This is a genomic window from Paenibacillus sp. JJ1722, from assembly GCF_048282685.1.
In the GTDB taxonomy this organism is placed as follows: domain Bacteria; phylum Bacillota; class Bacilli; order Paenibacillales; family Paenibacillaceae; genus Paenibacillus; species Paenibacillus polymyxa_B.
In genome coordinates this window covers 4357818-4473160 of sequence record NZ_CP182500.1, presented here as the reverse complement: position 1 = coordinate 4473160, position 115343 = coordinate 4357818, and the positions used below count along the sequence as shown (strand labels likewise).

At 44.3% G+C, this 115343-nt stretch carries 96 protein-coding genes and 3 pseudogenes (2 of these 99 cut by a window edge); 69 read left to right on the top strand and 30 right to left on the bottom strand.

The window, feature by feature from the left end:
- The 4 genes from ACM1ND_RS19815 to ACM1ND_RS19800 form a co-directional block, all read left to right on the top strand.
- On the top strand, positions 1-144 hold the final stretch of the coding sequence (locus ACM1ND_RS19815; RefSeq protein ID WP_023989839.1) for a hypothetical protein. The gene continues 345 nt to the left of window position 1, outside the view; 144 of the gene's 489 nt are visible here — the last part of the coding sequence; the start codon falls outside the window, past its left edge; it ends in the stop codon at positions 142-144.
- Positions 145-402: 258 nt separating this feature from the next.
- Positions 403-891, top strand: a complete 489-nt coding sequence (locus ACM1ND_RS19810) for a hypothetical protein (protein ID WP_068942049.1) — start codon at positions 403-405, stop codon at positions 889-891.
- A 47-nt stretch (positions 892-938) separates the two neighbouring features.
- Positions 939-1577, top strand: a complete 639-nt coding sequence (locus tag ACM1ND_RS19805) for a suppressor of fused domain protein (RefSeq protein WP_081384244.1) — start codon at positions 939-941, stop codon at positions 1575-1577.
- Positions 1578-2327: 750 nt separating this feature from the next.
- Positions 2328-3260, top strand: coding sequence for a DUF2167 domain-containing protein (locus ACM1ND_RS19800; protein ID WP_068942053.1), 933 nt, complete (start codon positions 2328-2330; stop codon positions 3258-3260).
- 174 nt (positions 3261-3434) lie between these two features.
- Here ACM1ND_RS19800 and ACM1ND_RS19795 read toward each other — a convergent pair whose 3' ends face one another.
- Positions 3435-4466, bottom strand: coding sequence for a PocR ligand-binding domain-containing protein (locus tag ACM1ND_RS19795; RefSeq protein WP_053325930.1), 1032 nt, complete (start codon positions 4464-4466; stop codon positions 3435-3437).
- A 189-nt stretch (positions 4467-4655) separates the two neighbouring features.
- On the opposite strand from ACM1ND_RS19795, the gene ACM1ND_RS19790 reads away from it, so the two are divergent.
- The 4 genes from ACM1ND_RS19790 (at position 4656) to ACM1ND_RS19775 (ending at position 10049) form a co-directional block, all read left to right on the top strand.
- A complete protein-coding gene (locus ACM1ND_RS19790) occupies positions 4656-5789 on the top strand; it encodes a glycerol dehydrogenase (protein WP_075154616.1) in 1134 nt (377 codons plus the stop codon).
- Between the two features lies 1 nt (position 5790).
- Positions 5791-7551 (top strand): dihydroxyacetone kinase subunit DhaK, encoded by a 1761-nt coding sequence (gene dhaK, locus ACM1ND_RS19785; RefSeq protein WP_341062683.1) that lies wholly within the window; start codon positions 5791-5793, stop codon positions 7549-7551.
- 223 nt (positions 7552-7774) lie between these two features.
- The gene (locus tag ACM1ND_RS19780) at positions 7775-8026 is read left to right on the top strand and encodes a hypothetical protein (RefSeq protein ID WP_025723818.1); all 252 of its coding nucleotides are present in this window, start codon (positions 7775-7777) and stop codon (positions 8024-8026) included.
- Positions 8027-8432: 406 nt separating this feature from the next.
- The gene (locus ACM1ND_RS19775) at positions 8433-10049 is read left to right on the top strand and encodes a cellulase family glycosylhydrolase (RefSeq protein WP_023989832.1); all 1617 of its coding nucleotides are present in this window, start codon (positions 8433-8435) and stop codon (positions 10047-10049) included.
- Positions 10050-10371: 322 nt separating this feature from the next.
- Here ACM1ND_RS19775 and ACM1ND_RS19770 read toward each other — a convergent pair whose 3' ends face one another.
- Positions 10372-11376 (bottom strand): LLM class flavin-dependent oxidoreductase, encoded by a 1005-nt coding sequence (locus ACM1ND_RS19770; RefSeq protein ID WP_341062681.1) that lies wholly within the window; start codon positions 11374-11376, stop codon positions 10372-10374.
- Positions 11377-11529: 153 nt separating this feature from the next.
- On the opposite strand from ACM1ND_RS19770, the gene ACM1ND_RS19765 reads away from it, so the two are divergent.
- Positions 11530-11853 carry a DUF3817 domain-containing protein gene (locus tag ACM1ND_RS19765; protein WP_053325928.1) on the top strand — a complete coding sequence of 108 codons (324 nt, stop codon included), beginning with the start codon at positions 11530-11532 and terminating at the stop codon, positions 11851-11853.
- Positions 11854-11981: 128 nt separating this feature from the next.
- Here the strand turns inward: ACM1ND_RS19765 and ACM1ND_RS19760 are convergent, their stop codons facing one another.
- Together ACM1ND_RS19760 and ACM1ND_RS19755 are read right to left on the bottom strand one after the other, a co-directional pair.
- Positions 11982-12932 carry an acetylxylan esterase gene (locus ACM1ND_RS19760; protein WP_053325927.1) on the bottom strand — a complete coding sequence of 317 codons (951 nt, stop codon included), beginning with the start codon at positions 12930-12932 and terminating at the stop codon, positions 11982-11984.
- Between the two features lie 36 nt (positions 12933-12968).
- On the bottom strand, positions 12969-13232 hold the full coding sequence (locus ACM1ND_RS19755; protein ID WP_013311446.1) for a YkgJ family cysteine cluster protein: 264 nt from the start codon (positions 13230-13232) through the stop codon (positions 12969-12971).
- A 296-nt stretch (positions 13233-13528) separates the two neighbouring features.
- Here ACM1ND_RS19755 and ACM1ND_RS19750 point away from each other — a divergent pair, with 296 nt between their 5' ends.
- The gene (locus ACM1ND_RS19750; RefSeq protein ID WP_023989828.1) at positions 13529-13786 is read left to right on the top strand and encodes a GlsB/YeaQ/YmgE family stress response membrane protein; all 258 of its coding nucleotides are present in this window, start codon (positions 13529-13531) and stop codon (positions 13784-13786) included.
- A gap of 129 nt (positions 13787-13915) precedes the next feature.
- On the opposite strand, the gene ACM1ND_RS19745 is transcribed toward ACM1ND_RS19750, so the two are convergent.
- On the bottom strand, positions 13916-15217 hold the full coding sequence (locus ACM1ND_RS19745) for an MFS transporter (RefSeq protein ID WP_053325926.1): 1302 nt from the start codon (positions 15215-15217) through the stop codon (positions 13916-13918).
- 278 nt (positions 15218-15495) lie between these two features.
- Between ACM1ND_RS19745 and ACM1ND_RS19740 the strand changes: the two genes are divergently transcribed.
- From ACM1ND_RS19740 to ACM1ND_RS19730, 3 genes are all read left to right on the top strand, one after another.
- Complete coding sequence (locus ACM1ND_RS19740) at positions 15496-16347, top strand: amino acid ABC transporter substrate-binding protein (RefSeq protein ID WP_023989826.1); 852 nt, start codon at positions 15496-15498, stop codon at positions 16345-16347.
- 73 nt (positions 16348-16420) lie between these two features.
- Positions 16421-17089, top strand: a complete 669-nt coding sequence (locus tag ACM1ND_RS19735; protein ID WP_028542488.1) for an amino acid ABC transporter permease — start codon at positions 16421-16423, stop codon at positions 17087-17089.
- 14 nt (positions 17090-17103) lie between these two features.
- A complete protein-coding gene (locus tag ACM1ND_RS19730; protein WP_028542489.1) occupies positions 17104-17856 on the top strand; it encodes an amino acid ABC transporter ATP-binding protein in 753 nt (250 codons plus the stop codon).
- A gap of 119 nt (positions 17857-17975) precedes the next feature.
- Here ACM1ND_RS19730 and ACM1ND_RS19725 read toward each other — a convergent pair whose 3' ends face one another.
- From ACM1ND_RS19725 to ACM1ND_RS19715, 3 genes are all read right to left on the bottom strand, one after another.
- A complete protein-coding gene (locus ACM1ND_RS19725) occupies positions 17976-19130 on the bottom strand; it encodes an MFS transporter (protein WP_034095079.1) in 1155 nt (384 codons plus the stop codon).
- A gap of 261 nt (positions 19131-19391) precedes the next feature.
- Complete coding sequence (locus tag ACM1ND_RS19720; protein WP_023989822.1) at positions 19392-20672, bottom strand: AAA family ATPase; 1281 nt, start codon at positions 20670-20672, stop codon at positions 19392-19394.
- 1 nt (position 20673) lies between these two features.
- A complete protein-coding gene (locus tag ACM1ND_RS19715; protein WP_071558392.1) occupies positions 20674-22131 on the bottom strand; it encodes an RtcB family protein in 1458 nt (485 codons plus the stop codon).
- A 543-nt stretch (positions 22132-22674) separates the two neighbouring features.
- Here ACM1ND_RS19715 and ACM1ND_RS19710 point away from each other — a divergent pair.
- The 5 genes from ACM1ND_RS19710 to ACM1ND_RS19690 all read left to right on the top strand — a co-directional run bounded on the left by ACM1ND_RS19710 (position 22675) and on the right by ACM1ND_RS19690 (position 33569).
- Positions 22675-23004: an ArsR/SmtB family transcription factor gene (locus ACM1ND_RS19710; RefSeq protein ID WP_013311437.1), complete on the top strand. Its 330-nt coding sequence runs from the start codon at positions 22675-22677 to the stop codon at positions 23002-23004.
- Positions 23005-23033: 29 nt separating this feature from the next.
- On the top strand, positions 23034-24815 hold the full coding sequence (locus tag ACM1ND_RS19705) for a SulP family inorganic anion transporter (RefSeq protein ID WP_418026508.1): 1782 nt from the start codon (positions 23034-23036) through the stop codon (positions 24813-24815).
- 516 nt (positions 24816-25331) lie between these two features.
- Positions 25332-26957, top strand: coding sequence for a S8 family serine peptidase (locus ACM1ND_RS19700; protein WP_028542492.1), 1626 nt, complete (start codon positions 25332-25334; stop codon positions 26955-26957).
- A 566-nt stretch (positions 26958-27523) separates the two neighbouring features.
- On the top strand, positions 27524-33037 hold the full coding sequence (locus ACM1ND_RS19695; RefSeq protein WP_418026507.1) for a S8 family serine peptidase: 5514 nt from the start codon (positions 27524-27526) through the stop codon (positions 33035-33037).
- 184 nt (positions 33038-33221) lie between these two features.
- On the top strand, positions 33222-33569 hold the full coding sequence (locus ACM1ND_RS19690; RefSeq protein WP_068942071.1) for a hypothetical protein: 348 nt from the start codon (positions 33222-33224) through the stop codon (positions 33567-33569).
- Between the two features lie 12 nt (positions 33570-33581).
- Here the strand turns inward: ACM1ND_RS19690 and ACM1ND_RS19685 are convergent, their stop codons facing one another.
- Positions 33582-34169 carry a hypothetical protein gene (locus tag ACM1ND_RS19685; RefSeq protein WP_023989816.1) on the bottom strand — a complete coding sequence of 196 codons (588 nt, stop codon included), beginning with the start codon at positions 34167-34169 and terminating at the stop codon, positions 33582-33584.
- 223 nt (positions 34170-34392) lie between these two features.
- On the opposite strand from ACM1ND_RS19685, the gene ACM1ND_RS19680 reads away from it, so the two are divergent.
- Both ACM1ND_RS19680 and ACM1ND_RS19675 read left to right on the top strand, forming a co-directional pair.
- Entirely contained in the window at positions 34393-34764 is a 372-nt protein-coding gene (locus ACM1ND_RS19680) for a DUF4190 domain-containing protein (RefSeq protein WP_025720792.1), read from the top strand.
- A gap of 93 nt (positions 34765-34857) precedes the next feature.
- Positions 34858-35061, top strand: a complete 204-nt coding sequence (locus ACM1ND_RS19675; RefSeq protein ID WP_028542495.1) for a hypothetical protein — start codon at positions 34858-34860, stop codon at positions 35059-35061.
- A gap of 191 nt (positions 35062-35252) precedes the next feature.
- Here the strand turns inward: ACM1ND_RS19675 and ACM1ND_RS19670 are convergent, their stop codons facing one another.
- On the bottom strand, positions 35253-35405 hold the full coding sequence (locus ACM1ND_RS19670; RefSeq protein WP_023989813.1) for a DUF1540 domain-containing protein: 153 nt from the start codon (positions 35403-35405) through the stop codon (positions 35253-35255).
- Positions 35406-35703: 298 nt separating this feature from the next.
- Complete coding sequence (fabV, locus tag ACM1ND_RS19665) at positions 35704-36891, bottom strand: enoyl-ACP reductase FabV (RefSeq protein WP_069080312.1); 1188 nt, start codon at positions 36889-36891, stop codon at positions 35704-35706.
- Between the two features lie 189 nt (positions 36892-37080).
- On the opposite strand from fabV, the gene ACM1ND_RS19660 reads away from it, so the two are divergent.
- The 5 genes from ACM1ND_RS19660 to ACM1ND_RS19640 all read left to right on the top strand — a co-directional run bounded on the left by ACM1ND_RS19660 (position 37081) and on the right by ACM1ND_RS19640 (position 47512).
- Positions 37081-43305 carry a WIAG-tail domain gene (locus ACM1ND_RS19660; protein WP_418026506.1) on the top strand — a complete coding sequence of 2075 codons (6225 nt, stop codon included), beginning with the start codon at positions 37081-37083 and terminating at the stop codon, positions 43303-43305.
- Between the two features lie 157 nt (positions 43306-43462).
- Positions 43463-43969, top strand: a complete 507-nt coding sequence (locus ACM1ND_RS19655) for a hypothetical protein (protein ID WP_418026505.1) — start codon at positions 43463-43465, stop codon at positions 43967-43969.
- Between the two features lie 168 nt (positions 43970-44137).
- Positions 44138-44848, top strand: a complete 711-nt coding sequence (locus tag ACM1ND_RS19650; RefSeq protein WP_023989808.1) for a response regulator transcription factor — start codon at positions 44138-44140, stop codon at positions 44846-44848.
- A 2-nt stretch (positions 44849-44850) separates the two neighbouring features.
- Positions 44851-46230 carry a sensor histidine kinase gene (locus ACM1ND_RS19645; protein WP_053325918.1) on the top strand — a complete coding sequence of 460 codons (1380 nt, stop codon included), beginning with the start codon at positions 44851-44853 and terminating at the stop codon, positions 46228-46230.
- A 214-nt stretch (positions 46231-46444) separates the two neighbouring features.
- Positions 46445-47512 carry an ABC transporter ATP-binding protein gene (locus tag ACM1ND_RS19640; protein WP_013311421.1) on the top strand — a complete coding sequence of 356 codons (1068 nt, stop codon included), beginning with the start codon at positions 46445-46447 and terminating at the stop codon, positions 47510-47512.
- Positions 47513-47659: 147 nt separating this feature from the next.
- Here the strand turns inward: ACM1ND_RS19640 and ACM1ND_RS19635 are convergent, their stop codons facing one another.
- Entirely contained in the window at positions 47660-48943 is a 1284-nt protein-coding gene (locus ACM1ND_RS19635) for a pectate lyase family protein (RefSeq protein WP_076264784.1), read from the bottom strand.
- A 350-nt stretch (positions 48944-49293) separates the two neighbouring features.
- Between ACM1ND_RS19635 and ACM1ND_RS19630 the strand changes: the two are divergent.
- From ACM1ND_RS19630 to ACM1ND_RS19600, 7 genes and pseudogenes are all read left to right on the top strand, one after another.
- Positions 49294-49613 (top strand): annotated as a pseudogene (locus ACM1ND_RS19630) (HAD-IA family hydrolase); the annotation flags it as partial.
- Between the two features lie 641 nt (positions 49614-50254).
- A pseudogene (locus tag ACM1ND_RS19625) lies at positions 50255-50384 on the top strand (Cof-type HAD-IIB family hydrolase); the annotation flags it as partial.
- Between the two features lie 106 nt (positions 50385-50490).
- On the top strand, positions 50491-51969 hold the full coding sequence (locus ACM1ND_RS19620; protein ID WP_418028041.1) for a spore germination protein: 1479 nt from the start codon (positions 50491-50493) through the stop codon (positions 51967-51969).
- Positions 51966-53123, top strand: coding sequence for a Ger(x)C family spore germination protein (locus tag ACM1ND_RS19615; protein ID WP_023989801.1), 1158 nt, complete (start codon positions 51966-51968; stop codon positions 53121-53123). The genes ACM1ND_RS19620 and ACM1ND_RS19615 overlap by 4 nt, the downstream gene beginning before the upstream one ends.
- Before the next feature lie 14 nt (positions 53124-53137).
- Positions 53138-53380, top strand: a complete 243-nt coding sequence (locus tag ACM1ND_RS19610; protein ID WP_023989800.1) for a hypothetical protein — start codon at positions 53138-53140, stop codon at positions 53378-53380.
- Positions 53381-53408: 28 nt separating this feature from the next.
- Positions 53409-54509: a GerAB/ArcD/ProY family transporter gene (locus tag ACM1ND_RS19605; protein WP_028542198.1), complete on the top strand. Its 1101-nt coding sequence runs from the start codon at positions 53409-53411 to the stop codon at positions 54507-54509.
- 555 nt (positions 54510-55064) lie between these two features.
- Positions 55065-55802, top strand: coding sequence for a cyclase family protein (locus tag ACM1ND_RS19600; RefSeq protein ID WP_023989797.1), 738 nt, complete (start codon positions 55065-55067; stop codon positions 55800-55802).
- A 151-nt stretch (positions 55803-55953) separates the two neighbouring features.
- On the opposite strand, the gene ACM1ND_RS19595 is transcribed toward ACM1ND_RS19600, so the two are convergent.
- Positions 55954-56367 (bottom strand): DUF4183 domain-containing protein, encoded by a 414-nt coding sequence (locus ACM1ND_RS19595; RefSeq protein WP_023989796.1) that lies wholly within the window; start codon positions 56365-56367, stop codon positions 55954-55956.
- Positions 56368-56821: 454 nt separating this feature from the next.
- Between ACM1ND_RS19595 and ACM1ND_RS19590 the strand changes: the two genes are divergently transcribed.
- The 3 genes from ACM1ND_RS19590 (at position 56822) to ACM1ND_RS19580 (ending at position 59123) form a co-directional block, all read left to right on the top strand.
- A complete protein-coding gene (locus ACM1ND_RS19590) occupies positions 56822-57445 on the top strand; it encodes a DUF4183 domain-containing protein (protein WP_023989795.1) in 624 nt (207 codons plus the stop codon).
- A 437-nt stretch (positions 57446-57882) separates the two neighbouring features.
- Positions 57883-58467, top strand: coding sequence for a TetR/AcrR family transcriptional regulator (locus ACM1ND_RS19585; RefSeq protein WP_023989793.1), 585 nt, complete (start codon positions 57883-57885; stop codon positions 58465-58467).
- 74 nt (positions 58468-58541) lie between these two features.
- Positions 58542-59123, top strand: coding sequence for an NAD(P)H-dependent oxidoreductase (locus tag ACM1ND_RS19580; protein ID WP_023989792.1), 582 nt, complete (start codon positions 58542-58544; stop codon positions 59121-59123).
- Positions 59124-59271: 148 nt separating this feature from the next.
- Here the strand turns inward: ACM1ND_RS19580 and ACM1ND_RS19575 are convergent, their stop codons facing one another.
- Together ACM1ND_RS19575 and ACM1ND_RS19570 are read right to left on the bottom strand one after the other, a co-directional pair.
- Entirely contained in the window at positions 59272-59601 is a 330-nt protein-coding gene (locus tag ACM1ND_RS19575; RefSeq protein WP_023989791.1) for a hypothetical protein, read from the bottom strand.
- Between the two features lie 280 nt (positions 59602-59881).
- Positions 59882-61075 carry a glycoside hydrolase family 5 protein gene (locus ACM1ND_RS19570; protein WP_028542203.1) on the bottom strand — a complete coding sequence of 398 codons (1194 nt, stop codon included), beginning with the start codon at positions 61073-61075 and terminating at the stop codon, positions 59882-59884.
- A 336-nt stretch (positions 61076-61411) separates the two neighbouring features.
- On the opposite strand from ACM1ND_RS19570, the gene ACM1ND_RS19565 reads away from it, so the two are divergent.
- The 10 genes from ACM1ND_RS19565 (at position 61412) to ACM1ND_RS19520 (ending at position 72485) form a co-directional block, all read left to right on the top strand.
- The gene (locus ACM1ND_RS19565) at positions 61412-62434 is read left to right on the top strand and encodes a substrate-binding domain-containing protein (RefSeq protein WP_104496110.1); all 1023 of its coding nucleotides are present in this window, start codon (positions 61412-61414) and stop codon (positions 62432-62434) included.
- Positions 62435-62762: 328 nt separating this feature from the next.
- Complete coding sequence (locus tag ACM1ND_RS19560; RefSeq protein ID WP_418026504.1) at positions 62763-64007, top strand: PTS ascorbate transporter subunit IIC; 1245 nt, start codon at positions 62763-62765, stop codon at positions 64005-64007.
- 89 nt (positions 64008-64096) lie between these two features.
- The gene (locus ACM1ND_RS19555; protein ID WP_023989787.1) at positions 64097-64438 is read left to right on the top strand and encodes a cupin domain-containing protein; all 342 of its coding nucleotides are present in this window, start codon (positions 64097-64099) and stop codon (positions 64436-64438) included.
- A 224-nt stretch (positions 64439-64662) separates the two neighbouring features.
- On the top strand, positions 64663-65106 hold the full coding sequence (locus ACM1ND_RS19550) for a HEAT repeat domain-containing protein (RefSeq protein ID WP_023989786.1): 444 nt from the start codon (positions 64663-64665) through the stop codon (positions 65104-65106).
- A gap of 213 nt (positions 65107-65319) precedes the next feature.
- Positions 65320-66312, top strand: coding sequence for a Gfo/Idh/MocA family protein (locus tag ACM1ND_RS19545; RefSeq protein ID WP_069080748.1), 993 nt, complete (start codon positions 65320-65322; stop codon positions 66310-66312).
- A gap of 278 nt (positions 66313-66590) precedes the next feature.
- The gene (locus tag ACM1ND_RS19540; protein ID WP_069080747.1) at positions 66591-68357 is read left to right on the top strand and encodes a cache domain-containing sensor histidine kinase; all 1767 of its coding nucleotides are present in this window, start codon (positions 66591-66593) and stop codon (positions 68355-68357) included.
- A 2-nt stretch (positions 68358-68359) separates the two neighbouring features.
- Positions 68360-69160: a response regulator gene (locus ACM1ND_RS19535; protein ID WP_069080746.1), complete on the top strand. Its 801-nt coding sequence runs from the start codon at positions 68360-68362 to the stop codon at positions 69158-69160.
- A gap of 136 nt (positions 69161-69296) precedes the next feature.
- Positions 69297-70640, top strand: coding sequence for an extracellular solute-binding protein (locus ACM1ND_RS19530; RefSeq protein WP_023989782.1), 1344 nt, complete (start codon positions 69297-69299; stop codon positions 70638-70640).
- A gap of 26 nt (positions 70641-70666) precedes the next feature.
- Entirely contained in the window at positions 70667-71548 is an 882-nt protein-coding gene (locus tag ACM1ND_RS19525) for a carbohydrate ABC transporter permease (RefSeq protein ID WP_068942090.1), read from the top strand.
- 55 nt (positions 71549-71603) lie between these two features.
- The gene (locus ACM1ND_RS19520) at positions 71604-72485 is read left to right on the top strand and encodes a carbohydrate ABC transporter permease (protein ID WP_013311404.1); all 882 of its coding nucleotides are present in this window, start codon (positions 71604-71606) and stop codon (positions 72483-72485) included.
- Between the two features lie 464 nt (positions 72486-72949).
- Here the strand turns inward: ACM1ND_RS19520 and cdiI are convergent, their stop codons facing one another.
- Positions 72950-73336, bottom strand: a complete 387-nt coding sequence (gene cdiI, locus ACM1ND_RS19515) for a ribonuclease toxin immunity protein CdiI (RefSeq protein WP_076157516.1) — start codon at positions 73334-73336, stop codon at positions 72950-72952.
- 23 nt (positions 73337-73359) lie between these two features.
- Positions 73360-74430: a CdiA family toxin C-terminal domain-containing protein gene (locus ACM1ND_RS19510; protein WP_081384243.1), complete on the bottom strand. Its 1071-nt coding sequence runs from the start codon at positions 74428-74430 to the stop codon at positions 73360-73362.
- A 158-nt stretch (positions 74431-74588) separates the two neighbouring features.
- Between ACM1ND_RS19510 and ACM1ND_RS19505 the strand changes: the two genes are divergently transcribed.
- The 4 genes and pseudogenes from ACM1ND_RS19505 to ACM1ND_RS19490 all read left to right on the top strand — a co-directional run.
- Positions 74589-75551 (top strand): helix-turn-helix transcriptional regulator, encoded by a 963-nt coding sequence (locus ACM1ND_RS19505; protein WP_076157509.1) that lies wholly within the window; start codon positions 74589-74591, stop codon positions 75549-75551.
- Positions 75552-75664: 113 nt separating this feature from the next.
- Positions 75665-76291, top strand: a complete 627-nt coding sequence (locus ACM1ND_RS19500; RefSeq protein ID WP_053325912.1) for a type 1 glutamine amidotransferase family protein — start codon at positions 75665-75667, stop codon at positions 76289-76291.
- Between the two features lie 51 nt (positions 76292-76342).
- Positions 76343-76867: a VOC family protein gene (locus tag ACM1ND_RS19495; RefSeq protein ID WP_076157506.1), complete on the top strand. Its 525-nt coding sequence runs from the start codon at positions 76343-76345 to the stop codon at positions 76865-76867.
- A 75-nt stretch (positions 76868-76942) separates the two neighbouring features.
- Positions 76943-77110, top strand: a pseudogene (locus ACM1ND_RS19490) (stalk domain-containing protein); the annotation flags it as partial.
- A 322-nt stretch (positions 77111-77432) separates the two neighbouring features.
- On the opposite strand, the gene ACM1ND_RS19485 reads toward ACM1ND_RS19490, so the two are convergent.
- Positions 77433-78305, bottom strand: a complete 873-nt coding sequence (locus tag ACM1ND_RS19485; protein WP_279835724.1) for a copper amine oxidase N-terminal domain-containing protein — start codon at positions 78303-78305, stop codon at positions 77433-77435.
- A gap of 265 nt (positions 78306-78570) precedes the next feature.
- Entirely contained in the window at positions 78571-79998 is a 1428-nt protein-coding gene (locus ACM1ND_RS19480) for a pyridoxal phosphate-dependent decarboxylase family protein (protein WP_076157500.1), read from the bottom strand.
- Positions 79999-80067: 69 nt separating this feature from the next.
- Here ACM1ND_RS19480 and ACM1ND_RS19475 point away from each other — a divergent pair, with 69 nt between their 5' ends.
- Positions 80068-80298, top strand: coding sequence for a restriction endonuclease (locus ACM1ND_RS19475; RefSeq protein WP_418028040.1), 231 nt, complete (start codon positions 80068-80070; stop codon positions 80296-80298).
- Positions 80299-80618: 320 nt separating this feature from the next.
- Here the strand turns inward: ACM1ND_RS19475 and ACM1ND_RS19470 are convergent, their stop codons facing one another.
- From ACM1ND_RS19470 to ACM1ND_RS19445, 6 genes are all read right to left on the bottom strand, one after another.
- The gene (locus ACM1ND_RS19470) at positions 80619-80978 is read right to left on the bottom strand and encodes a putative zinc-binding protein (protein WP_279835721.1); all 360 of its coding nucleotides are present in this window, start codon (positions 80976-80978) and stop codon (positions 80619-80621) included.
- Between the two features lie 259 nt (positions 80979-81237).
- Positions 81238-81570 (bottom strand): Imm8 family immunity protein, encoded by a 333-nt coding sequence (locus ACM1ND_RS19465; protein ID WP_103744727.1) that lies wholly within the window; start codon positions 81568-81570, stop codon positions 81238-81240.
- Between the two features lie 1531 nt (positions 81571-83101).
- Complete coding sequence (locus ACM1ND_RS19460; protein WP_340858129.1) at positions 83102-83527, bottom strand: hypothetical protein; 426 nt, start codon at positions 83525-83527, stop codon at positions 83102-83104.
- A 138-nt stretch (positions 83528-83665) separates the two neighbouring features.
- Positions 83666-83887 (bottom strand): EndoU domain-containing protein, encoded by a 222-nt coding sequence (locus ACM1ND_RS19455; protein ID WP_219818462.1) that lies wholly within the window; start codon positions 83885-83887, stop codon positions 83666-83668.
- A gap of 273 nt (positions 83888-84160) precedes the next feature.
- Positions 84161-84625, bottom strand: a complete 465-nt coding sequence (locus ACM1ND_RS19450; RefSeq protein WP_103744725.1) for a hypothetical protein — start codon at positions 84623-84625, stop codon at positions 84161-84163.
- Positions 84626-84644: 19 nt separating this feature from the next.
- Positions 84645-87665, bottom strand: a complete 3021-nt coding sequence (locus ACM1ND_RS19445; protein ID WP_418026503.1) for an EndoU domain-containing protein — start codon at positions 87663-87665, stop codon at positions 84645-84647.
- Between the two features lie 268 nt (positions 87666-87933).
- Between ACM1ND_RS19445 and ACM1ND_RS19440 the strand changes: the two genes are divergently transcribed.
- The 7 genes from ACM1ND_RS19440 (at position 87934) to ACM1ND_RS19410 (ending at position 96106) form a co-directional block, all read left to right on the top strand.
- Positions 87934-88110, top strand: coding sequence for a hypothetical protein (locus ACM1ND_RS19440; protein WP_220030009.1), 177 nt, complete (start codon positions 87934-87936; stop codon positions 88108-88110).
- A 265-nt stretch (positions 88111-88375) separates the two neighbouring features.
- Positions 88376-89833, top strand: coding sequence for a hypothetical protein (locus tag ACM1ND_RS19435; protein WP_069081177.1), 1458 nt, complete (start codon positions 88376-88378; stop codon positions 89831-89833).
- Positions 89834-90001: 168 nt separating this feature from the next.
- A complete protein-coding gene (locus ACM1ND_RS19430) occupies positions 90002-90613 on the top strand; it encodes a hypothetical protein (RefSeq protein ID WP_069081176.1) in 612 nt (203 codons plus the stop codon).
- Positions 90582-92189: a hypothetical protein gene (locus ACM1ND_RS19425; RefSeq protein ID WP_418026502.1), complete on the top strand. Its 1608-nt coding sequence runs from the start codon at positions 90582-90584 to the stop codon at positions 92187-92189. Before ACM1ND_RS19430 ends, ACM1ND_RS19425 begins: the two co-directional genes overlap by 32 nt.
- Before the next feature lie 59 nt (positions 92190-92248).
- Positions 92249-92368, top strand: a complete 120-nt coding sequence (locus tag ACM1ND_RS19420) for a CPCC family cysteine-rich protein (protein WP_081327515.1) — start codon at positions 92249-92251, stop codon at positions 92366-92368.
- Between the two features lie 2274 nt (positions 92369-94642).
- The gene (locus ACM1ND_RS19415) at positions 94643-95533 is read left to right on the top strand and encodes a hypothetical protein (RefSeq protein WP_069081173.1); all 891 of its coding nucleotides are present in this window, start codon (positions 94643-94645) and stop codon (positions 95531-95533) included.
- 6 nt (positions 95534-95539) lie between these two features.
- Complete coding sequence (locus ACM1ND_RS19410) at positions 95540-96106, top strand: hypothetical protein (RefSeq protein ID WP_069081172.1); 567 nt, start codon at positions 95540-95542, stop codon at positions 96104-96106.
- A 408-nt stretch (positions 96107-96514) separates the two neighbouring features.
- Here the strand turns inward: ACM1ND_RS19410 and ACM1ND_RS19405 are convergent, their stop codons facing one another.
- Positions 96515-96742: a helix-turn-helix domain-containing protein gene (locus tag ACM1ND_RS19405; RefSeq protein ID WP_069081171.1), complete on the bottom strand. Its 228-nt coding sequence runs from the start codon at positions 96740-96742 to the stop codon at positions 96515-96517.
- 108 nt (positions 96743-96850) lie between these two features.
- On the opposite strand from ACM1ND_RS19405, the gene ACM1ND_RS19400 reads away from it, so the two are divergent.
- From ACM1ND_RS19400 to ACM1ND_RS19360, 9 genes are all read left to right on the top strand, one after another.
- Positions 96851-97117, top strand: a complete 267-nt coding sequence (locus ACM1ND_RS19400) for a hypothetical protein (RefSeq protein ID WP_081327514.1) — start codon at positions 96851-96853, stop codon at positions 97115-97117.
- A 403-nt stretch (positions 97118-97520) separates the two neighbouring features.
- Complete coding sequence (locus ACM1ND_RS19395; RefSeq protein ID WP_418026501.1) at positions 97521-98915, top strand: TldD/PmbA family protein; 1395 nt, start codon at positions 97521-97523, stop codon at positions 98913-98915.
- Positions 98916-98918: 3 nt separating this feature from the next.
- Positions 98919-100262, top strand: a complete 1344-nt coding sequence (locus ACM1ND_RS19390) for a TldD/PmbA family protein (protein WP_418026500.1) — start codon at positions 98919-98921, stop codon at positions 100260-100262.
- Positions 100263-100477: 215 nt separating this feature from the next.
- Entirely contained in the window at positions 100478-101869 is a 1392-nt protein-coding gene (gene thrC, locus ACM1ND_RS19385; RefSeq protein ID WP_418026499.1) for a threonine synthase, read from the top strand.
- 380 nt (positions 101870-102249) lie between these two features.
- Positions 102250-103626, top strand: coding sequence for an NADP-specific glutamate dehydrogenase (gdhA, locus tag ACM1ND_RS19380; protein WP_418026498.1), 1377 nt, complete (start codon positions 102250-102252; stop codon positions 103624-103626).
- A gap of 243 nt (positions 103627-103869) precedes the next feature.
- On the top strand, positions 103870-104262 hold the full coding sequence (locus tag ACM1ND_RS19375) for a MarR family winged helix-turn-helix transcriptional regulator (RefSeq protein WP_028542241.1): 393 nt from the start codon (positions 103870-103872) through the stop codon (positions 104260-104262).
- A gap of 44 nt (positions 104263-104306) precedes the next feature.
- On the top strand, positions 104307-104489 hold the full coding sequence (gene dmpI, locus ACM1ND_RS19370) for a 4-oxalocrotonate tautomerase DmpI (protein WP_023989746.1): 183 nt from the start codon (positions 104307-104309) through the stop codon (positions 104487-104489).
- Positions 104490-104673: 184 nt separating this feature from the next.
- Positions 104674-105351, top strand: a complete 678-nt coding sequence (locus tag ACM1ND_RS19365) for a transposase (RefSeq protein WP_418026497.1) — start codon at positions 104674-104676, stop codon at positions 105349-105351.
- 333 nt (positions 105352-105684) lie between these two features.
- Complete coding sequence (locus tag ACM1ND_RS19360) at positions 105685-106338, top strand: nitroreductase family protein (RefSeq protein WP_069081166.1); 654 nt, start codon at positions 105685-105687, stop codon at positions 106336-106338.
- A gap of 134 nt (positions 106339-106472) precedes the next feature.
- Here the strand turns inward: ACM1ND_RS19360 and ACM1ND_RS19355 are convergent, their stop codons facing one another.
- From ACM1ND_RS19355 to ACM1ND_RS19345, 3 genes are all read right to left on the bottom strand, one after another.
- Positions 106473-107627 carry a VanZ family protein gene (locus tag ACM1ND_RS19355; protein WP_316244050.1) on the bottom strand — a complete coding sequence of 385 codons (1155 nt, stop codon included), beginning with the start codon at positions 107625-107627 and terminating at the stop codon, positions 106473-106475.
- 7 nt (positions 107628-107634) lie between these two features.
- Positions 107635-108978 (bottom strand): amino acid permease, encoded by a 1344-nt coding sequence (locus ACM1ND_RS19350; protein WP_028542243.1) that lies wholly within the window; start codon positions 108976-108978, stop codon positions 107635-107637.
- Positions 108979-109247: 269 nt separating this feature from the next.
- Positions 109248-110513: a VWA domain-containing protein gene (locus ACM1ND_RS19345; RefSeq protein WP_069081164.1), complete on the bottom strand. Its 1266-nt coding sequence runs from the start codon at positions 110511-110513 to the stop codon at positions 109248-109250.
- 180 nt (positions 110514-110693) lie between these two features.
- Here ACM1ND_RS19345 and ACM1ND_RS19340 point away from each other — a divergent pair, with 180 nt between their 5' ends.
- Positions 110694-112688, top strand: coding sequence for an AraC family transcriptional regulator (locus ACM1ND_RS19340; protein ID WP_341057269.1), 1995 nt, complete (start codon positions 110694-110696; stop codon positions 112686-112688).
- A 115-nt stretch (positions 112689-112803) separates the two neighbouring features.
- On the opposite strand, the gene ACM1ND_RS19335 is transcribed toward ACM1ND_RS19340, so the two are convergent.
- Positions 112804-113856 (bottom strand): 2,3-butanediol dehydrogenase, encoded by a 1053-nt coding sequence (locus ACM1ND_RS19335; RefSeq protein ID WP_023989740.1) that lies wholly within the window; start codon positions 113854-113856, stop codon positions 112804-112806.
- A 340-nt stretch (positions 113857-114196) separates the two neighbouring features.
- Here ACM1ND_RS19335 and ACM1ND_RS19330 point away from each other — a divergent pair, with 340 nt between their 5' ends.
- Positions 114197-115234, top strand: coding sequence for a LacI family DNA-binding transcriptional regulator (locus ACM1ND_RS19330; RefSeq protein WP_023989739.1), 1038 nt, complete (start codon positions 114197-114199; stop codon positions 115232-115234).
- 65 nt (positions 115235-115299) lie between these two features.
- Positions 115300-115343: the 5' portion of a hypothetical protein gene (locus ACM1ND_RS19325; RefSeq protein WP_069081163.1), read on the top strand. Its footprint extends 607 nt past the window's final position; the window shows 44 of its 651 coding nt (coding positions 1-44); the start codon lies at positions 115300-115302; the stop codon falls past the right edge of the window.

The following is a 115343-nucleotide window of genomic DNA, read 5'->3' as shown; positions in this document are numbered from 1 at the left end:
AACTGCGCAATAAATCGTGCAATAAATGGTGAGATTGAAAATTTTTACGAACAAATTTTTAGAATCTATAAGGCTGGTGGTTTTCCATGTGGGTGGGATGGTGATTACCCAGAAGAAGGAAAACTTATTGCTTACTTTGCTTAAAAACAGTAATGCTTTTGTTTACTTTTTTTGACTAAGGGATTGTAGATACAATCAATAAGTAGAACGTTATACCAAACTTAAACAAATACTTGAAAAAATCAAGAAAGCTTATTCCAACCAACTTGATCCAATGAGAGAAATAAGCTTTTTTTATATCTAAAAGCATTAGTAAAAATAATCAGAGCACTCCAAAAATAGGCAGCAAGGTCGCACATAAATATTTGTTTCAAAAAATAAAACTAAAATAAGGGGAAGACAATGAACGAAGTAAAGGATTTTTATGATAATAAAATATCTAAAATTGACTTTTTCAGTAACTGTGGGGATGCTATTAATGCTACATTCAATGTTAATGTTACGCAAGTACGCAACTGGGTTGATGTTGAAAAAAAAGTCAATTCTACTTGGGATAATGTTAGACTCCAAATAAGAAATCAATTAACTTCGACTCTGCATGAGAACTGGCGAGAAGGGTACAGACAGTGGAATAATATTACTATGGAGGCTAAATTATTACTTAAGGACGGAGTCCTTAAAAATATTTCTACATTTATACAAGAAAATAAATTAAATAATTGTATATATGAGAGCGTTGAGTGGGATTTGCTTACTGCAATGATGGAATATGCATATAGCACATATGTAAAACCAGGTTTTCATACAGAATTATTGGAAATATATAATTCAGGGCATATACCTTGTGGTTGGAAGGGTAAGTGGCCTCAAGGAAGCCTATTGATATTCTAACAACCTATGGGGAGACTTAATATAAAGAGATTGCTTAGAAGAGGAAAGTGAAAATATTGGATATAAATGTTCAATTATTAGAACATTATAAGAAATACATTGGTGAGCCAGATTTAATAAACATAGAGACCGCTTCAGAAAGTTTGAATATAAACTTAATCATTTTTCGAGCAAACGAACAACGAGACTATCATACTATTATAACGTCAGGAATGAGCTTATTACCTGCACAAGTTTCAGAGGATAATAAAGATTGGGAATATACAGAACTCATCATGTATCTTCCGACATCATGGCCTGTGGCTAAAGAAGACATTAAAGATTTTAAAGATTATTGGCCATTTGGTTGGCTAAGAAAACTTGGCAAGTTCCCGAATGAAAGAAGCACTTGGTTTTGTTATGGAGACACTATACCTAATGGGGATCCTCCAGAACCAATTGCAAATAACAATGATTTTACTTGTATGCTATTATTACCTCCAATTCGTGAAGATGAAGGATTTAGTTCGTTAATGTTAAGTGAGGATAAAACAATACAATTTTTGGTTGTTTGTCCAATATATCAGGAAGAAATGGAATATCAATTATCACAAGGCTTTGGTGCTCTTCTTGAAAAGTTTGATGAATATAACGTAAATGATATTGTTAAAGTTAATAGATTAAATACATGTAAGCAAGGATGTTAATAGCTAATTAAAGAGAGCAAAAACAACAGATTGTGAAATGAAGTTACACAATTAATTGACTCCAAAAATTATAATTGATCTTTAAAAAACTTATTTCACTCGAAAAATGAGAGGAATAAGTTTTTTACTTGTAGAGAATGACCAGTTGTGTGCTCATTCAAATACTGGTGAATAACTCCTAGCCCCCAAAACAAGCAGTAAACTTGTATGGGGGCTTTTCAATAATTAGCTTATTTCTAATCAATCAATCTTATGAAAGCCTATACATTCTTTTAAATAAAAAAGTTGACATATATTTAAAAATAGGAAAAAAGTCACTAAGACTAAAGTCACTTGTTAGATGAATGATGCATTCCTTAATCTGATGAAATTCGGAATTTTTTATGCTAGATAGATTGTCCGAAATTAAGCTAGAAGTCAATGGGGTTGTCGTATCAAGGAATAAGCCCTTTTTAGGAATTCATAAGTAGAAACGGGAACGGAGAAGTAGTGCCATTGCGCAATTGTGCTTGTCCTTTATGAGTTTTTCTTATCGCTCATTCACATATTATTAATTCAGTTCGATTAGATTAGAATATTTGCATACATATGTATAAAAATGAGTATTAAGTCTCAGAAACTCCCTTTGCTACTGCGAATTGACAAAATATGAAGCAGTGGCTAATATGGTTGGGAACACGGGAGATATTGGAATTTATAAAGGGGTAATGAGTTTTGAACAAGAGACTAGATAACACATGTAGTAACAAAATGAAATGGGGCCAAACGATTTTTGGAGCGCTGTTGGCGCTTAGTCTGGTGTTACTCAGTGGGGGCAACGCGTGGGCCTCATCCAATGAACAATTAAAATGGATTGAGGGTGGCCGAAAGGTAGACCTGGGAAAAATGGCTACGGTTGAACTGGACTCATCTCTTCTTTTCTTGGATGCAGCTAACACAGCAAAGGTAAGCGAGATGAATCATGAGAAGCCATCCGGCAAGGAGATTGGGAGTATATTTCCGAAAGATGAAAATCAAAATTGGGAAGTTGTTTTTGAATACTATGAACTTGGACACATCAAAGATGATGAAAAAGAAGACATCGATGCGGATGGCATTCTAGATAGTTATAAAGAGGGTACGGAAGAGAGTAACAAGGAAAAAGCGGAAAGTGATCGCCTGTATGTTACGGGTTGGGATGTGGAGCCTTTTTATAATGAAGCGACCCATAATCTAACCTGGTCTATGCTGGCGGAGGATGGGAACAAGGAAAAGCTGATCAATTATAATGTTCGTTTGCTCACTCGTCAGGGTTATATCTCTGCAATATTAGTGTCCGATCCTGCGCATTTGGACGCAGATAAGAAGTTTTTGAATGAGAAAATATTACCCAAGCTGACAGTCAAATCAGGTGAGCGGTACGAGGATTTTAATGCTTCAACGGACAAAATTGCCGAATACGGCCTAACCGGATTGATTTTGGGAGGAGCAGGCTTGGCAGTAGCTAAAAAAGTAGGCTTGTTGGCATTACTCATTGCTTTTTTTAAGGGCGCGGGAATTAAGGTTATCATACTTATTGGTGCTGCTTGTGCAGGTATGTTTGGTGTAATAGGCAAGTTTTTCGCCAAATTATTTCGCAAGAAAAAATCGGAATCCGTGCACAATGAAACGAACGTTCAGGATCAGTCAGAAACACTACAGTAAAGATAAAAAACACTCTATAAAATTGCTGATAAATAGGGGATGATGATTGAGCGCAAAACACAATCTCAGGCAGCCTGGAAGCACACTTGGATACGTAACTTGAGCAGAACTAATTTACATGAACAGATGATCATGGAGACGATAGACCCGTGAATCATCTGTTTTTCGTTTATTTTATCCCTTGTAATACTTTCGGTACACCGCGGGCGTTGTGCCTTCATATTTTTTGAATATTTTAATGAAATATCCCGGCTCATTGAAGCCGAGCTCGCTACTGATCTGAGATACAGGAATATCTGTAGCTTCGAGCAATTGCTTCGCCCATTTAATCTTCAGGCGGGAAAGATAGCTGGAAAAGTTCTCCCCCGTTTCCTTGGCAAACAGCCGACTAAAATAGCTTGGGCTAATGTGGCACAAGTCAGCCATGGCTTTGAGAGAAAAAGTTTCACCCTTGTGCTGAAAAATATATTCAAAGGCGGGTTTTAGTACGGGATTTCCACACGGAATATCCACATCTCCTGAGGAATTCAGATAGGCATCTGCTAAGAAATTATTCATTTCTTTCTTAAGGCTTTCGATATGCTCCAGCGAGTAGCCAGGAAGGATCTCGGACAACTGCGGAGTGGACTGTGTGGCCGACGCCTTCTCGAACATTTCTGCGAGAAGATTTTTGTTCATGGCTTCTTCAACAATATAATTACACAATAAGGATAACATGTTGGAGATCGTCTGAATTTCCTGATAGGTCATGGATGGCAGATCGGCGTAGTCGTTCTTAAGTTCCTCCCATTTGGAACTGTACAGTTTTTCATTTTTTGACGTGAGGATTTGCTCCAGCTGTAAGGCGCTCGAAGGATCGGCTAAGCGGACCTGACCTGCCATGACGGCGCCGATGTACTTATCGTCAATAATGATCGGTACCGCGATGTCGACGATGTCATAATGACAGAGATAAATATAAGGTTTGTTGGAACGCACCGCTTCAAGTCCACCGCGAGAGTCACATTTTTGGCAGTAGGGAAGGAGACTCTCATCCTGGCGAACCTTCTTGCAGAACGATTGGCATTGGCTGTGGCTAGTTACGGGATTCCCTTTATAATCGACGGTGAGAATGGCTAATTTGGTAACGGATGCTAATGAATCCTGCAACTGCTCCCACTTTTTCAAATCAAAGATTTTCTGGATGCTCAAATGTTCACGTATCAAGATTCTCATCCCTTAATGGTAAATTATCCTGTAAGCGATAACAAAAAAGTACAATTTGTGATCTTCAGTGCAAAAAAATACGATTGTAGATTATAATATATTCCTTGATTCCTCCAATGTAAAGTTTACATGGTTCGGTTATAGTTTTAATCAGAACGAAGCCAACACAATCATAAGGAGGAATTATAGATGAGAAAAGCTTTTATCAGCCCAAGCAAATATGTACAAGGTGAAAACGAATTGTTGAATTTGGGTTACTATGTGAGCACCTTCGGCAAATCCGCTTTACTGATTGCGCATCCTGCCGATGTGGCGCGGGTAAAAGATAAGCTTGATTCCACTTTGGATAAATATAACGTGACCTTTATTGAAAGCGGTTTTATGGGTGAGTGTTCCAGACAGGAAGTGTCTAGACTTCAGGAAATTGCTACTGCGAATGGATGCGATTGTATCGTAGGTCTCGGCGGTGGGAAAGCGATCGACGCGGCGAAATGCGTGGCCCAAGGGGAAGCGCTTATCATCTGTCCGACGATTGCTGCGACGGATGCACCGACAAGTCACTCGGCCGTTCTTTACACCCCGGAAGGCGCTTTCGACGATTACGCCTATTTTAAGCAAAGTCCGAGTGTCGTATTAGTCGACACCACCGTAATTGCCAATGCACCAACCCGATTCCTCGTATCAGGCATGGGTGATGCACTGTCGACTTACTTTGAAGCCCGTGCGACCTCCCGTTCTTACTCCAGGGTCAATGCCGGACTGCCTAACGGAGTACGCGAAGGACAGTGTGCGCCAGCAGTAGGTACGAATGCGGCGATTGCACTTGCAACGCTATGCTATGAAATGCTGTTGAAAGACGGTGCCAAAGCAAAAGCGGCATGTGATGAAAACCAAGTTACGCAAGCACTCGAAAATATCATTGAAACTAATATTTTACTCTCAGGCCTGGGCTTTGAGAGCGGCGGACTTGCGGCGGCCCATGCGATTCATGATGGACTCACGATTTTGGAAGGCACGCATCATTATTATCATGGAGAGAAAGTTGCATTCGGCACGATCGCACAGCTGATGCTCGAAAACGCACCGACGGAAGAATTACATCAGGTACTTGATTTCTGTTTAGCCGTCGGTTTACCGGTCTGCTTGGCCGATATTGGCGTCGATCATATCAGCCAGGAAGAACTCATGGAAGTAGCTGCAAAGGCCTGCATTCTGGAGGAATCGATTCATTCCATGCCGTTTCCGGTCACAGTGGAGCAGGTTGCAGCGGCAATCGCTGCGGCCGACCGTATCGGGAGCCAGTACAAAGCGGAGGTAAAGTAGCATGAAAAAGGTCATCAACCGTGCGGAAAATTTGGTCCTTGAGATGTGCAGCGGTATTGCGCTCGCGCATCCCGAGCTGGAATTTCTGCCAAAATACAAAGTGCTCAAAAAAAAGGAATTGAACGCGGAGAAAGTAACGCTCATCAGCGGCGGTGGCAGTGGTCATGAGCCCGCCCACGCCGGCTTTGTTGGAAAAGGGATGCTCGATGCCGCGGTCTGCGGTGATGTCTTCGCCTCTCCCTCACAAATTCAAGTATATCAGGCCATCCGAGCGACAACCGGGAAAAAAGGTGCGCTGCTGATTATTAAAAATTACAGCGGCGATATTATGAACTTTAGAAACGGCGCCCATTTGGCCACTGAAGACGGTCTGGAAGTGGACTATGTAAAGGTTGAAGACGACATCGCTGTAGAAGACAGCCTATATACGGTCGGACGGCGCGGGGTGGCGGGAACGGTACTCGTCCATAAGATCGCGGGTGCAGCGGCGGAAGAGGGCCGGAGTCTGGCGGAAGTTAAAGCAGTGGCGGAGAAAGCCGCTGCGAATGTACGCAGTATTGGATTCGCATTGACTTCGTGTACCGTGCCGGCGAAGGGCACGCCAACATTAGAGCTCGGGCATGATGAAATCGAGTACGGCGTCGGCATTCACGGCGAGCCTGGGACCAGCCGCGAGAAGCTGACGGATGCGGATACGCTGGCAGACAGAATGGTAACCGATCTCCTTCGAGACATGCAGATCGAAACTGGATTCGGCGGAGAAATCGCCCTGTTGATCAATGGTTTCGGCGGCACCCCTCTGCAAGAACTGTACCTCTTCAATCATTCGGTCACTCGCGAACTAGCAGCGAAGGGGATCACGATCGATCGCACTTTTGTCAACAATTATATGACGAGTATCGATATGGCAGGCATCTCGGTTTCCATCATGAAGCTGGACAACGAACTGAAAACGCTCCTTTCCCATGAAAGCAACGCACCTGCGTTCAAGGTGGCTGGACCTGTTGATCATGTCGTATTCACGGATATTTCAACTGTAGCAGACGAAAAGCGGCAAGTATCCTTTGAGGTGGAAACGGACCCTGCCTTCGCGGTTATTGAGAACAACAAAGTTACGTTGAACAATCTTATCTATTTAGTCGATAAGATGAGCGAGGTTATCATCAAGAATGAGGTACCTTTCTGCGATCTTGACTCTCATGCAGGCGACGGCGACTTTGGCATGAGCGTTGCTAAGGGATTTCGTCAGCTGAAACGGGAATGGAGAGACATCCTGAATCAAGATTCTTTGACGATGGGAGCCTTTCTTCATTCATGCTCGCTCGTCATCATGGAATATTGCGGTGGCGCTTCGGGTCCGATCTGGGGTTCAGCATTTCGCGCAGCGGCACGATCTGCGGGCGAACGAACCGAACTCACCGTTTCCGAATTCGCCGATATGATGCAGGCTGCGGTGCAAGGCATACAATCGACAGGCGAACGTTCTTTCGGCAGAGGAGCCGTCGTTGGCGATAAAACGCTTATAGATGCATTAGTGCCATGTGCGGATAGCTGGTTGGAGAGCGCGAAATTAGATTTTGATGTGAAGGCAGCCTTTGTAAGTGGTGCTCAAGCCGCTGTATCAGGGGCCAAAAAGACGGAAGACATCGTGGCGCGCATGGGTCGTGCCGGAACGGTCGGAGAGAGAAGCCTCGGTTATCCAGATGCGGGGGCTTATGCGCTTGGGGTGATATTTACGGAGCTCGCTGAGTGTTTGAAATGATTCTCTATATATCCAAAATTACTATAGCGAACACTTCATTTAGATATCCATTCTGTAACACTCGCTAATTCTTAAAAATTCAAGGTTTGTTCATTGCAATTGATGTGCATTAGGTTTATAATTTCAGACGGATTCAAAGGGCTTATCCCGGAATCCATGGGAGTTCATCCCATCTGAGCTAGCTTACTGCATGCTCAAATATGAATTAAGCGAGGGATTTACAATGAAAACCTGCTGCACCATCCAAGTTGACGAAGACAGTTTAGTTATTGATTTGCCAGAAGAAGGAACCACGCTAGAGTCCCTGCTCGGTGATATTGAGAGCTGTGGAGGTAGTGAAGAACCTTGGCTGCAACTTATAGACAAGGTAATAGGTAACTCATCTGAGACTGTACTGACAGATCAAGCGACGGATGGCGGCGATATGAAGGAAGATCAGACGACCAAAGAGCCTCAAGCAACCGCTCAGGGGTAATAGGGAGATCATACGTTAAGACGATATTTGTAACATTATTCGATCACATATAAGATCATCTATAAGACTGCTATACCGAGCTAAAGCATCGGGAAGCAGTCTTTTTTTATTAAACAACTAAAATTCTCCAAATTTTGCATTTGGAAAATGAGTCTTTTGTCCCTTTAGTACTCTATAGTAGTCAACTAAGCAGAACACATCCCAAAACCGTGACTTCCTGTTCATTTTCTATCATAAAGTCGAAATGTAACATGAAACTAACTATAATAGTAGTATCATCCATATACAGGTAAGTGACATCTATGTTTGGACCTGATCCTCTTGTTGTATGAAGGAGGGGGCAAAAGAGCGGAGAACAACGTACTGATAAGTCTCATCTACTTTATAAAAAGGAAGGAATGTGTAAATGATGAATGGGCAATGGATCCTGCCAAGGATCGCAAAAAGAGTAGCGGTGATGCTAACAGCAGTATTACTGTTAACGTTAACGAACGGATTCAACTGGAATACGCAAACAGCAGAGGCTGCTGGGACGACCCCTGTGGAACGTTACGGACAACTTTCAGTAAAGAATGGTAAACTGGTGGATAAAAACGGTAAACCTGTACAACTCAAAGGTATTAGCTCTCACGGCGTCCAATGGTTTGGGGATCTGGTAAATCAGGACTCTATGAAATGGCTACGGGACGATTGGGGCATTTCCGTATTCCGGGTTGCACTGTACACTGAAGAAGATGGTTATATCGCCAATCCTTCTTTGAAAAATAAAGTGAAGGAAGCGATTGAGGCAGCACAGAAACTGGGCTTGTACGTCATTATTGACTGGCATATTCTCTCAGATGGCGATCCGAACATTCATAAAAATGAAGCCAAAGCTTTCTTTAATGAATTTTCGACTCAGTACGGCCATTTGCCTAACGTTATCTATGAGCTTGCCAATGAGCCGAATGGGAATGTGAACTGGAACAATCAAATCCGACCTTATGCGTCTGAGGTATCTCAGGTTATTCGTGCTAAGGACCCGGACAATATTATTATTGTAGGAACAGGCACATGGAGTCAGGATGTACATGATGCAGCAGACCATCCACTTCCAGACAAGAATACAATGTATACCGTACATTTCTATGCGGGTACGCATGGACAGTACTTGCGCGATCGGGTCGATTATGCGCTGAACAAAGGCGTGGGCATATTTGCTACCGAGTGGGGTACAAGCGATGCTTCGGGTAACGGTGGTCCGTTCCTGAATGAATCCAAAGTATGGACTGATTTTCTGGCAAGCCGTGGAATCAGTTGGGCTAACTGGTCGCTGGCAGATAAAAATGAGACCTCTGCTGCGCTGTTGCCTGGTGCTGACCGTAAGGGCGGATGGCCTGATTCACAATTGTCCGCTTCCGGCAAATTCGTAAAACAGGCGATTCTGGAAGGCTCCAGCAACAATGGTGGAGGCGGAAACAACGGTGGGAATAACGGCGGAGATGGCGGCAACACTGGCGGTAATAACGGTGGTGGCAACAACGGCGGCGATAACGGTAACGGAGGAAGTACACCAGGCAGTAACGATCAAGGGATTGTGCTTCAGTATCGCACCGGTGACACGAACGCCAAGGATAACGCAATCCGTCCTGAATTTAATATCAAAAATACAGGGAAAACAGCTGTGAAGTTGAGTGATCTAAAAATTCGCTACTATTACACAGATGAAAGCAAACAAGCTCAGCAGTTTTTTGTAGACTGGGCCAGGATTGGCAATGAAAAGGTAAAAGCAACATTTGTAACATTGCCGAATCCAAAGGCTAAGGCTGATAAATATATGGAGATCTCTTTCACAGATGGAGCGGGAACGATTCAGCCCGGAGGGGAAAGCGGAGAAATTCAACCCCGGATTCATGCTGCAAATTGGAGCAATTTTGATGAGACCAACGATTACTCCTATGGTGCTACCCAAACAGCATTCGCAGACTGGGACCATGGCACTGTATATCAGCAGGGTAAGCTGGTTTGGGGGATAGAGCCTTAGAATTTAATCGTTACTAACTTTATCGGAACGAGTAAAGATATGGGACTTTTGGGTGGAATATTTCCAAGGTTTGGAGTATAGAATATGCGCCTTTGGTATATGAGGACTGGAACTTTAGAAGGTAACGACTAACACTTTAGTTTCGGTATATATACTACCAAAGTACCAGATGATGTTCGACTTTTGTGGTGCTTGAATTACTTCCATAGTGCAGAGTGGGTGGTTCCAATGAACCCCTCTCATACGACAAACCCCCGCTGTTGCCATTATAGGCAGGCGGGGGTTTTTATGTTTCTGAAGCTCAGCCTCCGTTCAACTGTGTCTATACCAAATCAAAAGCTTTGGCCAGCAGACGGTAGGACTGAACACGTTTATCAAAGTCATGTATGGATGAAACGATCAGCAACTCATCGGTACGATACTGCTCAGCCAGTCTTAGCAGCTGTTCCTTACACTGTTCAGGGGTACCAACAACACGCCATGCTGCGGATTGACGCAGCCGCTCACGATCCAACTCCGTGTACGGATAGGACATTGCTGTTTTCACCGACGGAAGAGAACTCATTTCTTTACCTTGCATGAGCAAAAGGAAATACAAACTAGCACTGGACGCCAGTTGTTCAGCTTCTTCTTCGGTTTCCGCGCAGGCCACCGTAACTGCCGCCATGGAATGGGGCTTATCACCTAGGATCGAAGGCTGGAATTGCTCGTGGTAACGTGCAGTAGCTTCTACACCACCTGGAGTCCCGAAAAATTGGGCAAAGGCATAGGAGGCACCCATCATCGCAGCCAATCTAGCGCTTTCTCCGCTGGAGCCAAGCAACCATAATTCAGGGACGGTCGATATCATCGGGGAGGCATGAAGACCGGCAAATCGATGATTGTCAGGCACCGAATCATGGAAGTAGTCGATTAAATCGAGAATCTGCTGTGGATATTGTTCGACAGATTGGTACTTGCCTTCCTGCAGGGCACGAGTAGCCAGCGGTAAACCACCGGGAGCACGCCCTATTCCCAGGTCGATGCGTCCTGGATGGAGTGCCTCCAGCAAGCGGAAGTTTTCGGCGACTTTATACGCGCTGTAGTGTGGCAGCATAATACCGCCTGAACCTACACGAATGCGTGATGTGTGAGCAGCCAAATGCGCAATCAGCACCTCAGGGCTGGAGTGCGCTAGTGTTTTGGACGCATGATGTTCGGATACCCAATAACGGCTATATCCCAGTTGATCAGCTTCACGCGCTAAATCTGTTGTATTGGATAATGCATCCTGAGCATTACAGCCTTCAGGAATATGAGACTGGTCCAGTATACCCAGTTTAAGCATTTTGCAATCACCTCTTACACAACTGTATCAGACACAACTCATTAGGTCAAAACTCAAAAATGGATAGGTTGGAGTTTGGGGACCTTTTCGTTATAATAAAGGATGTGTAAAGGATGAGAGAACATCCTTGCTTATGGAGAGGGGATTGAATTTGTGTTAAGAACACCTTTGGGGCGTGTCCGACTCATGCTTTGGCTTCAAGCTATAGCTTATTTGGCGATACTATTCACCCACCAGCCGCTGCAAGCTGCGGGCATGACCCAGGCGGTTATGGTGATTGGTAACATATACCGGGTGAGCTTTTTGTTGCTCCTCGTTGCTTTAATCTATGGAAAAACAGCACTGCACTGGTCTATACGGCGGCCTCTTTTTATTATGTTCGCCTCCTTCATCCCGTTTGGTCTGATGATTATGGATTTTGTTTGGGTGCGAAAATGGACAGGGGATTCGGCAGCAGAACAGCGAGCTGCATCGTAATCTTAGAAGATTTTTTAGTGTGAAGTGTCGAGGAGTTTGTCTAGCGTAAGCGGAACTGGCCCCGATACAGTAGAAAAGAACATTACGCAGTTTGATGCGTGGTGTTCTTTTTTTGTGCACCGGAGGAATTATGAAAAATGCTGAACTAAAAATTCTGCCGTTTTGCGTCTTTGAAAGCCTTCAACCCAATGTCCGGTAAACGGATAAATTTCAATCGTTTTCGGTGATTCAATACGGTTATAAGCGGCGAAAATCGTCTCTGGCATACACACAGTATCCTTGAACCCTACCGATACCATGATCGGGGTACGAATGCGATGAGCAAGATTCATCACGTCAAAATAACTTAATGTATGTAGTACCTGCTCCAAATGCTCCGGAAATCGGTTGACGAATTCAGCTGCTTCCGTCAGTGAACTGGTAGAATTCATCATACCAAAATCCATATGACACATATTGGGGATATCCGCGACCGTAATGGCAGCTTTATCGCTGAGCGCAGCCACCATTAATGAAAGTCCGCCGCCCTGGCTGGCGCCACTGATTGCGATTTTAGCCGAATCAACATCCGACTGCTCCGCTACCCAATCTACGGCTCTAAGGGCATCGGTTGTAATCGTTTTGTAGTAGCAGGTATCCTTGTCCAATATTCCTTTCGTTACCCAGCCTTTAACCGTACCGTGAGGATCACCCAGACGGTCTCCCGTTTCTCCTCCCTGACCACGTACATCTACTGCCAATACAGCAAAGCCAAGCATGAGCCAAGAGGAATAATCTTCAGGATAGCCTTTTCCGCCTGTATAGCCATGAAACAGAACGATACACGGCAGCTTTTGATCTCCGGCAAATCGGGGGCGTACATACCAGGCATGCAGAGGCGTATCATCGACACCCTCAAAAGTAACCCGGTAGGCAAGGATATGAGGATAAGGTGTTTCTACGGGAGCTTTGAACGCACGTACAGGTTTGGTGTGTACTTCTTCCAATGTTTTGGCCCAGAATAAATCGATATCCTTCGGGGCGGTAAGATCGGGCCGATATTGCTTTAATTCGGCAATTCTTTTTTCAATAACATTCATAATTAAAATTCTCCTTCATATAGAATGAACTTCTCCTTAAGCTTTACCCGGTAAAGTTGACTCCTCCAGCTCTCTCAGCAGTTCAAATGCTCTTTCATTAGTGCTTCCACACGTATCCTCATCAGCATGGAATCCACTGCATACAACTGGGCGCTCAGGTTTGCCAAACAATCGGCAACGGTAATCGGAAGTGAGCTGAGGGCAAGGAACACCAGCTGGTTTTCCATCTGGCATGCCGGGAATAGGGGAAGAAATCGTAATGGCAATACAGCACGCGGCACATCCTACTCGACACTCCAGTTGGGGTCACTCCTTAAAATCTGTTATTTTTGTAACTTATGCATGAAGTGACATTAATGAAGCCATAATGTGAGGATGGCACAAAAAAAGCAGGAATACAAGGATGAACGCATATTAGACACACTTTTCACACAAGGGGTATAAATAGTCGTAGAGGCACGTAAGATGGTATCAAGTCCCTAAATCAGTGTTCCGTTCTGTGGTAATATTAACCAATCGTCTTTTGTGTGTTCAAAAGGAGTTCGAGTGGTTAATAATAGAACACAACGATAAAAACTTAAACGAGGTGACGCAAAATGAGTTGGTTATGGGCATTGATTGTTGGTGGTATTATTGGTTGGTTGGCAGGAATTATTGCAGGTCGTGATGTTCCGGGTGGCGTGATAGGTAACATCATCGCTGGTTTTATCGGCGCATGGTTGGGTAGCTTGATTCTGGGAAACTGGGGTCCTGAAATCGGATCGTTCTACATCGTTCCTGCATTAATTGGTGCGATTGTGCTGGTCGTGATTGTAAGCTTGATCTTCCGTTCCGTTGGACGAAGTAGAGGCTAACTTTACGAATCAATGAATAGACTAGCCCCTATGGGGCACAAGGCTAAAAATGGAAAGAAGCTGCTTCCGCAAGGTTCGAAAAAGAACCTGTGGGAGCAGCTTTTTTTGAGGAAAAGTGACGAATTTTTCCTATTGAAAACGCCTGATATGAGGAACACTTAGAACGCCGAGCACGATACACATGCCGATGGTTGCAAACATGCCAATTGTGAACATACCACCAAGCTTATCCGCTACAGCACCTACGGCCAGATAGCCGACAGGGAGCAGGGCAAAGGAAAACATTAGATCCAGACTAGCTACACGTCCAAAAGACTCGGCTGGGACTAATTCCTGAAGGCTTGTCTCCCAGATAATCGCAAATATCATAATGCCAAATCCTTCGAGCATCATGCTCATAATCAGTCCTGGCATCCAAGTGACTACAGACAACAGTAGTAAAGCAAGGCCGCTGACAAAAGCTCCTAAGTATGCGAGCAGGCCGCGATGCTTCCAATGTTTGCGTGATCCATACACAAAGGCCCCTAGCATGGCGCCAATGCCGCTACTTGCCATCGCAATGCCGTATACGACTGGATTGTAGCCATGATGAACCTTGAACAGCCACGGAATGAGTACAGCGATAATGCCTGAATAACAAATATTAATGAAGGAAAAGGCAAGAATCGTAATCCATAGCCAGGGGTGGCTTTTGAGAATGATAAAGCCTGCGATAAAATCCTTGAGAAAATGCTGTCCACCCTGATCTTGCTGTTCTGGATCTACCTGACCTTTGCCGATGATGGAGGCCAAATGAGCGCTCAGCATCCAAAAACAGGCAAAAGATATCAGATAAGCGATGGAATCCAGTCCAAAGCCGACACCCGGTGAGGAAAAAGATACAATGAAGCCTCCTAACGGAGGGCCAAGTAGACGGACGGCTTGTATACTGATCTGACTAAGCGCGTTAGCTGCATTACGTATGTCCGGTGTGAACACCTGTGCGCGTAAGGCAGAATAAGCAGGATTAAAGATACCGTCCATCAATCCGTACAACGCTAGGCCAACGAATAGAACCGGCAATTTCATCCCGCCTGTAAACATCAGCACCGCCGCAATGAACATCAGTCCAAACCGGGCGATATTCGTAAACAGAAGGAGACGAATTCGGTCAATTCTGTCCACGATCATTCCTGCGAAAGGCAGAATAAGTACGTTAGGCAGCATATAAACAGTCATCGCCAGTCCCATGATAGTAGTCGAGCCTGTTAGGGAATAGATAACCAGTGGCAAAATGACTGTGGTGACTGAGCTCCCCAACATTGCGATCCAATGTCCAAGCCACAACAAGGTGAACGCTTTGGATTGTTTTAAAGGTGAAGTGAAGGTAGCCCAGGCCGAGTGACTTCCTTCAGGTGATGTAGAGGATAAGGTTGAATTTTGGGTATCCATGATCACACTCCGGTATATTTCTAAACTGCATATTAAAACCTATTATACGAAATCTCTAACGTAAGGGTACAGAAAAAGTTGCTGTGAGGGGAGTTGTAATGAATAGCCTGCCAATGAAAGAGTCAACCTAGAATAACTTTAGGCTGCAAAGATATATAACTTACCTTTTGCATAGGGATTATTGGATAAAAGCATTGACGCGTGAAAATGAATGATGTACTATTCAATGACCAGCCGCGTGCTAGGTTATCAAGAAAAAGGGAAAGAGTGTGGATACCATGAAAAAATTTAGTTTTTTGCCGATTGTACTCATCGTGATGGCATTGCTGGTTTCGGCCTGCGGTAACAACGATAAAGGCGCCAGTACCAATAATGCATCTACCGGAGATAACGGATCTAATAATGGAAAAGCAGATACTACTGCTACAGCTACTCTTGAATCTGTAAAAGCAAGCGGCAAGCTAAGAATTGGCACGGAAGGTACCTATGCTCCGTTTACCTACCATGATGCTGCTGGTAAGCTGACAGGCTTCGATGTCGATATTGCGACTGAAGTGAGTAAACGCCTAGGGGTACAACCGGAGTTTATCGAGACGCAATGGGACGGCATATTCGCAGGGTTGAACTCCAAGCGGTTTGACACGGTTTTTAATGAAGTATCCATTACAGATGAGCGTAAGCAAAAATATGATTTTTCCGATCCGTACATTGTCTCCAAGGCAGTTCTGATCGTAAGCGAAGACAATACAGACATCCAGAAATTTGCTGATCTAAAAGGAAAAAAGGCTGGGCAGTCCCTGACCAGTAACCTGACTCAAATCGCGAAAAGCAACGGTGCGGAAATTGTGGCAACAGAGGGATTCAACCAAGCCATCGACCTCCTCACTTCCAAACGGGTGGATGCGACCGTCAATGATGGATTATCCTATCTCGATCTGAAAAAGCAAAAGCCTGACGCACCCATCAAAAAGGTGGACGAATCTCCAGATGCTTCACACAGCGCAGCTGTATTCAATAAAGGCAGCGAAGATTTGATCAAGGAAGTAAACAAAGCGCTGGCTGATATGAAGGCTGATGGTACGTACCTGAAAATTTCCGAGAAATATTTTGGAGCTGACGTATCCAAATAATAAATGAAGACCAAACGTTCGCCAAGTCGAACTGAATCTTCTCAAACCTATCTTTTCAAAGGATGTCTGTACAATGGATGATCGTCAAATACAAATCATTATCGATTCATTATTGCCTCTGCTAAAAGCAGGGGTTTCTTTTACGATTCCGCTCACGCTTATCTCCTTTGCTCTGGGACTCGTGCTGGCGCTGATTACAGCGTTGGCCCGGCTGTCCAAATGGAGAATACTCAAGCTGATTTTCGGCTTCTATGTATGGGTGATTCGAGGAACTCCTTTGCTGGTGCAATTGTATATTATTTTCTATGGTTTACCTTCCGTGGGTATTACACTGGACCCGTTTATTGCTTCAGTGATCGGCTTTACCCTCAGCGTAGGGGCTTATAGCTCTGAAATTATGCGTGCGGCTATCATATCCATTCAGGAAGGCCAATGGGAGGCGGGATACTCTCTGGGTATGACGCGCTGGCAAGTATTGCGGCGTATCGTGCTTCCGCAAGCATCCCGTGTGTCCGTACCTCCGTTGGCTAATTCATTCATCAGCTTAGTGAAGGATACCTCACTGGCTGCGACCATCACCTATGTGGAAATGTTCAGAACGGCTAACCAGATTGTAGCTACCACATACGAACCGCTATTGGTGTATACCGAGGCGGGGATTATTTACCTACTGTTTAGCACCATTTTGACTGTGCTGCAAAATTACCTGGAGAAGCGACTAGGCCGTTTTTCCGTCAGATAAAGGAGATTGTACCGGTGATCCAAATTCGGAATATACACAAATCGTTCGGCTCGCTGGAAGTGCTTAAGGGTGTTGACGTGACGTTGGGTAAGGGGAAAGTGCTTGTTATCATCGGTCCTTCAGGTTCTGGTAAAACAACGCTTTTACGCTGCTTGAATTTGCTGGAAATTCCTGACCAAGGAGAGATCCAAGTAGGGGATATTGTACTGAATTTTGCGAAAGGAACGAAGCTCCGGCAAGAAAACATTTTGGCGCTGCGCAAGCGGACAGGGATGGTATTTCAAGCCTACAATCTCTTCCCGCATATGACAGCAGTACAAAATGTGATGGAGGGCCAAGTCACGGTTCAGAAAAAGAGCAAGGATGAGGCGCGCAAACGTGCATTGGAGTTGCTTAAAAAAGTGGGGTTGGCTGATAAAGCGGAATCCTATCCGCATCAGTTATCGGGAGGACAGCAGCAACGGGTCGGTATTGCCCGGGCAATGGCGGTCGAACCTGAGGTACTATTGTTTGACGAGCCGACCTCTGCGCTTGACCCCGAGTTGGTAGGCGAGGTGCTTAAGGTCATGAAGCAATTGGCCGCCGAAGGGATGACCATGGTCATTGTCACCCATGAAATGAAATTTGCAGCTGAGGTCGCGGACCATGTGATTTTGATGGATCAGGGTGTAATCGTTGAGCAGGGTACGCCGCATGAGGTTCTGGAGCAGCCCACCAGTCCACGGGCTATTCAGTTTTTGAATCGTCTGAGCGGGGAAGCGGAATAAAGGGAATTACAGTATTTATTAAAATAAGCGTTTAGACTGAATAAAAAGGCAGCTACAGCCGGGCATTGAAAAATAAGCCTCGCACCCGTAGCTGCCTTTTGCTCATCAGTTGTCCTCTTTTATTTCAATTTTAATGTAAGCAAAAAAGTAATCAACAGAATACAACAGCCTGCTATGAATGGAGCGAACAGATTTGCATCAAATAAAAATCCCGCTAGAGTAGGGCCTAAAATATTCCCGACACTCATATAGGCATTATTCATACCCGCTACATATCCTTGCTCATTCCCGGCCATCTTCGATAATTGTGTATTAAGAGCTGGACGAAGCATAGCTGTGGCAAAGAAAATAAGGGAAGTGACAAGGAAGATACTCCAAAAATCTTTGGCTAAGAGAAATAAAATATAAGCAACTGAGGTGAAAAGAAGCGATCCTTTGATCACCCTTTGTTCACCAAACTTATTGATTATTTTAGCAACAACTAATGCTTGCATACCGACTCCGATCACAGCACCTGCGGTCAGAATGACAGCAATATTTTGAGGTGAGAATTGGAAGCGGTTCGTTACATATAAACCAAGAACAGATTCAAAATTAGCGAGTCCAAAGGTCATCACCAGGACAAGTACAAAGAGCATCGTATATTTTGACTTCAACGATCTCGCGTATTGTTTGTAAATAGATTCTTTCTGAATCATTCTTGCCCGTGCTGCTTTCATTTGCTCTTTCGATAAACTTTCAGGCAAACAAAACACTGAAAAAATAACAGCAACCATAGCAGCACCTGTCGCTGCGTAAAGCGGCACTCTCGTTCCATATCCTGCAAGAAGACCACCCAGTCCAGGTCCAATAACAAATCCGAATGACATGGCTGCGGCTAGCAGGCTATTTCCTTTGGCGCGTTCTTCGGTTGTTGTAATATCCGCTACATATGCCATCATGGGTGGAACAATCAGGGCTGCTGCCATTCCTTCCAGAAGTCTTGAGGTATACAGCATCCACAGCTCATCTCCAATAGCAAAGATAAATTTAGCCACAGCAAAAACAATGACACCTACGACGATGAATGCCTTTCTCCCATATCGATCAGACAGCTGTCCAGTCAGGGGAGAGAGCAGGAATTGTGTCATGCCATAGGCTGCTACCAATAAACCGATCGCCCGTCCACTGGCTCCAAACTCAATGATCAGTTCTGGCAGGATGGGGGTAATTAAACCAACGCCCACCATAACGATGAAGATATTAATCATTAGGATTCCAAGTATTCTTTTCATGCAAAAAACCTCCTTATCCATTGGTTTCTGGATAGGAGGTAGACGTGCGAACAAGAAGATACACTGCTCCCGTCAAAGAAGCAATGCTCTTATCGTGAATACCCAGAGCCTACACTAATCCTATCCAGAAAATACGTAAGATTACGATTTTTTTCTTCGGTGGAATAGGATTAGTAGATCATTGGCTTAAGGTCACCCTTTCGATACTTTATTATTTATAAACGTAACATAAATTTCTTGATAAGGCAATGAAAGGATAACTCAGAAGAACCCGACTCGTCCTTCGGCCACATTTTTTAACCAGTCCTGCTTACGGCTCTTATCGAGCTCGCCTCGCATACCTTTGATAATCAGTTCAATATCGGCTTTTCCCTGCTCATGCCACTCCAGCGCAGTGCTGACATACAGTTCTCCGAGCTGTGCCAGCGAAAACCCGTCAGTCATGGCTGCCGCCTTCTGTGTACCTGTTTCCCCTGCAAAAACAAGGAAGTTGCGCAGCTTGAGATACGCCAGTCGCAGCGCTTCGTCAGGCAAACTGATTTCATAAGCCCGGTCGAAACGCCCTGCCCGGTTCATCAGACCTGGGTCGATTTTTTCGGGATAATTGGTCGTTCCGATCAGGAAGATGCCCTCCTTGGATGTAGCACCGTCGAGGGTATTCAGGAAAAAAGAACGCACCTCCTGAGGCATGGAATCAATGTCCTCAATAACCAGTACCATCGGAGCCAGGCGAGTAGCCGCCTCGAACACCTCTTTGACCGATTCACTGGTTGTATACTCCGTAATTTGCCAGTAGGCTGCCGGACCCGGTACACTGCTGGCAATTGATTTTACAAGTGTTGTTTTACCGTTGCCCGGATGGCCGTATAGCAGAATACCACGCTTGTAAGGAATGTTATAAGTCTGATAGAAGGTACGATCCGCTTCAAAAAACTGATCGAGTGATCGGAAAATATCCCGTTTTATTTCCGCTTTCAAAATCACGTCATCCCGCGTAATTGCGCGGGTTATCGGCTCTGCCTGCCGAGAAAGTCCACGGCTTGTGTCGGTAAAAACGGTGACACGCTTCATATTCTGCTTACGTTCACGACCGCGTACTCCCGCGAGGAAGCCTTGCAGCTCTTGGTCGCCTATCGCAAATACGTAATCTTCATTGTACACGCCATTCTCACGGAAAAAGGGAACTCGCGCCAGCGCGATGCCCCACTTGGGATAGGCGAATACATTATTACGCATCGACAGATGCACGCCATATTCAGGAGTCGGCCCGTCATCGTCATACTGGATGGTGCGTTCCTCCAGACGATCGAAGACCCGTGCTACATGCTCCAGATCGGGACTGCCTGCACGAATGTCCTCCTCCAGTAAATCCCAATACTCAATATTGGGATCATCGCTGGCATACAGCACGTATTTTACGCCGTAGCGGTTATAGAGTGCTTCACTGATACCGTCGATCAGACGGGCATAAGCGGCATAACCGGTAATGCGCCCATCTGTACGTTCATCAAATTCGTAAATAGCTGGGATGTCTATACTCAAATTATTTGGCTCCTTTCAGGGCGGCTAGCGGCTTGCATTTGGCTACAACTGCTGCGAGTCCTGCCCCGGTGACACTTTCGATAATATCATCTACATTTTTGTAGGCTTGCGGAGATTCGTCGATAATGCTTTCCAGTGATGCCTGATTGACCACAATTTCGTCGTCTGTCCCTACACCCAGGGCCCCTGCAAAATCGTCCACACTGACGAGTCGTTTGGTCGCAGAACGCGAACGAATACGGCCTGCTCCATGACAAATGGAGTGGAAGTTATCCTGACCGCCCGGTAAACCTACCATAATATAAGAGGCTGTCCCCATAGAGCCGGGGATCAGGGCCGGATGCCCTGTCGCCTGATAAGGCCGCGGATTGTCAGGGTGTCCTGCTGGAAGAGCACGCGTAGCACCTTTACGATGCACAAACACGCTGCCGTGATCCGGATGGGATTCCTCCCAAGCATAATTGTGCATTAGATCGTACAAAGTACGCAACTCGCACTTTGTACCAAAGACATCGCGGAAGGCTTCACGCACCGAGTATGCGATGAGATGTCGGTTCACCACGGCATAATTCAGCGCCGAATACATCATATCGACATAATGTGCAGCCTCGGGATGGTCCAGCGGTGCGAATACCAGTCTCGGGTCAGAGGTGCCGAGTCCGAGACGGCTCATCGTCTTGGCAATAGCAGATGAACTGGCCTGGCTGACTGCTCCACCCCAAGCCCGCGATCCAGAATGAATCATCACAGCCACCTGACCGTCGAACATACCCCATGCTTCAGCTGTTTCGCGGTTTTCCTCAGCGATTTCAATCGCCTGAATTTCGACGAAATGATTGCCTCCACCCAGTGTGCCGAGCTGTCGGTGAGCCCGATGCCATGTACGGTCTTCGACAAGATTCAGCACCTCCTCGTCAAAGGAGAACTTACTGTGCTCTACATGGGTGAGTGAGGTGGATTTCTTAGGAGTGTAGCTGTCCGGAATATATTTGTTGGGTAAGCCGTGCAGACCCTTGCGTACAATATGCTCCAGTCGGATATCCGAATAATGCCCGCGCTGGTGGACTTCCATGGGCAAGTATTTGTCGATGGTTTTGACCAGCTTACGGCGCAGCTTGGTTTCCTTCAAAGCATCCTTGTGCAGATTGGTCAGGTGTACGCGCATGCCACAGCCAATATCGCTGCCGACGATGGAGGGAGATACATAGCCGTCCTCCATTCCCCATACAGCAGTCGTACCGATGCAGGTTCCGACGCCTACATGTACATCTGGTGTGTATCCCATATAGCGGATACCAGGAATTTGTAAATTGTTATTAGCCATCTCGAACACCTTGTAATCCAGTGAGGAGAAAAGTTGCTGAGAAGCATATACGGTTAGATCACCTGCCGGAAGCTTCATCAGATGGCTGTATGGTCCTTCATGCAAGGACGAGTTGGTTGTATGTTGTATATTCATATAAATGGGTAGTTCCCTTCTTCATGTAAATTCATAAATACTTGCATAAAAAGATTTAAAAAACAAAAAAAACCGCAGACTTGTCGTCTACGGCTTCCTGCACCGAAAGTGTCATTACATTTTATGATCAACTCATAAATACGTAAAATAACCTGTTCTTCCAATAGCATAAAAAAATAAAAAAGCCTGGCTAATCACGCCGTCAGACAGCGTGATATCACCCATCATGTCGCCCGAACGGGGCCGATGAGACGAAAACACAAATATGTGATTGTATCATGCTGCCTGTCTGTCGTTATCATATAAAGCTCGGTCATGTCTGTCGGCCCCCTTTTCTTAAAGTTAATTGCTATGTTAATGGAAACCTGTGGAAGCTGTCAACCCCTGAAAGATAGAAGTGTGGGAGAATGTGACTTTACTCATGGTGAAGTGTGAGTAACATCATAGTTCAATTGGCCTAAAGCTGTTATTGTACTGAATATTCAAATATTCAGATATTGTTGATCGTTTATAGGACAATTCTGTGAGGGGGACGGAGCAGGCATGGAAGGAGATCTCCAGAAATTTAAGGCCGACTTTTTCAAAGCATTGGCTCACCCTCTGCGCATCCGCATTTTGGAGGTGCTGAGTGAAGGGGAACGGAATGTGAACGAGCTGCAGACTGCGCTCGGTTCCGAAGGTTCTGCCGTATCGCAGCAATTGGCCGTTTTACGGGCCAAAAATTTGGTGAACAGCTTCAAGGAAGGTACATCGGTTGTATATTCACTACGTGATCCGCTTTTGACGGAGCTGCTTGCGGTGGCGCGGCGGATTTTTGACAATCATTTGGTCGAAGCTATCTCGTTGCTGGAAGGTATACGTAACGAGAAGTAATGCTATTACAGAAAAGAAGGGTTATAGGAATGAAGTGGATAGGAAGGTTCGAAGGCTATAACGCAGGGGCTTTGCGAAAGGATCTAATTTCCGGAAGTATTGTAGCGATTGTGGCGATTCCGCTCGGTATGGCGTTTGCCATTGCATCAGGAGTAAAGCCGGAATATGGGCTGTATACGACCATTGTTGCGGGAATTTTGGTTTCGCTGCTGGGAGGGTCCAAATTCCAGATCGGAGGACCTACAGGTGCATTTATTCCGATTTTGCTGGCTATTGTCATGCAATACGGTTATGAGAACCTACTCATAGCCGGTTTTATGGCGGGCATTATGCTCATTTTAATGGGTGTGCTAAGGCTGGGGGCACTGATTAAGTTTATTCCCAAGCCAGTAACAATTGGCTTTACGGCCGGAATTGCCGTGACGATATTCAGCGGTCAGATTGCTAACTTTCTCGGCTTGCGCGGGGTAGAGCGGCATGAAACTTTTCTGCCTTCCATGGCAGAGCTCATCCATCGACTTCCTTCACTGAATGTATATAGTATCCTGACGGCTTGTATCTGTCTTGCCGCGCTTATTTTGGTGCCAAAAAAATGGCCCAAGATACCCGGCTCACTGGTTGGCCTACTCTTATCAACGCTGGTGGCAGCTTTACTTTTTCCAGGGCAGGTGGCTACCATTGGATCTGCGTATGGCGCAATTCCAGCATCTTTACCTGAGCTACATATTCCTGTGATGACGTGGGATTTGATCGTGAAACTCTTGCCGCCAGCACTTGTTATTGCAATGCTGGGAGCTATTGAATCTCTGCTTTCAGCGGTGGTAGCTGACGGTATGACGGGAGCTCGGCATAACAGCAATCGTGAACTGGTTGGACAAGGGATTGCTAATTTGCTGACACCGCTGTTCGGCGGTATTCCTGCGACAGGTGCAATTGCCCGCACTGCCACAAATATCCGTAACGGTGCTGTTTCTCCTATGTCAGGCATCGTACATGGGTTCGTGGTGCTCCTCATTCTGGTGCTTTTTGCACCTTATGCATCTAATATTCCGTTGGCCAGTATGGCTCCGGTGCTGATGGTAGTAGCGTGGAATATGAGTGAGCGCAAGCATTTTGCGCACATTCTCAAAACGCGGACAGCGGATTCTATCGTACTGGTTGTCACCTTTTTGCTGACGGTATTTACGACGCTGACAACGGCTGTGGAGGTGGGTTTAATTCTGGCGGTTGTATTGTTTGTTAAACGTATGAGCAATACACTTTCAGTAGACAAGGTACTTCCTGATCCTTCTGTAAAACATGAAAAAGTAGGCGCGCATATGGTCACAGATCAGCATGATTGTCCACAGGTGGCTATTTATAATGTGGAAGGCCCTCTATTTTTCGGTGCAGCTTCGGTATTGGAAAACTCAGGTGTGGGAGGTCAGACTGACCACCTACAAGGGATTTTGTTGTTGCGTATGGGAAAGGTTCCTTTTATGGATATGACGGGAGAAGGTAACTTTACCGCATTAATTCAGAAATACCGGAAGTCTGGCGGGACGGTGCTTGTTTCCGGACTCCAGCCTCAACCGCTGGCATTACTACAGAAGACCGGATGCTACGACATGATTGGACAAAAGCATTTTTTCGAACATACAGGAGAGGCCCTTACGGCTGCCCTTGCGCTGGTGAATCAGGATCAATGCTGTGGATGCAGGCAAATGGCTTTTCGGGAATGTACAAGTCTGTGCCGCAGAACGCAGCAAACCAAATCTTCCTTTCCAGATGGAGCCGTATCGGTTCCCATACCTGTAAATAGCGGCAGATAACACTCTTTAAATTTGTTGCTGAATGCCGAAAAATCTCTTCTAATCTCCGAAACCAAGTGCACAATGAAGACTTGCATTTGCTTCGAAAATGGAAGAGATTTTTCTCTTCTTAAAGAAAAAAAGGAATAAAATTCAAAAAAATGCTTGAATATCTGATTTTATGACACTATACTAGATTCAAAAGATACCATATGTTTCATTCTTTTGTTTTAAATTGTATTTTAATACTTGCTTATCAACCTCCTCGATCACTTCTAGTTTCTTACCCTACCTTTTTCTTCATTTTTTTCACTTACTATTTTCAAACTTGTCCACCTGTTCCTACCCGATGCTCGTTCTTTGCGGTCTGCACCAAGGGTTATTCACCTCAGAATGATGACCTATGGATTTCACCCCAGCGAAATCTATATTTTTTAAAGGAGGTGAGTACCAGAGGCTATTTTGTGAGCTTTTGACGTAGCTACTCGGAGGCTGTCCTTGAGAATTAAAAAACCAAGTAAAGGGAGATGGAAAGTATTGATTAAGTCGAAAAATATCAAAAAGACGCTGTCGGTCAGTTTTACCGCTCTTCTTGCTTTTTCTCTAATTTCTCCGGTATATGGAGATTCCAGCACAACCACCTCAGCAGGAGGATCAACCATTTCCGCCAAGGTTTCAGCCAAGCTGAACCAACAATTCAGTTCCAGTGAGTATGTCACCTATCTGGTTAAATTGAAGGATCAGGTGGATACGGAGTCAGTTGCCAAGCATGCTTTCCAAAAGGCCTCTGCAGAGCAAATTTCACCGGCTGCTGCTAAGCTTTCTGTACGTACAACGGTTGTGAACTCTCTCATGGATACAGCAGAAAAAACGCAACAATCCGTGGAAGAATACTTAAAGAAGGAAGTCAATAACGGAAACGTCAAAAAATACAAGAGTTACTTTATCGTGAACGCATTTGCGGTAACCAGCACCAAAGAGGTCATGGATAATCTCGCCACACTTCCTGAGATCGACAAAATTTTACCGGATGAAAAGCGGGAACTGCAAAAGGTAGAAATAGATAAGGATGCCCAGCCCGTAGTTGAGGAATCTACAGCTGACCAAGCGGTTGCAGATCAAGCCGCTGTAGATACGGCTGTGACGGAAGAGAATGCGCAAAAATCGGTGGAAGAATCCGTGTATAAGGATGCGGTAACGCCAAGCCGTGTCGAGTGGAATATTTCTAAAATCAAAGCACCACAGGTTTGGGCCAAAGGCATTGACGGCAAAGGCATTGTTGTCGCCAATCTGGATACAGGCGTTGAATATACTCACCCGGCACTGAAAAGAAAATGGCGTGGTCTGAACGCTTCCGGCCAGGTCGTTAATCCAGAACTGAGCTGGTATGATGCGGTTAATGGAGCATCGCTGCCAACTGATTCAAATGGACATGGTACACATACGATGGGGACGAGCGTTGGCTCGGACAGCAACGGTACGAATGAAATCGGTGTTGCTCCCGGCGCCAAATGGATTGCGGTTCGAGTATTCAATCCAGATACCACCGACTCCATCTTACTGGACGGTGGACAGTGGATTCTTGCTCCTGTAGATAAAAACGGTAAAAAGCACCCTGAGCTTGCACCGGATGTGGTGAATAACTCTTGGGGCGGTGGACCTGGCCTGGATGAATGGTATCGTCCAGTCACCAAGGCGTGGAGAGCGGCTCAGATTTTCCCTGAGTTCTCCGCCGGCAACACAACACTGTCCAATCCGGGCGGACCTGGGTCTGTAGCCAATCCGGCGAATCTACCGGAAGCTTATGCGACAGGAGCCACGGACGTAAACAACAAGCTGGCCAGCTTCTCGCTGCGCGGTCCTTCTCCTTATGGCGAAGTGAAGCCTGAAATTTCGGCTCCTGGTGTAAACATCCGTTCTTCTGTACCGGGCGGAGTGTATGAGGGGGGATGGAACGGTACTTCTATGGCAGGCCCGCATACTGCTGGATTAGCGGCATTACTGCTTCAGGCCAAGCCATCTTTGACTGTGGATCAACTGGAGGATGTTATTTCAAAAACAGCGACGCCGCTGACAGATAGCCAGTATCGGACTTCACCGAACAATGGTTACGGATATGGTCTGATCGACGCGCTTGCTGCGGTGAACTCCGTACTTAAGTGAGGATTTTGCAAAAATCCTATAAGCGACTTCCAATGAACAAGATATAGAGCGAAAGATAGGATTAAGAAAGACCCCCGAAAATCCCTTTGAGCGGCTCGTACAGAGATTGCATACACCTATTAACCGTGTAATGCACTATTACGTAGCCGCAAAAAGGGGTTTTCGTACATAAAAGAATATAAAAGTCATAGAATTTCAAGAAAAATGCAAAAAAATGACTTGTATATCTGTTTTGATAACTTTATACTATTCCATAATATATGATTATATATCAATTTTTAATATAAAATGTAATGATATAACATGTTTTTCTTCGAAGTTCTCCTGCTTTTTCTCCTTGGTTTCTACTGAATTTCATCGCTTCCTATTGGGATTGTAAACTCACCTATGAAGTACCACCACCTATGAACAGCCAAATATTTTTGTGCCTCTATATTCTATGAAGGAGGTGGTCGCCAACCACATCGTGTTGCGCAACCCGTGTGTTTGATGTGTAAGGTATGAGGTCTTACTCTGTACAGGTTATTCCAGAAACATTAAACCCAGTAAAAGGAGTGGAGAAGTAATTGATTAAACCTAAACGATTCAAGAAACCACTATCTATCGGACTATCTTTGCTAATGGCCTTTTCCTTTGTTCAACCCGCTTTGGCGAATAACACACCAGATGGCTCCAAGCTGGAGCTGAAATCCGCCTCGCACAAGGTCACGACCGCGAAGGTATCCCCGAAACTGACCAAACAGTTTGAGGAGAATAACTATGTTACCTATCTGGTCAAATTAAAAGAACAGGTAGACACCAACAAGGTTTCCAAAAATGCTCTTCAAAAGGCCTCACTTGAGAAAATAACACCTTCCGCCGCCAAAATGGCTGCACGCAGCCATGTGATCAGTTCTCTGCGTGAAACGGCTTCAAGAACCCAATATGGGCTTGAAAATTATTTGGATAAGCAATCAGAGAGCGGCGGAGTGAAGGAATATAAAAGCTTTTTTATTGTCAATGCATTGGCTGTAACAAGCACCAAGGAGGTGCTGGATCATATTTCGCAGCTGCCTGAGGTCGATAAAGTCTTGCCGAATGAAACGCGTTATCTGCAAAAGGTGACGGTTGACAAGCAAGCAGAGGGAGCAAATGCCAAAACGGCTGAAACAGCTAAAACAGTGACAGCAGCCGCGGCGAAGTCTACGACGGTAGAGAAGGCTGTAGAGCTGGAGAAGGACGATGGCAAAACATCGGCTAAGCCTGGCAATGCAGGTAAGAACGCTGTAGACCCATCTACGGTGGAATGGAACATATCCCATATTAACGCACCACAAGTGTGGGAAAAGGGAATTGACGGAACCGGAATCGTGGTTGCCAATCTGGATACAGGTGTAGATTATACACATCCGGCCCTTCATCGCAAATGGCGGGGGCTGGACGCGGCAGGCAATGTCGTGAATCCCGAGCTGAGCTGGTACGATCCGCATAGTCATGCGACGCTTCCGGTCGATCAGGAAGACGATTCCCATGGTACACATACGATGGGCACGATGGTCGGCTCTGAGGAAAATGGAACGAACCGAGTTGGCGTTGCACCTGGTGCGAAGTGGATTGCGGTTCGGATTTTTAATCCGGAAACGACGGATGCGATTATACTGGATGGCGGTCAATGGCTGCTTGCGCCAAAAGATGCCCAAGGGAATCTTCATCCCGAGCTTGCTCCAGATGTAGTGAACAACTCGTGGGGAGGCGGACCGGGTCTTGATGAATGGTTCCGGCCTGTGGTTCAGGCATGGCGGGATGCTCAAATCTTCCCCGAATTCTCCGCAGGTAATACCTCTCTTTCCAATCCGGGCGGACCTGCCTCGGTAGCCAATCCGGCAAACTATCCGGAATCCTTCGCTACTGGAGCCACGGATAGCAATGATAATCTGGCCAGCTTCTCCTTGTTAGGACCATCACCCTATGGTGAGGTGAAGCCCGAAGTTTCCGCGCCGGGTGTAAATATCCGGTCATCTGTGGCTGGTGGCGGCTATAAAGGCGGGTATAACGGTACTTCCATGGCGGGACCTCATGTTGCGGCCCTTGCAGCTCTGTTGCTGCAAGCGAATCATTCTCTTACCGTAGACCAGCTTGAGGAAATTTTGATGAACACAGCTACACCGCGCACGGACAGCACATATCCTACTTCGCCAAACAATGGCTACGGACATGGTGTCATTAATGCGCTGGATGCAGTCGGTTCGGTCATGCAAGGTCTGGGCTCCGTGTCTGGTAAAGTTGTAACGGGTGGCGACGATCTGGAAGCACCTGTTCTCGAGCATACACCGCCCGCAGCGGCATTCGAGGGTATTGATATACCTCTGACTGCTCATGTAACGGATGATGTCGGCGTGACGGCCGTTGAGGCATTTGCCAAAACAGCAGGTACGTCAAACTATGTATATATTCCGTTGGAACGGACCTCCGGCGACAGCAAAGATGGTACATATCAAGCGTCCATCCCGACTTTTTTGGTGGACAGCGCTGGTCTGGAATACTATATTCGTGTAAATGATTACGGTAATAACGGATTTGAAACTGAAGTATACAAGGTTAAAATCTCCAAAGGCGTAAAACCAGGCTACACACAAGACTTTGAAAAAGACATTGCCGGTATTAATATCGGTGGACAGGGCAGTGTTTGGAAATGGGGAACTCCGACAAGCGGCCCTAAAAGCACACATTCGGGTACAAAGGTCATCGCGACTAATCTCGAAGGCCAATATCAGGCCAACTCCAACAGTTATTTTATGGCCCCTCCGATTGATCTGACCGAGAGCTCAAAAGGGGCGCTGGTCAGCTTCAAGCATTGGTACGATCTTGAAAACAATTCTGATTTCGGCAAAGTGTACGTAGCAACCACAAACAATCAGAATGCGTTTGAGCAGGTATTATCGTTTACTGGCACCAGCAATGGCTGGAAAACACAATATCTTGATTTGCGGGCATTCGCGGGTCAAAAAGTATACCTCCTGTTCAACTTTACTAGTGACAATACGGTTGTGAAAGATGGCTGGTATATTGACGATCTGTCGATTCAGGAGCCAGACACCGTTGCACCTGCTGCGCCGAGCAATTTGACTGCTGAAGCAGATACTGTGGGCAACGTCACACTGGCCTGGAATGCTTCCTCCGATGATGATGTGAAGCAGTACAAGGTGTATCGTTCTACCCAATCAGGCAAAAATTATACTTCCATCGGTACAACCTCAGCACTGACACTCACAGATACCATCACGGTCGGTGGAGCGACCTATCATTATGCAGTGGCGGCTGAGGATTATAGTGGCAATGAAGGAATCAAGTCGAATGAGGCTTCTCTGAGAGTAGACGTGCCGGATACGCTGTATAGCGATCATTTTGACGGCAGCTCGGATAATGGCTGGACTCATTCCGGTACCAAGGATGAGTGGGAACGTGGCATTCCGAAGGAAGTAGGACCAGAAAGCGCAGTGTCCAGACCAAATGTGTGGGCAACCGATCTTGATAGCAATTATGAGAACGGAGCTGAATTTTCGCTGGTTTCTCCAAAAATTAATTTACAGGCTGTACGCAATGCAACACTGACCTTCAATCACTGGTTTGAAATTGAGGCCGGCTATGATTACGGTTATGTGGAAGTGTCCAAAAACAATGGCGACACGTGGAGCGAGCTGGGCAAGTTCTCTCACAATACGAATGGGAAAAAGTGGACTCCGGTTTATTACAATCTGGATAGCTACACCGGCAATGAGATCCAAATTCGCTTCCGTTTGAAATCGGATAACAGTGTGAACAAGAACGGCTGGTACATTGACGATTTCCGTGTGTTGGGCATTCCAGCTGCGACAGTGACCAAGGACATTGTACCTGAGTCGAATACCAAGCTGGAAAAAGCGGAAGAACAATTCCCACTGTACAAAATTACAAGCACTGAAAAGAGTGAATTCCAGGAGAAAGTGAAGCCGGCAGAAACAACGGTGGAGAGTGGACGTGTCGGGCTCGACAGTCTTCCAGCCAGCGCTACGGTTACGGTATTGGAAACCGGACGTTCGGTGAAAACGGATCCGACCACGGGCAAATACAGCTTCACCCATGTAGCAGGCGACTATACGCTGAAGGCTGAAGCCTATGGTTATGTGCCTCAAACGAAAGCAGTCACGATTGAGAATAACAAAGTCATTAGAGCAAACTTTAGCCTTCAGGCCATACCTCACGGTACGATTCACGGGGTCATTACCGACAAGCAATCCGGTGAACCGATCCAAAAAGCGAAAGTGTTGGTGCTGGAGGATGCACGTATTGCTCCGGTAGAGACGAATGAGGCTGGAGAATTTACGCTGGACGTGCTGGAAGGAACATACACATTGTCCATTTCAGCTGAGAATTATTATAGCGACAGTGTATCCGTTATTGCTCCTCCGAATGGTAGCGTGGAAGCGAATGTCACGTTGAAACCTTTCATCGGGTTCCAGGGAGGCATCGCCTACGATGACGGGACAGGAGAAAATGCCAGAGCCTTTAACGCGGCAGGCAATTCATGGGCAGTCAGAATGACGCCTGAGTCGGAAGTGGCTCAAGTGACAGGAGCATCGCTTTTGTTCTGGAACTCTGCCTTCCCGAATCCGGGAGGAACGGCATTCCAATATTCTGTCTATGACGCCTCCGGTGCGGCAGGAGCGCCTGGACGATTATTGGCTGGTCCATTCGACGGGACTGCCGTGCGGGACGAGTCACAATGGACGACGGTGCGGCTTCCAGAGCCGGTGACGGTTCAAGGTGACTTCTACATCGTATATACACAGTCTGCTGTAGGCACACAGTCGCCGGGTCTTGCTACAGATGAGAGTGGCCCGAATGCACTTCGCAGCTGGCAAGGTGTAAGCGGCGCATGGAGCCAATCACCTGAGGAGGAAGGGAATTACATGATCCGGGCTATCGTCAGATATCCGGTGAATGCTCCAACGATTACGACTCCTACGAAGGCTACGTATACGCAGGAAGAGTCGATTACCGTAACAGGAACTTCCCCGGCAGAAGGAGCCGATATTCAGCTCTTTAACGGTAAGGAGCTGGCTGGCACAACGAAAGTGAAGGATCGCCACTTCAGTTTGTCGGTTGATCTTCAACCAGGAGCTAATCCGCTAAGTGTTCAAGCAGCGGTATACGGCAAATTAACGGATCGTTCCGAAACGGTGGTTGTGACACTCGATCAGACTAAACCGGGTCTGATCCTGACTTCACCTGATGAAGGGGCGCGTACAAACGTGGGTGTAGTCAGTGTAGTCGGTACCGTGTATGACGAGTTCCTCACCGAATTGACGATTAATGGTGAGCCCGCTGAATTTGGAAGTGACGGCAGCTTTAACAAGCGGTTGCTTATCAACGAAGGTGAAAATCAAATTACGGTGACGGCCAAGGATCTTGCCGAAAACGAAACAAGTGTTACGCGCTCGGTGTATGTCGATACAGCTCTGCCGAAGCTTGAAAACATTAGCCCTGCTGAGGATGTGCGTATCACTCCAGGGCAGCCGGTACGAGTATCCTTTGACAGTGCATCCGGTTTGGAGGCGTCATTCCATGTGGAGCTGCCTTTCAACCTGTCCACTTTGGGCCGCAACGATATTCCATTAAATGAAACTTCGTCAGGCCACTATGAAGGAACTTATTTCACTTCATCTTCTCTGAACCTGGAAGGCGGAGTCATCGTGATCCGGGTAAGGGATGCGGCGGGAAATGAAGTGGAGACGGAGGCACCGGGAAGATTGTATGTAACCAATGGTGGAGGACAGAACCCTGATCCGAATCCACCTACATCCAATGAGAAGCCAGTAGCCATTATTCAGGCTAATGAATCAGCTAAGAAGAACAAAAATGTACAATTTAACGCCAAAGCTTCCCGTGATGTAGACGGTGAGATCGTCAGTTACAGCTGGAATTTTGGCGATGGCAATACGGCGGTCGGTTCCAAGGTGAAGCATAAATTCACCACAGCTGGAACGTATACCGTAGAGCTAACGGTAACGGATAATGACGGCGCAAGTGGTAAGACTGTGCATACGATCACGATCCGTTAGCAGCCAGTAGGAAAGGAAATGCTTCTTTTAGAATAACAATGAAGGCCCACAGCAAGCCACGGTTTATAGAGGCTGCTGTGGGCCATTTTTAAATTGTCGAACCGTTCAAGAAGCGGTACAATGAGTAGAACTCTATAAAGTGAATCGTTTCACAATAATATTTTTTTAGCAGGAGAGGATCCTATTGATTCATTTGCAAAAAGAAAGCGGACGTATCCGTCTAGAGCTGGATGCCTATTTTATGGGGGAAGATATCATTGTACTCATTTCAGGCGGTGATCAGCCTCATTTGGGAACGATTACAGCAGGGGCCAGACTCGAGCCGATTCAAACTGTGCAATTGCAAAATCACAAGGAGTTTTATATTACCGAAGAAATTGCAGTTCGCTTGCGAAAAGAGTTTGCAGGCAATTTTGCCATTTGCTGCGGGGCACATTTAGATCATGCAACCAAGGATGAAATCCGAGTGCTGACAGATATGGCTATACAACTGGGAAAAGAGCTCATTGGAGAACTCAAGCAAGCACGCTAGTAGCATACCTTTTTAAGTGAACTCCCGAAAGAGCAGATTGCGATATGGGTACTTACTAAAGGGATACTTAAATAGCAATGCAAAGCCATCATCCTCAATTTGTACGGATTTCAGCGCAGAGGATGGAATCAAACTACGGATCATTACATGAACTGCACGCTGGTCTTGTCTGTTGATCGCTTTGGCAAAGGCAGAAGCAAAACATGGATTGCGTGCCAATTCGCGATACAGCGGAAAAACGGCTTTTGCAATGGCGCGATGAACTCTCGGCTCAAACGTAAACTGCACAGTCCCCGGTGGAATCGTCGTTCCATTCGTATAATAGAGCATCGGTGGATGAGCTAAAAAGGAAATAAAGTAGCCGATGCCATTCGTGCCTAAGCCTTGTTTGGCGGCAAATGGCGCTACTGAGCAGAGAAGGGATTTCATCCGATCCAAGTTGCCCTGAACGACAGCTCGTGACCATTGAACTGCAAACGCACGGCGAGTTGCAATAGCTTTGTAAAATGGCAGCATGGCAGCGGATATTATCCTAAGTGTGTTTGCATTTAAACGTTTGTGAGGCGAGCCCTTTCTGCGGGATGTTGCACGATATAGCATAGCTCCGACCTCCTTGGCAGGATGCTCTCATGGAGCACAATTGATCTGTAACAGGTACAATACTGTATGCCCGGTTACCTCAAAAAGTGCTAATATCGCTAGGTTTCTTCTTTTTAACGTTCTAATTTAAAAATTCGAAATAAGTACTGTCCTGATTTGTAAGATTGTGGTACCCTAGAACTTATATAATTGCTATTTTTCGTATTGGAGTTGAATTTAACAGATGAGTGATTTGTACAAGGAGCCTCGATCTTCCGATCCTTTTCAGGAGACGAACGATTATAACGCCCCATTTAACCCGCCCCCAGTAGTTCCACCTACGAATAGTAAAGCTGTTGCCTCGATGGTGCTCGGGATTTTATCTGTTGTCATTCCCTATATTGGGTTGATTATCGGAATTGTGGGTATTATTTTGTCCAGTCTTTCCCTGAAGGAAATTAACCGTCATGGCGAGCAAGGCAGAGGTATGGCCATTGCTGGACTGGTATGTAGTATTATCGGTACACTGATTTATACACTAATCATCATTTTTATAGTTATTGTTTTTATTGTAGCGGCCTCCAGTGGCGATCCGGATATTTTTTCAGACATTTAATGAATTGAAGAATGCTTGAGTCAGACAAACCATTCACGATTTGACGATTGGATGCTATGATAAAAGGAGTCCAATGAAGGAGAGTGAAGCCGTATGGCACGTACTCAAACACAAAAAGCGCTGAGCAAGGCAAAACGCGCTGGAATCTATTGCGCGGCACAAAGCCGCAAAACGAATGACCATTATGGCGAGATTTCACAGCACATACGAGTGAAGCCGACCAAGCAAGAACAATTACAAAAGGTCAAGCACAAGAAGCGAATCGTTCAGAGCGACGCTTCTTTTTTTTGTCTTTAGAGAGAACAGCAGTGTCCTTTTAGGCTTGGATTTATAAAGTAGCAGAGAAATGATTGTATACAAGCGAATAGCATTTTTTCTGTACCGAAAAAGGACTTGATAATAATTATCATTATTGTTAGAATATCATAAGAAAGAAGGAACCCGGGCATGGGCTCCTTCATTATAAAACTAGGCTTGAAATCAAAGATTTACTTGGCTTCGAAGGTTTTGCAGTCTGTTTCTTCGGATTTGTGAGTGTCTTCAGGTCTGTTGCTTACGATGTAAATGGAGCTAGCACTACATTTATTCTCTTGGGCCCAGTGCGTACATGAATTGACTTCACACAGAACGTCTTTTGCCATGTTGTACACCTCCTTATATGGATGTGGTGGGCTGAGCAAATATAATCACGGTCAGTCAAGGTAGGACTTGTCCAACTGTGTTTACCCTCTTGTTAGGAAGAGGGACTTTGCTATGCCTACTTGTACAATATCAAATGAATTTTAAAATTGCAATGTTTGCTTCTTTTTGCAGTTCGAAGCGGACACAAGTGTCCCTTTTAATTAAAAAACAAAAGCTGTCCTCCATGCAGAACGAAATGTTTCTCTGCTGGAGAACAGCTTTTTTTGTTTTTCTGACATAATGACGATATGAAAAGACTTAGCGCACGTTAGGAATATTTACGATGGGATCGATGTCAGCATCATAGTCTACGCCCTCAAACTCAAAGCCGAACAGTTGGAAAAATTCGTGACGATATCCTTCAAGATCTGACAATTCGTAGATATTGTTGGTCGTCAGCGCCTCCCATATCTTCTCAACCTCTGCCTGTACGTCTTCGCGCAGTTCCCAATCATCAATACGAATACGTCCTTCTTCATCTACAGGAGTTTCTGGTGCGTACAGACGCTCAGCAAACAGGCGGTAGCTCTGTTCTACGCACCCTTCATGCAGCCCTTTTTCCTTCATTATCTTATATAAAGCAGAAATATACAGAGGAACGACAGGGATAGCGGAGCTAGATTGGGTAACGAGTCCTTTGGTGACTGCGACGAAGGCGCGTCCGCCTGTAACTTTCAGCTGATCATTCAGCTGATGTGCTGTCTCCTCCAAATGATCCTTTGCACTTCCGATACTGCCCTCTCTGTAGATGGCTTGTGTAATATCTGACCCGATGTACGAAAAAGAGAAGGTCGTTGCAGTATCGGCGAGTACACCGCCGGCACGCAAGGCGTCAATCCACAATTTCCAGTCCTCACCGCCCATAACCTCTACAGTTCCTTGCACTTCTTCTTCTGTTGCGGGCTCGAGCGTCACGCTGCTGACTTCCCCGGTGTGGAAGTTAACGGTCTTGTTTGTGTAAGGCTTACCAATAGGTTTGAGCACGGAATTAAACGTTTCGCCTGTGCGGGGATTTGTACGGCGACCTGAAGCGACACTGTAAACCACCAGATCGACTTGTCCCAGTTCTTCGCGAATGGCTTCCACCGTTTTGGCTTTGACCTCATCTGAGAAGGCATCTCCCGTCACGCTTAAGGATTTAAGCCCAGCTTCCTGAGCAGCTTTTTCAAATGCAGCAGAATTGTACCAGCCTGCCGATGCTGTACGTGTGGCGGTAGCATTACTAGGGCGATATACACCAATTGTATTGGCACGCGCACCGAAGGCGGCAGTAATGCGAGAGGCCAACCCATATCCGGCAGATGCCCCGATCACAAGTACATTACGGGGTCCTTGGATAGCAGGACGGGCCTGTACATAGTCAATTTGCTCCTGAACATGTTGGGCACAGCCCACCGGATGAGCAGTGGTGCAGATAAAGCCACGTGTTCTTGGTTTGATAATCATGTTATTGTAATTCCTCTCTTCTTGTAGCGATCTTCACCCTTACTATTTTAACTTTTAACTATTTTTTTTCAAACGTGGATTTTAGTAAGTATCCTTTTTACCCAAAAGTGTATCCTTGCACGGGGTGGCAAGTGCCTAAGTGCCTGCATATGATGCTGTAACGATAAATATGAGAAGGGAGAGAGTTGCTTGAAGAATAAGAGCCGCAAAACCATAAGAAACAAAAAGCCGCTCTATAGTGTAATTGACCCGGATATGAATGAATTAAGTATGATACATCGCGTGAAGCCACAGCCTGCGGAGAGGGAGACAGAAGCAAGACTTCATCAAGTTGCTTCTCCGCCTCCCCCAACCAAAGAGGAGCCGGAGTTACAGACTGTTGTCGAACCTGAAGTCGAGGCTTCGCATGAGACGGAGGTTGAATTTGCGGATGCAGAGGAGACTCAAGTGTCGATGGAGGAACCCCCAGAGCTAGAAGCAGAGCCGGAGCCAGAGCCAGAACCTGATCCAATTGATGTGGAGGAAATTCTGAGCAATAAGAAGGCTCCGCATATAAACAACGCTTTCATTTATACAGACGATTTGAGCGATCTCGCTGTAACGGGTGAGAAGATCGCTCCCGCTTCCATAGATTCCAGCAAGCTGAAGCAAGAGAGTATCCACACGGAATCTCTGGCGGATTATGCCGTTCAAACGATTAAGATAGCCGACGGTGCTGTGACTTCTTCGAAGATTGCCCCGGACTCCATTACGGTGGAACATCTGTCGGACGCATCGGTGGCAGGCAGTAAATTGCAGGATCGCTCCATCGGTGGTGAAAAACTGCGAGATGGCAGCATCACTCCAGAAAAGCTGGCTGATAAGATTATCAGCGGCGATCATATTGCGAATGGCTCCATTGAGAGCCGTCACTTCAAGCAATGGATCGTGTCTTCAGATATGCTTCAAGATCAGGCGGTTACATCTGATAAAATTCGCAGTGGTACGATTCAATCGAACAATTTGGCTAATGAAGCTGTCGATAGCTCCAAGCTGGGCGATCAATCTGTGACCACTTCCAAACTGCGGGATGGGGCTGTGGATGCGGCTAAAATCCAAGCTGGCAGCATTGAGAGTGCACACCTGACCGAGCATGCCGTTCATGCAAGGCATCTGGCCCCCGGTTCGATTAATCGCAAGCAGCTATCCAATGGAATTGTGGGCAAGGAACAATTGGAGGAAGGTGTTGTCAGCGGGCGTCATCTGGAGTCGGAGGCAGTTACCAGTTCGCATATTCAGGCTGGAGCGATTGAAAGAAAGCATCTGAGTCCTGGCTCCATTGGGGAAGAGCAGCTTGGAACGGGCCAAGTAACAGCCCGTCACCTGGCGGATCGGAGTATTCAGTCCAATAAACTGGCAGATCAGTCTGTAGGCTCATTGCAAATTGTCGATCAATCCGTCACTTCATCCAAGATATCGGATCAGAGCATATTACCACACAAAATTGCCGACGAGGCGGTACTTACCAGACATATTGCTACAGCAGCCATACAAGGTCCCCAAATTTCTCCGGAGGCAGTCTCTTCCGTACACCTCCAGTCCGAAATCATTCGAAAGAATCATATTGCATCGGAGGCGGTTACGGAGCAACATTTGCATTCCGGGGCTGTGACGAGCGAGAAATTAGGGAAGGGAGCAGTTCTGGAACACCATGTGGCGAATCAGGCTGTCAAGGAAAATCACATTGCTTCGAGCGCGATTAAGTCTGACAAAATCGCTGACGAAGCAGTGACAGAACCTAAAATTGGCAAAGGGGCGGTAACCGGAAATAAGATTGCCTCTCAAGCCATTACACACGTACACATTGCAACGGGGGGAATTCGTGAAAACCACCTTGCCGACAACAGTGTGGGTGGAAAGGCATTGCAGGCTCAATCCGTCGATTCGGCCCATCTGGCCCAGAGTTCTGTTTTGAGCAAACATCTTGGGGAAGACAGTGTTGGAACCTCGGCTTTGCAAGAACAGTCCGTTACCGCGGACATACTAGGTGAAGGCGCTGTTCAAACCGCGCATTTGGCCAGCGGAGCGGTGTACTCCCATCATTTGCAGGATCATGCTGTTACTTCGCTGAAACTATCGCCGGAAAGTGTGGCCACGGATAAAATCAATGATTTGGCGATTACGGCTCCTAAGTTAGCTGAGGGTAGTGTCACTTCCTCTAAGTTGTCTGCTCGCTCCGTGCAGCCGTGGCATATTACGGATAAAGCAGTGCAGAGTAACCATCTGGCTGTTGAAGCGGTGGAGGCGAATCATCTCGCTCCGGAATCCGTCACCTCTAATCATTTGCAATCTGCATCGGTCCAAACCAAACACCTCGCCCCCGATAGTGTATCCGGTCATGCGCTTCAGTCGGAAAGTGTCACCTCTGAGAAGCTAGCAGCCCGTGCTGTGCAGGCTCCCAATCTGGCGGAAAATAGCGTGGGTCCCGGACATTTGGCTGCGCAAGCCGTACACACTCGGCATTTGGCAGCAGGAGCAGTACAGGAGACGGAATTAGCCCAGAATGCTGTGAAGTCTGCACATCTTGCGCCCGAATCCATCCAATCGGAGCACTTGCAAAGCGGGGTCATTCAGGGAGAGCATATCGCATTGCAGGCTATAGCGACTCCGGCCTTACAGGATGAATCGGTCACCTCTGCCAAACTGTCGGAGGGAAGCGTAACTCCCACGAAACTGTCTGCACATGCCGTGCAGTCTGGACATATTATGGACGAAGCTGTACAAAGCAACCATTTGGCTGTGGCGGCCGTGGATTCGGCACATCTGGCTGCAGGAGCGGTCACCTCGGTGCATCTACAGGCTTCCTCGGTGCTCACGAGACATTTGGCCCCGGATAGTGTGTCAGGTCGTGCGCTTCAAGCGGAAAGCGTCACCTCGGAAAAGCTGGCAGCGCGCTCGGTACAAGGAATGAACCTCGCGGAAGGCAGCATCGGCCCTTCACATCTTTCTGCGCAAACGGTGCACACTCGGCATCTGGCAGCTGGAGCAGTACAGGATAGAGCACTGGCAGAGGGTGCAGTGAAGTCCGTGCACATCGCACCGGAATCCATCCAGCCACATCATCTGCAAATTGGAACCATTCAGGGAGAGCACATCGCATCACAGTCCATATCGACCGATGCTTTGCAGGATGAGTCCGTTACGTCCGACAAACTGGCGGATAAGGGCGTGACTGCCGCCAAGCTGTCTGCCCACTCGGTCCAGCCGTGGCACATTACAGACGAAGCGGTGCAAGCCAAACATTTGGCAGAAGAAGCCGTTCAGTCCAATCATCTGGCCCAGGAATCGGTCACCTCTGCCCATTTGCAGGCTTCAGCGGTGCTTGCGAGCCATCTGGCCCCGGATAGCGTATCCAGTAGTGCGCTTCAAGCAGAAAGCATCACCTCAGAAAAGCTGGCGGCACACTCGGTGCAAGCGACGCATCTCGCGGAAGGCAGCGTTGGCCCTCCACATCTGTCCACGCAAGCGATACACACCCGGCACTTGGCAACGGGTGCAGTACAGGACAGAGCGCTGGCAGAAGGGGCAGTGAAATCCGTGCATATCGCACCGGAGTCCATCCAGTCGCATCATCTGCAAACGGGAACCATTCAGGATGTGCATATCTCCTCACAGGCGATATCGACTGATGCTTTGCAGAATGAGTCCGTTACGTCCGACAAATTGGCGGATGAAGGCGTGACTGCCGCCAAACTGTCTGCCCACTCAGTCCAGTCGTGGCACATCACAGACGAAGCGGTGCAAGCCAATCATTTGGCAGAAGAGGCTGTCCAGTCCAACCATTTGGCCCTGGAATCCGTCAGCTCTGCCCATTTGCAGGCTTCGGCGGTGCTTGCGAGCCATCTGGCCTCGGATAGCGTATCCAGTAGTGCGCTTCAAACAGAAAGCGTCACCTCGGAAAAGCTGGCGGCACACTCGGTGCGAGCGTTAAATCTCGCGGAAGGAAGCGTCGGCCCTTCACATCTGTCCACGCAGGCGATACACCCCCGGCATTTGGCACCCGGCGCAGTACAGGACAGAGCGCTGGCAGAAGGGGCAGTAAAGTCTGTGCATATCGCACCGGAGTCCATCCAGTCGCATCATCTGCAAACGGGGACCATTCAGGGTGTGCATATCGCCTCACAGGCGATATCGACCGATGCTTTGCAGGATGAGTCCGTTACGTCCGACAAATTGGCGGATGAGGGCGTGACTGCCGCCAAGCTGTCTGCCCACTCGGTCCAGCCGTGGCACATTACAGACGAAGCGGTGCAAGCCAATCATTTGGCAGAAGAGGCCGTCCAGTCGAACCATTTGGCCTCGGAATCCGTCACCTCTGATCATTTACAGGCTTCCTCGGTGTTTGCGAGACATCTGGCCGTTGACAGTGTGTCAGGTCGTGCGCTTCAAGCAGAAAGCATCACCACGGAAAAGCTGGCGGCACGCTCGGTGCAAGCGACGAATCTCGCGGAAGGAAGCGTCGGTCCTTCACAGTTGTCTGAGCATGCCGTACACCCCCGGCATTTGGCACCTGGCGCAGTACAGGACAGAGCGCTAGCAGAAGGGGTAGTAAAGTCCGTGCATATCGCACCGGAGTCCATCCAGTCGCATCATCTGCAAATGGGAACCATTCAGGGTGTGCATATCGCCTCACAGGCGATATCGACCGATGCTTTGCAGAATGAATCTGTTACGTCCGACAAATTGGCGGATGAGAGCGTGACTGCCGCCAAGCTGTCTGCCCACTCGGTCCAGCCGTGGCACATTACAGACGAAGCGGTGCAAGCCAATCATTTGGCAGAAGAGGCCATCCAGTCGAACCATTTGGCTCCGGAATCCGTCACCTCTGATCATTTACAGGCTTCCTCGGTGTTTGCGAGACATCTGGCCGTTGACAGTGTGTCAGGTCGTGCGCTTCAAGCAGAAAGCATCACCTCGGAAAAGCTGGCGGCACGCTCGGTGCAAGCGACGAATCTCGCGGAGGGAAGCGTCGGTCCTTCACAGTTGTCTGAGCATGCCGTACACCCCCGGCATTTGGCACCTGGCGCAGTACAGGACAGAGCGCTGGCAGAGGGGGCAGTGAAGTCCGTGCATATCGCACCGGAGTCCATTCAGCCGCACCATCTTCACCTTGGAACCATTCAGGGTGTGCATATCGCATCCCAAGCAATATCAACTGATGCTTTGCAGGATGAGTCGGTTACGTCCAGCAAACTGGCGGATGATGGCGTGACTGCTGCCAAAATATCTCCTCATTCGGTCCAGCCGTGGCATATTACGGACGAAGCGGTGCAAGCCAATCATTTGGCAGAAGAGGCCGTCCAGTCGAGCCATCTGGCTCCGGAATCCGTCACCTCTGCTCATTTGCAGGCTTCGGCAGTGATGACCCGGCATATTGCGCCCGGGAGTGTATCGGTTCACGCGCTCCAGGCAGGCAGCGTGAACGCTGAGAAGCTTGCGCTTCGGGCGGTGCGTGCTTCGAATCTGGCAGAAGCCAGCGTAAACTCCGTCCATTTGACGGAGCATGCCGTACACGCTCAGCATTTGGCCGATGGGGCGATCCAAGGGTCCGCACTGGCAGAAGGCGTGGTGCAGTCCAGGCATATCGCGCTGGATTCAGTCCAGTCGGAGCATCTGCAGGCAGGGGCTATTCAGCCACAGCATGTAGGCTGGCAGGCGGTGGCTGAGGATGCTATACAGGAAGGAGCGGTGACGTCCAGCAAGCTGGCAGATGGAACGGTACAGTCCCGCCATGTGGCTGAGGAGGCTATTGCAAGCCACCACATTGGAGAGGAAGTTATTGATTCGCATCACCTAAAGCCGGGCTCGGTGACACTGGCTCAGCTGTCCACAGATATACATCTCTCGGGACTTTTGCCAGAGGAAGGCGTCAGTGGCGACAGACTTCAGGCAAACAGTGTATCTCGCAGCCATCTGAAAGCTCAGGCCGTCGACAGCGAGGTGCTGAGCCCAGAAGCCGTGGGACCAGAGCATCTGCAAGCGGCTGCGGTACAAAGCCATCATGTGGCAGAGCAGAGCATTGAAGGTCATCATCTGGTGGAAGGCTCGGTAGGCTCACGTGAGCTGGAGCTGAACGCAGTGAAGCCGGAGCATTTGAGCATCACTCCGGTCCGTACTTGTGCGAATCAGCCAGCATTGCAGCAGTTTGGCAGAGCGCCGTTTCTTTTGAAAGGCAGTGAAGGAGAGACGGAAGTGACCATTGTATTCGGGGAGCCTTTTGTAAACCCGGACTATACGTTGGTAGCGATGACGAACCACCCTCTCTTTCATGCGACGCTGAAATCTCAGACGCCGAATGGAGCAGTGATCGTCGTAACCAAGTGGAACGAAACCGCGCATAACTACGGTATTATTTCCTGGATCGCCATTGGTTAGTGAAGATGGTTATTGTAAAACTCATAGCGTGCAGACTCATGTATTTTCTAAATACAGGGCTGCACGCTTTTTCATATACTTTTCACACATTTGCTCCACAATTATCCCGAATTCTCCTGATAAGCTAAAGATACTTTAAAGGAGAGGTGATTCAATCATGAAAAAATGGACTAAAAATGCAGCAGCCGTATTAACCGTAGTAAGTGTATTGGGAGGAGCAAGCAGCGCATTCGCCGCTACAGCAACAACGACTCCAGCGAGCACTGCACCAGCAATCAAAGCTCCTGCGGTTACGACTCCGGCTACCAAAACACCGGCAAAATCACCTGTGACGAAAACACCTGTGGTGAAAGCACCCGTTAAAAAAGCTACAACAGCTCATAAAACAACAACCAAAGCGAAGAAAGCCCCTGCCAAAAAATCCGTTGCGAAAAAAGTGGCAAGCCACAAAACAAAAGCAGTAAAAGTGCAGCACCGTACAGTTAAACATCATGCAAAAAAACATAATGTTGTTAAACACAAAGCAACAACTCATAAAACTCGTGCACATCATGTCGTAGCTAAAAAAGTGACCCACAAAGCTCCAGTTAAAAAAACAGTTCCAGCCAAAGCAGCTCCAAAAACAGTCAAAACAGCTCCAAAAACAGTAACAACCAAGAAATAAGACTGATATGTAGTTAGCATTCAGCTCGCCTGGCATATACAGCAGCGATTCATGATAAGAAAGACGGGACCGGGAACGGTATACCCGTCTTTTGTCTATTCTGCTGGGCTTCTGTTAAGCTTAAAGAGAGGATGGAAGCATCCAGAACAACGGCAAGGGGTTAAGGTCATGACAAAAATAGTAGTAGTGGATGACGATGTGTTCATTCTGCAATTAATATCTGAATATTTGAAAAAAGAATCCTACGAGGTCACTTCCTTTTCCAGTGGTAAAACACTGGTAGAGCATATCCGTACGAACCGTCCGGATTGTCTCGTTCTTGATATTATGATGCCTGGCATTGATGGGCTTTCTCTACTGACTCAGCTTCGCGAGTTTACGGAAATGCCGATCATTATGATCTCTGCCCGTGGAGAAGAAAACGACCGTATTCACGGGCTGGAGCTGGGATGCAGCGATTTTTTGACCAAACCCTTTAATCCAAGGGAGTTGGTAGGAAGGGTCAAAGCGATGCTGAGACTGAGCAAGGCCGGAATGTCTGCATCAGACGATAGGCAAGCGGCAGAAAGCGCAGATATATGCCATGCGGGCAATCTGTGTATTTTTGCTGACTTTCGTAAAGTGACAGTGGACGGACAAGAGCTAAATTTGACCTCACGTGAATTCGACCTGCTGCTGTTTCTTGCGAATCATCTGGAAAGACCTTTCGGCAGGGAACATCTGATTCAGCAGGTGTGGAGCTATGATTTTATAGGTGATGTGAGAGTCGTGGATGATTTGGTCAAGCGGATTCGTAAAAAGTTAGCTGAATATCACTCTACGCTCGTCATTAACACCGTATGGGGCTTCGGATATAAAGCAACAGTTCAGGAGTTGTAACCATGCGTACGATGAGAGCTAAAATACTGCTTTCCCTGACCATCGCCATGCTTATTACCGTCTGTATTACGGTGGTCTTATTCATCAGGCTTATCGACGACATTCTGGTGAATCAGGCCAAATCCAAGCTTCATGAGCAGGCACGCAAAGCCGTCCATATTATGAGCGACGGAGGCTTTGATCGACTGGATAATGCTGAATTTAACTATGTTATCAAGGGCGTGCTTTTATCTGCTGATTACTTTATTTTAAGCACGGATAACCGCATCATCGACTCAAGCGTCTCTGGAATGGAAGGCAAAAAGATAGAGCGTTTGCTTTTGATCCGCCAAGGATTTTTTGCATCGGTTCATCCGTCTGCCCAGGATCTGACCGCTACACATGAAGGGGTGGCTGTGCTTCAAGGTAAAAAGGTACTGTTTACGAATGAAGAATTGCCCGGACAACCTTTTCGTATTTTTGTATACTCCCCCTTATCTTCTTTGCGAGCACTGTATGTACCGTTAATGAGAACCACATTACTGTCTATCATCGCGGGTTTTTTGGTGATTCTCGTCATTGGTCTGATGGTTGTCTCACGTCTGGTGCGTCCGCTCAAACGATTGAAGGAGGCGGTAGGCAACTACGAACCGAATCAGCCGCAGGATAGTGATTTTCCGCAGGCGGATAAAAGTGAGATTGGCGAGCTGATCGGTACCTTTCATTCCATGTCCGCCCGTATTCAGCACCATCACCACGGTCAAATTGAATTCCTGCAAAATGTATCTCACGAGCTAAGGACACCGTTAATGTCGATTCAAGGCTATGTATATGCCATTCAGGATCAAGTGGTATCCCAGGACGAGGGGCTGAGTATCATCAAAGTGCAGTCCCAGCGGTTAATTGATATGGTGGAAAAGCTGCTGCAGCTATCGAGGTTGGAGGCGCTGAATGAAGAATGGCCTGTCTCTCTGGTTGATCTTAGAAGCATGGCGGAGGATGCTGTTCATCTATTGATGCCGGTGGCTGCTGAACGTTCTATCTCGCTTCGAGTGGAGGGAGAGGGCCTGCATGTGGCCGTTCCAGCCGAGCAATTGTTCCGTATGATATTGAATTTGTTGCAAAATGCAGTTCGGCACACCTCTACGGAGGTTGTCATTCATTTGGAGACAGGGACAACACCGGAGGTTGTATGGGTTATGCATGTGGATGATGATGGGGAAGGGCTGACCGAACAAGAGGCAGCCGAGGTATTTGGAAGATTCTATGCGGGCTCGAATGGTGCCACAGGTCTTGGATTGGCTATTTGTCGTCAAATTGCTACCCGATTGAACGGAGAACTACTCTGCACACGTTCGCCATGGGGTGGAGCACGCTTCAGCTATATCCAGCGCATGTTATAAATGAGTACAGAAATGGTTAAAAATGATCGTTTTTTCGGGCAAACATTCCATTTATATAACATGTTGTGAAAGGTTTTTGATGATATTTTAGATATTGCTTGACTGGTAGGTACTAAACTGAGTAAAATTAATCGTATATACCTTGACTCATGGACGTCGTTTTTTTAGATAGTGGTCAATAATAGTGATGAATAATAAATGAAAGAGTGATGAGATGAACCGCCTTTTGGAAGTGAAGGACTTAACGATATCTTTCAAGACCCGTCAGGGACTAGTGCAGGCCATTCGTGGCGTAAACTTTCATGTCAATAAAGGAGAGACGCTGGCGATTGTGGGCGAATCCGGCTCAGGCAAAAGCGTAACCTCACAAGCTGTTATGAAGTTGATTCCGACCCCTCCGGGCATTTATCAAAAGGGTCAAATTATGTTTGACGGACAAGAGCTGATTAATAAAACAGAGAAGCAGATGCAAAAAATTCGTGGTAAGGAAATTGGCCTGATTTCTCAGGACCCAATGACTTCGCTTAACCCGACGATGAAAGTGGGCAAGCAGATCACGGAAGTGCTTTTCAAGCATGAAAAAATATCCAAGGATGCTGCTCGCAAGCGGGGTATTGAGTTGCTGAATCTGGTAGGTATTCCACATCCTGAACAGCGTTTTAACCAATATCCGCATGAATTTAGTGGCGGTATGCGTCAACGTGTCGTCATTGCGATGGCATTGGCTGCTAATCCGAAACTTCTGATTGCCGATGAGCCGACGACTGCGTTGGACGTAACGATTCAAGCTCAAATTTTGGAGCTAATGAAGGATCTTCAGAAAAAGATCGATACTTCCATCATCTTTATTACTCATGACCTCGGTGTTGTGGCGAAGATGGCTGATCGCGTTGCCGTTATGTACGCAGGACAAATCGTGGAAACAGGTACGGTTAATGAAATTTTCTATAACCCGAAACATCCATATACATGGGGCCTTCTCGCTTCTATGCCAAGTTTGGACAGCCATGGTCAGAAGCTGGCAGCTATTCCGGGAACACCTCCGGATCTGCTTCACCCACCTGTAGGGGATGCTTTTGCAGCCCGCAGTTCTTATGCTATGAAAATTGACTTTGAGAAAGAGCCTCCACTCTTTCAATTATCCGATACGCACTTTGTGAAATCATGGTTGCTGCATCCAGATGCGCCTGCGGTTGAGCCACCAGAAGCGGTAAAGGCTAAACTTCGCAAGCTGGATAACGCATTTGAAAAGCCGGTTTTGGTAGAACAATACGGCAGTTAAGGCGTGTTATAATGTGTAATTAAACAAATGAAAAATAAAAAAAGGGCTGTTCTCTCCGTGTGGAATCATTCTACGGAGGAAACAGCCTTTTTGGTGTAAAATCGCAGGTTGTAGGCGCCTGTGGTTATTTGTGTTAGCGGGCAGTGCTTACAGCTTACCGGAACCGGCTTGGGAAGTGACTTCTGCCTTCACACTGGCGGATGGGGAGATTTTATCGTTCAGCGATGGTTTCCAGCCTACAGAGGAGCTAAGACCCGCGCTGGAGCCTGCGTTAACAGCTTGTCCATTCAGGATTGTGCCCGTATCTGACAGGGCAGTTCCTCCAAAGACAGTCACGATTTTAGCTGCAGTTAAACCGGCAACGTCAATGACATTGTTTTCGGCGAAGATTTTGGAGGATTTACCTGCGCCCCATATATACAGTGAAGGATATTCGGAGCGTTTTACATCACCAGTATAGTAATTGTTGTACAGATGGACTTGTCCATACCGCACGCGTGGTGTGCGTTGTACCGTGTTTTCATAATAGTTGTGATGCAGAGTTACACGTAAAGCCCCTTCATCTGCTGTTTTACTGTCGCTGTTGCCAATAATCGATGATTTATCATGATCGTAAAAATGATTGTAAGAAACAGTAACCAGATCGCCTTGGTTAATCACATCGAGAAGTCCATCATGATGCTGGTATTCTTGGCCGTAAAAGGTGCCATTTTGGCTATCGGGGTGAGACCCATCATTGAAGGTATTGTGGTCTACCCATACATGTGTGGCGCCGTTAACTGTAATGCTGTCATATTCCGAATTCCAATTGCCTGTACTGCCGTCCGTTGGGTCCCATTGAGGAAAATAATCGTAGGCATCCTGGAATTCGATATTACGGATAATAACGTTGTCTGTCCCTTTTTTTAGTTGGAAGTTTGCGCCATTAATGACCGCATCGCTTCCCAGACCGACAATCGTAGTATTGGACGGAATTTCAATGACGACACGACTGGCCTGATTTTTTTGTGAAGCCTCACGTGCCTTTTCCAATGTGCCAGACGGGGCCTTTTTACCCCATGTGGACGGGTCATACGCTTTGAGGTAGGCGTCAAACTCATATTTAGAGTCCTTGTAGTCGTTCAATCCCAATGACTTGTTATTGTCATCGACGTTGGCGTTGATCGTGCCTTTGACATAAATGATTTTAGGCGTACTATTGCTGTTTTTGCCCAAAGCATCGACAAGTTGCTTGCGATTCGTTACGGTGAAAATATTGGAGGTAGTCGCCGTAGCTCCACCTGTTGTGCCTGTAGAAAAGGCTGCCCATCCGTTTTTGCTGCCGAGCGTCTCCTTGCCAATATCGCTGGCTGCATGAGCAGGTGCACCTATAGGAGCCAGAGTAGTGAACAGTAGAGCCGCTGCGATTCCGAGTGAAAATCTCTTTTTCATAAAATACCTCCGTATATTGGATTAATGGAGTAGATGAACGAAGGGAGTCCCGGGTGCTCCTGTGGTTTCTACATTTTCTATCATACTTTCTGTTCCAGTATTTGTTAATATAATAAAAGTTACATACTAAAATTTTTGTCGAATTTTTTATATAATTCAATAGACCCCTTCTTTTTCCAATCAAGACGTATATGCAATAATGAAAACGTTAACAATCACACGGAATAGGAAATGTATATATGAATATATGGAATTGTTTTTGTATTTTTATCAGAATGTTAACGATTTCAATTCTTGATCGTATCTTGATGGCACGACCAGCTTCTGTATAATAACTGGGAGATCAAACACTGCGTGATGTGTTTGAACAGGTGATTATTTCGGAAGAAGTAGGTTACCAAAAGCCACAAGCTGCTATTTTTGATTATGTATTTACAAAGCGGGTCATTTCGGATAAAAGGAAGGCTCTCATGATCGGTGATTCACTGACTTAGGATATTCAGAGAGGGAACAATAACGGAATTGATAGCTGTTGGTTCAACCCTACCGGGAAAATAAACACATCTGCAATTCAACCAACCTTTGAAATAAAAACCCTGATGGAGCTAGCGAATATTGTACTTTCAGAAAGTATGTGTTGAATCTTACAACGCCCGAAGCGGAATGTTAAAAACATTGGATAACACATAACCGTACAATCGTACACTGAAAAAGTTAGAAGCAGGATTTTTTTCATAATATTCACAGATGAAGGCAAATGCAATGATAAATTTGCCCATTTTGACAATACTAGTATTGTTGGACACTGGCATAAATGATAAGCCTGGATTAACTGAAAATTGCAAAATAATAGCCTACAGTGAAGCTTGTCCGAGGCAGATTATAGAGAATACGGGAAGCTTGTCTACGGTTTTCAATGCCATATGGAGTTTAAACATGAATTGGTAGAGCTTCTAATCGAGAATTCGGAAGCCGGACTATCTGAACGTAGTAGCCACAGATTCATTCAGCAGCCAGAACTACTGAGAAATAGTGACTACAAAGTGATGAATGAAAATCTGTTTTTATTTTTAGACAAATTCGTAATCGAGTATTTAAAAAACAGCAATTACACTCCAAGCAGGTTTTAGTCATATAGGAAGTCGCCATATTGGCGGCTTTTTTTTAAAACGTATCAGTTTCTCAAAAAAAGATTTGACCTGTAATGCGTTACACTAATTACGGTGTAAATGTAGTACATAACAACAATCATGTCATTTGTGTTTATCGACATTGACGGTACACTTGTCGGTGATGATAGCATGGTGCCAAAATTTAAGACCTCATCTGGAGAGACGGATCTATGGAGATGTTGAGAACGACCCTGTGGCCAGAGAAAAAATGGAGTGTTCCCCTCACCCATTTATCGCGGGGTTTGCCATATGGAGAGGCTGATTTGTTCGTGAGAAACTAGATATAGCCTTGCATAAAAGATTCATCTTAAAGAGATACTAATCAGCACATTAAAAATAGTTTAAATAAAGGATAGCTAAGAGGTGGGAACGGTGATGATATCGAAATGCTTGGCCGAAAATTTAAAACAAATTCAGGACAGCTTTTCCGATTGTACCGATCTTGTTCTCATACCTTGGAGTTATGGTTCGAGTTTTGAACATAATGCTCTTTCTGTTTACTTTGAGACAATGATTCAAAATGAACATTTAAAATACATGAAATCTGCTATGGAGGATCTAATCACTTATGAAGCTGGCTCGGCGGAGGCGGTCACTCCCAAAGCTGTGATGCGTTTCTTCAAAAAACATGGAATAACTGGCCATTCTCCCAAGCTGTTGAAAGACATTGATCAAGTTAATGAACAGATATTAAGTGGAGCCATAGTTATATTCTTTGATCATTGGGAGGAAGCAATTAGCTATGCTGCTAGTGGGCTTCCCTTTAGACAAGTTAGTGAGCCGATCACAGAACCGGTCGTTCAAGGGCCTCATATAAGTACAATTGAAGAACTGAATGTGAATATAGGCATCATTCGTGGCTTGCTCAAATCAGCCAAACTTAAATTTGAGTATTTCACGGTAGGAGAAATAAGTCAGAGAAAAATTGCTTACGGATATTTGGATGGGACCGTCAATCCTGAATCGCTATTAGAGTTTAAACAAAAAATTGCAGACATCGACACGGAAGAGATTCTTGAAACATCTTATTTGGAAGAATGGATCAGCGACTCTGTCTATTCTCCTTTTCCTCAGGTGCGCTACACGGAACGGCCAGATACCGTTGTGTCTGCCCTGTTGGATGGAAAGATTATCGTAATGGTGAATGGAACTCCAACAATATTGATATGTCCGGGAATTTTTTTTGAGTTCCTCGCCTCCAGTGAGGATTACTATCAGCAAACCATCTTCGCTTCGCTGATACGTATACTAAGATTTGGTGCATTCGTGATGGCACTCCTGCTTCCAAGCATATATATTGCCTTATCAACCTTCCATTCTGAGATGATTCCGACCGTTCTGCTTCTAGCCATTCTGGATACGAGAGAAGGGATTCCGTTTCCCGCTTTCGTGGAAGCACTGATTATGGAGGTTTTTTTCGAGCTTCTTAGGGAAGCTGGAATCAGGTTGCCCCGTCCGATAGGCTCTGCTGTAAGCATTGTCGGAGCGCTTGTCATCGGTCAAGCTGCGATTCAAGCCAAGATTGCTTCGCCGGTAATGGTCATAGTCGTCGCTCTGACCGGTATCGCATCGTTTACACTGCCTCAATACAGTATGGCCATATCGATCCGCATGCTGCGATTCCCTTTAATGATCCTTGCTAGCACTTTGGGAGGACTTGGAATTATGTTCGGACTTCTCCTCATATTTTTGCATTTAGTTTGCTTGCGCTCTTTGGGTCAACCCTATTTTGCACCACTGGGGCCGCTTAGAATCAATCAATTGCGCGATGTATTCATTGTTGCCCCGCGAAAAATACTGCTTCACCAACCGCGAAACCGCCATTTGCATAAAAGAAAAGGGGGGAAAACATGAGAACGCGAATATCCATTGGTTTCTGTATATTGGCTGTCATCCTGCTCGCGGGCTGCTGGGACAAGGCGGAGCTGGTGGAATTCGGGTATGCACAAGCGATAGCGGTTGACCTGGACCAAAGTGAAGAAATATATCTCACTACCCATTTTTACAATCCCTCGGGTTCGCAGGAGATGGGAGGAGCCCCCAAGCAGTCCTCAAAAGCATTTAATATCCTAACAAAAGGAGATAACATGAATGAAGCGATAAAAGACATTCCCATCCACCTTGGTAGAAGGGCAAAATTGGATCACATGCGCATTCTTATCATCGGGGAAGAAATGTCCCGACAACGAGGTTTAGAAGACGTTCTTGATTTTTTCATGAGAGATCCTGAAACTAGAAAAACCATACTTGTCCTGATTGCTCGGGGGAAAGCAAGCGACTATTTAGAAACCAAGCCGTATATTGAGAACACCATAGGTCAGCAATTACGGAAAATTGAAGAAACGACAGCACGGTTTTCTGCCAAAACTTCCAGAGTTCCGTTACTTGATCTGGCGATTCAACTAAAAAACGAAACCGGAGTCACAACGCTTCCTAATGTGTTCAAAGACAAGCCCCTCGATGAGATTTCCATTGCCGGAGTTGCGCTGCTTAAAGAAGGAAAGCTGGTAAAAAGTGTTATCAGCCCGACAAATACCCAACCATTATTGATGCTGCTTGGAAAATTCAAAAGCGGAGTTATCGATATTGCGGATAAGGATGCAGAGTCTGAAAAAAAGAAAACCAAAGAAAGCCTCCAGGTTATCTCCTTAAAAACGAAGATAGTACCTTTTATCGAAGGAGAGGATGTCGTTGCTCGTGTACATATCAAAATCATAGGGGCAATCGGCGAGCTGCATAGCTCTTCCGTGATGACCAGAGAGGAGCAAAATAAATTTAAAGGCAGACTCGAAGCCGAGATTAAGGAGAAATTGAGGGAAACGATTTCCCTTCTTCAGAAGGAACGATTAGATGCAATAGGAATCGGCAATCAGATTTTTCAAAAAAATTCGGCATTATGGAAACGCTGGAAGCCAACCTGGAACGAACGGTTTGCCAAGGCTGAGTTTAATGTAGCCGTTGAAGTTAATATTGTGAGTACGGGAATGGGGATAGGAGTACCATTTTAGAAAAGGAGATAGCCATGTTTGCTAAATTTTTGTTTTTTATGATTTGTAATGCTGCAATGCTGATCACTGATATTCCAAAGTGGAAACGGACAAATCGCAGAGCACGTATCCTGTATCTATCGCTTATGCTGCCTATAGCCTATCTTGGCTTACTCTATATTACGAATCTCCCGTGGCCAAATCTTGACGAGCTTATTGATTTCTTTCTTCTCGCTCCGGCCAAACGCATCGTCGCATGGTTCAGGCTCCCGACCTGAACTCACTTCATATCAGCGGAGGAATCTCATGAAAAATCAAGAGAGTATCAGTGCGCTCCAGACAGCGGTGTTGTTTCTTGCCGGAATGACGGGATCGGCCATCGTTCTGATCCCTGCTTCAGTAATCGGCGCTGCTAAAAACGGAGCATGGATTTCCTTATTAATAGCTTGGGTAATGGGGATGTGTCTATTGGCCTGCGTCCTTTATTTGCACAGCCAATATCCCGGATTGCTCTTCGTCGAATACAGCCGTAAAGCGCTGGGAAAATGGTTGACCCTCTTAATGATCATTCCTTTTACTTGTGCCCTGTTCTGGCAGAACGCCGCCATAATTATTGAAGTTGGCGGTTTTTTCAATAGTACTATAATGACAAAAACGCCTGTAACTGTTGTCCATACCTTGTTTTTTGTGACGGCTGCACTGACAGCCCGGGCTGGAATTGAAGTTATGGCCCGAATGTTTTTCATTTTATTGATTATGATGTATGGGTTTATTTTATTGGTTTTGGTCTTGGCTTCTGCCAACTACCATCCAGAATTTTTACTGCCGATCATGCCGGACGGAATGAAACCGATTCTTCATGGAGCCTATATCACCTATGGGTTTCCATTCGCAGAAGTCGTATTGTACTCTTCACTTCTTCCGTTTGCACGTAAAGGCGAAGAGCGAATGCTCGGAAAATATATGTACTTTGCTATTATAATGAACGGAGTCACATTAATTGCATCTATTATTTGCACCATTCTGGCTCTAGGACCTTTAGCAGGCGAGATGAATTATTCCATGTATCAGCTGGCCAGATTAATCTATATACAGGAGATTATCGAAAGAATTGAGCCTGTAATCGGATTTTCATTAATTGCCGGTTCGTACATGAAAACCTCGATCATGGTATTTATATTGACGAATTTATTTTCGCGATTTTTTAGAGTAAAAAATTACCGTATTTTAACGTTTCCGATAGCATATATCTGCTTGCTTCTTTCAGTTACCATGTACCATGATCAGGCGTCCTTCAACGAGGACGGATACATGGCTTGGACCTTATTCGATAATCTGGCATATGTTCTTCCCTTACTCTTGATCGTAGTCGTTACACGAATGAGAAACCGAAGCAAAAGAGCTTGATTTAAGTAGAGGTTCCCCTTTTGGGATAGTTTCAAATTAATGAACGGTAAAGGTGCAGACAGCCCGCAAAAAGCACAGGAGTTGAATAAAATAGCACATTGAAAATTAACAGTATTCGTTCGTTTTTGCGAAAATATACGTGCTAGGAATGGAAAGTATGAGGCTGTCAGTATTAGAGAGAGGTACAATTTTGTTGATGCTCAGATCGGCACGAGAGGACGTTTCCAGTATAAACTGGAAACGTCTTTTTTTTGCTGTTGTACAAGATAGAGCTGATCAGCATTTGAATAGACGGGAAGCTGGCTCGCGCTTAACCGATCTCTAGGGAGGCTTAAAAAGTCGCTGGAGGAGTTCTTGCCTGATACAGGCCATTCATGAATATCAAATGTTAATAAATTGCTCATTTCATCGTAGACTGGGATGGCAGCTTCTTCGTCCATACCGTCGCACAAAATAGATTTCTTTCTATATATTAGAAGAGCAGATCGATTTATAGATTTTTGCAGAATCCTCAGGTAAAATGGCTTGTAATAAAGCTGAGGAGGAATGGGCATCATGGCAGAGCATTTAGCAGATATCTTGAAGTTGTTGAAGCAAAAAGAGTGGGTGGATTTGTCCCACGCTTTTTATCCTGAAATCCCTCATTTTCCAGTATTCGATAATGTTCAGGTGGATACCCTGTTTACCCACGATGATGGCTTTTTTGTAAAACAATACTGCTTTCCCGGTCAGTATGGGACTCATATTGATGCACCCGTTCATTTTGTGAAGGGCAAACGTTACTTGCATGAGCTTTCGTTGAAGGAGCTGGTTTTGCCGCTAGTTGTCATTGACCGTTCAGCAGCCGTTGCAGCCAATTCTGACTATGAACTTACGGTTGCGGATATTTTGGACTTTGAGAAAGAGCATGGACGCATTGCTGATCAGTCCTTTGTCGCTTTTCGCAGTGATTGGAGCAAACGTTGGCCTGATTCAGATGCCTTCTCGAACAAGGACGACGCCGGAGATGCACACTGCCCGGGCTGGTCGCTGGAGGCGCTGCGCTTTTTGGTAGAAGAACGGAATGTGGCTGCCATTGGGCATGAAACGCTAGATACCGATTCCTCTGTAGCTTATCGCAAAGCTGGCAAGCTGGTAGGGGAATATTACATATTGGAGCAGGATCGGTATCAAGTTGAGGTGCTGACGAATTTGGACAAGCTGCCCCCGACGGGCGCGGTCATATATAATATCGTTCCGAGCATTCAAGATTCCCCTGGATTTCCGGTGCGCTCCTTTGCTATTTTGCCTTAATCATACAGTATCCAGTCATTTGAAAACGATTATATAATCTAAAAGACCGATTCAGATATCGACATCTGAATCGGTCTTTTCTAGCTTATACGGGGTAATGTACAGCGTGAATGACCGTTCAGTCCAACTTGAATCAAAAATATGAAAAGTGTTAAGTGATAATAGTGACGGTAGGCGCAGAGATGGTAGGCTGAGTCGCGATAATGGAAGTTGTGCCGCTAAAATCTGTTATTTCTATAACAACTGGGACACCTGGTGTAATATCTACGGAGGCAATGACCAGACTTGCTGTGGTGAGGGTGAATAAGGAGCTCTGCTGAATAACTCCGTTAATATAAAAATTAGAAGAATCAGTAGCTGCTAATGTCGGCAAAGCAACAACTGGAGCATCGGCGTCATCTACAAAGCTTGCAGCAGGAACGGTTGTTTCTGTTGTTCCGATCATTCCAGCTGTAATCGTTGCAAAAAAGCGAGTCGTGGCTGGGGCTACGGTCGTGGCTATGGCGCCACCCGTTGATACGGGAGCAGTAGCTACTGCTGTAAACACAGGTTTTATGATTGGCATAGTTCTCATCTCCTTTCTTTACTGGTAATGAGCCATTTGCATTCGCTGGCTCTTAATCAATAAATGATTGTTCAACCTATTCGGAAACGGCATATTAACCTTTCTATTAATAATAGGGTAAATGGAGAAGGCCCTATTTTGCTACAAATATAGATGGAAGCGAATACTTGGAATCTGAAGGTTACAAATGCCTAAAACCCTAAAGGGGGATGTGCATACACTACATAAATAAGCATGTGAGAAGGAGGTGTATACGGCTGGTATGAGGAGACGCGATTCATCACTAAGGAGGCTAGGAAAGAGGACCGTACATTACAAGATCAACAAACGTAAAAAGTGTAAAACAAGTTATTCATTCAAAGGTAGAACAAAAACGGGGTTCCATGCCAAAAAGCATCCAAAGCTAATCATGCAACGGAGGTGCAGAAATACTCCTAGCAAGCGGAGGAAGAGCATGAGCCAGACGGGAAAGCGAGCTGCACCGGGTTCGGCAGGAGCACAAGGCATTCCCGGTTTGACAGGGGTACAAGGTATTCCAGGTTTAGCAGGAGCCCAAGGTATATCGGGAACTGCGGGAACACCGGGAGTCCAAGGAATACCAGGAATACAGGGTCCAGCAGGAACACAGGGAGCGCCAGGAGTGCCAGGTCCGGCTGGAGTCCAAGGAAGTCCAGGTGCAACAGGAGTACCCGGCCCTACTGGAGCGCAGGGCATAGCTGGTCCTACTGGAGCCCGAGGTATAACAGGGCCAACCGGCCCGGCACCTGACATTTCAAATATTGAAATTATACCCATAGCTGAGCGGTATTTTTATCTTGCACCTGCTACAATTGAATCTTCAATCACGATAATGGCGGATCAATTTTCTGTAGATGGTGTACAGGAGGCCTTTAAGCGTTTTAATGTCGGAAGCAACAGTTATGCCAATCTATACATTAATGGAATGATACAAGAAAGCACATTGTATAGCCTAACACCTTCATCGCTGACGATTCGCCTTAACGAAGGAGAGGCAATTCTCTCCGGCACACCTATTATTGTGGAAATTGTCCAATTTAGTGTGCGATCCAGTGGATGATACTGTTTGCGGTGAGGCAACCCAGAGGCAGATACAGCTGTTTCTTGGGGCAACGAGCCTTTGCGCCCGACACGCCAAAGCTGAAGATCGGCTTTGGGGCCTTGGTCATGGATGGCTTGTACGACTTTTTGCAGCGGGGAAATGTACTCGTCGCTCCATATCCAAGACTGCCTGAGTCTTTTCCCTGCTGGGTGACTGCATGCACCTCAAGCATAATTAGTCCCACCTATCCTAGCGCCCGTTTTATTCGGTTACATATCTTTTTTATATGAATAAAATGGGATGATGCACGTATTATTTAGGGTATTTATGATTAATCGCTTATAAAACATGGTTTTTAGGTTTAATTCAATATATTTCAAATGAAAGTATGAAGACAGAATGAGCCTGCATAAATATAATTTGCATTTTAGTTAGTTATCACTTACTATAATCTTATGAATAAGAAAACACATGTAGACAGCAAAAAGAAAGATATTCTGCAGGCAGCAATGTGCTTATTTGCAACCAAAGGAATTGACGGGATTTCAGTCAAAGAAATTGGAGAGGCTGCTGGTGTGACGGATGCCGCGATTTATAAGCATTTTAAGAGTAAAGATGCGATGGCCTTGGAAGTATTCGGGCAGTATTGTAATAGCTACACCACATTAATTGACTTCTATCGCAAGCAGAGTGGGAACTTCGTTAGTCGTTTCCATCAACTGGTGGATGAAGTGCTGGATATGCATGATGAGGACCAGTATGGTTTGCTTCTACTATCACAACATCATGAGCTGTATGTTGAAGCAAGCCAGAGCCAGAATGTGCGTCAGCCGCTGGAGGCGTTGACTGAATTCATCGAACAGGGGATTCAACAAGGTGAACTGCCGAAGCAGGATGCTCTGCTATCCGGTGTGCTCATCATTGGAGCCATTACACGCTTGTCCGTCTCCAGCCTGGAAGGTGAACTTCCACAGCAGTTGGTTCCATTTGCAGCAGAGGTCAAACAACGTTTAACTGCTTTATTAAGTAAAGGTCAGTAGTGACCTTTTCTTTTTAAATATAAAGTTAGTGTCTTCTAACTAAAATCATAATATGAAGGTAGGAAGTGGTTTATATGTCTAAAAAAATATTGGTGATTCAAGGGAATCCGGTCGCTGGCAGTTATGGGGAAGCGCTGGCTCAATCCTATGTAAAAGGAGCGAAGGCTGCAGGGGCGGAGGTTCGTTTGTTGCAGCTGTCCGCGTTGGATTTTAATCCAAATCTATTAGGTGGATATCGTAATAAATTACCGCTGGAACCTGATTTGATCCAAGCACAGGAGTCGATTAAATGGGCAGAACACCTCGTTTTTGTCTTTCCGATCTGGTGGGGCAGCTTGCCTGCATTAATGAAAGGATTCATTGACCGTATCTTTATGCCGGGATTTGCGTTTAAGTATCAAAAAGGAAAACCCCTGCCTGACAAGCTTCTAAAAGGAAGAACGGCCCGCCTCATTACAACGATGGACGGTCCGCATTGGTACTACCGATTTTTCCAGGGACAGCCTGGACATCGGATGATGAAGGATTCCACGCTGCATCTATGTGGTGTCAAACCGGTGCATTCTACTGCGATTGATCTCATGAATAAATTATCGGATCAGCAGCGCAACGATTGGCTGAGCAAGGTGGAGCAGCTGGGGCGAAATATGAGCTAGGTTTTCACCTGCCTGCCCCAAATTCATTGGCCTACAGGTAATCATGGTGGTATCTGATCATAATTGACCTGCGAAAAGGAAAAAGACCACAATGGGAGCAACTGACTCGCATTGTGGTGTTCGGGATAGCTCATGTTTGCAATCAACGTTATATAAATATCGATGCAACGATTAAAATAAATCCGATCGCTAGACCGGCAGGGCCCCAATAATGCATAGGGATAAAAAACAGACTGTGCTGGGTTCCCATTCGATAGCGTTGCCCCGTTTCCATATCAACTAGCACTTTGTCCGAGTCGGCGTTAAGCGCTTTTCCCAAGTACCAGATAATAACCCCCGACACAATGAACACAAAAGCCATCGGTAGCCGGGAATCTATGGAGTCAAGCCCTAGAGCGGATACTAAACTCCCGACTATAACAAATAAAATCCCTGGAACAACGATGTTTAAAATACCAAAACCCTTCCAAACAATCACATGAAATCTTCCTTCCTGAGTTCAAATCCAACATATGTATTTATCGGTTAAAAGAGAGATTTAGTTTACAAAATGCCCCATTCGATGGGGAATTTACAATGTATAAAACTGGATAGAAGGCGTCAAGAAGGGGAGGAAAACATGTACACACGTGGAGTGTAATCCTGGAGGTTTGCAGGTATCACAAAAAAAGCCGTTTCTCCACATCTTCATAGCCCAGCATAATCTGGCCTGAAGGAGGAAAATCGGCTTTTTCAATAAGTGAAGTGAAGCCCTGTGCCTATTCGGCGGTTGCTTTCGCTTGTTCCGCTACAAAAATAACAGGTTTCATAATCCGGCTCAGCATATCCTGCTTCGGACGATTCCAGGTAACCCAGTCGTCCAGCAGCAGACCGCCTGTGTCGCCGCTATTCGGATTCAGGGACCAGTACGTAAAGTACAGGTTGTTGGCACCAATATAGTCTACGAGTGCATTTTGCCATTTCCCCTCAGTAGTAGACAAATCAACATTACGACCGCCGAATTCACCGACCAGCACCGGAGCTATGTTTTGCTTGCTGATGTAGCCCCAGGTTTGATCCCAGATCGCTGGCAGGTTGGACGGGAAGGCCGGGTCGTTGAACCATGGCTGCGAAGACACACCAGGGCCGTAATCATGAGGAGAATATACGACACGATTCGGTACGTCCAGAACGACAGGATAGTTGGCTACACCTGTCAGGTTGCCACCCCACCAGTATTGGCTATTGTTGCCTTGTACATTGTGGTCTACACCTTCTACGAGAATCAGCCAATTCGGATTCACGGACAGAATCGCATTCCCTGCACGTTGTGCCGCCAGACGCCAGTCTGTGGAGGCATTGCCTGTGCCCCAGCTTGCTTGACCGTGTGGCTCATTGTGTAAATCCGCACCAATGACGGTAGGGTTGTTTTTATAACGATCAGCCAACATTTTCCAGTCGCTAATCCAGCGAGACTCAGGGTACTGGGATGTGTACCACAGCTCGGATTGCCCACCTGAGCTTGGACGGTGACGGTCAAGGATAATCTGAATACCGCGTTGTCCAGCTTTTTCGATCAGCTTGTCCATAATTTGAATCGGAGTTAATCCGACCAGGTCAGGGTTTTTGTGATAATCAATACTGTCTGGACGGGAACTGGAATCGAATAACTGATTGCTGTAAGGCAGACGAATCAGATTGTAGCCTTCTTTCTTCACCTGATCCAGCATGTCGTCCATTGAGCGGCTCCACAGTCCATGCAAGGTGTAATTAGGGGTTTCCAGACCGAACCAGTTCAGGCCGTTAAATGCCGCTTCTTTCCCGGATTCGTCTACAATCTTGTTTCCTTGGGTGTGATAATATCCTTTCACACTGGCTGCATCTACTGAAGCGGGAGTATAGCCATACAGTGTGAAGCCCATTACGAGGGAGGTAATGATGAAAAATGTTTTTTTCAGTCCTTTTTTCTTCATAATTCTGCTTCCTCCTTTATTTAAAAGAAATTGTAACCGATTACATTCTCATTTTATGTTCAAATCTTCCATCAAACAAGTTCATAAAATTCGTATATTTCTAAGATTTCGTTCGAATTCAATAGATTCGTAACAACGGATGGTTAAGCTAAGTGTCCAGCATTTGTGGGGGCGGTTGTATATGAGGTGGAGGGCACGCTCTAACTCCTCATTTATTATATTTTCCTGCTGTAAAAGAAGGTATATAATAAAGTGAAATTCACTTTACATACAGGTTGCAGAATTATATTTGAAAATTAATACGCCTGACATGCAGAAAAAGAAAGGAGGGTAATTATGGTAACAACGATGAAGGAAGTTGCAGAACGTGCCGGAGTGTCGAAGAGTACAGTTTCGCAGTTTCTGCAAAAGAGATACAACTATATGAGTGAAAACACCAAGAAGAAGATCGAGCAAGCGATTGAGGATCTCAGTTATATACCTAATGAGGTGGCACGTAGTCTCAAGCAGAAGAAGACCTTCATTGTGGGGGTTATTTCTTCAACCATTTTATCGAGATTTACAACAGAAGTCGTGCGTGCAATTGAAGATGAATGCCAACTGGAAAATGTCCAGGTCATTGTCTGCAATACCGATGATGATTCGCTCAAAGAGAAAAAGTATGTCCAGTCGATGATTGCTCGGCAAGTGGATGGACTTATCATTTTCCCGACGGAAGAGAACAAGAAATTATATGTTTCCCTTGTCAAAAATGGCTATCCTTTCGTGTTTGTGGACCGAAAAATCGATGAAATCAGTGTAGACACAGTGCTGTTGAATAATGAAAAGGCCAGCGAGCTTGCGGTTGAAGCACTCATTGAGCATGGTCATAACAACATTGGAATTATCACGTTCCCCTTAGGCAAAAAAGCGATCACCACACGAAGTGAGCGGCTGTCAGGTTATCGAAATACGTTGGGCAAACATGACATACCAGTGAATGAAAACTATATCAAAAGCGGCAGGTTGGATGAAATGCCTAATCTGATTGGACAACTATTCCATATGGAGCATCCGCCCACCGCAATCATTGCTACGAATGACATGATTTTGGAGCAGGTGCTGATTTATGCAAAAAATAATCATCTGACCATACCTAATGATTTTTCCTTGATTGGCATAGATGATGTATCCTTTGCATCTTTTTATAATCCGCCGATCACAACCGTTTCCCAGCCGAGTTTTGAAATGGGGAAAAGAAGTGCCAGGCTACTGCTGGAGAAAATTGATCAAAAAGAACAGGATCATGAGGAGCTGTCAGAAATCATCCGAATGAATCCGGTCATTAACCACAGAGAATCTGTCCAAAAACTGAACTGAATGATTGAATAAGTCCTTTTCATCTTTTTGAAAACGTTTTTATAAATTCTATTGTAAAAAGAAAATAAAGAGCTATAATGATCTTATGATTCGAGTCATGAATACCCTTTCATTTATGTATGTCCTGATTCTAGTGATGATTGCGATTGAAGAGAGGGGAGGAATGGAAACTTAAACGAATAATGTATGGAATAAGTTGTGATTTAATTCACAAAAAATGATTCTGCTTCTTTTTACATTCCCGAGAGGGAAATTTTTTTCGAGTATTACTAAATCGATTTAGTAAAAATGGAAAATAAATAAAAGAAAGTCGGAGATCACTATGGAAATGTTTATGAGCATTATCAGGGAGCCATCCATCATTATCGCGATTGTGACATTACTCGGTCTTATATTCCAGAGGAGGAAAGTATCAGAGATCATTACGGGAACTACCCTTTCTTTTATGGGTTTCACCATGATCAAGGTCGGCGGCGGCATTTTAGGTGGCGTTCTCACCAACTTCAGTCAAATTTTTTCTTATGCGTTCAACCTTAAAGGTGTCGTACCAAGCAATGAAGCCATTATGGCACTGACCATTGATCAGATCGGGGCGGATGCTGCGCTCATTCTGCTCTTTTCCATGATCCTTAACATCGTGCTTGCACGCCTGACCAAGTTCAAGTACATTTATTTGTCTCTTCACTTGATTTTGTTTATGAGCTTTGCCGCTACAGCCGTTATGAAAGGTCTGGGTCTCAGTTCGCTAACTACGATTATCGTCGGTTCTTTGGTAATTGGGAGCTATATGGCGGTGTTTCCTTACCTACTCCGGAATGCCAGCAAAAACATTATTAAATCGGATGAATATACGATTGCTCATGCTTCCATGACCTCTTACATTCTAGGTACCTATTTAGGGAAAGTTTTTGGCAACCGTGAAAATGACACCGAAAATGTAAAAATTAATGACCGCATCAGTTTTTTGCGCGACCCCAATGTTGCAACGACCTTGACGATGCTTGTGCTTTTACTGGTATCTGGACTGGTTGCTGGTTCTGATTATGTCAGCAAATTATCGGATGGCAAAGAATATATCGTCTTCATCCTCGAACAGTCAGCTATTTTTGCTGCCGGCTTGTATATCGCAAAAGCAGGTGTTAAGCTGTTCACAACTGAAATTGTACCCGCTTTCAAAGGTTTCTCCCAAGTGTTTGCACCTGGAGCAATCCCTGGTGTGGATGTTCTGGTACTGTTCGACAAATCACCCAATTCCGCGTTGGTAGGCTTCTTGGTCAGCTTCTTCACAGGCGTTGCCTGCGTCTTTCTTTTCCCGTTTATCGGATTGCCTGTCATTGTGCCAGGGATCATGGCCTGCTTCCTCGCTGGTGGTGCAGCCGCGATATTTGGCAATTCCAGCGGTGGTTTCAGAGGAGCTGTTATTTCCAGTTGTCTTAATGGATTCTTGCTCTGTCTGCTGCCAGCTCTCACCTTGCCGCTCTTTTCTTTTTTGGGTGCCGAAGGGGTAACGTTCGCCGATCCCGACTTTACTACCCTTTCCGGAGTACTTTGGCTTATTTTCCGTTGGTTTTAAACTAAATCGATTTATGAATTTTTTCAAAATAACTTATCTAAATCATTTGCGTCTAAATCATTTGTGCTTAAAAAGAGGAGGAATTATCCATGTTTTTTAACGATCAAGATATTCAAATTGATATCGTTGACAGTAATACCACACGGAAAGTGCTAGCCCACAGTGACCAGCTTATGTATGTCAAAGTGATGTTTGCTAAAGCCCAAACAGGGGAGATCCTGTTGCATAAGCATGTCCATGAACAAGTCACTTATGTAATAAAGGGAAGTTTTAAGTTCATGATCGATAATGGCGAAACAAAGGAAGTGCAGACTGTCAAAGAAGGAGACAGCATCCATTTTCCATCCGATACTCTTCATGGCTGTATCCCACTGGAGGATGGCGGTATTCTGCTAGATGCATTTACACCAGCACGTGCAGATTTTCTGTAAATTCCCCTTTCAAAATACGGTTTATCTACCCCGATATCTGGAGGAATTTACGATGCCTTTCAGCGGCAGACAACAGAGGCGAATGAACGCCTTCTGACCATGTCATGTCCGATACATTTCTTTTTATCTTTTTTTAGAAGAAGGCCTGCAAGTATGTTATATTTAACAAACGGCAATCGTGATGAACAGTAATATAGTGATTTTTAGAAAAGGATGAGATGATTTTGGAAAACAACGAAACTCAGCAAGAATTTGCAGATGTATATGAGCAGCTTAAAGTAGCTGCAAACCGAACCTCCGATTGGAAAACACGCCTAGCCGCGGTAAATGATCTGGGTACATGGAAGAACCAGCAGACGATTGACTTGCTGACACACCGTTTGAATAATGATACGGTATATGCCGTTCAGGAAGCCGCTTACCGCAGACTTCAGGAATGGGGCGAGAATGTACAGCCGCCTGTGCGCAAAGAGGGTGAGCTTGTTAAGGGCCTGACGAAGATTCTGGTGCGGATTAAAAAAAGCTTGCCAGCCGACCATACCTATAACGATTTTCGCGAGAAGCTGCACAAGATGAGAGTCGATATTTATGACATCTATGAAGGTGACAAGGGTGCTGAATTTGATCAGTGGCTGGAGCAAAAATGGGCTTCGTTATCCACAAGATAATGTCTGAACCCTGTAATTGAATGTATTTTTAAGGATTGTTGCTGGTGATACAGACAGAGCCTTAACAAGGATAAGGGATTATCTTTGTTAAGGTTTTTTTATCTTGTTCTCCTTAAGAATCATGTCCTTTATCTTTATGCCACTGTATATATACTTCGGCAATATGGTACGATGGGATCGGATTATTTTAGTGTGTACATGGGAGGGACTAACATGAGCAAGGCGAGGCTGTGTTTTATCGGGGCGGGCTTTCACGCTTCAACGAATATATATCCTGCTGTCATTGGGGCAGGTGCTGAAATTCAGGCGATTGCGACTAGAGATCTAAGCAGATCGAAGACAGCACTTCAGCAGTTTGGAAGCAGCGGCACACCTTATGACAATTACAAGGCTATGCTGGAGCAGGAAGACTGTGATGGAGTTGTCGTGATTGCACAAGCGGCAGATCATCCTTCGCTCGTACTGGACTGCATTAAGGCTGGAAAACATGTTTTTGTAGACAAGCCACTGGGCTGGAATGCCGAGGAAGCGGCCCAAATTGCAGATGCGGCAGAAGCAGCGGGTGTCGTGCTGATGGTCGGTTTCATGAAGCGCTACGCGCCTGTATACATAAAATTAAAAGAATTGATTGAGGGTGGCACGCTTGGAGCCACACGCTCATTTCAGGCAAAATTTCTCGTGGACAGTACCCTGTTTTGTAAAACCGGCGAAGATTTCATCAAGCTGGCGGCGGTTCATATGGTCGATCTGGTACGTTATTTGTTCGGAGAAGTGGCGCAGGTTACCGGATTTGCGAACGATAACGGCGAGTGTATTTCCCATACGATTGCCCTGAAATTTGAAAATGGTGTAGTGGGTAGCCTATACTTCGCAGGTATGACAGCATGGACACGCGAGAGTGAAGGGTTTACGGTAACCTTTGATCATGGTTTTGCGAACGCGGATGAGGTGAATACACTGATCATTCACAAGTCGGAGAGTCATACAGAGCTTCCTTGGAAATCCCTTGCGGAAAACGATACGGTTCTGACACCGTCAGCCTCCGCGATGTCGGGCGGATACCGTGATTTGTACTTGCGCGGTTTTGTTGGTGAAATCGCACATTTCATGAACTGCTGCCAAGAAGGACGGACGCCTGATTCAAGTGGACGGGATAACGTGAAAACGATGGAGCTGTGCGACCGCATTTTGGCTGCGCTCCAATAGGATACCCATTTCATATGCAAGCTTCGGAGCCTGGACGGTACCTTAGTTTGGGTGATTTGAAAGAAGCTTCGGTGTAACTGGTCAGTAGATGGCTCCTGCATTTGTCGGGAGTCATTTTTTTCGTTTACCCTACGACCTTTCTATTTCATAGCATTCCTGCCCATTTTGATTAATCTCTGCTGAAAATATGCCAACAAAGACGAACGATGCGATAGAATAGGAAAAGGAAAGCGTTATCATCACCCATTTTTCTGCGATGGTTCAGGGGGAGAAGGCTTATGCGTTCAAGGTCAAGGTTTCAGCCATTAAACACATTACGTAATCAGATTTTTATCGGATTTATACTGGTGATGCTCATTATGATGAGTGTGGCGGGGGCGTTCATTTATCTCAATGTGTCTCACCTGTTAAAAGACAGTGCCGAGCGGCATATTGGTCAGACTGCGGTACAAGCAAGCGGTAGGCTGGATGCATTAATCGGCCAGATGGATAGCTTGACGGAGCAGGTCGCGAATCACCCGTCTGTTCAGCATATTCTGCTGGAGGAGCGCAACGGGGTCAAGGTGAATTTCGGACAGCGTCAATCACTACTGCAAGTGATGCATAGCTATCAGGCATATATGCCGAGTGTCGGCTCACTGGAGCTGTATACCGCCGAAGGAAAGATGTTGTTTCCGATTAGAGAGGGCAGTCTGGAGGAACGTATTGGACAGGCAGACATCCGAGAAGCGAATCAGATGAAAGGAAGACTGGTCTGGATCGGCATTGATCCCGAAGACTCCCGGTCACTGCTGGCAATTCGGCAGGTGAGCCTGGTGGATCGCTGGTTCTCACGTGGAGGGTACTTGATTACCCGTATGGAGCGAAGTTATTTTGGGCTGAATGGTGCGACAGCGGTCAATGAAGAAGCGGATGAAACTATGCTGCTTGTAGATCGACAAGGCCAGCTGCTGTCGGGTGAACCTATGAACCAGACGGATTTGTCAGGTGTACTGCACAGCAAGACACAGACGGTTCATATTGGGGAGCGGGAATATGTGAAGGCGGTTCAGCAGTCGGAGCGGACGGGCTGGTCGCTGCTGATCCTGATTCCGGTTAGCGTCGTCACAGACGGAATTACGGTTTTACGGACTACACTTATCATTTCTGCGTCTCTTGGTGCCGTGCTATTCCTGTTCATGTCCTTTATGTTGTCTACGTTGATTACAAGACCGATAGGTCACTTGATTCAGGCGATGCGTCGTTCACGGGAAGGGGCATTGGCACTGAATCCAGAACCGGCAGCAGCGGTCGAGCTGCGAGAATTAAATGCAGAGTACAACACAATGATTGTCGATATTAATGAATTGATCCGTGTTATTTGCGAGAAGGAGGTTTTACAAAGCCAAACCGAGCTTAAAGCTCTGCAGGCGCAGATCAATCCGCATTTTCTTTTTAATACGCTGGATGCTTTCAACTGGTCGCTACAGGAGAAGGGAGAGGAGGAGCTTGCCGGGCTGATGGTGTCCATGTCGCGGCTGTTTCGTTATGTTATCGAACCTGCTCACCATGACTCTTGGGTGACACTCGGGGAAGAAATGGCGCAAATCCGTCGTTATCTGGAACTGATGGAGATGCGTCTGGGTGAACGTCTGAGCTGGCAAATTCATATGCCTTCGGAGGCAGCCAGAATTCCGCTTCCTAAACTGCTGATCCAGCCTATTCTAGAGAATGCCATTTTGCATGGTGTCGAAAATCGCATCGGCAACGGCCGTGTTGAAATTAGTGTCACTCCTTCGACCAGAACGGGTTGGACCAAGATCGCGGTCATAGATAACGGACCTGGAATGACACTGGAAGAACTTGCAGCTGTGCGTACAGCGTTGATGGGGGGAGCAGCCTGCCAGAGCAAGGGAACCGGTATGGGACTAGTGAATGTGCAGCGCAGGCTTGCTCTTTATTATGACAGCGCATCTTATTCAACGGATGGTGTGCTGATACATAGTGCTGAGCAGGAAGGAACAGTGGTCGCTTTTGAAATTCCTGATGAATATGGAGGGCGGTAGGAATGAGTGTTTCATCCAAAACCATTGTCATTGTAGACGATGAACAGCGAACACGTCAGGGGATACACCAGACATTGGAGAAATGGGCCGCCGGGAAATACCGGATTGTAACATTCGATAATGGTTTGGAAGCATTAAATATACTGCGTGCAGAGACAGTTCATCTGTTGATTACGGATGTCCGGTTGCCGGAATTCAGTGGGCTGGATTTAATCCGCTCTCTGGAACGGGATTCACGACGACCAGCGATCATTGTCATCTCGGGTTATGCGGAGTTTGATTATGTCCAGCAGGCTCTTCGTCTGGGAGCCGTCAATTATTTGCTCAAACCGATTGATAAGCAGGAGCTGTTGAATGCGGTCAATGAAGCGCTTCGGCTGGAAGAGGAGCGGCAGCGGTACGAGAAGCTGGACAAGCTGGCTGACCCTGTTCTGCTAGAGCTTGATCTCCAGGCAACTACTCTTAGTGATCCGGTACGACGTGCCTTCACCTATATGGCGGAGCATCTTCACGAATCCATTACGATGGCGCAGACTGCCGCGCATTCACACCTGAATGCCAGCTATTTTAGTGTTTTATTCAAGGAGCAAAGTGGTTTGTCCTTCAGCGAATATCTGCATCGGCTACGGATCCAACGGGCTAAGGAGTTGCTGTTGCATACCCAGTTAACGATTGCCCAAATCGGCGAGCGATCAGGCTACCGAACAGATAAATATTTTATTAAAGTATTCAAAGCGACCGAGGGGGTAAGTCCCAGTCGCTACAGGCAGCAGATGCGTACAGGGCCGGAGAATATCGACTGACGTATAGGCAGATCAAACCCAATAAAAGTGGAATTATACCCAATGAGCGTACCCTGTTGGAAGCAGGAATGGAGTGCTAAACTTACAAATGATAACGGTTACAAAAAATATAAATACAACAAACGGAGGTCTAACGATGTCCAACAAGTATGGTTTACGTAAGCGCTCACATCAAAAATGGTTTGCTGGGTTGACCCTGCTGCTGTCATTCATGCTGGTGCTATCCGGTTGCGGTGCTGGTAAGGATGGTCAAGGCGGTTCCAGTGGAGAAGGGGGAAAGGTTACACTCAAAATGATGCACCTGTGGCCAGAGGGAAGCTCGGCACAGCAGAGCAAGCTTGTGACTCAGATTATAGATCAATACCAAAAGGATCATCCGAATGTCGTCATTCAGCAGGAAGTGCTGGAAAATGAACAATATAAAAACAAACTCAAAGTGCTGTCAGCTTCCAATGAATTGCCGGATATCGGAATTACCTGGGCAGCGGGCTTTATGGAGCCTTACGTTAAAGGTGGATTATTTACACCGATGGATGACCTGTTGAATGGTTCCAAGCTGAAGGACAAATTTGTACCGGGAACGACCGAAGCTTATGCGCTGAATGGCAAAACGTATGCGCTTCCGATTGAATTGAATATTACACCTATTTATTACAACAAAGCCATATTCCAAAAATACAACTTGAAGGTACCTGCGACATTTGACGAGTTTAAGCAGGTTGTGAAAACACTTACGGATCATGGAGTTGCACCGATTGCATTGGGCAATAAAGACCGCTGGACCGGCTCGCTCTGGTATATGTATCTGGCGGACCGTATAGCAGGTAACGAAACGCTGAAAAAAGCGATTGACGGCTCAGGATCGTTCGATGACCCTGGTTTAATTCAGGCGGCCTCCGAAGTCCAGACGCTTGTGGATATGAATGCCTTTAACAAAGGATTTAACGGCTTGTCCAATGATGAGGGAAAATCCGAGTTTATGAACGACAAGGCAGCTATGTATTTGATGGCTACTTGGGAATTGCCGAATTTTACGACCAATCCCGCAATCCCACAAGCATTTAAAGATCAAATTGGTTTCTTTAAATTCCCGATGGTTGCAGGCGGCAAGGGCAACGAGAACAGTTGGGTAGGAGGTCCGGGAGTAGGCTTGTTCGTTTCGGAAAATTCCAAGGTGAAAGAAGAGGCCAAAGCGTTCGTTGAATACTTCGTAGTCAAATGGGGAGAGCAATCGGTCACACAGGCAGGCGTTATTCCGGCGACGAAAGTGGACACCTCCAAAGAAAATTTGCCCAAGCTGTATGTCGATTTGCTGAACGGACTGAATCAAGCTAGCAGCATTACATTGTTCGCCGATGTACAGATGAAGCCGAATGCAGCGCAGGTGCATTTGAATATGATTCAGGCGTTGTTTGGTAAAGCGGTGACACCGCAACAATTTGCCGACCAGCATAAGGCTGCCATCGAGAAAGGAAATTGAAATTGACCACCTAAGGAGGTCCGACCGTGGAAAAGGTCATGTCGAATAAGCTCGTCATTGCTCTATATGTATTGCCTTCTCTACTATTGTTATTCGCTATTATATATGTACCCATCGTACTGACCGGCTATTACGGCTTGAATCAGTGGAATGGAATTGGCTCTATGACTTTTGTGGGGCTGGACAATTATCAACATCTGTTTACAGACAAAGCGTTCTGGCAAAGTGCATGGCATTCGCTGCTGCTGGCCTTGTTTTCAGGAATTAGTCTGATCGGTTATCTGGCCATTGCGATGATTTTGTCAGGGAAAATCAAGGGAGCGAATCTGCTGCGGAAAATTTATCTGATTCCCATGCTGCTGTCTTCTGTAGCGATCGCACAGCTATGGCTCAAAATATATCATCCAACGAACGGAGTGCTCAATTTCTTACTGACGTCGGTTGGAGTTCACAACCCGCCTGAATGGTTAGCCAATCCGTCTCTGGTGCTGCTGGCCTTGTTCATTCCGATTATTTGGCAATATGCAGGCTTTTATATCCTGATCTATTATGCCGGGCTGAAAAACATTCCCGAAACGCTGATGGAGGCTGCCCGGATCGACGGGGCCAGTGCCTGGCAGATTGCGACTCGTATCAAATTGCCCCTGCTGCGCGAGGTGATTAACGTTACGATCATATTGTCCATTGTCGGCTCGCTCAAATATTTTGACCTTATCTACGTCATGACGGACGGTGGACCGAATGGAGCCAGTGAAGTGATGGCCTCTTACATGTACCACCAGGCATTCCGCAGCTTTGATTTTGGATACGGCAGCGCTACAGCCTTTGCCCTGCTGCTCATCTGTCTGATCGCTACGTGGCTGATCCGCAAGGTTACGGCTACGAGTGACACCATCCAGTATTCATAACGCAGTCTTGCTAATAGATGAGGGTAACAAAGGACAGGAAGAGGGAGGAACGGATATGAAAACCCAGGCAGCCGCCAACTATCCGCTTGGAGTCGCTACCCGCGGCAAAATGTTAACTCGGGTCGGTTATGCCGCTTTGTATATCATTTTAATCATCTTGGCGGTGACGCAGCTTTTACCGCTGGTGTGGCTGATGCTGTTCTCGCTTAAAAATAATCAGGAAGTGTTTAACCTTCCGCCGTTTGCACTCCCGTCCCAGCCGCATTGGGAGAACTATATGAATGTGTGGACCAGCGGCAACATCGGGCGGTACTTTTTCAATAGTGTGTGGATTACGGTCATATCCGTGGCGTTGACGGTGCTGCTAGCCAGCTTTGTAACGTTTGCTATTACGCGTATGCGGTGGAAAGGAAGCCAGCTGGTCCTCGGGCTCTTTATGGTCGGACTGATGATTCCGGTCCATTCTACCTTGATTCCGTTGTTCAGTATGTTTCTCAAACTGCATTTAACAGACACTTCACTCTCCATCATCCTGTCGTATGTTGCTTTTAATCTACCGACAACGATGATGATCTTGCTGGGCTTCTATTACGCTTTGCCCCGTGAAGTGGAAGAAGCGGCCGTTATGGACGGCTGCTCCGTCAACCGGATGTTCTTCCGAATCGTGCTGCCCATGACAACCCCCGTCATGGCAACGACATCTATTATTAACATGATCTATAACTGGAATGAGTTTATTTTCGTCAATACGTTCATCAGCTCGGACGAAAACAAAACACTGACTGTAGGCGTCCAAAACTTTATTGGACAATATACGACCGACTGGGGAGCTATCGGAGCTACGTTGATGATCAGCATTTTGCCCATTTTGCTCGTGTTTCTCATCATGAGTGACCGGATTGTGGAAGGGATTGCGGCCGGGTCGGTTAAGGGATAAAACAAATTCCCCAGATTAGAAGAGTGCCCCCTAGTGTAGACATTGGAACAAACCTTTTGGTTTGTCCGATGAATGCTAGGAGGTGCTTTTTTATGCGAGTCTAGTTTGAGTCGATGGGAAATACATAAATCAAAATAGAAAATCCAGAAATTTAAGCTTTTTCAGAAAATAAATGATGAGCAAACATGTTGATATTTATGATGCCGACCAATTGTGAATCCATCAGAGATTATGATGTGGTTGGTAACTCTGATAGGGGGATAGCAAAGCTGTATTATTTATATAGGAATTGGGACTTATTCTGCTAATTGACTGCTTATTTTTAGCATAAAAAGGCACATTCCTACTCGTATCTCAAGTGGGACTGTGCTTTTAAAAAGGCTATCAAGTTTGTGTTAAGTTTTTAGTGTTTGGTTTGTTGTATTGTGCGATCTTGTTGTTGGGTGTGTAAACATCCTATTGTTTTAAGCGTATAAATTTAACTTCTCCTTGATTTGAGCTAAACAACTTTCAACTTTAGCGACATTCTGGGAATGTCTTGAAAGATACTCCTGAGCTACCTTAACTAAATACTCAAAAAACATCTCATAATCCACAATTGCATACACTTCTACACTAGTTACTGGCGGAGTTGTTGTGAAATTTACTCCACTATCTCCAAAGTACTCTTCATCATTTGGAGTGCATTCAGTAGCAAAATAGCAGCTAGTATAACCAATACCAAATCCTTTACCCTTTGTAAATTCATTTAGAGCTTCTAAAAAATAACCGTCCCCTAAAGTACCGTAGTATGCCTCCATATTCTTAATTTTTTCCTGAACATCTTCTACATAATATATTTCATCATCCATCTTATTCATTCCCTATCTATTAATTAATTTTTCGGAATCACAGGAAAAAAGTTTGTTATTTCTCCAGTAGCTTTATCCCTGTAACCTATAAATTCCAGTTTTTTACCGTCAACTTCAGCATATCCAACAATTTCATCAGAAACAGCATTTGGTCGTGTGTCTATTTTTATTTTATTATTTTGAATTCCCTCTTCCATTGCCTCTCTCCCCAACTTAAGCATCTGTTCATCAGAGAGTAGTTTCGGATCGTATACAGTTTTTGGATTCTTATACTCTTTCCACTGACCAGTAAAGTTTCCTTTTCCACCATTAGCTAAGCTCATTCCGTCATAAACAGGGAGTTTGTATTTAACCTCATAAATTCCCGGAATATCTGGATGTGGCGTTTTTATCGCAGCTTGATTAATATTCTTAACTTGATCGCCAAAGTTGTCTAAAATATACCGCTCAAAGTTTTCAAGGTTATGGCCACCTTTTATTCCTATAGTTGGTTTTGCTTTAAACCCTTTCACTTCAATTAAATGATCATCATAACCTGATTTATAATTGACTCTAGCATTAGGAGCTTGTGACGTCTCCTTAGTGTCCTGCGATTTAACAATTTCTTTTTCCTTTTTTAAATATTCTTTTATATTTGAGGATTTTCTTGTATTTGTACTCTTAGCTACATTATATATGACCTTCTTTTGAATTTTACTATTTTCTTCTCTAGTTGCCTTGGAGGCAGTCTCTCGTAGCGTTTTCCTTGCCTGTTGATCCTGTTGTTTATATTGGTTTTTCGTTGTTAACCTTTCATTTGGTTGTGGTTTGTAGCCTTTGGTTGCAAGAGTTTGGTTATTTTTTGGGTTAGCTATGTTTTCTCTAGCTTCTATTTGTTGTCTCGCTAATAATTCCTGGACTCTTACTTTTGCACTTACTCCAGAAGAAATATTAAAGAACCCTTTTCCTCTACCCAGTTTTGAAAGTATCCCCTTTAATTCTTTAGTATGGTCTATCCCCCCTCGACCACCAAACATAAGAGGGTTTTCTGTGATAATAGCATAGAACATCCATTTCTTCTCTTCTTCAGATACTCCTTGCTTCCTAGTTAGCATGAAGAAATCGCCGGGATAATTATGTTTCCATTCACTATAGTATTGGCGATCCGGTTTACCGTCACGAGTACGAAAAAAGCATATAATAGATGGTAAGAGGGAGTATCAAAAGATATTTATAAAAGATTGAGCTTAAATGAAAGATGAGGGTTTATGTTATGCCAAAAAACGATAATATGCTGGCCATTCTATGGATGCTGAATTCGGGCGTAAAAATGACTGCAAAACAAATATCCGAAAAGTTAGAAATAAATATAAGGACAGTTTATCGTTATATTGATGCACTAAGTGCCAGTGGAGTGCCTATAATATCCGACACAGGTCATAATGGCGGGTATAGCTTGCTGAATAATTTTATCAGAGCACCTCTGCTATTTGATATTGAGGAAAAAAAGGCACTCCTTCATGCTGCTGTTTTTGCAAAAGAAGCTGGATATCCTTTGAGTGAGGCATTAGGCAATGCGACATCAAAATTGAAAATGTATTCGAATCAGGAGCAGGAAAGTATACTTAGCCGTCATTTAGCCGGATTTGAAGTGATAAATCGCATGGGAGATCCTTCTCTTCAGCCGATATTGGCAGAATTGGAGCAGGCTGTAGCCAACGAATTTTCTGTAGAAATGGATTATCGCACAAGCCATGAAGAACAACCCAAGAATAGGGTGGTAGACCCCTATGGAATGGTTTACTGGAACAGCAAATGGTATACTATTGCATTTTGTCACCTAAGGAATGAGATCCGTAGCTTTCGGGCAGATCGGATTCTACAAATCAAGCGTACTCCAATCATATTTAAGCGTCCTGAGGCTTTTTCAGCTCGTGAATTTTTTATGCAAAATCTGTTACCTAATTTAGTGGGCAAGGGCGGTTTAATTTCTTTAATGATCGGAGGCAGGTCAGAGGCATTGGATGACTTATGTCTGCATTGGTTTTTGGGGCATCATCTGAAAGAGCGGACATCCAATCAAGCCATCTTTTTGCTTGAGGAAAAATCTCTTCATACATATGTCCCTTATTTACTCCTACCCTACGGGAAATCCATTCAAGTCATCGAACCACAGAGTTTGAAGGAAAAACTTGTTGCTGTTGCGTCGGAGTTAATGGAATATTATCAACGTTAATAGCTTCACTGACAGCAGATGTCAGTGAAGCTTCTTTATAATGATGATAATCATTGATTACCGGAGGATGATTGGTATCACTCGATGAATTATAAAATAAGGAGAATTTGCAAATGAATAATACAGTATATCTTTATGTGTTTGACACCATGGCAGATTGGGAGATAGGTTATTTAACTGCCGAACTGAACTCGGGGAGATATTATAAAAAGGGGCTGGTCCCATCAAAAATAGTTACCGTGGGAATGGAAAAGACCCCTGTAACTACAATGGGCGGATTGAAAATCCTGCCTGACATCACACTGGATGAGTGCAGCATTGAAAGCACAGATACATTGATTTTACCCGGTGGAGATACATGGACAGAAACCATTCACCAACCCATCTTAAAAATCGCTGAGAGGTGTTTAGAGGAAGGGATATGGGTTGCAGCGATTTGTGGTGCTACCATGGGACTTGCCCAGGCAGGGTTGCTGAATTCACGTTGGCATACAAGCAATGATCTGGAATACCTTAAAATGATCTGTCCCAACTACACGGGCGAAAATTATTACAAAGTGGAGTCTGCTGTAACGGATGGAAAACTGATCACTGCATCTGGAACAGCTCCGTTGGAGTTTTCTGTACATGTCTTAAAAGCTCTGGGTGTGTTTTCTTCAAAAACATTAGAAGCCTGGTATAGTCTTAACAAAACTCGTGAATCCAAATATTACTATGAGTTGATGAATTCAATCCAATAAAGATATGAGCATTAAATTGAACTGTTACGATCATTTAAAGGAGGAGTCAAAATGACTGAAAGCAGAGAATATATGGGAGTGTCGGGTAAATATACAAAGAAGGGGATGCCCAACGGCTTTACATCTATTACCCCTTTTATTACCGTGAAGAATCCTTCGGAAGCAATAGAGTTCTATAAAACGGTTTTCAATGCAAGGGTTAAGGATATTACTGAATATCCTGATGAGAATGGCAATAAAATAATTGTTCATGCTGAATTAGATTTTGGAAATGGTTTTTTGCAGCTGGGAGCAGCGAATCCGGCATATCAATTGGTCTTGCCGCCAGATGAAGACAATGCGTGTTATTCTTTCGGAATTTACGTCATGAATGCTGATCAGGTCATTGAAAATGCGGTAGCAAGAGGAGCGAAAGTAAGGGAACCAGTTACAAACTTTGTTTCAGGTGATCGATTCGGAAGTATATTGGATCCTTGCGGAGTAAGATGGTCTATTATGACCAGAATCGAGGATTTGTCAGAAGAAGAAAGTAGTCGTAGGGTTGCTGAGTGGGCCAAAAGCTTTAGCGGGGAATAAATGCAATCACTTTTTTGGTAAAATGTATTAAAGTGACAGTTTGCTGAAATGATGTAATCGAAATTCTGGTGGCACAAAGTTGCATACGTGAACGATGAAGAAAAGATGATGCCGAGTGCTCCCATTATGCCGGAATATCCAAATCGGGTTATGGTTCCTCTTAGATTTGTTTCAGAAGTTCTGGGGGCTACAGTAAATACAACTACGATCAATGGAACATTACATGTGGACATTAAGAAATAATACTTGATTGCTTGGGAATGGGTAACAAACTAATTGCTCCTTAAGTCTGGTACATAAGGCTTGAGGAGCAATGTTTTAATGAATAGCAGAGAAAGTTTTGAACAGGGGTTCAACTCTCCACGTCTCTATACTGAAACCCGCTCACTGAGCGGGTTTTTGCTTTTAATCACTTTTAATTGTAGACCTAATGTAGATATGAAAAATTTAAGGCATAGGGTGGACCTTTGAAGAACTGAAGAAGGATATTGAAACCTATACATCTATTATTTAAAATAATGAGGTTGCAGGCAAAACTAAAAGGCCTCAGTCCAATGGAATATTACTATTTTCGTTCATTCTTCGTTTGTAATGTTCTTCCGGCAGCTAGTATATACTGCAAAGGGTCATTTATTTTAAGATACGACAGACTTTGAGACACGCGACCTTCCTGATTAACTTTTGGACGTTTTCGATCCGGGATATCTACAGACGCGAAATCTGCATCCATTTCCACCGTTTGATTAAAGAAGCCAATGATGTGCAAATCTTCTTTTCCTTCTTTAATCGTGGAGCCTGTCCGATTTAACCCACTCACTGTGATACTCCCTCTGGTTTCGCTTGCTGAGTTTTTCTCTTCCACAAGATTGAAATTTTGAATATCCAGTGCAGAAGGATTGTCAACAATGGATCTTCCTCGATCCAGTTCTATTACTTTTTGAAAAATCTTGCTTTGGTCAAAAGCAAGATCTTTTAAAATTACTTTGTTGTTCATGTACTCAAACGGGATATTCATACTTCTCACTAATACCCCAAGCGGAATGACAAAGGCATCCTGAATCACTTCGGGCTGAGTGTCCATCTGTGCTGGAGTACCGTTCAGTTTATATGTTTTCGCTCCCTTTTGAAACACAATTTCATTTGACCTCCACCTGATTTTTGCTTCCTGAAGTTTACCGTTATAATCAACTTTTGCGCCAAGAAGCTCGGCAACGGAACGAAGCGGAACCATGAGACGTTTTTCTTCATTAACGTAGGGACCAATCGGCGTGCAGTACAAAACGTCATAATCATTCACTTTGAGCAAAGAGGTTCCATTGACATGAATAGAGTGATTAATCGGTGCTGCATTAGCGTTATAAGAAGAGGTTCCAAATATAGCACTCACAAGAACTGCAAGAGATAATACGGCCGTTCTATAAAAATATTTTCGTTTCATTTTTCACCCTCCGTGAATTGAGATAGGTTGTGTTAGGTCGCATGTTTGCTTTGGAGCAGTGATAGTTTGTCCTTCTTTGACACATGTGGAGTACATACGTTATAGGATTGAGTGCTGTTCATTGTTACTGCATTGCACAATGGCAAATAATTTGGAAGATGTTTAGGAAACAGTAAAGAGGGGCCGCGAGCCCCTTTTATTTGTGTGATGTTGAGCATTTTTATTCATTTACAGAAAGCGTAGCATTTCATTTCAAGATTTTTCATCACAAAAAGGCTTTTGTCTCATTCAATGAGCGTGCTATATTCGATAAAAGCTGAATTGTATTCCTTATCTCATGTTCCGTAGTGTCTGGGTGAATTGCACAGATTCGGAGAACAGTTTTTCCATTAAGTTGTGTCGTAAGCACAGAGGCGTATCCGTTTGTCATCATTTCTTGGGAGATCCTTTTATTGAGTGAATCTAATTCTTGCTCAGATAATCCAGTTGGCGCATATCGAAAATTAACAATCGCTAACTGTGCGGGGGATACAATTTCCCAATTATTATGTTTTTTGATTTCATCGTCAGCCCATTCTGCGAGTTGAACTCCATGCTCTATGGCTTCACCGACAGCATTAGTTCCTAAAGCCTGTAGTGTCACCCATAGTTTCAAACTTCGAGCAGGCCGCGTTAATTCAGGGCCCAGATCCCAATAATTAATATATTCTTCATTAGTCTCGGCATCTTTCAAATATTCTGGATGTGTGCTGAAGCAGTTTCTAAGCTGTTGATTTTCTTTGGCTAAAACTACGCTACAGGAGTATGTCTGCATTAACCATTTATGTGCATCCCAGGTGATGCTATCTGAACGCGATATCCCGCTCAAAAGGGGCTTATATTTCGAAGAAGCCAAAATCGATGCACCGTAAGCTCCATCCACGTGTAACCAAATGTTATGTTTTTCACATAGGTCAGCAATTTCGTTTAACGGGTCAATGCTTCCCGTATTGGTTGTGCCTGCCGTGGCAATGATCGCAAAAGGCTTCATGCCAGCCGCCTGATCATCCATTACTTTTTTTTCTAAGGCTGAAACATCCATACGAAAATTTTTATCACTTGGAATCTTTCTGATTTGATCACCACGGAATCCGAGGATGCGTAACCCTTTGGCGACCGATGAATGAGTTTGATCTGAAACATAAGCAGTTCCAATGGCATATTCCTGCTCGGATAACCTTGCATTGCGTGCAGCCGCTAAAGCGGTCAAATTCGACAGCGATCCGCCCGACAGAAATAAGCCTCCAGCAGTATTGGGATATCCTGCTTGGTCACACATCCACCGGATCACTTCCCCCTCTAAAAGGCTTGCGCTCGAACTCAGCATCCAGCTTCCGGCATGGGTATTATAAGCGCTGGTCATGATATCTCCTAACCACGAGTAAAGAGACATTGGACCAGGAACCAATGCGAAAAAGCGAGGGTGTTGCATGAAGGTTTGGTGAGGATAGACGTTTTTCCTCATTTCATCGACGACCTCTTGTATCGGTCTTCCTTTTTTCGGAAAACCAATTCCCCTTAAATGAGCTATTGTATCCCCATCTGCAGTGTTGACTACTTTTCGGGATCGAATATTGTTATTTTCTGCAATATATGAATGTATGAACTGTTCAATAATCTCACCTAATTGCTGATTTGGTTCTTGATTCATCATAAGCATCTCCTTTGCTTAACTTCAATCAAGTATAATATAACATCTGTTGTCATATTGTGATATTCACCAATTTCATCATTACGTTTATTTTTAGGCTCTTCGCTATTACGCAAAGTAATTCTCAAAGGCAAAGAGAGCTATAAAATCGCCGTTCAGTGCAAATGCTGGAAATGTGATGTTGAGAATGGTATACTACTCCAACTCAAGGCTGGTAAGCAGGTACATAGTTGCTGTGTTGCTTGGATGGTAACGACGAGTAATTTTACAAGGCAGCAAGGAGCGGGGGAGCTTGTAATATAGGAGGGGGAACCTTAGTTATCTGAAAATAATTAAAAAAAGAGAATAAATGTATAGTACTTGTAAGAAAAGTGTTCGAAAACGCTTTGCCAGATGTTGCAAATGAGCTACTTAAAAATTTAAAAAATGACTCTGCATTAAACTGGGAGTAAAAAAATACTGGTGCCCCTTAAAGATGCGATAGGAGCCACCAGTAAAAACTAATTTACTTATATTGTTAATAAGAGCCAACTATACTTTTACTGTATATTGTACCAACACCTCAAAGGAATAAAAAAATGGGTGAGCCATCTTTCGATACACACCTTAATTTTGACTAAGAATTATTGTCCAATTTGTTCTAAGATTTGTGTGTAAGCATTCCTATAATGATCGGGGTTAGGATCTTCTCCTATTATCTTGGGTACGTCAAAGTCAGACAGCAGGAAATAGTGTTTGGGTTGAACTTCATGCCTTGCTAAGCAACTCTTGCAACAGGACAAGGGACAGCCGTCAATTGCAATGATGTCACGTCCAGATTTTGCTGTTCTGACAAGGGGTTTGACATCACCACCAACACCAGCTATGCAGGACATTTCAGCGACTTTTTCTCGATCCATTCGTATAGCGATCATGTTAGCGGTTTGTGCTGCGGAGGAACATCCAGAACAAGAATAGACAAGAGGTAAATCAGTTCTTTTCATCTTTGTACACTTCCTTGTTTTTTCTTTGTGATCGATCACAGTATCTTTGGTTTCAGCTGAAATAAATTTAAAATTGTTTGTATTTTAACTTAAATTTACAGTCTAAACCGTGATCACGATCACGACAACATTTTGTAAAATCTATTATAGGGCTAACTGTGTGTGTATAAATCAGCCAGATCCCTCTTTTTAACTTAATTTTTCTAATAGAGAATTAGCTTTATCTAAATATAAATCTGATTTCCAGGGATATTGTTAATTATTCATCCATCTCCCAATGGAAATATGCAGATAGGTTTTTGTATGCCTTATTCATATCATTATCTGCGCACTTATTAATGATACGATTTAATGTGGCTTCAAGTATATTTTCATTAAAGTTCTTTGCTATAAAATGACCATGCCCGATAATAATATCACCTTGATCTGTCATCCTATCTAACCTTTTAGGACTTACTAGTTCAAATGAAAACATGTCTGATGCTCCATTTATTTCAACGGGTCCGATATCTACATTATAAGTAATATAGAAGTCGTCTATATCTTCACCCCAATCCTCGTACACCTTTGTTAAAGCCTTTATTGTAAGCATTTGATTATTCTCCTATTCTAGAATATCAATATGAATGTTTCTTATCTGCTTTGTTGCCCATGCTTTTCCAGCGCTGTATTCTTCGAGCATTTTCTTTTGCAAGTCAAACGCCTTCAGATGGTGAGGGATCTCAAGTCATTGTTTTAGGGGAAAGATAGGGGCGGGTTCTACGATTTCTTGCATAGTTATAGGACATGAACTTATCAGTTTAAGATGATCCAATCAATTGAAGCGAGGATATTTTTTCTATTTCCCTACAGAAAACTAAGCCCGATACAAAACGCAGCAACTCTCGCAGCGACTTCTTTGGCGTTATGTTTTTTATTTTGGTAAAGTGTAAATAACATCAAATGGGTTCTTATCTTCAAAAAAATCGGTGTAGAGCTTTGCAATTTCGTTTGAATTCAAGTCCTCATTACATCGTAATAAGCTCCCTAGTTTCACCAATACGTCAGCTTCTTTTGAGGTTACTATTTTCTTTTGTACTATATTTTCTGTATTTTTTGGAGTTACCCACGCCCAATCATTCACAGCTGCTTCAGTAAATGGATATCCAAAAGAAAACGAACTGACATGAGCGTCTGAACACAGAGGATGAACAATGCAATTATTCCTGAACGATATCTTATCCTTTGTGCTTTTTGAACCTCTTGGGCAAATGTTTCTAGGTAATGAGGGATTTCTCCCCAATTAGAACGTCCCATTGAAACTAGTATTTCAACGGCAAATTCATTATTTAATTTATTGGCCAATTGTAAGAATATCTGCCGGAGGCGGTAAATGCACCTAGACATCTTGCCGCTTCATGAACGTTAGTCGCACCTTCTGATATAAGTTTCACATATTCGTCCGTTGACGTAATGGAAACACGTTATTTAGGATACAAAACTCAAGCAATGTTGTGCATACAAACAGAATGACAACATCTTAATACGGGTATTACATGGGTTAAGTCTAGTCTGCTTTTGGATGAATAGATGACTTACTTGGCAATGGGGGGCTTTTTAACAGCCGTCCCTTGTAGTTTATATTGTTAGCAAATAGCGGCGGATAAAACAGAATTCACAACACGGGCAGCTGATTCCCATTGCGATGTTATATTATATAAAAAGTATACGAATTACCTTTTATATCCGCTACCTTTAAAAAACTTCTTCTAAATAAGGATAATTCTGTAGCTTTGGATTTTCTTTAGTGATATACCTGGTTTGATATTCATCTAGATTATTATTGATAAATAAACGCCCTTCATAGTGAATTTCCCTCCCTTAGTCGTTTGAGTCTCTGTATGTAAACTCTGATGGGGAGGGATGGCAAGTTACTGTTTTGTGTGGAATAAAAGCTCATCCCTACTAATAAAAAAAGTTGGAATGAGCTTTTGTAAGTTTATCGAGTGCTTGAATCAGTTAGTGTTTAGTTTGTTGGTAAGTATTCGAATTTACTCTAAAAACTTTTTTCTGCTTGAATTTGTTCAAACCATTCCATTGAAAAATCATCTGCAGTTTTAACCTGATGATTAGTGTGTACTAATTCATAGTTGTAATTTATTAAGAAACTCCCTACATATTCTACCTGACATATTATAAATTAATTCCATTTTTCTCAATTTCTCCATAAGTTCATGGTTATTTATTATACAATCTTTATTATTATCATTAATTAAAAATCTTAAAGAATCAATACACATTTCAAATAGTTCTTTGTCTGTTGTTTCGATAAGTGATAATATTATATTAATTTCTCTTGCATCATTTTCTTCTTCAAAGCAATATACTACCCTTTTTTGCCACTCTAACGACTTTTCCATTATATTTTTTTTAAGCAATTCCCAATCTGTTTCAGAAAATTTTTCCATCAAGGTCATCGCATCATTTACTCCAACATCATACCAATAATCATCTGAAGCATTCTCTCCAGACATTTCAGTTATTAATTTGTCAAATCCCTCATATTTCATAAATTTTCCTCCACTAATTTATTGGTTCAAATCCTGGCGTTGGTTTACCTCCCACTGGATATCCAGCAGTAATGTTTTTGCCTTCTTTAATAACATCTATTTCAACACCATCTACAGTACCGCTATGCAAAGTTGTAGTTACCCCATCTGAAGTACGACTTCCAACTGCTGGCGTATCGCTAATTTTTTTATAGAGCCTATAATTTTCTCATCACTCCATGAATCAGGAAATACTGTGCTTTTTTTAAGCTTTGCGAGAGTTCCATCTGGAAACTGATGATAAAATTGAACAAATTTAGATCTATCTGGATTTTCCCTGAGAACTTCTACTGCATAATTAGAATTTTCATCATTTACCACATTAGGCGAATGCCCCTCTAATTCCATTTTTACCTGGTATTCTCTCTCCCCCTAATATTTTTTGCTCCATCTCTGGTGATAAGTAAGATTCACTAGCTTTACCCGTCCCCTAAGGAGAAAACGATCTTAGTCAGTATCCGTCTACGTTACCCAAATCAAAATTTATGTAATGTTTCAATATTATAAAGACTGTTGATATACCTGTATACATATTGAAAAACTTATTCCTCATTATGACTCTTATAGGAATAAGCTTCTCAGTGTTTGTTATGTTTATTCGTTATTTTCTATACTCTTAACTTCTATCATTTTTTGTTCAATCCAATTCATAACCATTTCTGCCTCCTCTCGAGGAATCCTCCCCCTCTCGCTTTTATATTTATAAGTTTCATAAGCCCATACTAATATAATTTTCACAAATTCAACTGTCTCTAATTTACAAATCGGTTCAATTTCATCTTCTTCCTCGTCATAAAATGGATCTTCAATTATTGTATAGTCTCTAAAGGATATAACGCTTGATGCATTTCCTCCATGTCTATATTCGGGTATATTTCCCCTTAATAAATCAACATAATTATCAATATCAATTTTCAAATCTTTAAATCTCCAAGGTATATCAGATCCTAAGGGATCACTTATCATATTGGCGAACTCCAGTGATTTTTCTTCGTCAAAATCCAATATAACTATATTAAATTCTTCCATATACCTCAATTTATATTTATATTTTATCATTATTCAAACAACCTCCAATTCAATATACTGGATAAGCTGAAATTATCTTATCATTTCTTAAAATAAACTCTATTTCCATTCCCGTGCTTGTTTTTCCTATATATTTATTGTTTTTTATAATTACTTTATTATTAAAAGCTTCATTTACTGAATCTATCACCTGTTGTGGTGTCCATTCCTTTGGAAAAAATGTGGATTTAGGTCCTTTTAATACTCCATTAATTTCAATATTAGCTTGATAGACACCAAACTCATTAGGTGGGTCAATATTTCCGACAATTTTACCGTTACTACTTGGCATTCCTTCATAATGAAAACCATTGGCATTTCCATTCTTGAGTATTTCACCATCAAAAATATGGTTTAATCCATTTTCTTTAGTCCCTTGTTTGAAGTTTTCTGTGTTCTGTAGACTCTCAAGCCATTTCTCTTTCTCTATAACAGGTTTACCACCTTGTCCCGTCCCCTCTAACGCCTGTCGTTTCTTAATAGCATCAAGAGTAAGCTTTTCTTTTTTTACATATTCCCCAAACTTGGATGCTTCCCTTGCGGCCTTGCTCTGGGCGATGTTTTGTAATACTCGCTCTTTTATTTGGTCAGCCGGAGATACTTTAATTACTCCTGTCCCCGGTGTTTCAACATTAACTTTTGGAGCTTTAATTGATTTAGAAGGTATCTTTATATTCCTGCCAAATTTAGCACCGTATAAACTTCCAACCATCTGAAATTCAGAAAATACGCTACTGATTATAATTGCATTTGCTTGCCATTCTGGTATTTCTTCTCCTGTCCAATAGTTCTTTCCTTCTTTAGCTGCTTTAATTTGTTCTACGAAAATATCCACATTTTCTGGTTCGTGATGTAATTTGATTTCTCCATTTTTGATCGCTTCGTTATAGGCAAGAGTGGCTTGGGCTGCTTTCTGATCGGTAACTCCATTTTTACTGAGGACCCACATAGTACCCATAAATTTTTTATCATATTCATCGAAATTATAGGATACTTTGGCTTTTTCAGCTGCCATGTAGCTGTCATAATTGGCTCTCCAGCGTTGTCTCAGATCTATAGGAATCTGCTGATACGCATGAACCATGGCATTAGACTCTTTCAGCAGGTTTTGAACCAGTTCCAGTGGGCCACCGGAATGCGCTATATGACGTGCACTCGTAAACACTTTCCCCAAAATCCACTTGCTATAGTAGGCTTGTCTCGCTTGATCATGTTCATACTGGTTAATCAATCCTTGGAGTGCTAGACCAGCCAAGTGTTTCAACGGATGAATACCGTTCCCCTTTCCGCCTCCAATCGTAGCAGTTCCATTGCTCCGAACGGGGATCATTGCGGTTGCTTTCAGAATGACACCCGCCGCAGGCCCACCTAAAGCTCCCGCAACAACGCCAGCCACTTTTCCCATCACTGGAATGGAGCCTAATAGCTTGGACACCGTACCCAACAAAGAGTCGGCCTTTTGAAGTGCAGCCGGACTTGTTACTTTGGCGGTAGGAGTGCTGCTTGATGAAGTCTTAGCTGCTGATGGAGCTTGCGCCGCCTCGTATGCTTTGATGCTCATCAATGGTGGCTCAGGCACAGGAGGGAGGTCGGCTACGAAAACAGGTGCTTTCACCGTACCTTCCTGATATATCACCGGAGCTTTGGTATCTGTCTCACCATCCAGTACCATACTGCTGGCTCCGCCTTTCAGATACAGCGCCGTTCCAGCTTCGAGCGAAAGCTCCTCACCTGCATCGAGCTTCACGTGACCACCCTGAATCTGCACATTCCCCGGACTGTCGATCGTAATGCCGTTACCTTCATGTAGTGTAATGGAAAATTCACCGGAGGTGGATAGAGTTAGTTCATACTCAGACATTTCTACGCCGCTACCTTGCACATGTTGCCATACCTTCACATTCGGCTGACCATTGGTGTGGCGTTGTTGCCGCAGTGAATCCGTGACATAGGCATCCTGTTCGCGGTGGGTAGGCAGATACAATTCCACCTGTTCTCCTACTTCAGGCATATCGTACCAGCCACTATGTTCTTCGGCGACATAACGGGTGGACACCGGAAACCAGCACGCTTTGGCAGGATCTTGCTTCGGATCAATGTCCAGTTGAAGCTGTACAAAATCCTGCTGTACCTTCAGCACCGTTCCTGTCAGCGAAATCCCAGTGGCCTGATCGTTTTCATAACGGGCATAGCGGATATCCTGTTCGGATTGAAGATCATAACGGGTGCGCAGTAAGCCATCTGCTAAGGTTGTCACTGCTCGAACCACGACCAGTTCTTTGCCTTGTCCGATGGGTAACGTGATGAGGTCGCCCAGCGCATAGTATTGCAGACTTTCAATCATATAGGTGACATACGAGCTAGCACGTTCTCCCGGCTTTTCCGTATCCAGCTCATGAAACGTTTTTCGTACTCGATAAAATACATCTCGCTCCACCTTATGCTGCTTGCCTTCTGGCATCCCGAAGAAAACCTTGGGCGAGGCTGCGGTTACCTCTGGCACAAGTACGGAGCCAAAGCGAGAAGCGAGACGTTTTAAAAACGCCCAATCGGTCTCCTCATATTGTAAAACAAATGTCTCTAGTTTGGCATAGTGGCTCACCGTATCAATGGCATCTCCGTACTGATATTTTCGAACCAGCGAAGTGACCAGATCATCATAAGTGCGATGAATATCTTGATAGGAGCGCCTTTTACGCTTAATATCCATCTGGTACGAATGGGAAGCGGCCTCCAGTTCAAACGTATACACGCCTCGCACACAATGTACGGACATACGCGTGACAATCCCATGGAACAATCTTCTCAGCGATTGTCCCTGATCATCCAACTGACGAATCACAATGGGCTCTTGCTCCATATCCTGTCCGATGCATGCAGCCCCTTGTTCTTCGGAGAGCATGCCACTGATATGTAAAAAGGCATGATCGTTAATGACGCGTGTTATTTGAAGTTGTTCGATGTGTAGTGGCTGAAAGGGACCATAAAAGCGTAGGCTTTCATATCCGATTCCATCTGATAATACGCTCAAGTGAGTTCATGACTCCTTTCTAGATGCGATGGGTATTTCCAAGTAAAGCACGTCATCTTGAATGCGCTTCTGATTGAAGAAGCCGCAGATGAGTGCAACTGAGAGTCAATATAAATATGTATAACAAGGTTTGTACGCTATAAAGGGACGAGAGGTGATATTTAATAAACAACCCAGCATATGTATTTATCGGTTAAAAGAGAGATTTAGTTTACAGAATGACCATTCATTGGGGGATTTTCAATGTGTATTTTTGGAAGGGAGAGGCATGGGAAGAGAGAAAGCTGACAGTAATTTTGAACAATTGCCTTCCAAAGTCAGGAACGGGGCTAATTTAATTGTGATTAAGGATTCGGGTAAATTAAATACAGGCTCATATGGAACTAGTGGGATCGATAGAAGTGAAGGGAAAACGGGTATCATCTGGAAAATGGGGGTGTTGTGAGAAGGAGTGGCTTTTGATTTTATAGGTAATATATATAATAAAAACGAATATATCCCTTCCATCGTCTCAACACATGTGGAGTGTTGCTCATTACTTGTGAGAAAAGATTAAAAACATGATGTATCGGTGTTAGATCCTTTAAAAGGGGCTATTTTTCTTGTATGCTATAATGGTATTATTTTCAAATGGGCGGTGTTTTTGTAGAAAAAATCATCACCTTGTTTCAATTATAAAATTGATATAAATTCGAAAGTTGAGTGATTATATGGATTGGAATTTAGTGGAGGAAAAACGGGAAGAGGCATTTGAGTTACGAAATAAAGCCGGATATTTTTTTGGATTTACAAATGAATTACTGAAAGCAGTAGAATTATTTGATTTTGTTATTGGTGAGTATGCAAAACAAATAGCCAAATTAAATAATTTATTTGATGATAGAGTTGCTCTGTTTAAAATGAATAAAGAGCATTTAGAATATGAAAAGCATTACTGTCTTGCGATTTATAATGAAAGAAATAGTAAGTTTGATGAAGCTATCAGTCATTCTAAAAGTAGCATCGCTCATATAGAGACGGCGATTAAACTGTCTAATGACGCATTACAGATAAAATATCTTAATGAAGATGCTATAAATGGTATTAATTATGATTCAAAAAGGTGGACCTATTACAAAGAACAAAATCAAATATACTTTGAGTATTTGTTAGCTAGACAAGAGGCTATAAAAAATAATATCTCCAAATCGATAGATTATTATAAAAAGATTCAAGAACGATTCAAAGATTTGTTAAACGTAACCGGAAATTATGTTGATGTGCTGGAAGAGGGATATCAGAGAATAGCAGATGCGAATTATTTAATGATGTGTTCTAATTATGCTTTTGTATTAGGTGAAAATTTATTAGGGGCTGAATCTTCAACAGAACTTAACCCAATCATTATTGAAGGCTTAGTTGAATTATGGGCTTCCTACAGGTACTCATTAGAATCGGTGAAGATATTCCCTGAGGGAGACCGCCATAGGGAAGTACTAAAGAATCAATTAAAATATATTAATAACTTGTTACTAAAATTCAAGGATTCGTGGGAAGTACTGTTGGATAGAATCGGAGGAGACGAGTTTAAAGTAAATATCAGTTATTTAAAAACAATCATAAATCAAGACGCGGGTACTGAATCTAATGATTTGGCTTTTAAAATTACAGAACTAACTAATATGCTTTCTAAAACAGAATTTTATAAGAGTGACATTCGCACACCGGATTTAACAAGGCAGAGGATTGAGTATTTAAAATATGTAATAGAAAACAATGATGGTTATAAATTGTTTTATCATAATGGAGTAGAAGTTGCAGATGAAGACAAAATTCAGTTATTGTTTAAATTTGTGTGGTTTGAAACTGAGGCCGATGTTAATAGAGAGGTTAATAATGGGAGGGGGTCAGTAGATTATAAGGTATCAAAAGGTGCATCTGATAGTACATTAGTTGAATTTAAATTAGCTAGGAACAGTAAGCTGAAAAGTAATTTGCGAAATCAAGTTGGGATATACGAGAAAGCAAACGGGACGGGAAAATCATTTAAAGTTATTTTATATTTTAGTCAGGCAGAACATAAAAAAGTAAATGAGATTCTAAAGGAATTAAGCCTTGAAAACGATACTTCTATTTATTTGATAGATGCTCGAAGAGATAATAAACCATCAGCTTCGTTAGTGAAATAGGTTGTATCAATATTTACATTAGACTTGTCGATATTATTCGTTCTGTACTTTAGTAGTACTTTTCACTGCTCGTAATATAAGATGCTTTGTTGTCATAGCTCCTCACTTGAGGACTATTTTTATTCTAGGAAGAAATTATATAATGATTTTAAGTTGGGCGGTGTAGTTATGGAAAATCAAAATTCAAAATTCGAGGCAAAGATTATTACCTCACTTCCTGAATATGAAGATGTTTTTATAAATTTCTTTCAAGATACCACTAGGTCATTCATGTCATTAAAGAATGAACTATTGTCCGGAATAGGGACAGTTAGTCATGAAGGGCCTGCTCGTATACGGACTAGTTCTGATGAAGTTATGTTAGACAAAGAACCTGCAAAAATTGAAATGAAGTTTAATATACCGTTTGATGTGATTTTGAGGACAGATGTTGAGGCTTTGATGAAAAGTATTGATGAAGCATCTGACTCTGGAATTGAATCGCTCGTTCCTCAAATTTTTCAATTTTTAGGGGAAGTATGTGATGCTAGCGGTCAGGTGGTAGATGGTAGAGGTCAACCCTTCTCATTCGACTTGTTCTTAGAATTGTTGGAGAAAATAGAGATTACTTTTAATGATGATGGTAGTCCGAACATGCCTACATTGTTCATATATCCCAACATGCGGAAGGTTCTTGAAGATAATCCACCGAGCGAACAGCAACAAAAACAGATGGAAGAGTTAATTTCACGGAAGAGGGATGATTTCTTTGCTAAGAAACGCACTCGTAAGTTATATTGAAACATTGAACGAAAGGCAATTTGACATCCCCCTTCTTTGCATCTTGTTGAAGAACGGATTCCATGACATTCATTTCACTCATGGTTCGTTCGAGTTCGGAAAGGACTTTATAGCGAAAAAAATAGAAGGGGAAAAGACAGTTCAATATGTATTTCAATCAAAAGGTGGAAACATTGGACTTTCTGATTGGGGTCAAATTAGATGGCAAATTGAAGAGGCAAGAATTAATCCTCTTTCTCATCCTTCATTTGATGAAGAGTTACAAAGAGAAATCATACTTATTACTACGGGTAGACTCGTTGGTGGGGCTACAGTATCTGCGCAACAATACAATGAAAGATGTAAATCTGAGGGCGAAATAGGCTTTAAAGTATGGGATATCGACACTCTAATAGAGATGATGCTTAATGGTGGAATCAGTCCTTTAGGGCTAATTGAAGAAACGCCGGATTTGTTGCAAATGTTGTCCAAACTTAAGAAAAACGAATCGAATTTTAAGGAAGTAGAGCAATATTCCCGAAGATGGATTGAAAAATGTTTATCTAAGGATAAACGTTCCTTTCTCGGAGTAATCTTAGAGTCTACACTATTCACATATGAACTAATAAATACAAATAGGCTAGCTTTGGCAACATACGTCAGTCTATTTCCTATTCGAGCAATGTTAAATGCATTACACGATATCGGGTCTATACCAAAATGGTCAGAAGACTGTTTAAGACTCGCAGAGGACCATTTTATGGCTAATGCACTTAGCTTTATCGAGCCAATTAAACAGTCCTATAAAGAGAGAGAGACTGTTTTCTACCAACATACTAGGGGAGTCCTATCCTTCATAGCCTATCCAGTAATTTGTTCTCAGTTAATGGAAATTTTAGGTCTTCTTGGATTGCTTCAAATTAAAAGACAAGAGATATCACTAGCAGAGGAAACAGCAGACATGCTAGAAACCTTAATAAACAACAATTCTGGATTTTTCTCTCCAATTTCTGATAAATATGCAGTTTCAATAATTCCGTCCTCCTTGCTTCTTAAAGCGTTTAATCGGATAGATACGTGTACTCAGCTTATTAGAAAAGTCGCCGTATGGATTTGTAATAGATATGAATTATCAGAAGCGGGGTTAGCTAGCCCTTATTCCACCGAAGAAGAAGAAATACAAACCTTGTTAGGATATGCGTATGATTTTATTGATTTGCCAAGAAGACGGGAGTCATATATAGCAACAATAGTGGTTGACCTATCAGCACTCTTTCAGCTGAATCATTTGTATGATGACGTAGTAAATGACATTCAAGCTGTTGCTATTTATCCATGCAATGTGGAGGTAAAAAACACTTTAGGGCGGGATGTAATAAATGGTGATGCGATTTATACCCCTGTTGTTAGGTTTACAGATAAGCTGACAATTGGGGGGAATTGGAGAGTGGGAAATCACCAAGAGGATGCAAATGAATCGTTCTGTTATGAAAATCACCTGTGGTGGGAGTTAATATCTACTTCCTCTGTAGTGAGAGATAGACATTTCATAAATGATTTAAGAAAGATAGTAACGAATGAGTTAACTAAAAGTTAATTTTCTAATATTAACACTATCTGTAATGACAAGATTGATAAAAGAAAGATCAATGCTACATGAACCGATTTAATTGTCCTTGTTATGGTTATCCTACACTAGAAGAAAGACGTGGTTGGGAAATCTGTTGTTTATGTGACTGGGAGGATGATGGGCAAGAGCGACCCATATGCAGATGAAGTTTGGGGCGGTCCTAATGCTGATTACTCATTAACGGCAAAGGATAATTTTAAAAAGAACTACACAATGTACAGAGGTAAAAGAAACATTCTACGACAGTCAGATAAATAAATATTTACTAGTAAAGCTTTTCTTAGTATTAAATTAAAATTATGTAAATTTTGCACAAGAGCCAGTGGCTCGATATAATCAGCATAAAAACGAAAATATAAGAGGAATAGCAATTCTTCGTTTTGGTCATAATGCGAGGATACATGGAACGGTTAATTAGGAACTGATTATTCCACTTATCAATGGTGCATTGAATGATGAGAGTGCGTTTGTTAGAGGGCATGCTCATTCAGCTTTAGATGATATTGAATTATTTTGCAAGTAATTATGCTTCAGAGACCTTCTCAGAGGCGTTTTTTAATGGGGGGGCGATTAAAACCAATTTCGTATCTTTAACCTGTGTAATCATAATCGACCCAGTATTATTTTTGTCTTGTACGTACAATAATGCTTTGAAATTATAACCTATTTCTTTTGAGAGATGCACTGGGGAGAACCGTTAAATGGTTAGTTACCATCATCAAACACTGCAATTAGCATACCTTTGCTTTCTCACGCTTTTCTGAAATTAAATAAAAAATGCACTAATCGCGTGCATATCACGACTACTCTTAGTGTAAGGACCAATTGGCTGTGCACTTCAATCGAGTTCATGTATCACCTTAAATTAATATCAAGATTTTTGTTATACAATAGATAGCAAAAAATTTCCTACTTTTGAAAATATGCCTGGTATGAACGGCAAGAGAAATAAGTATATCTCAACGAAGCAAGAAGGGATAAGGAAACCTCAGTTAATCCTAGATAAAGTATATGTAGAAACATATAAGAGTGGAAATGTATACCAAATATATTGCTGAAGATGCTGAAAGCGTATGGGCTTAAGGCTACGGATTACAAGGGTTACTTCCGCGCAGATTACACCGAATTGAATCAGGAGTAATTTACAGTGTGTTTCCAAAAATCCGAGGGTATATAGACTCGTTTTTTCTTGTTACTTTGAATTCTTGTTATCTAAATAAATAATTCTCCAAGCCCCTTGTTGAAATACGAACGTACATTCGGTATAATAAATACGAACGTTCGTTTCTGTTCATTACACGGATACAAGAAGTAACAGAATGGAACGTTCACAATCATAAAATTCTCACACAAACTACTAAACAGGAGGACCAAACTTGTCCACAGATACAATGCACAATTAATACCAGATCAAGCTATTCCACTTTAACAAAATCACGTTTCTAGGTAACTACTTTACGCACCACAATCTAGTATTCGTTCCACCGTATCCTACAGTATCTATCTCGACCAACTCAAGCGAGTCGTAGCAGAACACAACCCATTTGTTGATGTTACCGAAGTCATCTTTATGCTCAGAACTGATCAAATTGATATCTCAACTTGCTTTGTTTGAACGTATGTTGCGAGATGGTATCTACTATAATGGGGAGAAATATGTCCGTTCGATCAAGTCACCTGCTATGGTACATACGTAGAGAACGGAATTCATCCAAGAAAAGTATTTTGCTCATCTATATGAACACATTACACTCGGCAAAATGCCTCCACTCACCAATATCCATAAGTGGAAAGCGGCTCTGGGTGTGAGTTCAGCAGCACAGCCAGCACCGAAGATTCCACGTATCGTAGTCATTCCGAATTATGAAAGGAATACAATTATTAAGTATGTATGGAAAGTTGAAAAGTGTGCTGAGGAATCTATTTGATGAATAACTCAAATAACGTGAATATTTCAAAAGCAAAAAATTGAAGCTATCTATAAACACTTGCGTGGTACAGTGGCATGAACTTTGTTTTAATCAAAAATAGTACAAATTTTTAGAAAATGTGACATAGATAAAGTGATTTTTAATCACATCAGGTCATCGGCAAACGAGGTCGTCCTATTGATCTGATTTTAACAAAATTTTGCTTCAAAGCATGGCATTAATACACTGAGGAACAAGCTTAGTCTAAGTAGTATTTCAAAATATAACTGATATAAAGAACTACTAAAAGTACATAACAATGACGATTTTTGTGTCGCTAATTATGCGAAGCCATCTGCCCAATGGAAGCCTATATACAACAATATATTCATACATGTACTGAATTTCACGTATTCTAAGTAAGAATACTCATTTTTTATTTTAATAGAGTCTAAAGGCTTAAAAAAATTTTTTTTTGTGGTACTATATCCTTAGAAAGGGAGGATTATTATGCCACAAAAGTCAAAAAGATTTAATGCTTATCAGGTTGATATGCATTATATGGTTCAGAACAGACATTCCACCGATGCAATTAAATGGGATTCTGACGTTATTCAGCAACTCTTTGATCACATTTTTTCGCTGTCTTTAGAAACTAGAACAAAACGCTATAATGATTCATGGCTTATGTACATGGATTACCTTGATTCTGATCAACACTACATATTTGGTCGTTTTTTATCTGCCGAGTATGGTACGACTGGCGAATTATTACACGCTGATCAATTAACTCTTCGTCCTAACCCTAAATTGCTGCGTGAAGGAGAAACAGAGTCTACTTATTTTATTATAAAAAAAGCTGATGGTTTATTACTTCTTCAGAGCAACTTAAAACTTAATAGGCCAAAATTTGAAGAATACATTGAACAACTTGGTCAACAAGTAATCCGAAACAATTCATTAACGTTTATACAAGTTTGTACTCTTGTGGAAAACAACTTTTTTGAGAGTATTAGACAATTAAATACAGTGCACAAAGTAGTTATAGAGGTGTCTAAAACAGAGTTAACAGCCGATGAAAATGTGGCTGTACGAGCACTTCAAAATGACATTGAAGAAATTAGTGCTACTGATGTCAAGTTAGAATTTGAAGCTAAATATCAGCGGCAAGGCATGAAAGGCGTCTTGCCTTTGGTTAAAAAATATAAAGATCAGCAAGGGGTCACTAAGATTGTTGTAAGAGGTAAATTGGCTGGGGCTGAAAAGGTAATTAAATTAGATGAATCCCAAGAGCAGTATAAGAAAAGAGTTGAGGTTGATCGTAATAATCAACCCATGATGACCTCTGTAGAAAATGTTCTGCGGGAAGTAGCAACACAAAGAAGAATTTTGAGAGGATGATAAGTCATGCTAAGGGGCGTAAAGAGGTTTATAAAAGCCAATAATTTCCCGTGGGTTACATTTGTAAAATACTGGAAAAATTCTTCTCGCTCTGAACTTATTGTCGATGTGCTTGTTCCATTTATTATATCGTCACTACTTCTGCTTTTTACATCTGAATATGTTACAAATTTTAAAGATTTAGTTGATAAATTTCAGCAACTAAGCGGTCAAGTAATTGCTGCCATTTCAATATTAGCTGGTTTTAATATTGCTAGTATCACAATTATCTCTACCGCTGGCAACTCCATGGAGAGATTAAGAAACACCCGAACCTCTCCAGGGGCGTTATCTATATATGAGATATTGATTGTATTTTTTACTTGGGCTGTAATAATTCAACTAATTGTTGTATTGATCAGCATCCTACTGTTTTATGTAGGTTCATTGGTACCGTTAAAATTTAGTAGCATTTTAATACCTACATGGGGCTGGATAAGTGCTATTCTGTGGCTCACAATAACTATTCATTCAGTTTTTATATCAATTAGGAATATGAAGACTTTATATCACTACGTCACATATAATCCATAAAGCTATTGAGTTGCTATTGTGTAGAAGAAAAGCTAATGAACATTAGAAATTGGCTTGATGGATACTAGGTATGGGATATACTGGGGTCATTCATATTTCTGATACTTGGTGCTTTTTTTTGGAACAATAGTTAAGTAAGTTCTTGTTGACATTTTTATCACAGGAGAAATTATATATACAACAACACAGCGCCGATTTACATGCTATGCCTTTAAGTACTTTCCAAACGAACTACTAGTAATGGTTAACAATGGAACGTGAGAATCCAAAGCTTAACGATCTGAAAGAAATCTTGGATTACTACCCCTTACTTTAGCAGATCCATGGATGGTGAGTGATATGACAATGCGTAGGTGTCCACCGCGAAATGTTGAGTTTAAGAGGTTAAGGACAAATAGCTGAGGATAACTAATCTTGTTCTACCTCATCAACCAGATCAATAATCTCACGAATATCTTCAATGTTCATAGCCTCGGCTATTCTTTCGATATGATTAAAATTGATGCTTTCACGTTTACCTGATTGAAGTTCGCTTAGAGCAGCGTGTCGTACATCAGATAAACGTGAGAGTTCTCTCAAGGAAATATTGTGTTTTCTCGTAATTTCGTTAATTTTCACAACTACTTTCTTTGCCATTAGGTTTCCCACCTTATTTTACAAATTTTTCTTGACGATACGCATAAACGTAACATATAATTTTTGTAAAACTGGTACTCATATACGTACCAAAAGGTGGGGAATATTTTGACTTCTCAGAGTGACATGGTAGCGGAGTATGAAAAGTTAGTAGAACTTGAAAAGCAATACACAGAGAGGATTCAAACTTGTATTAAATTACTTGGAGATGCGTTTAACATTATCGCTGCCAAAGCAGGAGCGTTGAGCATGGATTCAGTTAAGGAAGCGGCTTATTATTTACACTCAACGGAAATTGAACTAAACCATGTTTTGTACTATATCCGCTTAGAGAAAAGTATTTTAACTAATCAGTTAGGATTTGAAACAAAATGAAGCAAACCCAAGCATAGTAGCGGAGGGGACGGAATCGTTCTGAAGAAGCGGAGCGTTCGCCTTTGAACCCGGATTTTTACCGTTAAAATATAATCACAAAAATCTGGGGGCAACAGCGATCGGAAGAATGATCCGTCCACGTAGCGTCCTTAGTTGCACGTAAAACCTCTTTAAAAAGCCAAACCCGACATGACCCTTCACGGTCTAATCGGGTTTTCTCATTTCAATCCCTCTATCCCCACCCATAAATCTTCACTCCTCCTCCCAACACTGCCACCCAGATAGTTACACCCACTCCCAACATCATGTATAGTAAAGTTATGGGAAATAAACATGAACCCGCATATTATCTTGAACGAATAGCCGTACAATATGAAACATGGCAAAAACGAGGAGGAACGTGATGATACATCCAACACAGATTCAGGATATGCTGCAAGCCGCGCTGGAGACGGGCGGGGATTTTGCAGAGGTGTTCGTCGAGGACCGTACCAATGGACAACTGGGCATGACCGGAGGCGTCGTGGATACGGCGCTGTCAGGCCGGGATTTTGGGATTGGTATTCGGATCATGAAGGAGCATTTCTCGGTGTATGCCTACACCAGTGATATGAGCGAACAGAGCCTGATTCGACTGGCCAAATCGGCTGCCAAGGCCATTCGCGGAGGTGGAGCGCCAGGTACACACACCCTTACACTCCATCCTCATGCTATCCCTAACCAACATCCGATTGCGATCATTCCTGACGCTTCACAGAAACGTGCCAAGATTGACATGATGAGACGGGCGCATGAGGCAGCAAGCCAATATGATCCTTCCATCACGCAGACTTCCATTGGGATTAGTAACTCAATCCAAAACGTGCTGATCGCCAATAGCAACGGGCTGCTGGTGGAGGATACCCGTACGTATATACGCATGAGAATAAGCGCGATTGCGACCGATGGGGAGCATAGACAATCCGGGTTCCGTGGGCCGGGAGCGTATGCAGGGACTGAATTCTTGGAGAATCTGAATATCGAAGAAAATGCGAGACACGCCGCTCGTATTGCGACCACGATGGTCAAAGCGGGATATGCGCCTAGTGGCAGACTGCCCGTCGTGATTGAGAACGGCTTCGGTGGCGTTCTTTTTCACGAGGCGTGTGGACACGGGCTGGAATCTACGGCGGTGGCTCATGGAACCTCCGTGTTTGCGAATAAGATCGGGCAGCAGGTGGCTTCACCGCTTGTCACGGCTATAGACGATGGAACGATTCCGAACGCGTGGGGCTCGCTCAATATCGATGATGAAGGAGCGCCGACACAGCGCAACGTACTGATTGAGAACGGCATTTTAAAAGGATATCTGATCGACCGCATGGGCTCGCGCCAGATGAGTGTACCTGCGACAGGGTCGGGACGAAGACAGTCCTATAAATTTGCACCTGCGTCCCGTATGAACAATACGTTTATTGCGAACGGGGATTCTACGCGTGAAGAGATCATTGCAAATACGGAGTACGGGATCTATGCCAAATCGCTAGGTGGCGGTTCGGTGAATACTTCGACGAGCGAGTTCAATTTTGCAGTCGAAGAGGCGTATATGATTCGCAACGGCAAAATTGCCGAGCCAGTCAAAGGAGCAACGCTAATCGGCAAAGGGATTGAAACCCTACAAAATATTGATATGGTCGGCAACAATCTGGATCATGGTCAGGGGATGTGCGGCTCGGTCAGCGGAAGTCTTCCGGTCAATTGCGGACAGCCGACAATTCGCGTGTCCGAGATGACCGTCGGCGGACGGAAGGGGGAATAGGCGATGAATATTCAGCAATTTCAGGAAGCGTTGTTCACAAAAGGTCGGGAAATCGGCTACGCGGATATGGAAATCTACTATGTAAATGGACGTTCTACCTCGGTGAAGGTACTGAAGGGAGAAATTGACCAATATACCATCGTGGAGAACGGTGGACTTTCCTTCCGGGGGGTCATTAACGGGAAAATGGGCTATGCCTCTACGGAGAAGCTGGAACCGGACGTGATCGACTTTTTATTGGAAGAAGCACGCAGCAACGCGGAGATATTGGAGAGCGAAGAGCAGGATGAGCTGTTCGCAGGCTCTGAGATCTACCCTGAGCAGCCTGCCTATGCCTCAGCGTTGGCCGACACCGCTCCTGAGATTCTGATCGAAGCGGCGCTGGAAATGGAGCGCACAGCGCTTGCCGCAGATCCACGGATTGTGATGGCTCGGCATTGCTCGGTCAGCATTCGTGAAAATGAGGTTCTAATAGTAAATACAAAAGGACTGCACTGCCATCGTCGAAAAAGTCTGGCGAGCGCTTATGTGTATGTGATTGCAGCAGACCATGACGAGACCGTTACCGGGGGCTGGCATGATTATTCGCTGCGGAGCGTGGAGGAAATCGATATTGTAGATGTGGCGCATAGAGCCGTAAAAGAGGCTGTTTCCAAGCTGGGGGCGCACACGATCCAATCGGATAACTATCCAGTCATTTTTCGTCATGATGCAGCCGCGCAATTGCTGGCTGCGTATACGTCGGTATTTTCTGCGGAGTCGGTGGATAAAGGCTTTTCACGCTTGGCTGGGAAGCTGGGGCAAAAGGTGGCAAGCGAACATATCACGCTGATTGATGATCCGCTGATGGAGAACGTTCCCGCAGGCAGTACGTTTGATGCCGAAGGCAGCGCATCGCATCGTAATGAGATCATCAAGGACGGAGAACTACGGACGTATTTCCATAACCGCAAGACGGCTCGCAAGGCTGGGGTGGAAAGTACCTCTAATGCTTCCAAGGGAAGCTATAACGGTAAAATCGGTGTGTCGTATCATAATCTGTATGTGGAACCAGGGACGTCTACGTTGGAGGACATGATTCGCGAGACGGATCGTGGGTTGATGATCGTCGAGCTACAGGGGCTGCATGCGGGTACGAATACGGCGTCCGGTAATTTTTCGTTGGCTTGTCTGGGATACTGGATTGAACAGGGGCAAGTGGTCAGAGCAGTCAATCAGATCACTGTATCGGGCAACTTCTTTGATGTGTTGCAGCAGGTAGAGGAAGTTGGCAACGATTTGCGTTTTACGGGAAGCTGCACATCGCCTTCGCTCAAGCTGGCTGCACTCTCGATTTCAGGTTCCTAATGACTGGAGCAGCCTTCTTTTTTCAGACTCACGGCCTGTTCCTGACGTTCCAATTGTCTACTGATGGCAGATGCCTGATGCATCAGGGTATGGTAAAGTAGGAGAAAGTCTTTGAAATATGAAAAAAAGGCTTGGTTACAGCACCGCGACAGGGTATTATAGACAATAATATATTCGAAAAAAGGTTCGAATTGAATTTTTATTGGGGGATGTATATGAGATATATAAGCACTAGAGGTCGAGTAGAAGCCAAGGGATTTATTGATACCGTGCTCATGGGGTTAGCTGACGATGGAGGTCTGATGGTACCTGAGCAGATTCCGACCGTGTCGGCAGCTACGCTGGAGCAATGGGCAACATTGAGCTACAGAGAGCTGCTGCTGGAAGTTTTTGCGCTGTATATCAATGATGAGATTCCTCGTGAAGATTTGGAGCAGCTGGTCGAGCGCAGTTACGCGAGCTTCCGTCACCCGGAAGTTACGCCAGTGAAGAAGATCAACGATTCCCTGTCTATTTTGGAGCTGTTCCACGGGCCTACGTTTGCGTTCAAGGATGTGGCGCTGCAATTTATGGGTGAGTTTTATTCCTACGTGTCCAAAAAGCAGAATGAGATCATTCACATTTTGGGTGCAACCTCGGGCGATACTGGGGCGGCAGCGATTCAGGGCGTGCGTGGCAAAGAAGGCATTAAAATCTGTATTTTGCACCCACACCAAAAGGTGAGCAAGGTACAAGAGCTGCAAATGACGACGGTTGACGATGAAAATGTATTGAATCTGTCCGTAAAAGGGAACTTTGACGATTGTCAAAAAGTCATTAAGGACCTGTTTGCCGATCTCGATTTCAAAGGTAAACATCATTTGCGGGCGATTAACTCGATTAACTTTGTGCGCATTTTGGCGCAAACTGTATATTACTTCTATGCTTATTTCCGGGCGCATGAGTCTGCGGGTACGAAAAAAATCAATATCAGTGTGCCATCTGGCAACTTCGGCAATATTTTTTCCGGCTTTCTTGCGAAGAAAATGGGCCTGCCGATCCATAAGCTGATTATTGCAACCAATGAAAATAATATTTTGGAGCGCTTCGTGAAGACAGGTGAATACAAGCCAGGTGACTTCAAAAGCACATACAGTCCTTCGATGGACATTCAGGTGGCGAGCAATTTCGAAAGATACCTGTATTACTTCCTTGGAGAAGATGCAGCCAAGGTATCTGAATACATGAATAACCTCAAAACCGAGGGACGGATTGTGATCAGTGCAGAGGATTTGAAACGGGTACAGCAGGATTTTGAAGCGCTCGGCGCTTCGAATGAGCAGTGTCTGGAGCTAATCAAGAAATACAAGGCCGAATACGATTATTTGCTCGATCCCCATACGGCATGCGGTATTGCCGCGTATGAGGCGTATAATGGCGCGAACGAAGTATGTGTGACCTTTGCGACAGCACATCCGGCCAAATTTGATGAAGCCATCCGTCTAGTGGACATCAAGCAGGAGTTCCCAGCGCAAATTGAACAATTGTTCTCTAAATCGCAGCATCAGCAGGTGGTAGAGCATGACGAGGCAGAAATTGTGCGTCAGCTTGAAGCCTTTTATGTGTAAAAGAATGGGAAAAGAGGCTACGCCTTGCGCGCAGCCTCTTTTTGTTATTTCCATATTCCAGACATAATGTATGTTTTAGTTTCAATTTGTTCACATTATAATGCCATGTAGGGTAAGGTGTTAGGGCCTTAGAAATCGTGAAAAAAGCCCGTGAATCAAGGGATTTAGCTTTAGGAAACTAACAGACAATGAGAGGTTCATAGAGTTATTTAATGAAGGATACAAAAATTTTTTATAGGCGAATTAGATGTATTATTATAAAAAATCATGTATAGTTAACTAAATTTTATGAATACATAAAGTTCCACTCTCGAAGGTGCAGAATAACGTCGTTCCGTCATTTAACAGAGGGGCTAATTATAAAAGGGGTGTATTAAATAATGACCATGATCCGTCCAGAGCAGAGTCAACAAGCAGCAGCCGAATATGTGCAGTCCGTTTTTGAGAAGGTTATCGCGCGCAATCCTCATGAGAATGAATTCCATCAGGCCGTCAAGGAAATATTGGATTCGCTAATTCCGGTATTGGCTAAGCACCCTAAGTATATGCAGCAGGGGCTTCTGGAACGGCTAGTGGAGCCGGAGCGAGTCATTACCTTCCGTGTACCTTGGGTGGATGATGCGGGGGTTGTACAGGTCAACCGTGGCTTCCGTGTGCAGTTTAACAGTGCGATAGGGCCTTATAAAGGTGGACTTCGCTTCCATCCGTCTGTATATCTGGGAATCGTCAAATTTTTGGGTTTTGAGCAGATTTTCAAAAATGCATTGACGGGTCTTCCCATCGGTGGTGGTAAAGGCGGCTCGGATTTTGATCCCAAAGGGAAATCAGATAACGAAGTGATGCGTTTTACACAAAGCTTCATGACTGAGTTGTATAAATATATTGGTCCAGATGCCGACGTTCCGGCTGGGGATATTGGAGTAGGTGGCCGCGAGATCGGTTACATGTTCGGACAATACAAGCGGATTCGCGGAGGACATGAAGGTGGCGTCCTGACGGGTAAAGGGATTCATTACGGAGGCAGTCTCACACGTACGGAAGCGACTGGCTATGGCTGTGTTTATTTTGTAAACGAGATGCTGCAGGCGCAGGGATCGTCCTTTGAAGGAAAACGCGTCGTCGTGTCGGGCTCGGGGAACGTATCCATTTATGCGATTGAAAAAGCACAGCAGTTTGGCGCTACAGTCGTGGCATGTAGTGACTCGAATGGCTACATCTATGATCCAGACGGTATCGATCTGAAGCTGGTGAAGCAGCTGAAAGAAGTGAGCCGTCTGCGGATTAGCGAGTATACTCAAGAGCGTCCAGGCGCAATCTATACAGAAGGCTGTTCGGGGATCTGGTCGATCCCATGCGACATCGCACTGCCATGCGCCACACAGAATGAAATTGACGAGCAAGCAGCCCAGCTGCTGGTAAGCAATGGCGTAAAAGCTATAGGCGAAGGTGCCAATATGCCATCCTCGCTACAGGCCATTGAAGTGTTTTTGGGCAATGGAGTTCTGTTTGGACCAGCGAAAGCTGCCAATGCAGGCGGAGTAGCGGTCTCGGCGCTTGAAATGTCGCAGAACAGCATGCGTCTGTCATGGACCTTTGAGGAAGTGGATGCCAAGCTGCATGATATTATGAAAAATATCTATGCTAACAGCGTGAAGGCGGCTGAGGAATACGGCGTGCCGGGCAATCTGGTTGTCGGAGCCAATATCGCAGGATTTGTGCGTGTGGCCGACGCAATGCTGTCCCACGGGATTATTTAGCACAACGGAACATAATAAAGTTAAATTGAAGCTGAGTGGCTCTTGTGCGAGTCGCTCAGCTTTTATTTGCAAAGAGCACTTTATTTTTCTCAGGGACTTGATTTAATTTTAAAGAGGATGTATATTACTTGATAGATCAATAATTGATGGATCAAAGGTCGGATCACGAAGCCCAGCGATATGCTTAAGGGAGGAGAGATTGATATCACCCAGACACCATCCGAGCCTGAGTATATTTTTGACATGCTGTTGTTGCTGAACAAGCAGATTAGCTCCAAGTTTGAGCGTTGCGCAGGAGTCAGCGCATCCAGATTGCAGCTATTGTGCAAGTTGTATCAAGTGGAGGAGATTAGTCAAACTCTCCTGCAAAAAGAGGTTGGCATTGACGCTGCAGCCGTAACGCGCCATTTGAAGCAGCTTGAAGCGATAGCGATGGTCACACGACGAACCAAGCCGGAGGACAACAGAGTTACGCTGGTTAGCCTGACCGATTATGGGCGTGAACGTATTGTTACTTTTAAACAGGAACGCTCACAGTTTGTGACCCGGTTGCTCCAAAGTTTCGACGAGACTCAGCGGCACCAGCTAGCCGATATGCTGCAAGTTATGAATGGTCATATGTCCGATATGGACTGACCCCAATTACATTATACCCATAGGGGAAACAAGGAGGAATTTACATGCCAGTAATTACTATTGAAGCAGGCAAATTAAATAAAGAACAAAAAAGATCGTTGGTCACTGAACTTACCACATCAGCTTCAACCATAATGAATGTACCCGAGTCGGCTTTTATTGTTTTGATTAAGGAAAGCGAAAAAGAAAACATTGGTTTGGGAGGAAAATTATTATCTGATCGCTAATGTCAGAAGATGAAGTGGGTTCATTCATTTTTAAGGTAAGGAGCCATTTCTGTAATGAATTAATTTGAGATTTGAATAAAAAAAGCGCCTCCTGTATGCACGGGTACAGAACTGGCAGGATCGCTTTTTTCCAGAGTACACGCAGGTAATTAAAGACTGGGAAGGGAAAGCTTCGCGCATTACCTTGCAGGAGTTTCCAACGCCAGGTGAGATCGTAGAATTAGGTGCAGAAGCCATCGTCCAGCGCTGGAAGAAAGACGTGAAACGAGCCCGGCAACTGGTGGAAACGGCGAGAAGTTCCATCGGTCTGACCGAAGGACTTCCAGCAGCAAAAATAGAGATTAAAACACTTCTGGAACAGTACGACATGTTCGCCAGACAGCTCGAAGAGATTCTAGCCGAGGTGGAACGTCTACTCCCTCAAATCCCAGGAACGAAAGAGATGCTTACTGTGCCAGGCGTGGCTGTGGTCACCTTGGCGGGGTTCCTGGCGGAAGTGGGGGATCTAAGGGGTTACGAGCATGGACAGCAGATTATACGGCTGGCCGGACTGAATCTCAAAGAGAACAGCTCGGGGAAGAAAAAAGGAAAATCCAGTATAACCAAACGAGGACGCGCAAGGCTAAGAGCGCTACTGTTTCGGGCCGTGGTGCTCATGGTGGCGAAGAATGCGGAGTTTAAGGCACTGCACCAATACTTTACCAAACGAAGCCAGAATCCACTGAAGAAAAAGCAATCGATTGTAGCGTTGTGCGGGAAGCTGATTCGCATTCTTCACACGCTCGGCACCAAGCAAGTTCGGTACGATGCAAACGACGTTTTAGGGCCAGTACGTGAGGCCCAGTTACAGAAGACAGCTTAAGAAAAACCGGATTCATGTTTCTCATCGGATAGGAATAAGCAGAGACAAAGGAAGCACGGAGCAGCCGCAGGAATCATTTCCATAAGGGCAAAGCCCCGCGTGATATGGGAGGGTAAGCCGTCAAGAGTCAGGAGTGGATATCCAAGGTGCGATTATAGAAGTCGATCCATAGATTGGGAAAAATGTCTCAACCTCTATTCCTGCCACCGGCTCATCCGAAAAATAATGACATCCTTACATGACTTCTCCAGTGCTCGATATGTCAATGGCTGAAAACCGAAGAACGAGTGAGAAAACATGAGAAAATATTAATTTATAGTGGGAGAGATTTGAATGAGTAATACGAACACATCCAATATTGTCAAAACGAATGATTTTAAAGAAATCGCCCTAGGACGCCGTTCTGTAAAAGTATACGATCCGTCCGTGAAGATCAGCCGTGAGGAAATGACTGAGATTTTGACAGAAGCTACACGCGCACCATCTTCCATTAACCTGCAACCTTGGCGTTTCCTCGTCATTGACAGCCCTGAAGGTAAAGCTACACTGGCACCATTGGCCCGTTTCAACCAACGTCAAGTAGAAACATCTTCGGCAGTGATCGCTGTATTTGGGGATTTGAATAACTTTGATAATTTCGAACAAATTTTCGGAGAAGCTGTAGAACTGGGCTATATGCCAAAAGACATTAAAGAAATGCAACAGGAAAAAGTGGCAGCTCATTTTGCAGCGCTTGATCCAGTTGTGAACAAAGAAACAGTCCTGATTGACGGTGGTTTGGTATCCATGCAGCTTATGCTGGTAGCGCGCGCTCATGGTTATGATACTAACGCTATTGGCGGTTTTGAAAAGGATCAAATTGCTGAAGCCTTTGGTCTGGAAAAAGATCGTTATGTCCCTGTTATGCTCATTTCCATGGGTAAAGGTATCAACGATGGTCATCCGTCCACACGATTGCCTATTGATCAAATTGCACAGTGGAAATAAGGGAAACGAACTAATATCTATGCGCAAAATAAAAAACAGGCGGACAAAGGAAATCCTTTGCTTCGCCTGTTTTTTTATTTGCTTAGATGCAACGTAGATCGCGGGTGCTTATCACGTTGTCAGTCTTTCAGTTATCATGTCACGGTATTCGCTCCCGACGTTTCTGCCGAGTCAGCGGTGTCATTTTGAGGATGATGATAGTGCTTGGGCCATATAATTTGGTGTGAAGTATGGCTAAGCTCCTCATAAAATAACGGGTCTTTCTTAAATAGGCGTATGACCAGATGGAAAAAGAACCATCCGTTGATCACTAACAGCAAAAGGCTAATCAGAACACTTAGCCAAGGGGACACTTGAGACCATAGGACAGGCCCACCCAGTACGTAATTAAGTCCAAAATACACCCAGTACAAGAGACTGTAACGCTTTATGAGCTCCCATAGGGAAATCCGTTGTCCTGTCCCTGTGAGATGAATACGCACCAGCCATTTCCCTGGAGTTCGTCCATTCGTTAAGTAAGGGACCACCATAAAGTAGACCCCACTGGAAACCCAGAAAGCAACAGGAACATGCAGAGACTCCATGATGCCGAGCAGCCCGATCCATATGATAGAATCCACGAAAAAGGCTACGCCCCGTCGGGTATAGGACACTCGCTTCGTTGCCATGTCCACATGCTTGTCCAGATGTTCCAAGCGGGGCAGGAAGCGTGAAAACCATTCGCCTAATAGAAAGCCTAGCATACCGCCCAAGGTATTAGCCAATAGATCGTCCACATCGAACACGCGATACGCATGGTCAAAAAATCCATACAGTCCTGTCAGCTGCGTCACCTCAAAGAAGAGGGAGAGGATAAAGGACAGAATCAGACACCATCCCCATCGTGCACGGAAATAATAACGTAAGAACATCCCGAAAGGCACGGTCATCACAACGTTAAAAACGACTTGCAGAAAAGCGCGCTCCTTCAGCAAATGAACATAGCTGGAGGGATGGGCGGGTGAGATGGATGTTTCTCTTATAATGTCATGAACGAACTGCAAGGGCATCAACTGCAACGCTCCCCCGGCTAATGCAGCATTATGACGCGATGCCGGAAGTGGGAGTATGACCAGAAAGAAGGCGTTCATTAAGTATAACAGCATCAAGTAAAGCAGCCATGCTCTAGCCTTGTGAATATAGCCATGCCTGCGATATTGCACGATTAGGAAAGGCAGTGTGAACAATAAGGCAGCAAAAGGAAACGCAAGAAAGGCATACGAAACAGGAAACAGGTAAGATTGAATCATGTGCTACTTACGCCTGCTTTCTCCGGAACTTCACCAAAGACCAGATGACCAGAAATGCCATGAAAGCCACGCATACGCTAATGCTAATGCGATTTTGCGGGTCAAGCAAGAATAGAAACGCAATGACCCATAGGCATCCCACTGTAACCGCCGTTACATAAGGGAATCCCCATATCTTGAAAGTAGGCTCCACTGGATAAGATTTGCGCAATTTCAATTGGGACAGACAAATGCAGCTCCAGACGAGCAGCACGACGAAGCCAGGTACAGCCATTAAAATACGGAACAGCCCGTCCTGAGCGACATAAGCAACCATGGAACCGACAATCAGGACTACAGCGCACAATTTGAGACTATTTACCGGAACCCCGTTTGAAGATAAGCGGGCGAGTGATTTGGGACCTTCTCCATTGATAGCCAGCGAATGTAGCATACGTGTAGCCCCGTAAATCCCCGAATTGGCGGCAGACAGTACAGCAGTGATCAGAATAAAGTTCATAACATGAGCCGAGCCTTGAAGCCCTACAGAAGACAGTACCTGTACAAACGGGCTGGTATTCGCATCCAGTTGGTTCCAGGGAATCAAGCCACAAATGATGAGAATGGGCAACGTATAGAACAAAACAACGCGAAGAATAAAGCTTTTAACCACTCTAGGCAGTACCTTTTCCGGATTTTCTGTCTCCGTCAACGTCAGTCCAATCAGCTCGGACCCGCCGTATGAAAAGGTAACGACCAGCAGCGCTGAAAAGATAGCCAACCAGCCATTGGGTAGAAATCCGCCGTGCTGCGCGTAGTTGCTTAGATAAGGTGGAGTTTCAGTGGGAATAATCCCGAACAGTATACAGCCACCCAAGGCGATGAAGATAATAATCATGGCAATCTTAATACCCGCAAGCCAAAATTCTAGCTCCCCAAAACCGCCGACACTCAGCATGTTGACGACAATAATGAAAGCCGCACTCACTAAACTGAGTACCCATAGAGGAACATCTGGCAACCAATATTGCAGGAAGCTTCCCGCAGCAATGACCTCAATGATACAGACGGCCAGCCACATGAAGCAATACAACCAGCCGATAATAAAGGACAGTCGTTCTCCAAAAGCTTTGCGAATAAAATCCTTCATATTCATGTTGGGATAGACGGTAGCCATCTCGGCAATTGCGCCCATAACGACCAAGAGCAAGAGTCCTGCGAAGACATAGGATAAAATAACTCCAGGTCCCGCCAAGCTAATCGTTTCGGTACTTCCTTTAAAAATTCCCGTTCCGATGACTCCACCCATAGCCATAAAGGTAATATGCCGTGGGAGCAGCTTTTTGTGCAAAGTTGCTTCATTTGATTTCAATATGAAATCCTCCTTCATATAGTGTATAGCTTCAGCATAGCCCAAACAGGGTTACTTCAATTAGACTTATACTACATGAAAATATCCAATTAGGAAATGAAAGAAATAGGATCTGGTAGGGAGATTGTAATCGCTAGAGGACAAACTGAAGAAAACAGAGGCAGAATGCTGGCGCTGATGATTGCTCTATCTGCGGTCATTCTGCCTCTATTGCTCTGCTCGGTGGATATTTAAGTGATCATGTAGGAGTATCGCATTGCGGTGAAGAATTAGCTCCGCAATATTCCTTTAGCCCGCACTTGCTTGAGCCAACCAGGAAACTCATTCAGCAGACGGTCGTACAATTCTGCGTCTGTCACGGAGTCAATGTCATCCAAGGCAAAGAAATCTGCATTATCCACTACGCGGCCGCGCATCTTATCCAACTTTCGAAGGATTCCGTAATCGGCTTTACCAAGACCTACAAATTGCCAGAAAATCGGAGTGCTTGAGCTTTTAATCAGCAGCTGTTCTATTTTTTTCTGTTCATAAATACCTCCATCACTGAAAAAGATAATGTAGGTCGGGATTATATCGTTGGGATCTTCCTTTGTGTATTTAAGTATGATATCCTTCATGACTTCCGGCTCGTTATTGCCCCACCCCAGCTCACTATCTTCACTAGGCTCAGCATAATTCCTATGAATGTAATTCTCGAAATTCCTCTCTGTGACGCTTGGAGCACGCTTGGCTTTGTCTGCAAAAAACCATACATCCATTTCACCATTGTCATCCATACAGGCGGCTACAGCCAACACACGTTCGCAGGCTTTTTGCACCGTCCCACCCGTGTACAATTTGAACATAGAAACAGAAGCATCGAATACAACCGCTACTCGTGCTTTTTCACGGTCTATCTGCTTCTTTTGGAGTGAAATTTGTACCTTCTGTTTAAGCAGATTAATTCTTCCATTCACAGGAGAAGGCTCCTTCACGCCGGCTTTATCCGCTGACGGTGCTGCTGGTGATTCCGTTTCCTCTACGGTGACACCATGAGCCTCGGCGAGCGGCTTTAGTCCTCCATTGAAACCACGCCCAACTGCGCGAAGCTTGAAGCCAGACGTATGACGATACACCTCTGCCAGCACAAGTGATGTCTCACTGGTGGCTTCGGTGATACTGTAGGTGATATGGGATTGCTTGCCTTGAGCAGTAAGTGAGCAGCCGACCACATCGGCAAAAGTACCCGGGCCGTCCAGTGTGGCCGCAAACACACATTTTTCCACTCCGGTTCGTTCCAGTTCCTGGAGCGCTACAGTAAACTCAGTGGTTCTGTCATTTGGACGCTGTAACCGTACATGGCCGTGCGGGTCAGCGGGTTGATTGTAAAAAATGAAATAGTCATCTGAGGAAACCTTTCCGTCTGCTCCTACCATAAAACAGCTAACATCCAGTTCGGCAGGTGCATGCTTCCATGTAATGGTGACCCGCACCGTATCTTCCTTACCGAATGGTGCATTAGCTCCTGTACTCAATGCAATGTTGGGACCGCTCATGCTGTCAAACCCCCTATGTATTTTAAATCTTGTATTTATACAAATTGTACCATGGAAATGGTATATTCACCTTGTTTCGTGCAGGAATATTTGTCTCATGGTAGACGCAGTAAAAGATGATATATAATAAGGTTGGTTTGGAAAAAAAGTATGATATTTATGAAGCGGAGGCTTTGATACGTGAAGCAGGATCGGCAAAAGCAGGCAGGTTCCCATACCGGGATGAGCAAGGGACATGAAGCTGATGAGTTAAACAAACTGCTGTCCCTATGGCTTCATTCGTCGATCCGTGTCATGGATGTCCGGCATATTCGACTGGAGCCAGAAGAGTTGCTTCAACCGTATCGTCTTCCTGCGCAGGCTTTTGTATTTGTATTGCAGGGTAGCGTGCGTTTGGATGGTGATTGGAAGGATACGCCACATTCAGGGTACGTACTGCATGGCAGCAAAGGCTTTGAACTGAATATGAAACCCTCGCAATACGGGATAGAATATATCCTTGTACTATATAAAGCGACTTCTCTATCCGGACACACGATGTATAATCATCCTTCGATAGCTCATGGTTTTGTACCGCCTTATCCGGTTATACTGTACCAAAAGCTGCAACTACTGGAGTACGCATGGCAGGATCATGAGGCGCTATCCAAGATTCAGGCTCAGGGTCGGTTCTATGATTTTGCATATGAATGTATGCGGCAATTGCAAGAACCGAAGGCTCGAACTTCTGCGCGGGATATCGTGACACAGGCGATTCGATTTATGCAGGATCATTACGCGGAGTCCATAACGCTCGAACGTTTGGCCGGATTGTTGGAATGCAGTCCGAGACATCTGACTCGGTTATTTAAAAAACAAACGGATTGTAGCCCGATTATGTACTTAATTCAACTGCGAATGGACAAGGCTAAGGAGCTTTTGCGGAAGACGGATGCGACTTTACAGGATATCGCTGTCAGTGTGGGGTACCCGGATGTTTATTTCTTTAGCCGGGCATTCAAAAAATATACGGGGGTATCCCCGGTTCATTACCGGGACAGCCTATATTCATCTGCTTTTGTGAGAGATACCAGTCTGGATAATCCATTAAGCATGTCCGAATGTTCCATTGATTCGGCAAGTGGCGCCCTGCATACTGTTATTGAGGATAATAATCATTATCAAAATCATGATGAAGGGATTTTACGAATGAATAGAAACGCAAAGCATTCCATGGCATTTATTTTATTGCTTAGTTTTACCCTGCTGCTCAGCGCGTGCTCAGGCACATCCAGTCCTGCGGCAACCGATGGCGCTTCCCAAGGGAACAATAATACATCAGCGGAACCAACATCACAGGAAAGGGTGCTGAAGGATGCACTTGGGCATGAGGTGAAGGTTCCGGCTCAGCCTCAGCGTGTGATCGCTTCTTATCTGGAGGATCATCTAGTGGCCCTAGGTGTTAAACCCGTAGCCCAATGGTCGGTAGGCAAAAATTCAGTTCAAGGTTACCTGCAAAAAGAACTGAAGGACGTTCCTACCATTGCTTCAGATCTTCCGTTTGAGGCGGTTCTGAACTTCAAGCCTGATTTGATCATTATGGACAGTGCGAGCATGGTGGAAGGCGACAAATATAATCAATACTCTAAAATTGCTCCAACCTACGTGGTAGGCACTAATATGAACAATGATTGGCGTGAAGAGCTGCTGACCGTGGGTGAGGTGCTGAATAAGAGCAATGAAGCGAAGCAGGCATTGAGCAACTACGACAAAAAAGCAGCAGAGGCTAAGGCCAAGCTGAGCCAGACGGTGGGACAAAAAACTGCGGCGGCATTATGGGTAACGGATAAAAACGTGTATGTCGTAAACCAGAATCTATCCAGCGGTGATGTATTGTATAAGGATTTGGGATTCAAGATTCCACAAGTCGTACAGGAGATTTCCAAAACGGCTAAGGCGAACTGGAGTAATTTATCGCTGGAGAAGCTGGCCGAGCTGGATGCGGATTATATCTTTATCGTGAATAGCAAAAATGTAAGTAAAGAAGATATTGTAAAAGATCCTGTATGGGCGGGAATCCCAGCCGTTAAAGAAGGCCACGTATACGATTTTGGTAAGGATTCCAGCTGGTTATATACAGGTACAATTGCAAACAGTCAAATGATTGACGATGTTCTGAAAAATGTAACTAAGTAATCCAAATGGTAAACAAAAAACGCTACTCATCTTGACGACAGCATGTCGCAGGAAGGAGAGCGTTTTTTTATAAAAAGATGTCTGCATAAAGCAGACATCTGGTTTATTTTCGATATTAGGCTTGCGGAGATACCAGGATTTTAACCTGATTTTTCTCTTTCAGGAGACCTTCAAAACCTTGCTCAATCACTTCTTCGAGCTTAATACGTTTGGTAACCAGCTTGTCGGCAGGGAAATAACCTTTTTCCATCAGGCTGATAACAGCTGGGAATACATCACGGTAGCCGATAATACCAGTCAGATTGCGTTCCTTCATAACGATATTGTTAGGCTTGATCGGAGCTTCTTTTTCAAAAATGCTGACGATCATAATTTGTCCGCTAATTTTAGTGGATTCAATAGCTTGAGTCAGTACAGGAGGTACTCCAGTGACTTCATAGGCTACATCTACACCGCCGTTAGTCCGTTTGTGCAGTTCTTCCACCACATCATAAGTCTTAGGATCAAGCACAATAGCACCCAGCTCTTCAGCTTTAGCTTTGCGTTCCTCGGAAAGCTCTACTGCATAAATCTCAGATGCACCCGAAGCTTTCAATGCTTCAATAACCAGCAATCCGATAGGACCAGCGCCAAATACTACGGCTTTGTCGCCGACTTTCAGTTGGCTTTGACGAACAGCATACAAAGCAACGGCCGAAGGCTCTACCAATGCGCCTTGCTCGAAAGATACGCTTTCTGGAATTTTGTGAACCATGTGCTCGTCAGCTGCGACATATTCAGAAAATCCACCGCCGCCGCCTGCCAGACCGAGGAAGCCCATTTTATCGCAAAGATTATATTTTCCTTGTTTACATGCATCACATTCTCCACATGCAAAAACCGGTTCTACAACTACACGGTCGCCAACCTGAATCTTGGTTACACCTTCACCGATTTCGACGACTTGTCCAGAGAATTCATGTCCCATTACGATCGGCGCTTTTTCGCCAGTCAATGGATGCTGAGCATCTTGGGGAATGAAGATCGGTCCTGCTACATATTCGTGAAGATCACTTCCGCAAATGCCACACCATTCTACTTTGATTTTTACTTTTCCTGCCAGAGCAGCGGGCTGCTCAATGTTTTCCAATCGTAAGTCTTTTACTCCATGCCATCTCAATGCTTGCATGTCTGTCATCTCCTTGACGAATATATGATCATTGCCTCTATAAAAGTGAATGAATTAGGAAACGTTTCCGAAAGATAATATGTCACAATTTTTACACATTGTCAAACCAATTTAATACAAAAAGCACTTGATTTTTTTGTGAATATAATCACTTGTGACTACAGTGCTATATTTGGCTCGTTACTTTTATACAAAGGAATTTTGTGAATTTTTCAGGTGAAGCAAAGACAAGAAGAAAACGACTTCAATTTTTAGACACTCATTCTGTGGTATAATATCAACATTAAGACTTTATTTTAGAAAGTCAGAAAACGATTCCGTTCTTGAAAGGATTTTGGGCGTGACAGATCAAAAGAAAGTAACCATAGAGGATGTAGCCAAGCGGGCAGGAGTCGGTATAGCGACTGTCTCCAGAGCTATTAATGATAGTGAGGGCATCAGCCCGAGAACGAAAGCCTTAATTTTGCAAGTGATTGAAGAGATGGGGTTTACGCCCAACACCTCGGCTCAGAGCTTGAAAGTTCGTCAGACACGACAAATCGCACTGGCCGTGCCAGACATTCGTAACGCGATTATTCCAGAGATCGCTTGGTCCGTAGAGCAGGCCGCCAAGCAGCATGGTTACCGGGTCGTGCAAATCAATACCGCTGGGAATGCCAGAATGGAGCTTGAAACAGTTCGTGAGGTCAAGAAGCTGCATGTCGACGGGCTCATCATTATGCCGCTGGCGTATCCCAAAATGTTGGTAGATCTGATTAACAAAGCCAGCGTTCCCGTGTCCATTATTAACTATGGCAAGAAGCTGGGCGAAGATGTCAAAGCGGATATCGTCAGTCTGGCCCGGCAAGAGGGAAGACTCGTGATGGAGCATTTGCTTAAAATCGGCAGAACAAGAATTGCCTATGCAGGTGCTGCGAAGGACAAAATCGAGGAAAGATACTTCGCTTATGAGCAGTCTCTCCAGCATGTGGACCCTTCACTCGTTTATTTTGGCGATGATTTCTCCTTTGAGACAGGGCTGCGCGCAGCCGATTATTTTTACAGCCTGAAACATATGCCGGATGCTATTTATGCGGTTAATGATATGGTGGCGATAGGGATCGTCAATCGATTTAAGGATTTGGGTGTAAAGGTGCCAGATGAGGTTGCTGTAGTCGGTATTGATAACAATTTGTGGGCTATGGTAACGACCCCTCAGATCAGCTCAGTTTCCATCATGGGGGAAGAGGTGGCACGGTTGGCTGCGGAGCTGCTGCTCAAGCGGATTCAGGAACAGACACCTGGGGACTATGAGCGTGTTCAATTCGAGCCTCGCCTGATCGTGAGGGAATCGAGCGTCTCTGTGATCCGTAAGCCTACGGTAGGGCGTGATGAGTAGTAGGGTATGAGTGGATTTTGGGCAATTATAACGACCATTGTTTGTTCAGACAGGAGAGTGGATTCATGTTAAAAGGTAATGGGTTCGTTTCTGTAGCTTGTACTGCACT

Excerpts from the sequence above, each read along its gene's own strand:
- ACM1ND_RS19605 (WP_028542198.1), top strand. The coding sequence starts at position 53,409 with ATGAAAAATCAAGAGAGTATCAGTGCGCTCCAGACAGCGGTGTTGTTT.
- ACM1ND_RS19680 (WP_025720792.1), top strand. The coding sequence starts at position 34,393 with ATGAGTGATTTGTACAAGGAGCCTCGATCTTCCGATCCTTTTCAGGAG.
- ACM1ND_RS19685 (WP_023989816.1), bottom strand. The coding sequence starts at position 34,169 with ATGCTATATCGTGCAACATCCCGCAGAAAGGGCTCGCCTCACAAACGT.
- ACM1ND_RS19640 (WP_013311421.1), top strand. The coding sequence starts at position 46,445 with ATGAACCGCCTTTTGGAAGTGAAGGACTTAACGATATCTTTCAAGACC.
- ACM1ND_RS19770 (WP_341062681.1), bottom strand. The coding sequence starts at position 11,376 with ATGCTTAAACTGGGTATACTGGACCAGTCTCATATTCCTGAAGGCTGT.
- ACM1ND_RS19395 (WP_418026501.1), top strand. The coding sequence starts at position 97,521 with ATGATACATCCAACACAGATTCAGGATATGCTGCAAGCCGCGCTGGAG.
- ACM1ND_RS19540 (WP_069080747.1), top strand. The coding sequence starts at position 66,591 with ATGCGTTCAAGGTCAAGGTTTCAGCCATTAAACACATTACGTAATCAG.
- ACM1ND_RS19460 (WP_340858129.1), bottom strand. The coding sequence starts at position 83,527 with ATGAAATATGAGGGATTTGACAAATTAATAACTGAAATGTCTGGAGAG.
- ACM1ND_RS19600 (WP_023989797.1), top strand. The coding sequence starts at position 55,065 with ATGGCAGAGCATTTAGCAGATATCTTGAAGTTGTTGAAGCAAAAAGAG.
- gdhA (WP_418026498.1), top strand. The coding sequence starts at position 102,250 with ATGACCATGATCCGTCCAGAGCAGAGTCAACAAGCAGCAGCCGAATAT.
- ACM1ND_RS19750 (WP_023989828.1), top strand. The coding sequence starts at position 13,529 with ATGAGTTGGTTATGGGCATTGATTGTTGGTGGTATTATTGGTTGGTTG.
- ACM1ND_RS19465 (WP_103744727.1), bottom strand. The coding sequence starts at position 81,570 with ATGCTTACAATAAAGGCTTTAACAAAGGTGTACGAGGATTGGGGTGAA.
- ACM1ND_RS19670 (WP_023989813.1), bottom strand. The coding sequence starts at position 35,405 with ATGGCAAAAGACGTTCTGTGTGAAGTCAATTCATGTACGCACTGGGCC.
- ACM1ND_RS19510 (WP_081384243.1), bottom strand. The coding sequence starts at position 74,430 with ATGCTAACTAGGAAGCAAGGAGTATCTGAAGAAGAGAAGAAATGGATG.
- ACM1ND_RS19650 (WP_023989808.1), top strand. The coding sequence starts at position 44,138 with ATGACAAAAATAGTAGTAGTGGATGACGATGTGTTCATTCTGCAATTA.
- ACM1ND_RS19440 (WP_220030009.1), top strand. The coding sequence starts at position 87,934 with ATGGGAAGAGAGAAAGCTGACAGTAATTTTGAACAATTGCCTTCCAAA.
- ACM1ND_RS19735 (WP_028542488.1), top strand. The coding sequence starts at position 16,421 with ATGGATGATCGTCAAATACAAATCATTATCGATTCATTATTGCCTCTG.
- ACM1ND_RS19360 (WP_069081166.1), top strand. The coding sequence starts at position 105,685 with ATGAGTAATACGAACACATCCAATATTGTCAAAACGAATGATTTTAAA.
- ACM1ND_RS19505 (WP_076157509.1), top strand. The coding sequence starts at position 74,589 with ATGCCAAAAAACGATAATATGCTGGCCATTCTATGGATGCTGAATTCG.
- ACM1ND_RS19740 (WP_023989826.1), top strand. The coding sequence starts at position 15,496 with ATGAAAAAATTTAGTTTTTTGCCGATTGTACTCATCGTGATGGCATTG.
- ACM1ND_RS19335 (WP_023989740.1), bottom strand. The coding sequence starts at position 113,856 with ATGCAAGCATTGAGATGGCATGGAGTAAAAGACTTACGATTGGAAAAC.
- ACM1ND_RS19715 (WP_071558392.1), bottom strand. The coding sequence starts at position 22,131 with ATGAATATACAACATACAACCAACTCGTCCTTGCATGAAGGACCATAC.
- ACM1ND_RS19810 (WP_068942049.1), top strand. The coding sequence starts at position 403 with ATGAACGAAGTAAAGGATTTTTATGATAATAAAATATCTAAAATTGAC.
- cdiI (WP_076157516.1), bottom strand. The coding sequence starts at position 73,336 with ATGGATGATGAAATATATTATGTAGAAGATGTTCAGGAAAAAATTAAG.
- ACM1ND_RS19375 (WP_028542241.1), top strand. The coding sequence starts at position 103,870 with ATGCTGTTGTTGCTGAACAAGCAGATTAGCTCCAAGTTTGAGCGTTGC.
- ACM1ND_RS19595 (WP_023989796.1), bottom strand. The coding sequence starts at position 56,367 with ATGCCAATCATAAAACCTGTGTTTACAGCAGTAGCTACTGCTCCCGTA.
- ACM1ND_RS19655 (WP_418026505.1), top strand. The coding sequence starts at position 43,463 with ATGAAAAAATGGACTAAAAATGCAGCAGCCGTATTAACCGTAGTAAGT.
- dhaK (WP_341062683.1), top strand. The coding sequence starts at position 5,791 with ATGAAAAAGGTCATCAACCGTGCGGAAAATTTGGTCCTTGAGATGTGC.
- fabV (WP_069080312.1), bottom strand. The coding sequence starts at position 36,891 with ATGATTATCAAACCAAGAACACGTGGCTTTATCTGCACCACTGCTCAT.
- ACM1ND_RS19530 (WP_023989782.1), top strand. The coding sequence starts at position 69,297 with ATGTCCAACAAGTATGGTTTACGTAAGCGCTCACATCAAAAATGGTTT.
- ACM1ND_RS19760 (WP_053325927.1), bottom strand. The coding sequence starts at position 12,932 with ATGAATGTTATTGAAAAAAGAATTGCCGAATTAAAGCAATATCGGCCC.
- ACM1ND_RS19405 (WP_069081171.1), bottom strand. The coding sequence starts at position 96,742 with ATGGCAAAGAAAGTAGTTGTGAAAATTAACGAAATTACGAGAAAACAC.
- ACM1ND_RS19610 (WP_023989800.1), top strand. The coding sequence starts at position 53,138 with ATGTTTGCTAAATTTTTGTTTTTTATGATTTGTAATGCTGCAATGCTG.
- ACM1ND_RS19725 (WP_034095079.1), bottom strand. The coding sequence starts at position 19,130 with ATGAAAAGAATACTTGGAATCCTAATGATTAATATCTTCATCGTTATG.
- ACM1ND_RS19545 (WP_069080748.1), top strand. The coding sequence starts at position 65,320 with ATGAGCAAGGCGAGGCTGTGTTTTATCGGGGCGGGCTTTCACGCTTCA.
- ACM1ND_RS19635 (WP_076264784.1), bottom strand. The coding sequence starts at position 48,943 with ATGAAAAAGAGATTTTCACTCGGAATCGCAGCGGCTCTACTGTTCACT.
- ACM1ND_RS19570 (WP_028542203.1), bottom strand. The coding sequence starts at position 61,075 with ATGAAGAAAAAAGGACTGAAAAAAACATTTTTCATCATTACCTCCCTC.
- ACM1ND_RS19470 (WP_279835721.1), bottom strand. The coding sequence starts at position 80,978 with ATGAAAAGAACTGATTTACCTCTTGTCTATTCTTGTTCTGGATGTTCC.
- ACM1ND_RS19745 (WP_053325926.1), bottom strand. The coding sequence starts at position 15,217 with ATGGATACCCAAAATTCAACCTTATCCTCTACATCACCTGAAGGAAGT.
- ACM1ND_RS19420 (WP_081327515.1), top strand. The coding sequence starts at position 92,249 with ATGAACCGATTTAATTGTCCTTGTTATGGTTATCCTACACTAGAAGAA.
- ACM1ND_RS19500 (WP_053325912.1), top strand. The coding sequence starts at position 75,665 with ATGAATAATACAGTATATCTTTATGTGTTTGACACCATGGCAGATTGG.
- ACM1ND_RS19780 (WP_025723818.1), top strand. The coding sequence starts at position 7,775 with ATGAAAACCTGCTGCACCATCCAAGTTGACGAAGACAGTTTAGTTATT.
- ACM1ND_RS19565 (WP_104496110.1), top strand. The coding sequence starts at position 61,412 with ATGGTAACAACGATGAAGGAAGTTGCAGAACGTGCCGGAGTGTCGAAG.
- ACM1ND_RS19620 (WP_418028041.1), top strand. The coding sequence starts at position 50,491 with ATGATATCGAAATGCTTGGCCGAAAATTTAAAACAAATTCAGGACAGC.
- ACM1ND_RS19775 (WP_023989832.1), top strand. The coding sequence starts at position 8,433 with ATGATGAATGGGCAATGGATCCTGCCAAGGATCGCAAAAAGAGTAGCG.
- ACM1ND_RS19345 (WP_069081164.1), bottom strand. The coding sequence starts at position 110,513 with ATGAGCGGTCCCAACATTGCATTGAGTACAGGAGCTAATGCACCATTC.
- ACM1ND_RS19535 (WP_069080746.1), top strand. The coding sequence starts at position 68,360 with ATGAGTGTTTCATCCAAAACCATTGTCATTGTAGACGATGAACAGCGA.
- thrC (WP_418026499.1), top strand. The coding sequence starts at position 100,478 with ATGAGATATATAAGCACTAGAGGTCGAGTAGAAGCCAAGGGATTTATT.
- ACM1ND_RS19580 (WP_023989792.1), top strand. The coding sequence starts at position 58,542 with ATGTCTAAAAAAATATTGGTGATTCAAGGGAATCCGGTCGCTGGCAGT.
- ACM1ND_RS19520 (WP_013311404.1), top strand. The coding sequence starts at position 71,604 with ATGAAAACCCAGGCAGCCGCCAACTATCCGCTTGGAGTCGCTACCCGC.
- ACM1ND_RS19705 (WP_418026508.1), top strand. The coding sequence starts at position 23,034 with ATGAAGTGGATAGGAAGGTTCGAAGGCTATAACGCAGGGGCTTTGCGA.
- ACM1ND_RS19495 (WP_076157506.1), top strand. The coding sequence starts at position 76,343 with ATGACTGAAAGCAGAGAATATATGGGAGTGTCGGGTAAATATACAAAG.
- ACM1ND_RS19590 (WP_023989795.1), top strand. The coding sequence starts at position 56,822 with ATGAGCCAGACGGGAAAGCGAGCTGCACCGGGTTCGGCAGGAGCACAA.
- ACM1ND_RS19415 (WP_069081173.1), top strand. The coding sequence starts at position 94,643 with ATGCCACAAAAGTCAAAAAGATTTAATGCTTATCAGGTTGATATGCAT.
- ACM1ND_RS19560 (WP_418026504.1), top strand. The coding sequence starts at position 62,763 with ATGTTTATGAGCATTATCAGGGAGCCATCCATCATTATCGCGATTGTG.
- ACM1ND_RS19435 (WP_069081177.1), top strand. The coding sequence starts at position 88,376 with ATGGATTGGAATTTAGTGGAGGAAAAACGGGAAGAGGCATTTGAGTTA.
- ACM1ND_RS19485 (WP_279835724.1), bottom strand. The coding sequence starts at position 78,305 with ATGAAACGAAAATATTTTTATAGAACGGCCGTATTATCTCTTGCAGTT.
- dmpI (WP_023989746.1), top strand. The coding sequence starts at position 104,307 with ATGCCAGTAATTACTATTGAAGCAGGCAAATTAAATAAAGAACAAAAA.
- ACM1ND_RS19430 (WP_069081176.1), top strand. The coding sequence starts at position 90,002 with ATGGAAAATCAAAATTCAAAATTCGAGGCAAAGATTATTACCTCACTT.
- ACM1ND_RS19390 (WP_418026500.1), top strand. The coding sequence starts at position 98,919 with ATGAATATTCAGCAATTTCAGGAAGCGTTGTTCACAAAAGGTCGGGAA.
- ACM1ND_RS19800 (WP_068942053.1), top strand. The coding sequence starts at position 2,328 with ATGAAATGGGGCCAAACGATTTTTGGAGCGCTGTTGGCGCTTAGTCTG.
- ACM1ND_RS19450 (WP_103744725.1), bottom strand. The coding sequence starts at position 84,625 with ATGATAAAATATAAATATAAATTGAGGTATATGGAAGAATTTAATATA.
- ACM1ND_RS19480 (WP_076157500.1), bottom strand. The coding sequence starts at position 79,998 with ATGATGAATCAAGAACCAAATCAGCAATTAGGTGAGATTATTGAACAG.
- ACM1ND_RS19790 (WP_075154616.1), top strand. The coding sequence starts at position 4,656 with ATGAGAAAAGCTTTTATCAGCCCAAGCAAATATGTACAAGGTGAAAAC.
- ACM1ND_RS19675 (WP_028542495.1), top strand. The coding sequence starts at position 34,858 with ATGGCACGTACTCAAACACAAAAAGCGCTGAGCAAGGCAAAACGCGCT.
- ACM1ND_RS19710 (WP_013311437.1), top strand. The coding sequence starts at position 22,675 with ATGGAAGGAGATCTCCAGAAATTTAAGGCCGACTTTTTCAAAGCATTG.
- ACM1ND_RS19555 (WP_023989787.1), top strand. The coding sequence starts at position 64,097 with ATGTTTTTTAACGATCAAGATATTCAAATTGATATCGTTGACAGTAAT.
- ACM1ND_RS19645 (WP_053325918.1), top strand. The coding sequence starts at position 44,851 with ATGCGTACGATGAGAGCTAAAATACTGCTTTCCCTGACCATCGCCATG.
- ACM1ND_RS19355 (WP_316244050.1), bottom strand. The coding sequence starts at position 107,627 with ATGATTCAATCTTACCTGTTTCCTGTTTCGTATGCCTTTCTTGCGTTT.
- ACM1ND_RS19585 (WP_023989793.1), top strand. The coding sequence starts at position 57,883 with ATGAATAAGAAAACACATGTAGACAGCAAAAAGAAAGATATTCTGCAG.
- ACM1ND_RS19410 (WP_069081172.1), top strand. The coding sequence starts at position 95,540 with ATGCTAAGGGGCGTAAAGAGGTTTATAAAAGCCAATAATTTCCCGTGG.
- ACM1ND_RS19615 (WP_023989801.1), top strand. The coding sequence starts at position 51,966 with ATGAGAACGCGAATATCCATTGGTTTCTGTATATTGGCTGTCATCCTG.